Origin of the sequence: Streptomyces sp. SAI-135, assembly GCF_029893805.1 — a bacterium.
Lineage (GTDB): Bacteria > Actinomycetota > Actinomycetes > Streptomycetales > Streptomycetaceae > Streptomyces.
This window is the reverse complement of sequence record NZ_JARXYP010000002.1, coordinates 2,061,482-2,174,607: the sequence shown is the minus strand read 5'-3', so window position 1 is coordinate 2,174,607 and position 113,126 is coordinate 2,061,482. Positions and strand designations below refer to the sequence as shown.

General features: G+C 72.0%; 104 protein-coding genes, 1 tRNA gene and 1 pseudogene (1 of these 106 cut by a window edge). 54 read left to right on the top strand and 52 right to left on the bottom strand.

What is annotated here, in order from left to right; all coding sequences use genetic code 11:
• The first annotated feature begins 12 nt into the window (after positions 1-12).
• The 6 genes from M2163_RS14265 (at position 13) to M2163_RS14240 (ending at position 7,963) form a co-directional block, all read left to right on the top strand.
• On the top strand, positions 13-1,104 hold the full coding sequence (locus M2163_RS14265) for a hypothetical protein (RefSeq protein ID WP_280852415.1): 1,092 nt from the start codon (positions 13-15) through the stop codon (positions 1,102-1,104).
• Positions 1,105-1,129: 25 nt separating this feature from the next.
• A complete protein-coding gene (locus tag M2163_RS14260) occupies positions 1,130-2,131 on the top strand; it encodes a hypothetical protein (protein ID WP_280852416.1) in 1,002 nt (333 codons plus the stop codon).
• Entirely contained in the window at positions 2,131-3,261 is a 1,131-nt protein-coding gene (locus tag M2163_RS14255; RefSeq protein WP_280852418.1) for a hypothetical protein, read from the top strand. Before M2163_RS14260 ends, M2163_RS14255 begins: the two co-directional genes overlap by 1 nt.
• Positions 3,262-3,277: 16 nt before the next feature.
• A complete protein-coding gene (locus M2163_RS14250; protein ID WP_280852419.1) occupies positions 3,278-3,451 on the top strand; it encodes a hypothetical protein in 174 nt (57 codons plus the stop codon).
• Between the two features lie 112 nt (positions 3,452-3,563).
• Entirely contained in the window at positions 3,564-6,998 is a 3,435-nt protein-coding gene (gene dnaE / locus M2163_RS14245; protein ID WP_280894127.1) for a DNA polymerase III subunit alpha, read from the top strand.
• Positions 6,995-7,963, top strand: coding sequence for a hypothetical protein (locus tag M2163_RS14240; protein WP_280852421.1), 969 nt, complete (start codon positions 6,995-6,997; stop codon positions 7,961-7,963). The genes dnaE and M2163_RS14240 overlap by 4 nt, the downstream gene beginning before the upstream one ends.
• A 1-nt stretch (position 7,964) precedes the next feature.
• Here M2163_RS14240 and M2163_RS14235 read toward each other — a convergent pair whose 3' ends face one another.
• Positions 7,965-8,339, bottom strand: coding sequence for a cupin domain-containing protein (locus M2163_RS14235; RefSeq protein ID WP_280852422.1), 375 nt, complete (start codon positions 8,337-8,339; stop codon positions 7,965-7,967).
• Positions 8,340-8,434: 95 nt separating this feature from the next.
• Here M2163_RS14235 and M2163_RS14230 point away from each other — a divergent pair, with 95 nt between their 5' ends.
• Together M2163_RS14230 and M2163_RS14225 are read left to right on the top strand one after the other, a co-directional pair.
• Positions 8,435-8,878 (top strand): MarR family winged helix-turn-helix transcriptional regulator, encoded by a 444-nt coding sequence (locus M2163_RS14230; protein ID WP_280852423.1) that lies wholly within the window; start codon positions 8,435-8,437, stop codon positions 8,876-8,878.
• A gap of 171 nt (positions 8,879-9,049) precedes the next feature.
• Entirely contained in the window at positions 9,050-9,910 is an 861-nt protein-coding gene (locus M2163_RS14225; protein WP_280852424.1) for an alpha/beta fold hydrolase, read from the top strand.
• 56 nt (positions 9,911-9,966) lie between these two features.
• Here M2163_RS14225 and M2163_RS14220 read toward each other — a convergent pair whose 3' ends face one another.
• Positions 9,967-10,947 carry a lytic polysaccharide monooxygenase gene (locus M2163_RS14220; RefSeq protein ID WP_280852425.1) on the bottom strand — a complete coding sequence of 327 codons (981 nt, stop codon included), beginning with the start codon at positions 10,945-10,947 and terminating at the stop codon, positions 9,967-9,969.
• 140 nt (positions 10,948-11,087) lie between these two features.
• On the opposite strand from M2163_RS14220, the gene M2163_RS14215 reads away from it, so the two are divergent.
• Positions 11,088-11,537, top strand: a complete 450-nt coding sequence (locus tag M2163_RS14215; RefSeq protein ID WP_280852426.1) for a GNAT family N-acetyltransferase — start codon at positions 11,088-11,090, stop codon at positions 11,535-11,537.
• Positions 11,538-11,558: 21 nt separating this feature from the next.
• Here the strand turns inward: M2163_RS14215 and M2163_RS14210 are convergent, their stop codons facing one another.
• Positions 11,559-11,693, bottom strand: coding sequence for a hypothetical protein (locus tag M2163_RS14210; RefSeq protein ID WP_020117828.1), 135 nt, complete (start codon positions 11,691-11,693; stop codon positions 11,559-11,561).
• 140 nt (positions 11,694-11,833) lie between these two features.
• Between M2163_RS14210 and M2163_RS14205 the strand changes: the two genes are divergently transcribed.
• Positions 11,834-12,442: a class I SAM-dependent methyltransferase gene (locus tag M2163_RS14205; protein WP_280894126.1), complete on the top strand. Its 609-nt coding sequence runs from the start codon at positions 11,834-11,836 to the stop codon at positions 12,440-12,442.
• On the opposite strand, the gene M2163_RS14200 is transcribed toward M2163_RS14205, so the two are convergent.
• Both M2163_RS14200 and M2163_RS14195 read right to left on the bottom strand, forming a co-directional pair.
• Positions 12,439-12,987, bottom strand: a complete 549-nt coding sequence (locus tag M2163_RS14200; RefSeq protein WP_280852427.1) for a DUF402 domain-containing protein — start codon at positions 12,985-12,987, stop codon at positions 12,439-12,441. The genes M2163_RS14205 and M2163_RS14200 overlap by 4 nt on opposite strands.
• Positions 12,968-13,897 (bottom strand): GNAT family N-acetyltransferase, encoded by a 930-nt coding sequence (locus tag M2163_RS14195; protein ID WP_280852428.1) that lies wholly within the window; start codon positions 13,895-13,897, stop codon positions 12,968-12,970. The genes M2163_RS14200 and M2163_RS14195 overlap by 20 nt, the downstream gene beginning before the upstream one ends.
• A gap of 70 nt (positions 13,898-13,967) precedes the next feature.
• On the opposite strand from M2163_RS14195, the gene M2163_RS14190 reads away from it, so the two are divergent.
• Complete coding sequence (locus M2163_RS14190; protein ID WP_280852429.1) at positions 13,968-14,339, top strand: GntR family transcriptional regulator; 372 nt, start codon at positions 13,968-13,970, stop codon at positions 14,337-14,339.
• Here the strand turns inward: M2163_RS14190 and M2163_RS14185 are convergent.
• Together M2163_RS14185 and M2163_RS14180 are read right to left on the bottom strand one after the other, a co-directional pair.
• Positions 14,324-15,055, bottom strand: coding sequence for a DUF72 domain-containing protein (locus tag M2163_RS14185; protein ID WP_280852430.1), 732 nt, complete (start codon positions 15,053-15,055; stop codon positions 14,324-14,326). The two genes, M2163_RS14190 and M2163_RS14185, sit on opposite strands and share 16 nt — an antisense overlap.
• 15 nt (positions 15,056-15,070) lie before the next feature.
• Positions 15,071-16,165, bottom strand: a complete 1,095-nt coding sequence (locus M2163_RS14180; protein ID WP_280852431.1) for a DUF5925 domain-containing protein — start codon at positions 16,163-16,165, stop codon at positions 15,071-15,073.
• Between the two features lie 167 nt (positions 16,166-16,332).
• Between M2163_RS14180 and M2163_RS14175 the strand changes: the two genes are divergently transcribed.
• Entirely contained in the window at positions 16,333-17,754 is a 1,422-nt protein-coding gene (locus M2163_RS14175) for a xylan 1,4-beta-xylosidase (RefSeq protein WP_280894125.1), read from the top strand.
• Between the two features lie 21 nt (positions 17,755-17,775).
• On the opposite strand, the gene M2163_RS14170 is transcribed toward M2163_RS14175, so the two are convergent.
• From M2163_RS14170 to M2163_RS14140, 7 genes are all read right to left on the bottom strand, one after another.
• Positions 17,776-21,594 carry a lipopolysaccharide biosynthesis protein gene (locus M2163_RS14170; RefSeq protein ID WP_280894124.1) on the bottom strand — a complete coding sequence of 1,273 codons (3,819 nt, stop codon included), beginning with the start codon at positions 21,592-21,594 and terminating at the stop codon, positions 17,776-17,778.
• On the bottom strand, positions 21,587-22,387 hold the full coding sequence (locus M2163_RS14165) for a polysaccharide deacetylase family protein (RefSeq protein ID WP_280852434.1): 801 nt from the start codon (positions 22,385-22,387) through the stop codon (positions 21,587-21,589). Before M2163_RS14165 ends, M2163_RS14170 begins: the two co-directional genes overlap by 8 nt.
• Entirely contained in the window at positions 22,380-23,369 is a 990-nt protein-coding gene (locus tag M2163_RS14160; protein ID WP_280852435.1) for a glycosyltransferase family 2 protein, read from the bottom strand. The genes M2163_RS14165 and M2163_RS14160 overlap by 8 nt, the downstream gene beginning before the upstream one ends.
• On the bottom strand, positions 23,366-24,187 hold the full coding sequence (locus tag M2163_RS14155; protein ID WP_280852436.1) for a glycosyltransferase family 2 protein: 822 nt from the start codon (positions 24,185-24,187) through the stop codon (positions 23,366-23,368). The genes M2163_RS14160 and M2163_RS14155 overlap by 4 nt, the downstream gene beginning before the upstream one ends.
• 363 nt (positions 24,188-24,550) lie before the next feature.
• Complete coding sequence (locus M2163_RS14150; RefSeq protein ID WP_280852437.1) at positions 24,551-25,672, bottom strand: GNAT family N-acetyltransferase; 1,122 nt, start codon at positions 25,670-25,672, stop codon at positions 24,551-24,553.
• 1 nt (position 25,673) lies between these two features.
• Complete coding sequence (locus M2163_RS14145) at positions 25,674-26,069, bottom strand: hypothetical protein (RefSeq protein ID WP_280852438.1); 396 nt, start codon at positions 26,067-26,069, stop codon at positions 25,674-25,676.
• Positions 26,070-26,214: 145 nt separating this feature from the next.
• Complete coding sequence (locus M2163_RS14140; RefSeq protein ID WP_280852439.1) at positions 26,215-27,423, bottom strand: S8 family peptidase; 1,209 nt, start codon at positions 27,421-27,423, stop codon at positions 26,215-26,217.
• A gap of 277 nt (positions 27,424-27,700) precedes the next feature.
• On the opposite strand from M2163_RS14140, the gene M2163_RS14135 reads away from it, so the two are divergent.
• A complete protein-coding gene (locus tag M2163_RS14135; protein WP_280894123.1) occupies positions 27,701-28,495 on the top strand; it encodes an SGNH/GDSL hydrolase family protein in 795 nt (264 codons plus the stop codon).
• Positions 28,496-28,502: 7 nt separating this feature from the next.
• On the opposite strand, the gene M2163_RS14130 is transcribed toward M2163_RS14135, so the two are convergent.
• From M2163_RS14130 to M2163_RS14115, 4 genes are all read right to left on the bottom strand, one after another.
• Positions 28,503-30,083, bottom strand: a complete 1,581-nt coding sequence (locus M2163_RS14130) for a serine/threonine-protein kinase (RefSeq protein WP_280894122.1) — start codon at positions 30,081-30,083, stop codon at positions 28,503-28,505.
• A gap of 75 nt (positions 30,084-30,158) precedes the next feature.
• Positions 30,159-31,874, bottom strand: coding sequence for a sulfite exporter TauE/SafE family protein (locus M2163_RS14125; RefSeq protein ID WP_280894121.1), 1,716 nt, complete (start codon positions 31,872-31,874; stop codon positions 30,159-30,161).
• Complete coding sequence (locus M2163_RS14120) at positions 31,871-33,328, bottom strand: tetratricopeptide repeat protein (RefSeq protein ID WP_280894120.1); 1,458 nt, start codon at positions 33,326-33,328, stop codon at positions 31,871-31,873. Before M2163_RS14120 ends, M2163_RS14125 begins: the two co-directional genes overlap by 4 nt.
• Before the next feature lie 116 nt (positions 33,329-33,444).
• Positions 33,445-34,977: a DUF4331 domain-containing protein gene (locus M2163_RS14115; protein ID WP_280852444.1), complete on the bottom strand. Its 1,533-nt coding sequence runs from the start codon at positions 34,975-34,977 to the stop codon at positions 33,445-33,447.
• A 207-nt stretch (positions 34,978-35,184) separates the two neighbouring features.
• Here M2163_RS14115 and M2163_RS14110 point away from each other — a divergent pair, with 207 nt between their 5' ends.
• The 3 genes from M2163_RS14110 to M2163_RS14100 all read left to right on the top strand — a co-directional run bounded on the left by M2163_RS14110 (position 35,185) and on the right by M2163_RS14100 (position 36,944).
• Positions 35,185-35,727, top strand: coding sequence for a sigma-70 family RNA polymerase sigma factor (locus M2163_RS14110; RefSeq protein WP_280852445.1), 543 nt, complete (start codon positions 35,185-35,187; stop codon positions 35,725-35,727).
• Positions 35,724-36,548 carry an anti-sigma factor gene (locus M2163_RS14105; protein WP_280852446.1) on the top strand — a complete coding sequence of 275 codons (825 nt, stop codon included), beginning with the start codon at positions 35,724-35,726 and terminating at the stop codon, positions 36,546-36,548. Before M2163_RS14110 ends, M2163_RS14105 begins: the two co-directional genes overlap by 4 nt.
• 126 nt (positions 36,549-36,674) lie before the next feature.
• Entirely contained in the window at positions 36,675-36,944 is a 270-nt protein-coding gene (locus tag M2163_RS14100) for a hypothetical protein (protein ID WP_028809926.1), read from the top strand.
• 157 nt (positions 36,945-37,101) lie between these two features.
• On the opposite strand, the gene M2163_RS14095 is transcribed toward M2163_RS14100, so the two are convergent.
• Positions 37,102-37,884 carry an ABC transporter permease gene (locus M2163_RS14095; protein ID WP_280852447.1) on the bottom strand — a complete coding sequence of 261 codons (783 nt, stop codon included), beginning with the start codon at positions 37,882-37,884 and terminating at the stop codon, positions 37,102-37,104.
• On the bottom strand, positions 37,881-38,819 hold the full coding sequence (locus M2163_RS14090) for an ATP-binding cassette domain-containing protein (RefSeq protein ID WP_280894119.1): 939 nt from the start codon (positions 38,817-38,819) through the stop codon (positions 37,881-37,883). Before M2163_RS14090 ends, M2163_RS14095 begins: the two co-directional genes overlap by 4 nt.
• A 63-nt stretch (positions 38,820-38,882) precedes the next feature.
• On the opposite strand from M2163_RS14090, the gene M2163_RS14085 reads away from it, so the two are divergent.
• The gene (locus M2163_RS14085; protein WP_280852449.1) at positions 38,883-39,596 is read left to right on the top strand and encodes a TetR/AcrR family transcriptional regulator; all 714 of its coding nucleotides are present in this window, start codon (positions 38,883-38,885) and stop codon (positions 39,594-39,596) included.
• A 92-nt stretch (positions 39,597-39,688) separates the two neighbouring features.
• Here the strand turns inward: M2163_RS14085 and M2163_RS14080 are convergent, their stop codons facing one another.
• Genes M2163_RS14080 through hmgA form a run of 3 tightly spaced genes read right to left on the bottom strand, consistent with a single transcriptional unit; the run spans position 39,689 to position 43,039 of the window.
• Complete coding sequence (locus M2163_RS14080) at positions 39,689-40,843, bottom strand: type ISP restriction/modification enzyme (protein WP_280894118.1); 1,155 nt, start codon at positions 40,841-40,843, stop codon at positions 39,689-39,691.
• Between the two features lie 40 nt (positions 40,844-40,883).
• Entirely contained in the window at positions 40,884-41,633 is a 750-nt protein-coding gene (locus M2163_RS14075; protein WP_280852451.1) for a GntR family transcriptional regulator, read from the bottom strand.
• A gap of 44 nt (positions 41,634-41,677) precedes the next feature.
• Entirely contained in the window at positions 41,678-43,039 is a 1,362-nt protein-coding gene (gene hmgA / locus M2163_RS14070) for a homogentisate 1,2-dioxygenase (RefSeq protein ID WP_280894117.1), read from the bottom strand.
• A gap of 173 nt (positions 43,040-43,212) precedes the next feature.
• Between hmgA and M2163_RS14065 the strand changes: the two genes are divergently transcribed.
• Positions 43,213-43,782 (top strand): hypothetical protein, encoded by a 570-nt coding sequence (locus M2163_RS14065; RefSeq protein ID WP_280894116.1) that lies wholly within the window; start codon positions 43,213-43,215, stop codon positions 43,780-43,782.
• Between the two features lie 167 nt (positions 43,783-43,949).
• On the opposite strand, the gene M2163_RS14060 is transcribed toward M2163_RS14065, so the two are convergent.
• The gene (locus tag M2163_RS14060; protein ID WP_280894115.1) at positions 43,950-44,573 is read right to left on the bottom strand and encodes a hypothetical protein; all 624 of its coding nucleotides are present in this window, start codon (positions 44,571-44,573) and stop codon (positions 43,950-43,952) included.
• Positions 44,574-44,653: 80 nt separating this feature from the next.
• On the opposite strand from M2163_RS14060, the gene M2163_RS14055 reads away from it, so the two are divergent.
• The 10 genes and pseudogenes from M2163_RS14055 to M2163_RS14010 all read left to right on the top strand — a co-directional run bounded on the left by M2163_RS14055 (position 44,654) and on the right by M2163_RS14010 (position 58,012).
• Positions 44,654-45,274, top strand: a complete 621-nt coding sequence (locus tag M2163_RS14055; protein WP_280852454.1) for a TetR/AcrR family transcriptional regulator — start codon at positions 44,654-44,656, stop codon at positions 45,272-45,274.
• Positions 45,275-45,356: 82 nt separating this feature from the next.
• Positions 45,357-47,594: a molybdopterin oxidoreductase family protein gene (locus M2163_RS14050; protein ID WP_280894114.1), complete on the top strand. Its 2,238-nt coding sequence runs from the start codon at positions 45,357-45,359 to the stop codon at positions 47,592-47,594.
• A gap of 138 nt (positions 47,595-47,732) precedes the next feature.
• Positions 47,733-49,154 carry a citrate:proton symporter gene (locus M2163_RS14045; protein ID WP_280852456.1) on the top strand — a complete coding sequence of 474 codons (1,422 nt, stop codon included), beginning with the start codon at positions 47,733-47,735 and terminating at the stop codon, positions 49,152-49,154.
• Positions 49,155-49,218: 64 nt separating this feature from the next.
• Positions 49,219-50,457: an MFS transporter gene (locus M2163_RS14040; RefSeq protein WP_280894113.1), complete on the top strand. Its 1,239-nt coding sequence runs from the start codon at positions 49,219-49,221 to the stop codon at positions 50,455-50,457.
• 102 nt (positions 50,458-50,559) lie between these two features.
• Entirely contained in the window at positions 50,560-51,213 is a 654-nt protein-coding gene (locus M2163_RS14035; protein WP_280852458.1) for a hypothetical protein, read from the top strand.
• A pseudogene (locus M2163_RS14030) lies at positions 51,200-51,904 on the top strand (class F sortase); the annotation flags it as partial. The gene M2163_RS14035 and the pseudogene M2163_RS14030, both read left to right, overlap by 14 nt.
• A 534-nt stretch (positions 51,905-52,438) precedes the next feature.
• Positions 52,439-53,767, top strand: a complete 1,329-nt coding sequence (locus tag M2163_RS14025; protein ID WP_280852459.1) for an ABC transporter ATP-binding protein — start codon at positions 52,439-52,441, stop codon at positions 53,765-53,767.
• Between the two features lie 307 nt (positions 53,768-54,074).
• Positions 54,075-55,463: an aldehyde dehydrogenase family protein gene (locus M2163_RS14020; RefSeq protein WP_280894112.1), complete on the top strand. Its 1,389-nt coding sequence runs from the start codon at positions 54,075-54,077 to the stop codon at positions 55,461-55,463.
• 11 nt (positions 55,464-55,474) lie between these two features.
• The gene (locus M2163_RS14015) at positions 55,475-56,554 is read left to right on the top strand and encodes a Zn-dependent alcohol dehydrogenase (protein WP_280894111.1); all 1,080 of its coding nucleotides are present in this window, start codon (positions 55,475-55,477) and stop codon (positions 56,552-56,554) included.
• Between the two features lie 129 nt (positions 56,555-56,683).
• Positions 56,684-58,012, top strand: coding sequence for an MFS transporter (locus M2163_RS14010; protein WP_280852462.1), 1,329 nt, complete (start codon positions 56,684-56,686; stop codon positions 58,010-58,012).
• On the opposite strand, the gene M2163_RS14005 is transcribed toward M2163_RS14010, so the two are convergent.
• The 3 genes from M2163_RS14005 to M2163_RS13995 form a co-directional block, all read right to left on the bottom strand.
• A complete protein-coding gene (locus M2163_RS14005; RefSeq protein WP_280897253.1) occupies positions 57,998-58,939 on the bottom strand; it encodes a DMT family transporter in 942 nt (313 codons plus the stop codon). The genes M2163_RS14010 and M2163_RS14005 overlap by 15 nt on opposite strands.
• Positions 58,940-59,007: 68 nt before the next feature.
• On the bottom strand, positions 59,008-59,721 hold the full coding sequence (locus tag M2163_RS14000; RefSeq protein ID WP_280894110.1) for a winged helix-turn-helix domain-containing protein: 714 nt from the start codon (positions 59,719-59,721) through the stop codon (positions 59,008-59,010).
• A 68-nt stretch (positions 59,722-59,789) separates the two neighbouring features.
• Positions 59,790-60,431 (bottom strand): TetR/AcrR family transcriptional regulator, encoded by a 642-nt coding sequence (locus M2163_RS13995; RefSeq protein ID WP_280852464.1) that lies wholly within the window; start codon positions 60,429-60,431, stop codon positions 59,790-59,792.
• A gap of 76 nt (positions 60,432-60,507) precedes the next feature.
• Between M2163_RS13995 and M2163_RS13990 the strand changes: the two genes are divergently transcribed.
• The 3 genes from M2163_RS13990 to M2163_RS13980 all read left to right on the top strand — a co-directional run bounded on the left by M2163_RS13990 (position 60,508) and on the right by M2163_RS13980 (position 62,977).
• On the top strand, positions 60,508-61,662 hold the full coding sequence (locus tag M2163_RS13990) for an acyl-CoA dehydrogenase family protein (protein WP_280894109.1): 1,155 nt from the start codon (positions 60,508-60,510) through the stop codon (positions 61,660-61,662).
• A 59-nt stretch (positions 61,663-61,721) separates the two neighbouring features.
• Positions 61,722-62,009, top strand: a complete 288-nt coding sequence (locus M2163_RS13985; protein ID WP_020117785.1) for a YiaA/YiaB family inner membrane protein — start codon at positions 61,722-61,724, stop codon at positions 62,007-62,009.
• Positions 62,010-62,353: 344 nt separating this feature from the next.
• Positions 62,354-62,977: a TetR/AcrR family transcriptional regulator gene (locus tag M2163_RS13980; protein ID WP_280894108.1), complete on the top strand. Its 624-nt coding sequence runs from the start codon at positions 62,354-62,356 to the stop codon at positions 62,975-62,977.
• Between the two features lie 4 nt (positions 62,978-62,981).
• On the opposite strand, the gene M2163_RS13975 is transcribed toward M2163_RS13980, so the two are convergent.
• Positions 62,982-63,443 carry a MaoC family dehydratase gene (locus M2163_RS13975; protein ID WP_280852467.1) on the bottom strand — a complete coding sequence of 154 codons (462 nt, stop codon included), beginning with the start codon at positions 63,441-63,443 and terminating at the stop codon, positions 62,982-62,984.
• A 108-nt stretch (positions 63,444-63,551) separates the two neighbouring features.
• On the opposite strand from M2163_RS13975, the gene soxR reads away from it, so the two are divergent.
• Together soxR and M2163_RS13965 are read left to right on the top strand one after the other, a co-directional pair.
• Positions 63,552-64,055 carry a redox-sensitive transcriptional activator SoxR gene (gene soxR / locus M2163_RS13970; protein ID WP_280852468.1) on the top strand — a complete coding sequence of 168 codons (504 nt, stop codon included), beginning with the start codon at positions 63,552-63,554 and terminating at the stop codon, positions 64,053-64,055.
• A 136-nt stretch (positions 64,056-64,191) separates the two neighbouring features.
• The gene (locus M2163_RS13965) at positions 64,192-64,923 is read left to right on the top strand and encodes a hypothetical protein (protein ID WP_280894107.1); all 732 of its coding nucleotides are present in this window, start codon (positions 64,192-64,194) and stop codon (positions 64,921-64,923) included.
• Here the strand turns inward: M2163_RS13965 and M2163_RS13960 are convergent.
• Positions 64,869-65,591 (bottom strand): 3-keto-5-aminohexanoate cleavage protein, encoded by a 723-nt coding sequence (locus M2163_RS13960; RefSeq protein ID WP_280894106.1) that lies wholly within the window; start codon positions 65,589-65,591, stop codon positions 64,869-64,871. The genes M2163_RS13965 and M2163_RS13960 overlap by 55 nt on opposite strands.
• 88 nt (positions 65,592-65,679) lie before the next feature.
• Positions 65,680-66,282, bottom strand: a complete 603-nt coding sequence (locus M2163_RS13955; RefSeq protein WP_053850258.1) for a hypothetical protein — start codon at positions 66,280-66,282, stop codon at positions 65,680-65,682.
• A gap of 233 nt (positions 66,283-66,515) precedes the next feature.
• Between M2163_RS13955 and M2163_RS13950 the strand changes: the two genes are divergently transcribed.
• Positions 66,516-69,302 carry a penicillin acylase family protein gene (locus M2163_RS13950; protein WP_280894105.1) on the top strand — a complete coding sequence of 929 codons (2,787 nt, stop codon included), beginning with the start codon at positions 66,516-66,518 and terminating at the stop codon, positions 69,300-69,302.
• Positions 69,303-69,336: 34 nt separating this feature from the next.
• Here M2163_RS13950 and M2163_RS13945 read toward each other — a convergent pair whose 3' ends face one another.
• Together M2163_RS13945 and M2163_RS13940 are read right to left on the bottom strand one after the other, a co-directional pair.
• Positions 69,337-70,650 (bottom strand): serine-threonine protein kinase, encoded by a 1,314-nt coding sequence (locus M2163_RS13945; RefSeq protein ID WP_280852472.1) that lies wholly within the window; start codon positions 70,648-70,650, stop codon positions 69,337-69,339.
• Between the two features lie 72 nt (positions 70,651-70,722).
• Positions 70,723-71,955 (bottom strand): DUF1343 domain-containing protein, encoded by a 1,233-nt coding sequence (locus M2163_RS13940; RefSeq protein ID WP_280894104.1) that lies wholly within the window; start codon positions 71,953-71,955, stop codon positions 70,723-70,725.
• A 162-nt stretch (positions 71,956-72,117) separates the two neighbouring features.
• Here M2163_RS13940 and M2163_RS13935 point away from each other — a divergent pair, with 162 nt between their 5' ends.
• The 3 genes from M2163_RS13935 to M2163_RS13925 are packed head-to-tail and all read left to right on the top strand — an operon-like array spanning position 72,118 to position 75,175.
• On the top strand, positions 72,118-72,891 hold the full coding sequence (locus tag M2163_RS13935; RefSeq protein ID WP_280894103.1) for an SDR family NAD(P)-dependent oxidoreductase: 774 nt from the start codon (positions 72,118-72,120) through the stop codon (positions 72,889-72,891).
• On the top strand, positions 72,888-74,555 hold the full coding sequence (locus M2163_RS13930; protein WP_280894102.1) for an AMP-binding protein: 1,668 nt from the start codon (positions 72,888-72,890) through the stop codon (positions 74,553-74,555). The genes M2163_RS13935 and M2163_RS13930 overlap by 4 nt, the downstream gene beginning before the upstream one ends.
• Before the next feature lie 26 nt (positions 74,556-74,581).
• Positions 74,582-75,175 carry a TetR/AcrR family transcriptional regulator gene (locus tag M2163_RS13925; protein ID WP_280852476.1) on the top strand — a complete coding sequence of 198 codons (594 nt, stop codon included), beginning with the start codon at positions 74,582-74,584 and terminating at the stop codon, positions 75,173-75,175.
• An 8-nt stretch (positions 75,176-75,183) separates the two neighbouring features.
• Here the strand turns inward: M2163_RS13925 and M2163_RS13920 are convergent, their stop codons facing one another.
• The 6 genes from M2163_RS13920 to M2163_RS13895 all read right to left on the bottom strand — a co-directional run bounded on the left by M2163_RS13920 (position 75,184) and on the right by M2163_RS13895 (position 80,080).
• Positions 75,184-76,398 carry an acyl-CoA dehydrogenase gene (locus tag M2163_RS13920; protein WP_280852477.1) on the bottom strand — a complete coding sequence of 405 codons (1,215 nt, stop codon included), beginning with the start codon at positions 76,396-76,398 and terminating at the stop codon, positions 75,184-75,186.
• Positions 76,399-76,403: 5 nt separating this feature from the next.
• Positions 76,404-77,447 carry a phosphotransferase family protein gene (locus tag M2163_RS13915; RefSeq protein WP_280894101.1) on the bottom strand — a complete coding sequence of 348 codons (1,044 nt, stop codon included), beginning with the start codon at positions 77,445-77,447 and terminating at the stop codon, positions 76,404-76,406.
• Between the two features lie 166 nt (positions 77,448-77,613).
• Positions 77,614-77,910, bottom strand: coding sequence for a hypothetical protein (locus tag M2163_RS13910; protein ID WP_280852479.1), 297 nt, complete (start codon positions 77,908-77,910; stop codon positions 77,614-77,616).
• A gap of 326 nt (positions 77,911-78,236) precedes the next feature.
• The gene (locus M2163_RS13905; protein ID WP_280894100.1) at positions 78,237-78,560 is read right to left on the bottom strand and encodes a DUF202 domain-containing protein; all 324 of its coding nucleotides are present in this window, start codon (positions 78,558-78,560) and stop codon (positions 78,237-78,239) included.
• Positions 78,557-78,949, bottom strand: coding sequence for a DUF202 domain-containing protein (locus M2163_RS13900; protein WP_280852481.1), 393 nt, complete (start codon positions 78,947-78,949; stop codon positions 78,557-78,559). Before M2163_RS13900 ends, M2163_RS13905 begins: the two co-directional genes overlap by 4 nt.
• A 54-nt stretch (positions 78,950-79,003) precedes the next feature.
• On the bottom strand, positions 79,004-80,080 hold the full coding sequence (locus M2163_RS13895; RefSeq protein ID WP_280894099.1) for an endonuclease/exonuclease/phosphatase family protein: 1,077 nt from the start codon (positions 80,078-80,080) through the stop codon (positions 79,004-79,006).
• Positions 80,081-80,265: 185 nt separating this feature from the next.
• On the opposite strand from M2163_RS13895, the gene M2163_RS13890 reads away from it, so the two are divergent.
• The gene (locus tag M2163_RS13890; RefSeq protein ID WP_280854243.1) at positions 80,266-81,363 is read left to right on the top strand and encodes a HAMP domain-containing sensor histidine kinase; all 1,098 of its coding nucleotides are present in this window, start codon (positions 80,266-80,268) and stop codon (positions 81,361-81,363) included.
• Here M2163_RS13890 and M2163_RS13885 read toward each other — a convergent pair.
• On the bottom strand, positions 81,338-81,853 hold the full coding sequence (locus M2163_RS13885; protein WP_280852483.1) for an NUDIX domain-containing protein: 516 nt from the start codon (positions 81,851-81,853) through the stop codon (positions 81,338-81,340). The genes M2163_RS13890 and M2163_RS13885 overlap by 26 nt on opposite strands.
• Positions 81,854-82,356: 503 nt before the next feature.
• Entirely contained in the window at positions 82,357-83,250 is an 894-nt protein-coding gene (locus tag M2163_RS13880; protein WP_280894098.1) for a DMT family transporter, read from the bottom strand.
• A gap of 517 nt (positions 83,251-83,767) precedes the next feature.
• Between M2163_RS13880 and M2163_RS13875 the strand changes: the two genes are divergently transcribed.
• From M2163_RS13875 to M2163_RS13860, 4 genes are all read left to right on the top strand, one after another.
• A complete protein-coding gene (locus M2163_RS13875; RefSeq protein ID WP_280894097.1) occupies positions 83,768-84,724 on the top strand; it encodes a hypothetical protein in 957 nt (318 codons plus the stop codon).
• Positions 84,725-84,753: 29 nt separating this feature from the next.
• Positions 84,754-86,286 (top strand): APC family permease, encoded by a 1,533-nt coding sequence (locus M2163_RS13870; RefSeq protein WP_280894096.1) that lies wholly within the window; start codon positions 84,754-84,756, stop codon positions 86,284-86,286.
• 93 nt (positions 86,287-86,379) lie between these two features.
• Positions 86,380-87,108: a molybdopterin-dependent oxidoreductase gene (locus M2163_RS13865; RefSeq protein WP_280852487.1), complete on the top strand. Its 729-nt coding sequence runs from the start codon at positions 86,380-86,382 to the stop codon at positions 87,106-87,108.
• Complete coding sequence (locus tag M2163_RS13860) at positions 87,092-87,712, top strand: cytochrome b/b6 domain-containing protein (RefSeq protein WP_280852488.1); 621 nt, start codon at positions 87,092-87,094, stop codon at positions 87,710-87,712. Before M2163_RS13865 ends, M2163_RS13860 begins: the two co-directional genes overlap by 17 nt.
• A gap of 7 nt (positions 87,713-87,719) precedes the next feature.
• Here the strand turns inward: M2163_RS13860 and M2163_RS13855 are convergent, their stop codons facing one another.
• The 3 genes from M2163_RS13855 to M2163_RS13845 all read right to left on the bottom strand — a co-directional run bounded on the left by M2163_RS13855 (position 87,720) and on the right by M2163_RS13845 (position 90,396).
• Positions 87,720-88,334 carry a YdcF family protein gene (locus tag M2163_RS13855; protein ID WP_280852489.1) on the bottom strand — a complete coding sequence of 205 codons (615 nt, stop codon included), beginning with the start codon at positions 88,332-88,334 and terminating at the stop codon, positions 87,720-87,722.
• Positions 88,335-88,446: 112 nt separating this feature from the next.
• The gene (locus tag M2163_RS13850) at positions 88,447-89,844 is read right to left on the bottom strand and encodes a gluconate:H+ symporter (protein WP_280894095.1); all 1,398 of its coding nucleotides are present in this window, start codon (positions 89,842-89,844) and stop codon (positions 88,447-88,449) included.
• 45 nt (positions 89,845-89,889) lie between these two features.
• On the bottom strand, positions 89,890-90,396 hold the full coding sequence (locus M2163_RS13845; RefSeq protein WP_280852491.1) for a gluconokinase: 507 nt from the start codon (positions 90,394-90,396) through the stop codon (positions 89,890-89,892).
• Between the two features lie 137 nt (positions 90,397-90,533).
• Between M2163_RS13845 and M2163_RS13840 the strand changes: the two genes are divergently transcribed.
• Complete coding sequence (locus tag M2163_RS13840) at positions 90,534-91,235, top strand: FadR/GntR family transcriptional regulator (protein WP_280852492.1); 702 nt, start codon at positions 90,534-90,536, stop codon at positions 91,233-91,235.
• Here the strand turns inward: M2163_RS13840 and M2163_RS13835 are convergent.
• From M2163_RS13835 to M2163_RS13820, 4 genes are all read right to left on the bottom strand, one after another.
• Positions 91,232-91,624 carry a YchJ family metal-binding protein gene (locus M2163_RS13835; RefSeq protein WP_280894094.1) on the bottom strand — a complete coding sequence of 131 codons (393 nt, stop codon included), beginning with the start codon at positions 91,622-91,624 and terminating at the stop codon, positions 91,232-91,234. The two genes, M2163_RS13840 and M2163_RS13835, sit on opposite strands and share 4 nt — an antisense overlap.
• Entirely contained in the window at positions 91,621-92,997 is a 1,377-nt protein-coding gene (locus M2163_RS13830) for a M1 family metallopeptidase (protein ID WP_280894093.1), read from the bottom strand. The genes M2163_RS13835 and M2163_RS13830 overlap by 4 nt, the downstream gene beginning before the upstream one ends.
• Before the next feature lie 77 nt (positions 92,998-93,074).
• Positions 93,075-96,941, bottom strand: a complete 3,867-nt coding sequence (locus M2163_RS13825; RefSeq protein WP_280894092.1) for a Pls/PosA family non-ribosomal peptide synthetase — start codon at positions 96,939-96,941, stop codon at positions 93,075-93,077.
• Between the two features lie 285 nt (positions 96,942-97,226).
• A tRNA-Leu gene (locus tag M2163_RS13820) sits at positions 97,227-97,314 on the bottom strand.
• Positions 97,315-97,512: 198 nt separating this feature from the next.
• Between M2163_RS13820 and M2163_RS13815 the strand changes: the two genes are divergently transcribed.
• From M2163_RS13815 to M2163_RS13805, 3 genes are all read left to right on the top strand, one after another.
• On the top strand, positions 97,513-98,838 hold the full coding sequence (locus tag M2163_RS13815) for a M20/M25/M40 family metallo-hydrolase (protein ID WP_280852496.1): 1,326 nt from the start codon (positions 97,513-97,515) through the stop codon (positions 98,836-98,838).
• A 146-nt stretch (positions 98,839-98,984) separates the two neighbouring features.
• Positions 98,985-99,218 (top strand): chaplin ChpH, encoded by a 234-nt coding sequence (chpH, locus tag M2163_RS13810; protein WP_007380902.1) that lies wholly within the window; start codon positions 98,985-98,987, stop codon positions 99,216-99,218.
• Positions 99,219-99,367: 149 nt separating this feature from the next.
• Positions 99,368-100,201: a chaplin family protein gene (locus M2163_RS13805; protein ID WP_280894091.1), complete on the top strand. Its 834-nt coding sequence runs from the start codon at positions 99,368-99,370 to the stop codon at positions 100,199-100,201.
• 61 nt (positions 100,202-100,262) lie between these two features.
• Here the strand turns inward: M2163_RS13805 and M2163_RS13800 are convergent, their stop codons facing one another.
• Positions 100,263-100,451, bottom strand: coding sequence for a DUF5703 family protein (locus M2163_RS13800; RefSeq protein ID WP_007380901.1), 189 nt, complete (start codon positions 100,449-100,451; stop codon positions 100,263-100,265).
• Between the two features lie 47 nt (positions 100,452-100,498).
• Here M2163_RS13800 and M2163_RS13795 point away from each other — a divergent pair, with 47 nt between their 5' ends.
• Positions 100,499-101,167 (top strand): hypothetical protein, encoded by a 669-nt coding sequence (locus tag M2163_RS13795; RefSeq protein ID WP_280852498.1) that lies wholly within the window; start codon positions 100,499-100,501, stop codon positions 101,165-101,167.
• A 91-nt stretch (positions 101,168-101,258) separates the two neighbouring features.
• Here M2163_RS13795 and M2163_RS13790 read toward each other — a convergent pair whose 3' ends face one another.
• Both M2163_RS13790 and M2163_RS13785 read right to left on the bottom strand, forming a co-directional pair.
• Positions 101,259-103,451, bottom strand: coding sequence for a helix-hairpin-helix domain-containing protein (locus tag M2163_RS13790; RefSeq protein WP_280894090.1), 2,193 nt, complete (start codon positions 103,449-103,451; stop codon positions 101,259-101,261).
• Positions 103,448-104,431 carry an aldo/keto reductase gene (locus M2163_RS13785; RefSeq protein ID WP_280894089.1) on the bottom strand — a complete coding sequence of 328 codons (984 nt, stop codon included), beginning with the start codon at positions 104,429-104,431 and terminating at the stop codon, positions 103,448-103,450. The genes M2163_RS13790 and M2163_RS13785 overlap by 4 nt, the downstream gene beginning before the upstream one ends.
• 175 nt (positions 104,432-104,606) lie before the next feature.
• Between M2163_RS13785 and M2163_RS13780 the strand changes: the two genes are divergently transcribed.
• Entirely contained in the window at positions 104,607-105,662 is a 1,056-nt protein-coding gene (locus M2163_RS13780) for an LLM class F420-dependent oxidoreductase (protein WP_280852501.1), read from the top strand.
• A 310-nt stretch (positions 105,663-105,972) separates the two neighbouring features.
• Positions 105,973-106,761, top strand: coding sequence for a ferritin-like domain-containing protein (locus M2163_RS13775; protein WP_280894088.1), 789 nt, complete (start codon positions 105,973-105,975; stop codon positions 106,759-106,761).
• Between the two features lie 10 nt (positions 106,762-106,771).
• Here M2163_RS13775 and corA read toward each other — a convergent pair whose 3' ends face one another.
• On the bottom strand, positions 106,772-107,767 hold the full coding sequence (gene corA, locus M2163_RS13770) for a magnesium/cobalt transporter CorA (protein ID WP_280894087.1): 996 nt from the start codon (positions 107,765-107,767) through the stop codon (positions 106,772-106,774).
• 62 nt (positions 107,768-107,829) lie between these two features.
• Between corA and M2163_RS13765 the strand changes: the two genes are divergently transcribed.
• The 5 genes from M2163_RS13765 (at position 107,830) to M2163_RS13745 (ending at position 112,502) form a co-directional block, all read left to right on the top strand.
• Positions 107,830-108,516 (top strand): histidine phosphatase family protein, encoded by a 687-nt coding sequence (locus tag M2163_RS13765; protein ID WP_037715383.1) that lies wholly within the window; start codon positions 107,830-107,832, stop codon positions 108,514-108,516.
• Positions 108,517-108,630: 114 nt separating this feature from the next.
• On the top strand, positions 108,631-109,221 hold the full coding sequence (locus M2163_RS13760; RefSeq protein ID WP_280852503.1) for a DUF3090 domain-containing protein: 591 nt from the start codon (positions 108,631-108,633) through the stop codon (positions 109,219-109,221).
• Complete coding sequence (locus M2163_RS13755) at positions 109,185-109,997, top strand: SCO1664 family protein (RefSeq protein WP_280852504.1); 813 nt, start codon at positions 109,185-109,187, stop codon at positions 109,995-109,997. Before M2163_RS13760 ends, M2163_RS13755 begins: the two co-directional genes overlap by 37 nt.
• Positions 109,998-110,098: 101 nt before the next feature.
• Complete coding sequence (mshC, locus tag M2163_RS13750) at positions 110,099-111,328, top strand: cysteine--1-D-myo-inosityl 2-amino-2-deoxy-alpha-D-glucopyranoside ligase (RefSeq protein ID WP_280894086.1); 1,230 nt, start codon at positions 110,099-110,101, stop codon at positions 111,326-111,328.
• A 241-nt stretch (positions 111,329-111,569) separates the two neighbouring features.
• Positions 111,570-112,502 carry a superoxide dismutase gene (locus tag M2163_RS13745; RefSeq protein ID WP_280894085.1) on the top strand — a complete coding sequence of 311 codons (933 nt, stop codon included), beginning with the start codon at positions 111,570-111,572 and terminating at the stop codon, positions 112,500-112,502.
• 41 nt (positions 112,503-112,543) lie between these two features.
• Here the strand turns inward: M2163_RS13745 and M2163_RS13740 are convergent, their stop codons facing one another.
• On the bottom strand, positions 112,544-113,126 hold the 3' portion of the coding sequence (locus tag M2163_RS13740) for a PAC2 family protein (protein WP_280852507.1). 434 nt of this gene lie beyond the right edge of the window; only the last 583 of its 1,017 coding nucleotides appear in the window; its start codon lies off the right edge, out of view — the gene reads right to left on this strand; the stop codon is at positions 112,544-112,546.

Here is a 113,126-nt window from a genome sequence, read left to right as displayed (position 1 = left end):
GAACGCACCCGCATGGCTGACCCCGACCTCGAGCGTGACTCCGGATGGCTCTCCGGCGGTGTCGTCGACGCCAATGACGCGCGGCTCGCCACCGGCGTGTTCGCTTCGGCCGCGACCGACTCCACCAACCCGATCGCGGCCCGCACGGGCGTCAAGCCCGGCCCCGGCAACCCCGGCGGCGTCGAGGCGGAGGCGACCCCCTCGCGCAGTGTGAAGGTGCAGCCCTTCCAGGGGGTCGTGCAGGGCACCCGTGTGTCGTACGCGGGCGCGTACCTGATCACGCTCGGTCGGGTGAAGACCCTCGACGTGCTCACCGCGGCCCCGGCCCACTCCTCCTACGCCCGGATCGTCCTCGTCGTGGCCCGGCAGACCGACCGGCAGTACGGCGACGCGAGCGACGGCATGGTGGTGCAGTTGGAGGCCGGGGCGCCCGCGCCGACGCCGGTCGCGCCGAGGCTCACCGACGACTTCCTGCCGCTCGCCCAGATCACCGTGCGGCCCAACGCGGGGTCCATCACCCAGGCGGACATCAAGGACCTGCGGGTGTTCACGGTGGCCACGGGCGGAGTACTGCCGTTGCAGAGCCACGAGTCGCTCCCGGCCGAGGGCTACGCCGGACAGCGGCTGTACGACCTGGAGACCGGTCTCGACCTGGTCCGCGGCGACACCGCATGGCGTCCCGCGGTCACCGGCGCGGTCCAGTTCTTCGGCCCGGCCGACGCGGGCTGGCCCAGGGCCGGCTCGACCGAGGGCACCAATTTCCTGTTCAACCAGGTGACGGTCACCCCTGCGCCCTATCCGCGCATGCTGATGTGCACCGCCCAGATGACGGCCCAGGCCCAGTCCGCCGACGCCAGGTTCGACCACGTGATCAAAGTGCTGGGCGAGAGCGGCAATCTGAGCATCAGCGCCTTCGACGTCGGGCCGACGCTCGCCACCACGACCGTCGCGACCGCTCACCGGCTGATGCCCGCCGGTACCACCCCTCTGGTGCTCACTCAGCAGTTCGTACGGGTCGCCGGCTCGGGCACGGTGAGCGTGCCTTCCAGCTGGGCCATCCCGGTCTACGCCGGGCTCCGGGTGGTGGCCTTCCCCGTTCCCTGACCGTCCCACCAGAAAGGGCCCTCGCATGAGCACGCCCACCCCAGAACGCGACTCCGGCTGGATCTCCGGCGGAGTCGTCGATGCCGAGGACGCCCGGCTGGCCACGGGCGTGTTCGCCGCGCCCGGGCCGAGTCCGGTCCAGGCCCGCAGCGGTATCCGGCCCGCCACCGGGGACCCCGGCCGGGTCCAGGCCACCGCCACCGTCTCCGGCAAGGTCACCGTCGCCCCCTTCCAGGGCGTGATCCAGGGGACCCGGGCCAGTGCGACCGGCGCCTATCTCGTCACCCTCGGCCAGCAGAAGACCCTCGACGTGCTCGGCACCAACCCCGCCGACTCCAGCAACCCGCGCAACGACCTGGTGGTGGCCCGGCAGCGCGACGCGCAGTACGGCGACGCCACCACCGGCATGACCGTGGAACTCGTGAAGGGAACCGCCGCCGCCACCCCCGTCGACCCCTCGGTCAGCGGGGACTTCATCCCGCTGGCCCGGATCAGGGTCGCGAAGAACGCCTCCTCCGTCACCGCCACCGACATCGACGACCTGCGCCTGTGGACCGCGGCGGCCGGTGGCATCCTGCGGGTCGGGGGCGAGGGCGGCCGGCCCACCTACCCCTACTCGGGCATGTACATCCACCGCTGGGACACCAACCACTTGGAGTGGTACGACAGCACGGCGGGCTGGCGGGCGGTCAACAACGACACCGGCTGGGTCACGCTCTCGCTTCTGCCCAACTGGACCGTCTACAACAACGAGACACCGTCGGTACGCCAGGTCGGTTCCGTCGTCCACCTGCGCGGCGCTCTGCAGACAACGGTCGCCCTCTCGACGAACGGCACCCAGATCATCACCGTCCCAGCCGCCTTCCGGCCGACCACGGGGCACCACTGGTTCACGGCGCTCGGCGGGGTGACCCGTGGGCTCGAACTCATGCTCCGCACCGATGGTTCCGTGGTGCTGTTCCCCCAGGGCTCTCAGTTGCCCGCCAGTCAGCTGATCTACCTCGACACCACCTGGCTGGTGGGCTAGTGGCCGCCCGACCGACCCGCTACACCTACTACACCGCGGACCTCGCCACAGGCGTCATCACCGACGAACTCCCGCTGTACGACGTCACGTTCAGCACCGAGCTCAACGAAGCCGGCGAGTTCCGCGCCCGGTTGCCCCTCGGGGACCCGAGGATCACCGTCCACCGCCCCCGCGAACTCACCGAACCGGGACGCGCGGCCCTCTATGTCGAGCGGGACGGCGTGCTGGTGTGGGGCGGGGTGGTGTGGACCGTCAAGTACAGCTCCGCCGACCAGCACCTGGAGATCGGCGCGGCCGGATTCCTCTCCTACTTCGACCACCGGCGCGTCCTGCCCGCCGCCTTCGACCCGGCCGGCACCGGCGGCCTGGCCTCCGTGAACATCACCTTCACCGACCGCGACCAGTCCGACATCGCCCGCGCCCTCGTCGCCATCGCCCAGGAACACACCCGCGGCGACATCGGGATCCGCCCCGAGTCCACCGCCCCCTCCGGCATCACCCGCACCCTGGTCTACCCCGGCAGCGACCTCAAGAGCACCGGGGAGGCCCTGCGTGAGCTGGCGAGTCTGGAGGACGGCCCCGACTTCGTCATCGACATGGCGTACGGCAGCGACGGCCGCCCCGTGCGCCGGCTCAGGGTGGGCACCCCGCAGCTCGGCCGGCAGGGCACCCCGCACGTGTGGGAGTACGGCGCCAACCTCATCGGCTACACCTGGCCGGCCGACGGCGCCTCCACCGCGAGCCGGGTCTTCGCCCTCGGGGAGCAGGGCGAGAGCGGCCAGCTCGTCGCGGTCGCCGAGGACGGCGGCACCGGGCGCCCGCTCACCGAGACCGAGGTGTCCTACGTCCATCTCACCGACGCGGAGCTGTTGCGCTCCCAGGCCCGCTCGGCCCTCGCCGCCGTCTCCGCCCCGGTCGTCCTGCCCGAGCTGACGGTGCGCGCCGACCTGGAGCCCGTTCTCGGCTCCTACCAGGTCGGCGACGACGCGCTCGTCGTCATCAAGGACGTGTTCTTCCCCGAGGGCACCCGGTTCGGCGTACGGATCACCGGGATCGAGGTCACCCCGGGCAACGACGCGGGCGAGGAGCAGGTCCAGCTGACCGTCACCCCCGCCACCGGCACCCCCTGAACCCAAGGAGCATCCCGTGACCAGGATCAACCGCCCCGACACCCTCCTCACCGAGCTCCGCGACATCAAACGGCGCCTGCACGCCCTGGAGACCGCGCAGCGCGCGACGGCCGCCGGCGCCTCCTCGACCGCCGCGGCCGAGCCCCTCGCCGAGGAATCCACCGAGACCGATACATCCGGGTCCGAATAGGCCGTTTCCGCAGGTGAGAGGTTACTCGCACGCCGTCGTACGCATGTTCGGTTTTTGGTCTATGGTGGAGGTGAGGCGATAGGGAACTGATGTTCGACAGCGGGAGGTGCGGATGCCTGGCTTCACTCATCTGCACACCGCCTCCGGGTTCTCCCTGCGCTACGGCGCCTCGCACCCGGAGCGCCTCGCCGAGCGCGCCTTCGAGCGGGGGATGGACGCCCTCGCCCTCACCGACCGCGACACCCTCGCGGGCACGGTCCGCTTCGCCAAGGCCTGCGCGAAGGCGGGGGTGCGTCCGTTGTTCGGGGTGGAGCTGGCCGTGCAGGAGGCCGAGCCGGCGGGGCGGGAGCGGCGCCGTGCCCCCGTGCGCGGAGGTGCCTTCGTCGACGAGTCGGCTCCCCGTGCCACCTTCCTCGCCCGGGACGGCGCCCGCGGCTGGGCCGACCTGTGCCGGCTCGTCACGGCGGCGCACGCCGACAAGGGGGAGCGGGGCACGCCCCTGGTGCCCCGGGCCGAGAACCGGGGGGACGGGCTGACCGTGCTGCTCGGGCCCGACTCCGATGTCGGCCGTGCCCTCGCCTCCGGCCGCCCCGACCGGGCCGCCCGGCTCCTCGTCCCCTGGCGGGAGACCTACGGCGACGCGCTGCGCCTCGAAGCCGTCTGGCACGGGCGCAAGGGCACCGGACCCGGCTCCCTGCGGCTGGCCGCCCGTACGGTCGGATTCGCCGCCGAGCAGCGGATCCGTCCCGTGCTGAGCAACGCCGTACGGTACGCCGACCCCGGCCTCGGCCCGGTCGCCGACGTCCTGGACTCCGCCCGCCGCCTGGTCCCTGTCGGCGCCGTCGAGGACCTGGACTCCGGCGAGGCCTGGCTCAAGGACGAGAGCACCATGCTGGCGGCCGCCGAGCGGATCGTCGAGGCCGCGGGCTTCCGGCGCGACACCGCGCACCGCCTGCTGGAGCAGACGCGGGCGACGGCCGCCGAGTGCCTGGTCGACCCCGAGGAGGACCTCGGCATCGGCACCGTCCACTTCCCCGAACCGCACCTCGTCGGCGCGGGCCGGCGCAGTGCCCAGCGGGCCCTGGCCTCACGGGCGGCGGCCGGGATGGTGCTGAAGGGCTACACGGGCAGGCGCGCCTACTGGGAGCGGATGCACGAGGAACTGGACATCATCGCCCACCACGGCTTCGCCTCCTACTTCCTGACGGTCGCTCAGGTCGTGGACGACGTCAGGGACATGGGCATCCGGGTCGCCGCCCGCGGCTCCGGTGCGGGCTCCCTGGTCAACCACCTCCTCGGGATCGCCCACGCCGACCCCGTCGAGCACGGGCTGCTGATGGAGCGGTTCCTGTCCACGCGGCGGCTCGTCCTGCCCGACATCGACATCGACGTGGAGTCCGCGCGCCGCCTCGAGGTCTACCGGGCGATCATCGGGCGGTTCGGGACCGAGCGGGTCGCCACCGTCTCGATGCCGGAGACGTACCGGGTGCGGCACGCGATCCGGGACGTGGGGGCGGCCCTGTCCATGGATCCCGCCGACATCGACCGCATCGCCAAGTCCTTCCCGCACATCCGGGCGCGGGACGCCCGCGCGGCCCTGGAGGAACTGCCCGAACTCAAGGCGCTCTCCGGGGAGAAGGAGCGGTACGGCAGGCTGTGGGAGCTGGTCGAGGCGCTCGACGCCCTTCCCCGGGGGATCGCCATGCACCCGTGCGGGGTGCTGCTCTCCGACGCGTCCCTGCTCCGCCGCACCCCGGTCGTGCCGACCAGCGGCGAGGGGCTGCCCATGTCGCAGTTCGACAAGGAGGACGTCGAGGACCTCGGACTGCTCAAGCTCGATGTGCTGGGCGTGCGGATGCAGTCGGCGATGGCGCACGCGGTCGCGGAGGTGGAGCGGGCGACGGGGGAGCGGGTCGACCTGGACGCCGTACCGCCGGGCGACCCGGAGACGTACCGGCTCATCCAGTCGACCGAGACGCTGGGGTGCTTCCAGATCGAGTCGCCGGGGCAGCGGGACCTGGTCGGACGGTTGCAGCCGGCCGGCTTCCACGATCTCGTCGTGGACATCTCGCTCTTCCGGCCCGGTCCGGTCGCCGCCGACATGGTCCGGCCGTTCATCGAGGCCCGGCACGGACGGGCGCCCGTGCGGTACCCGCACCCCGACCTGGAGGGGCCGCTGAAGGGGACGTACGGGGTCGTCGTCTTCCACGAGCAGATCATCGACATCGTCGACATCATGACCGGGTGCGGGCGGGGCGAGGCGGACCGGGTGCGGCGCGGGCTGTCCGACCCGGAGTCGCAGGGCCGGATCCGGTTCTGGTTCGCCCAGCACGCGGCGGCGAACGGATACAGCGCGGAAACGATTCAGCGGACCTGGGAGATCGTCGAGGCCTTCGGGTCGTACGGCTTCTGCAAGGCGCACGCGGTCGCCTTCGCCGTCCCCACGTACCAGTCGGCGTGGCTGAAGGCGCACCACCCGGCGGCCTTCTACGCCGGGCTGCTCACGCACGACCCCGGCATGTACCCCAAGCGGCTGCTGCTGGCGGACGCGCGGCGGCGCGGGGTGCCGATCCTGCCGCTGGACGTGAACGCGTCGGGGGTCGCACACAGGATCGAACTGGTGTCTGATAACCCCTCGGTGTGGGGTCTGCGGCTCGCCCTCTCCGACGTGCACGGCATCAGCGAGGCCGAGGCGGAACGGATCGCCCAGGGGCAGCCGTACTCCTCGCTGCTGGACTTCTGGGAACGAGGGCGGCCGAGCCGTCCGGTGGCCGGGCGGCTCGCCCAGGTCGGCGCGTTGGACGCCTTCGGTGCCAACCGGCGCGATCTGCAACTGCACCTGACCGAGCTGCACCGGGGCGCACGTGCCGGCCGAGGGGACCAGCTCCCCTTGTCCGGCGGGCGCAGGACGGCCTCGGTCGGGCTGCCGGACCTGTCCTCCGTGGAGAAGCTCAGCGCCGAGCTGGGAGTGCTGTCGATGGACGTCTCGCGCAATCTGATGGACGACCACCAGGAGTTCCTCAAGGAGCTGGGCGTGGTCAGCGCGCGACGGCTGCGCGAGGCGCGGCACGGCGAGACCGTGCTGGTCGCGGGGGCCAAGGCGGCCACCCAGACACCGCCGATCCGGTCCGGCAAGCGGGTCATCTTCACCACCCTGGACGACGGCACCGGCCTGGTCGACCTCGCCTTCTTCGACGACTCCCACGACACCTGCGCGCACACCGTCTTCCACTCCTGGCTGCTGCTGGTGCGCGGGGTGGTGCAGCGGCGCGGCCCACGCAGCCTCAGCGTGGTGGGCGCGGCCGCCTGGAACCTCGCCGAACTGGTCGAACTGCGGGACGGGGAGGGGCTCGACGCGGTGGCGGCGCGGCTGGCGGAGCCGGTCCCGGCGGGGGACGGTGGCGCGACCGGCGATCCGACCGGCGGCCGGCGAATCCAAATGCCGACGGGATACGAACTGCATCCGTGGGCCGATCTGCGACCGGCGGGTCAAGAGGCCTCACAGACAAGGAAGTTGTGGCACCAGAGTCCGGGGAGTGCGGGATGACCATCCTCTGCGTACGTTTCCACCTGCCGCCGACGCGGGAGGCGGCCCTGCCCGAACTGCTGGGCCTCCTGGAGGAGTTCACCCCGGTCGTCGAGGCGCTGCCACCGGACCGGGCCCTGGCCGATCTGCGGGGCGCCGAACGGTACTTCAAGCGGGACGCCGTCGAACTGGCCTCGGTGATCCGGGTCCGCGCCCTCGCCCTGCACGGCGTCGACTGTGCGATCGGCGCCGGACCCGGACCGATGCTGGCCCGCATGGCGCTGAAGGACGCCCGGCCGGGGGTGACCCGCTCGGTCCCCGGGGGCGAGGAGGCGGCCTTCCTCGCCGGCCGGCCCGTCGCCGCGCTCCCCGGCGTCGGCGCCGCGACCGCCCGCACCCTGTGCGAGTACGGCCTGGACACCCTGGGCCGGGTCGCCGCCGCACCCCTGTCCACGCTCCAGCGCCTGGTCGGCGCGAAAACGGGCCGCGAACTGCACGAGAAGGCGAACGGCGTGGACCGCGGCCGCGTGGTCCCGAACGGCGTCTCGCGCTCCCTCTCCACCGAACGCCCCTTCGACCGCGACGAGTTGGACCCCGACCGGCACCGCCGCGCCCTGCTCTCCGCTGCCGAGGAACTGGGCTCCCGGCTGCGCGCCCTCGACAAGGTCTGCCGCACCCTGACCCTGACCGTCCGCTACGCCGACCGCACCGCGACCACCCGCAGTCGCACCCTCGGTGAACCGACGGCCCACTCGGCGGCCCTCACCAGGGCGGCCTACGGCATGTACGAGGCCCTCGGTCTCCAGCGCGCCCGGGTCCGCTCCATGGCCCTGCGCGCCGAGGGCCTCGACCCCGCCGAGCAGGCCTCCCACCAGCTCACCTTCGACCCGGTCGACGACAAGCTCCGCCGCATCGAGGAGGCCGCGGACCGTGCCCGGGCCCGGTTCGGACCGCTGGCGGTGCTGCCGGGGACCCTGGCCGCATAGGTCAGTTGGCCCACGGCGGGGTGATACGGGTGCCGTCCGCCAGCGTCGCCTCCAGACCGACGGAGGTCGTGACCCAGGTGAGGGCGGTGTGGTCGGTGGGGTTCTCGACGGCGAAGGTCGCCCCGGGGGTGACGATCACGGTGTCGCCGGCGGTGATCCGCTGAGTGCTGTCGTCGAGCGTGATCAGGAGTTCGCCGATGAGCAGATGGAAGATCTCCTCGCGGTTGACGGTGTGTGCCGGCGCCTTCGTCCCCGCGGGGATCTCGCCGCGCCAGGCGCAGAGCTCCTTGGAGCCGCTGAGGGGAGTGGCGTACGAGACGAAACGGGCGCCGTGGATCTCATGGGTGACGGCTTCGGACGAGCGGACGACGGGCATGGGGCCTCCAGATCGACAGATGGTCAAGTAGGTTGACTATATGCCCCTATGGTCAAGCCGCTTGACCAATTCGTCAAGGGTGTTTCAATGCCTGGGTGCAGAACTCCGAAGCCCTCGCCCTGTCCGCCGCCCTGCTCGCCGCCGCCGGTGACCTGACCCAGCGCATCAATGACGGGGTCGTCGCCCGGGGCTTCGAGGCACGGCCCGCCTGGGGGTTCGCGTTCACGCGGCTCGCGCCGGACGGGGCCACGGTCACGGAACTGGCCGCCCACCTCGGGGTGACCAAGCAGGCCGCGAGCCAGCTGGTCGACGAGATCGTGCGCAAGGGGTACGCCGAGCGGCGGCCGCATCCCGGGGACGCGCGGGCCCGGCTCGTGGTGCTGACCGAGCGGGGGTGGGCCTGCACCCGGGCGGCGGAGGAGGCCGCCGCCGAGGCCGTGAAGGCGTGGGTCGATGTACTCGGTGAGGGTGAAGTGCGCGCGTTGCGCGAGCGATTGGGGCGGATCGCTCCCTATGGTCCCATCAGGCCCGCCTGGTGATGGTTCATCAGCGAACGCGTACGCAGCGGTTAGCACTGGAAGTTTTTACTGACGCGTAACTTCACAAGTGCACTACTCGTCCGTAACTTTCGAATTGAACAGCATCCTCGTGATCCGGGTCACAGGGCGTACGGCCCTCGCAACTCCCCTGAGCCGCAAGGAGATCACCCGATGCTGCCCTGGAACAGACTGCTCAGACCCCTCGCCGCCCTGCTGCTGACCGCCGCGGTCGCCCTCGTCCCCGCTGCCGCCGCCCAGGCGGCCGACGCCCCGAGCAGCGGCTGGAACGACTACTCCTGCAAGCCCTCCGCCGCCCACCCCCGCCCCGTCGTCCTCGTGCACGGCACCTTCGCCAACTCCGTCGACAACTGGCTGGCCCTCGCCCCCTACCTGGAGAACCGCGACTACTGCGTCTTCTCCTTCGACTACGGCCAGCTCCCCGGTGTGCCCCTCGTCCACGGCCTCGGCCCCATCGACAAGTCGGCGGAGCAGCTGAAGACCTTCGCCGACAAGGTGCTCGCCGCCACCGGCGCCGCCGAGACCGACCTCGTCGGCCACTCCCAGGGCGGTCTGATGCCCCGCTACTACCTCAAGTTCCTCGGCGGAGCCGCCAAGGTGAACGCCCTCGTCGGCATCGCCCCCGACAACCACGGCACCACCCTGTCCGGCCTCACCAACCTGCTGCCGTACTTCCCGGGTGTCGGGGACTTCCTCACCACCAACACCCCCGCCCTCGCCGACCAGGTCGTCGGCTCCGCCTTCCTCACCAAGCTCAACGCGGGCGGCGACACCGTCCCCGGCGTCAGGTACACCGTCCTCGCCACCAAGTACGACGAGGTCGTCACGCCGTACCGGAGCCAGTTCCTCAGTGGGGACGGCGTCCACAACGTCCTGCTCCAGGACCTGTGCCCGCTCGACCTCTCCGAGCACGTGGCCATCGGTCTCTTCGACCGGATCGCCTTCCACGAGGTCGCCAACGCCCTCGACCCGGCCCGTGCCACCGCCACCACCTGCGCCTCGGCGCTGAGCTAAGCGCCGCCGGGGCCTGTCCGGCCTGAGCCGCCGGTCAGGCCCCGGAGATCTTCCGGTCAACGGCCGTGCCGTGCACCGCCGTTCGCCGCGCGCCGGCGCACCGAGCCGAACAGGAGCGCCGCGCCGGCCGCGAGCGTGGCGGCGCCTCCCACCGCGAGGTACGAGGTGCCGCTGTCGCCGCCGGTCGCGGCGAGACGCTCCGAACTGCCCGCCGCCTGCACGTCGTTGGCAGGGACGTTCTTGGTCGCGGCGGCCACGGGTTCCGCCGAGGTGCCGGCGTCGTCGTCACCGTGCCCGTGGTGCTCGACCGTCGACCTGTCGGTGCCCTCCTCGATCTGCTCCTCGGAGGGCGCGGAGGCGCTCGGAGCCGGGGTCGCGCTGCCGGCCGAACCACCGGAGGCACCGCCCCCGAACGTCACGTCCGAGCAGGAGTAGAAGGCCTCCGGGCTGTCCGAGCGCTGCCAGACGGCGTACAGGAGCTGCCTGCCGGAGCGCTCGGGGAGCGTGCCGGAGAACGTGTAGAAGCCCCCAGATGCGACCGGGTCGGTGGCCGTCGCGACCGGGTTCGACAGGTCCAGGTCGTCCCAGCCCAGCGGCTGCGCCGGGTCGTAGCCCTGCTTGGTCAGGTACACCTTGAAGGTGCCCTTGTGCGGGGCGGTCACGCGGTACTTGAAGGTGTACGACCCGCTGCTCACGCTCGTCGCCGGCCAGTCGGCGCGGGCCAGGTCGAGCCCCTTGAACTCGTCGTTGTCCGCGCTGCACAGCCTGCCGTCCGGGATGAGCTCCTGGTGCCGTCCGTTCGCGTCGCCGATGCGGATGCCGTTCCAGTCGTAGAGTGCCTGGGTACCCCCGGCCGCGACCGCCGCCCTGCACGCGTCGGACCTCGGGCTCTCCGGGCCCTCCGCGTAGCACTGCGAGACCCGGCTGACCGGGTCGCCCATCGAGCCGTGCGCGGACGCGGGCGCCGCGGCCAGCGCGGTCAGGGCGAACGGGGCGAGGCCGGCGGCGACGGCTGCGGCCTTGCGGCGTGCGGGCATGGGGGATCTCCTCGGAACCGGTACTGATGCGTGCCGGATCAAAGAAACCCTGAAATCCCCGGCCTGTGACGGCCCGTGGCGATCTTTATGGCCCTCTTAAGGGAGTGCTGAGACGGAGATCAGGTAGATAGCGTGCGCGCATGACGAACGACGAGATCCGGCGCGCCGAGGCGGCCGACGTACCGGCCGTGAAGGCCGTGACCGACGCGGCGTACGAGCACTACATCGAACGCATCGGGCAGGTGCCGCAGCCCATGCGGCGGGACCACGCGGCGAACGTGGCCGCGGGGCGGGTGTACGTGACGGGCGACCCGGTGACCGGGCTCGTGGTGGTCGAGGAGCACCCGGACCATCTGTACCTCGACAACATCGCCGTCCGGCCCGACGCCCAGGGGCAGGGCGTGGGCGGACGGCTGCTGCGGTTCGTCGAGGCGCACGCGCGTGCGCGGGGACTGCCCGAGGTCAGGCTCTACACCAACGCGCTGATGTGGGAGAACCAGAAGATCTATCCGAAGTTCGGTTACGAGGTCGTGGAACGGCGAGTGGACGGGCCCTACGACCGCGTCCACTACCGCAAGCGACTGGTCTGACACGGGGCACGCCTGCCGCCGTCAGCCGTCCGGCCACCAGGTCCGCGCGATGTCCTTGCGGACCTCGGGTCGTCCCGCGGGGCGCTCATCGGCCTCTTCGGGGAGTCGGCGGGCGTCAGTCCTCTTCAGGGGCTTCTGCACGGTCGTGCGGCGCATGGCTGCCTCCTTCAGTGCCTACCGAGTTCCGCGTTCTCACGGAGGTAGACCCTTTGGGGGAGAGTTGCTCATCGGTCCGTGGTCTGTCAGTGGCGGTTGTCACGAATCGACTGTCAGTGGCGGGTGTCACTCTTGGGGGCATGACGCAGAACAGTGGTGGTGGGGGCGTGGGCGGCGTCGACTGGGACGCCGAGGCGGCCTCCTTCGACGAGGAGCCGGATCACGGACTGCGCGACCCCGAGGTGCGCGGGGCCTGGGCCGAGCGGCTGCGGGGGTGGCTGCCGGGCAGAGCGTCCGACGTCCTCGATCTCGGCTGCGGGACCGGCAGCCTGTCGCTCCTCGCTGCCGAGCAGGGGCACCGGGTGACCGGCGTGGATCTTTCTCCGGCCATGGTGGAGCGCGCTCGGGCCAAGCTCGCTGGGCGTGACGCGGTGTTCCTGGTCGGTGACGCCGCGCATCCGCCCGTTGGGGAGCAGCGGTTCGACGTCGTGCTCGTGCGGCATGTGCTGTGGGCGCTGCCGGATCCCGGGCGGGTGCTGCGGCGGTGGTGGGGGTTGTTGCGGCCGGGTGGGCGGCTGGTGCTGGTGGAGGGGGTGTGGGGGGCGTTCGGGATATCCGCCGAGGCCGTCAGCGGGTTGGCTGAGCCGCTCGGGGGGCGTGTGCGGGTGGAGCGGCTCTCGGAGGATTCCCTGTTGTGGGGGAAGGACGTGGATGACGAGCGGTACGCGGTGGTGGTGCGGGGCGACTAGAGGGGTGGGAAGCAGTGTTGTGTGTCGGGTGCGGGCCGTCCGTGGTTTGTCGCGCCGTTCCCCGCGCCCCCAGGCCGGGCAAGTCGCTCCAAGTCGTTCAGAGCTGTCATTGCCGCTGAGGCTGCCTCCGGGTCCCGCTCCCTCAATCCGCTCTCCTCGAACTCGTCCTCGTCCAGGCGGAGCACGTCCTTGCCGTCCGCCGAGACCCACAGGTCGAGGTCCAGGTCCTCCACGACCAGCTCGGCGCCGTCCAGTGCCGCCGGGCGGGTGATGTCGCAGTACCAGCCCTTCAGGGTGCCGTCGGCCGTGCGGACCTCCTTCACGGAGTACCAGCGGTCCCGCCAGTAGTGCTCGGTGAACACGTCGCCCGGCTCGAAGCGGACGAAGCCGAAGTCGCGGACGCCGTCTCCGGCCCAGGGAGCGCGGACCGTGACCCGGGTGCCGTCGTCGCTGAGCAGGTCGGCCGCGTAACGGATCTTCGTGCGGCCCCCCTTGAGCAGGACGACGTCCACTCGCTGCGGGGACTCAGGTGAGTTCGCGGACATGACGTACCTCCGTGGCGCAGATCTCGTATCCGAACCACTTGTTGATCGCGAGCATGGGTTCGTTGCCGGCGTCGTTGCCGGTGAGGGCCTCCGTGCAGCCGGCGGCGCGGGCGCGGTGCAGGGAGGCGTTCTTGGCGAGCTTGGCGAGGCCGCGGCCGCGGAAGGCGCGGGCGGTGCCGGTCATGGCGGTGGCGTAGCGGCCGGCGCCGTCGGTGTGGGCGGCGCTGAAGGCGGCCGGACGGCCGTCGACGAGGGCGATCGTGGTCAGGGCATGGTCCAGGAGGGGGTGCTTCCAGTTCTCCTCGATCCACACCTCGTAGTCCGTGAACTCGGCGCCCACGTCACTCGGTTCGTCCATCGTGGTCTCCGCGTCCAGCTCGAAGAAGGGCCGCGGGTCGTCGGCGAAGTCCGCTGCGGTGCGCAGTTCGACGCCCGCCGGCAAGGGCTGGAGCGGTGGCAGCGTGCCGTTCACCAGGTCCAGACGCAGGAAGTGCGCCGAGCGGCTGGGCCGGTAGCCGCGCCGCTCGGCGAACACCCGGTTCGGCGGCTCGTCCAGGACCCAGGAGAACAGCTTGGTCGCCCCGTGCGCCGCCAGGTGCTCCTCGGCGGTGCGGACGAGGAGGGCGCCGGCCCCGCGCCGCGTGCGGTCCGGGCGTACGTAGATGTTCAGATAGCCCTGGCCCGGTTCGGGGCTGTCGTGGGCGAGGCCGAGCTGGGCCGTGCCGATCACCTCGCCGTCCTCCTCGGCGACCAGGCAGCGGTAGTGCGCGTCCGGGTGGGTGTGGACCAGGCGGTGCAGGACTCCGGCCGCGGTCCACAGCATGAACGGGACGGCCAGATGGCGGACGTGGGCGAAGCTCTCGGCGTCGGCCGGGTCCTGGGGGCGCAGCTCGCGCACGATCACGGTCATGAAGGCGCACGTTACGGGGGAGGCCCGCCCGGGTGCCTCTCATTTTCCGACGGTGCGGGACAATCGCCTCGTGACCTTGAGGATCCACATCGACGACAGCGCGCCGCCGTACGAGCAGGTGCGGGTGCAGATCTCCGAGCAGGCGCGGGCGGGGGTGCTGCCGGTGGGGTACCGGCTGCCGACCGTGCGGGGGCTCGCCGAGTCGCTCGGACTCGCCGCGAACACCGTCGCCAAGGCGTACCGGGCGCTGGAGAGCGACGGGGTGATCGAGACGCGGGGGCGCAACGGCACGTTCGTGGCCGCCGCCGGCTCGGCCGCTGAGCGGGAGGCGGCGTCGGCTGCTCAGACCTATGTGGAGCGGGCCCGGCGGCTGGGGCTGACGGAGGACGACGCGCTGGCGGCCGTACGGGACGCGCTGCGGGCGGCCTACGGCCGGGGCTGACACAGGGACGTGAACGTCTTCGCGTTCCGTACGGCGGCGCCGTTCGGGTCGTTGTTGAAGTACACGTACACGTCCTCGCTCCCGGCCCAGGTCTCCCCGATCCGCGCGGCCCAGGTCTCCAGGGACCGCCTGCCGTAGCTCGGCCACGCCCGGGCCCGGCCCTCATGGAAGCGGACGTAGCCCCAGTCCGTCGTCCGCCACAGCGGGGTCACCGGACGGGCCCGGACGTCGGCCCAGCACAGGGCCGCGCCGCGGGTCTCCAGCACCTTGCGGGTCTCGGGCGTCCACCAGGACGAGTGCCGGGGTTCGACCGCGACCCGGACCGAGGTGGGGAAACAGGCCAGGCAGGCGTCCAGCAGTTCCGTGTCGGCCCGCAGGGTCGGGGGCAGTTGCAGCAGCACCGGGCCCAGCCGGTCGCCCAGCCCCTCCGCGTGGCTCATCAGGCGGTGCACCGGTTCCTCCGGGTCCTTCAGCCGCTTGATGTGGGTCAGGTACCGGCTCGCCTTCACCGCCACCACGAAGTCCCCCGGGACCCGCTCCCGCCACGCCTCGAAGGTCTCCCGGGAGGGCAGCCGGTAGAACGCGTTGTTGATCTCGACCGTCGGGAAGTGCCCCGCGTACTCCTCCAGCCAGCGCCGCACGGGGACGCCGTCGGGGTAGAGGACGCCCCGCCAGTCCTTGTACTGCCACCCCGACGTGCCGACGAACAGGGTCATACACCCATCAAAGCACTACAGGTACAGCCCCGCGTCCGCCCCGGGCCGCGGCTCCGGCACCGCCGTCGGTGACGTCCCCCGGCGCAGCGCGTACAGCTCCGCCAGGGTCGCCCCCTCGCGGCCCACGCCCTCCTCGGTGCCGAGCCAGCCCACCGCCTCCCGGCGGGTCAGCGGACCCACCTCGATGCGGGCCAGACAGCGGCCGGGGCGGACCACGGCGGGGTGCAGGCGCTCCAGGTCCTCGTTGGTCGTGACGCCGACCAGGACGTTGCGTCCCTGGCCCAGCAGGCCGTCGGTCAGGTTCAGCAGGCGCGACAGGGCCTGGCCCGCCGTGTGCTTCGCCTCGCCGCGGATCAGCTCGTCGCAGTCCTCCAGGAGCAGCAGCCGCCAGCGGCCCTTGCCCGTCGCGTCCTCCTCGCCGATCGCGATGTCCATCAGATAGCCGACGTCGCTGAACAGCCGCTCGGGGTCCAGGACGCAGTCGACCTGGCACCAGTCCCGCCACGAGCGGGCCAGCGTGCGCAGGGCGGAGGTCTTGCCGGTGCCCGGCGGGCCGTGCAGCAGGAGCAGACGGCCCGCGATGTCCTGCGGTGTCGTCTTCATCAGGCGGTCCATCGCGTCCGCGACCGGTGCCGTGTAGTTCTCCCGCACCTCGTCCCAGGTGCCCGCGGAGATCTGCCGGGTGGTGCGGTGCGGTCCGCGCCGGGGGGAGACGTACCAGAAGCCCATCGTCACGTTCTCCGGCTGCGGTTCCGGCTCGTCCGCCGCGCCGTCGGTGGCCTGGTCGAGGACCTTCTTGGCCAGCTCCGCGTCGGTCGCCGTGACGGTGACGTCCGCGCCGCGGTTCCAGCGGGAGACCAGCAGCGTCCAGCCGTCGCCCTCGGCGAGGGTCGCGCTGCGGTCGTCGTCGCGGGCGACGCGCAGCACCCGCGCACCCGCCGGCAGGAGCGTGGCCCCGGAGCGGACCCGGTCGATGTTGGCCGCGTGGGAGTACGGCTGCTCGCCCGTCGCGAAGCGGCCGAGGAACAGCGCGTCGACGACGTCGGACGGCGAGTCGCTGTCGTCGACGTTGAGCCGGATCGGCAGAGCGTCGTGTGGGTTCGCAGACATGCCGCCCATGATCCGGCACGGACCCCCCGTACGCACCCGGTTTCCGTGGTGCGCCGCTTGTGTCGCGACTGTCCCGCCCTTCCGCTCTGTCCTCTACGTCCTGTTACAGAGCTGTGCATCTCCGGCATCTGCCCGCACAGCCGTGTTCGCGGATACCGTTGCCCCCGATGGGACGTCATGGGTGGTATTCGGGGGCACGGCGGTGGCGGCTCACCGCTCTGCTCGGGGTGGGTGTGGCCGCTCTCGCACTGATCGTGACCCTCCTCAACACGCTTGCGGGCAGCGGCGCGGGCACCGACGGCACCTCACGCAACGGCGACCGGGTCCACGGCACCCCGACGAGCACCCCGGACGCGGACACCCCGGAGGTCGGCTGGGGCTTCACCCACACCCAGCACAGCGCCGACGAGGGCAGCGCGGCGGCCACCGACCGGGTCCGGCAACGGATCGAGGACGCGGGCGGACTCCCGCAGAACCAGCACATCATGGGCTGGGGCGCCGACAACCCCGAGCCGGTCGAGGGGCGTTACGACTTCGAGGACCTGGACCGGCGCGTCGACTTCATGCGCGCCTCCGGCTCCACTCCGGTCATCACCCTGTGCTGCGCGCCGGACTGGATGAAGGGCGGCGAGGCGGGCGTCGGCAACACCGACTGGAGCAAGGCCGCGCTGGAGACCGCGCCGGATCCCGCGCACTTCGAGGACTACGCCGCCCTCGCCGCGACCGTCGCCAAGCGCTACCCGGACGTACGCCACTTCATCGTCTGGAACGAGTTCAAGGGCTTCTGGAACGACGCGGGGGCCCGCTGGGACTACGAGGGGTACACCCGGCTCTACAACCTGGTCTACCGGGCGCTGAAGAAGGTCGACCCCAAGATCATGGTGGGTGGCCCCTACCTCGTGATGGACAGTGTCGACCCGCGCTCCGTGGACGCCTCCGCGACCTTCAAGGGCGCCTGGGGCGCGATGGACCAGCGCGTCCTCGACGCCTTCGACTACTGGAACAAGAACAAGGCCGGCGCCGACTTCGTCGTCGTGGACGGCTCCAGCTACACCAACGACGACGAACTGCTGCCCGACGAGTTCGCCGCCACCGACAAGTTCACCGCGGTGAGCACCTGGGTGCGGCAGCGGACCGGGAACCTGCCGCTGTGGTGGGCCGAGTACTACGTCGAGCCCGCCGACAGCCGGGACGAACGCGAGGGCTGGTCCGAGAACCGCCGGGTCGCGGTGCAGGCCGCCGGAATGATCGCGCTGGCCAAGGGCGGCACCACGTCCGCGTTCTACTGGAACCCGGAGAACGAGAAGGGCACGGACTGCGCGGGCTGTCTCTGGACGCCGACCAGCGGCAGCGGCGGCGGCCGGAAGCTGCCGATGTTCGACCTCGTGAGCCGGTTCAGCAAGGCCTTCCCACCGGGGAGCGCGTACGAGAACGTCTCCGTGGCCGCCGACGACGTGCCCAACGTCCGGGTCCTCGCCACCGACAGCACGGTCCTGGTGGTCAACACCCTGGACCGGAAGATCAGCGCGAAGGTCGACGGCAAGCGGTTCGACATGCAGGCCTACGAGGTCAAGTGGCTCACCCGCTGAGCCACTCGACCCCGTCGCACCTCACTTCATCGTCAGGAACCGCTGCACCAAGGCCGCCAGGAACACCGCCAGCAGGGGCAGTGAGAACCAGAAACTGCTCTGCAGCCAGCGCAGTTGACGCACACTCGGCCGCACCGCGACCCGCACCACCTCACGGGCCGACAGCAGCAGGATCAGCGCCACCGCGGCCAGCGCCCCCACCACCGACCAGGGCGTCCAGGTCACCTGAGGCCCGATCGGCCCCGGATCGGCCTTCGGGACCTTCCCGGCGGGCTGCTCCCGCAGGGCGTACATGGTCACGTCGTCATTGGTGAGAACCCGCTTGAGCTCCTTGCGGCTGTCGAGGTTGTCGAGCAGCCTCGGCTCCCACGTCCGCGAATAGCCCACGTCGAGGCGCAGATACGTGACCTGGCTGACGTTGACCATCAGATACGAGTTCGGGCCCGCGTCCCTGAGCGCCTTGACCAGGCTCGACACCAGCACCGGGTCGGCCGGTGCGAGGGTGGGCACGTACGACACCTTCTCCATGTCCTTCGCGCCCCACGGCATCGCCGGAGTCACGTTGTCCACAGTGTCGTTGGACAGCCACAGCACCCGGACCGAGGGATCGTCGTGGGCGTAGACGTAGTCCATGGCGGCGACCTCGCCGGGCTGGATCCGCTCGAACGGCTCGTTGCCCCAACGGGCCACCAGGAAGCCGCCGATGAGCAGCAGACCCGCCATCAGCGCGGCCACCGGGGCCAGCGAGACCCGGTCCTTCTCGCGCTCCTTCGCGGTGACGCCGGTACGCGGGAAGAGCGCCAGCGCGGCGAGCAGCCCGGCACCTGGCAGGGCGAACATGAAGACCCGCAGGGCCATCTCGCCGCCGTACGACTGCATGCCGAAGCCGAGGAACGGCACGAAGGTCAGGACGAGCAGCGCCGCTTCCCGGTACTTGTGCTCACGCCGGCGCCACCAGCCGTAGCAGGCCAGCGCCATGACCCCGCCGGCCAGCAGCACGCGCACGTACAGGACCAGCTTGTGGGTCGAGCTGCCGCCCTCGATACGGCCGGAGACCGAGGAGGAGACGTTGCCGCCGACGCCCCCGACCCCGCCGAACAGGTCGTCGAAGTGGCCCGACCAGTACGGCTCCGCCATCCAGCCGATCCAGGCGGTCACCATGACGGCGAACAGCACGGGCAGGCCCCGCAGTTCGCTGCGGCCGATCAGCACGAGCACCGTCAGCACGCCGAGCATCACGAACGGGGTGAGCTGGTGGGCGGGCACGCTCGCCGCGAACAGACCGATCACCACCGCGAGCAGCACGGCCCGCTGGCGGCGGTCCGTCGGTTCGACCTCCGCCTCACCGGGCCGTCGCTTCGTCCAGATCACGCGCGGGGCGCGGAACCAGACGAGCAGGACCGCCACGAACACCAGGTACAGCAGATAGGTGAAGCCCTGCGGGGAGAAGTAGTCCTGGCCGACCCAGCCGCTGAGCACGAAGATCCAGATGCCGGTCCACTTGGCCCGCCAGCTCGCCCGCATGTGCCGCACGAGCAGGAACATCGGTGCCAGGTAGGCCAGTTGGATCGCCGTCGGCCACCAGCGGATGACCTCGGTGAAGTCCGTGACCCCGCACGCCTGCGCCACGAACGCGGCCACCGCGAAGAAGCCCGGCCAGCTCCAGCGGGCGTCCAGGTCGGGCACCGCGGAGCCGGTCCGGTCGATGTGGTCGATGAACCCGAGGTGCTGCCAGGCCGTCGCGAACCGCGGTTCGGCCTCGATCACCGCGGGCAGCGCGTGCAGCGAGACCACCGTCGCCACCAGCGTGAGCAGCAGCAGCGCCTTGTGCTCGCGGCCCAGCCAGAGCAGCGAGGCGAAGACCACGACCAGCAGCGCCGCGCCGGCCAGCGTCGGCAGCGGCAGGACCGAGATCAGTCCCAGACCGCCCATCCGGTCCAGGTCGGCCTCGTCCAGACCGAGCGCCGGCACCCAGTACAGCAGCAGCGCGACGGCCAGCAGGCAGCCGAGGAACACCCCGAGCCGGCTGGGCCGCAACCGCTCCCGCAGGGAGAGGGACCGCGGCGGCTCCGCGGGCCGCGGCGCCTCCTCCGGCACGGGGAGCTCTTCCGGGGGGCCGGTCTCCTTGCCCGCGTCGAAGGCCACCTCGAACGGCGCGTCCACCTCCGTCTCGGACGGCCCCACCGAGGACTCGGAACCGGGCTCGCGCTGTTCCGTCGGCAGTCCCACGTCGGGCGGCTTCCGCAGCGCCCACGTCGGCCGGTCGCGTGTCAGGCCGGGCACGGGCGTGCCCGTGGGCGGGGTGCCGGGCCCCGGGCGTACGTCCGGACGGCGTTCCTGGTGGTCGAAGTCGACGTGGATGCCCAGCGCGAGGGTGTCCTGGTCGAGCGCCCAGCCGGGGCGGCGGGCGCGGCCCGCGGCCGGCACCTCCCGCGCCCCCAGGTCGGCGAGGTCGCCGTCCGGGGCGGCGGCCGCGGGCACCTCGGCGGCCGGGGCGTGCCGGACCGTCCGGTACAGCCGGGGCGCGGCGATCGCGACGATCACCGCGAGCGAGGAGATCTCGGCGACGCCCGCTCCGGTCAGCCCCATCCGGGGCAGGAGCAACAGCGTCAGACCGAGCACCATGGCACACAACAGGCCCTGCAACCAGGCGAGTCCGGAGGTGCGGCTCTGTGCGCGCAGCACCGCGAAGTACGTCTCCATGACGACCCGGAGCACCGCGCCGACCGCGAACCAGCGCAACAGCGGGGTGGCCGCGTCCGCGTACCCCGCCCCGAACACGCCGAGGATCCAGGGCGCCCCGAAGAACAGGACCCCGGCCACCGGCAGCATGATCCGCGCCATCCGCCTGAGCGCGGCACGGGTGTTGGCGGCCAGCCGGCCCGGGTCGTGCGAGCCCTCGACGGTCAGGGAGGCGCCCATGTTGATGGCGAGCAGGTTGCAGGTGCCGCCGATCGTCGTGGTGATGTAGAAGTACGCGTTGTCCTGGGAGCTGACCTGGGAGGCCACGATCACCGGGACCAGATAGACCACGGCGAGCGAGAACAGCGAGCCGGTGTAGTCGCCCGCCAGGAACCGCCCGATCTCCCTGAGGGACGGCGGCTCGGCCTGGTCCTCGGTCGCCTGCACATGGCGCGGCGCCAGGCGCCGGAACACCAGCCAGCCGAGCGGCAGCACCGAGACGGCGATCGCGGCGACCCACGACACGAAGACACCGGCCGTCGGGATCGCCACCGCGAACGCGACCAGGAGTCCCAGCTTGACCGCGGAGAACACGGTGTTGCCGACCGGCACCCACAGCGCGCTGCGCAGTCCGGTCAGCACGCCGTCCTGGAGGGTGAGCACGTTCCAGGCGACGACGGCGGCGATGAAGCCGAGGCCGTTCACCGGCCCGTGCAGGAACCGGTACGACGGCCCCCACACGTCCAGGGTGAGCAGGAAGACCCCGGCGGCGATCGCCACGAGCACCGAACTGCCCGCGTACGTACGGGCGATGAGGCGCCCGGTGGCCCGGCCCGCGACCGGTATGAAGCGGGCCAGCGCCCCGGTCAGGGTCACCGCGGTCAGACCCGCGAGGAGCTTCATCGCGGCGATCGCGGCGGAGCCCTGGCCTACTGCCGACTCGGAGTAGTAGCGGGCGGCCGCCAGCCAGAAGCCGAGGCCGAGCACCGCGGAGATCCCGGTGTTGAGCATCAGCGCGTAGGCGTTGCGGAAGAGCTGACTGCCGCCGCTTCCGCCCCCGCCTCTGCCGAGGCCGGGCAGCCGAAGTCGGCGCCCCGACTGCTCGGGCGCCTTCGCCGCGGTCGACTCGGGCTCGGTCGTGGTCGTCGTGTCAGACACGGGAACGGGAGACCTTCCGGCGGACCTGTCGTGCTCTTCGGACCAACGCGTACCCCTTGGTGAGGGCACGGTCCCTGGCGAAGGCCCTGGTGATCGCACGGCCCTGGACGAGCCGCTCGAACTCCTCGGCCGTGGTGGCACGGCGCACGGTCAGCCGCGTCAGCGCGTACGGCCCCTGGCGGCGCCGTGCGAGCGCGTTGTTCACGGCGAGCGCCTGGCCGTAGCCCGTCTCGCGCACCGCCTCGCGCACCCGGCGGCTGGAGTAGCCGTACGGGTAGGCGAGCGAGACCGGCGCGGTGCCGACCTCGTCGGTGACGATCTCCCTGGAGTGGATCAGCTCGTGCCGCAGCGCGGTGTCGTCGAGCTGGTCGAGCTGGGGGTGCGTGTGGGTGTGACCGCCGATCTCGACGTCCGCCGCGGCGAGTTCGCGGACCTGGTCCCAGTCCAGCATGGTGTCCAGGCCACCGCCGGTGTCGTGGGCGCCGCGGATCCAGCCGGTGGAGACGAACACCGTGGCCGGGAAGCCGTGCTTGACCAGTACGGGCAGGGCGTGCCGGTGGACGCCCTCGTAGCCGTCGTCGAAGGTGATCAGCAGGGGCCGCGCGGGCAGGGGCCGACCGGTGCGCCAACGGGCCGCGAGATCCGCCGTCCTGATCGGGGTGAGCCCCAACTCGGCGACCAGCTGCATCTGTTGGGCGAAGGCCGCCGGAGACACCGACAGGGTGCGGGTCGCGTCGTTCGGGTCGGTGGCGACCGAGTGGTACATGAGGATGGGTACGGGCGGCTCAGCCATCTCTGTCACCCTCGATCTCCACGACCCCGAACGTGGTTCCCGCCCGCCGCGCCCGGACGCTGCCGACCACGTACCCGCCGGCCGCCGTGAGCACCCCGGCGACGATCGCGCCCGCCCGGCCCGCCCCGCCCGGCCGGGCCAGCGCGGCGTCCCGCAGCCCGCGCACCACCCCGGCCGGCAGCACCCGGGTGGCGTACCGGCGCTCCGACTCAAGTCCTCTGCCGGCGCCCACACTTCGGGCCACCAGCGCCTTGGACAGGCCCTCCGCCCAGGCGCGTGTGCGGAAGTACCCGAAGTGCTCGCGCGCCTCGGGCACCCGGTGGTGGATCACCGCCCGGTCGTCGATCAGCAGGACCGCGTCCGGTCGGGCCCGGCTCAGCCGGATGCACAGCTCCGTCTCCTCGCAGCCCAGCGGGCGCTTGTCGCCGTCCCGCCCGATGCCGGTGGCGAAGCCGCCCGCCGCGTCGAAGGCGCTGCGGCGGAAGGAGGCGTTGCCGCCCAGGACGTTGCGGACCCGGACCAGTCCGGACGGGATGCCCCGGTAGGTGCAGCCCACCACCCAGTCGAACTCCTCCGGGAACCAGTCGGGCCGGCGCCCCGACGCCCAGATCGGCACCGTACGGCCGCCGACCGCCATGACCTTCGGATCGGTGTAGGCCCCGGCGAAGTGCCGCAGCCAGTCGCGTTCGGCGACGGCGTCGTCGTCCAGGAAGGCGATCACCTCACCGCGCGCGGCCGCGATCCCCGTGTTGCGGCCCGCGGACAGGCCCCGGGGGCCCGCGTTGGCGAACACGCGGACCTCCGGAACCTCCTTGTACTCCTTGCCCAGCCGGTCGAGGAGCGCCGGATTGTGGTCGACGACCAGCAGCGTCTCCAGGGCCGGGTACGCCTGCGTCCGCACCGAGGCGACCGCCGCGAGGATGTCCTCCCAGCGGTCCTCGGTGTACACGCAGATCACGACGGAGACGCCGGGACCGCTCAAGACACCTCACCCCGGCGCGCGTCGAGCATCGGCGACCGGTGGGCGCGGCGGCGCAGCGCACGCCGGTTGGACCGCTCCCCGAGGATCACCTTGAGCACCCGGAACCCGTCCCGCACGGCCCGCAGATTGCTCGCGCCGTGGATGCGCAGGTACTCGTGGCTCGGTATCTCCTGGACCTTCAGCCCCGCCTTGACGACCCGGATGTTCATCAGGGTCTCCACCTCGAAGCCCGTGCAGTCGAGGTCGATCTTGTCGAGGCAGTGCCGCCAGAAGGCGTTGTACCCGTAGCAGAGATCCGTGTAGCGGGCGCCGAACTTGCGGTTGACGATGGTGCACAGTGCCCAGTTGCCGAGCTTGCGGATGAAGGTCATGTCGTCGGTGCCGCCGCCGTTGGCGAAGCGGGACCCCTTGGCGAAGTCCGCGCCCGAGACCAGGGCGGAGACGTAGGAGACGATCTCGTTGCCGTCGGCCGAGCCGTCCGCGTCGATCATGACGACGATGTCACCGGTGCAGGCCTCGAACCCGGTGATCAGGGCGTCCCCCTTGCCCTTGCCGTGCTGCTTCACCACCTTCACCTCGGGCCACAGCTCGCGGGCCACCGCGACGGTGTCGTCCGTGGAGTTGCCGTCCACCAGGATCACTTCGTGGATCCAGTCCGGAAGGGTCTTGAAGACGTACGGAAGGTTCTCCGCCTCGTTCATGGCGGGTATGACCACACTCACCGGTGGCGCTATGGCCAGGTGAGTGGAGATCGGCCGGTACTGGCCGGCTGTCGGCACATCCTGGCCCGCAGCCGCCGGGTGCAGAACTGAACTCATGAGTCTGGTTCCCTCTCGTCCGGTGGACCGCCCGCCCCTGGGCGGTCCGGTTTGTCGCTCCGGTTCGAAAGGGGGGTTCTCACTCACGGCATGCCGGAGGGAATCTCCGTACGTGCCGGGTGAGCTGGCATAGCTGGCCGACCGCCGTCGTGCTGTGCTTGTCCCAACAGGACGACAGCCGGTCGTGCGGCACGTCTCGGTCACAAGTGCGGTCACCGAGCACGGCACCCCCCTACCGCGTCCCGCGCCCCCCGTCGCGGTCCTTGAGCCCTCCCCTAGAGCCGCTCGATGACGGGACGGTGCGGGTGAGATGTATGACGGTATTGACGATTGAACCCATATGGCAAGGCCTGGAACGTCGCCTCACGTTTTTGTTGTTTTGACCGTCGTGGTCACGCCGGAGCGGATCTTTCCCACCTTCTTCAGCAACCTGTCGGCGGGTTCGAACAGCTCCGGTCGCGCCACCACGGCGTTGCGCAGTGCCCGCACCGGGACCCGGCGGGCGCGGTGTCCGACCGCGACCGGGTGCCTGCGGGTCACCCACCCCTCCGACACGGTCAGTTCCCGTGTCTTCAGGGAGTCCTTGTACTCCTTCTGCCCCCGGCCCAGATCGAGGTACGCGACACCGTCGGCGGCGGCCGCCTCGGCCATGCGCAGATGCAGGATCAGGCCCGGGGAGTACTTCGCGTACTCCGGGTCGTACGCCGGGAACCAGCAGGCGAGGACGCGTTCGGTGCGCAGCCCGAAGTGGGCGGCGACCGGCTTCCCGTCGGCGTACAGCACCGAGAGGATCCCGGCGAACGGCTCCGGCCGGGTGTGGAACAGCTGCTCCACCAGCCGGGTGATCCACGCGTGCGCGAAGCGGTCGCTGCGGCCGGTCCTGCGGTACTGGGCGGACTTCCAGTCCATCAGGGTGCGCAGGGCCGCCGGATCCCGTTCGTCGTGGACGTAGCGCACCGCACGCGCCGAGCGGAGCAGTCTGCGCTCCTTGGCGAGGGTGGTACGGGTGAACTTCGGCGAACGCTCCCGCAGCCCCGCCAGATAGGCGTCGTATCCCTGGTCGATGTCCATGACCGGGGAGGGGAAGCTGCCGGTGGCCCGCGCCTCGAACGGCCCCTGGCCCTCCACCAGATGGTCGAACTCCCACACGGCCAGGCCGCAGGCGCGCAGCAACTCCCGTGCGTCCCAGGTGAATCCGGGCCGGTGCACCAGCCCCTGGGCGTCCGAGACGCCGAGGCCGACGGCCCGGCCGACACCGGTTGCGGTGCGCTGGAAGGGGAAGAAGGCGGCGGGCTCGCCCTGCTCCCGTACGACGGCGATCCGTACGCCCCGCCTGCACCGGCCCACCGCGAGCGTGAACTCGGGGGCCAGAAAAGGGTTCCCGAGACCGGGCGAGCCCTGGAGATGGGCCTTGGACTGCAGAGCGGTCCACGCCACCCGGTCGGCCGCGCTGAGCTCGCCGGGGCGGTACACGCTGATGTCCACGTCAGACGTCCTGACCCTTCTCCGTGCGGCGCCGTCGCAGCAGCACCGGCAGGAGGATGAGGGCGCTGACCGCGGCCATCGCCAGGACGCCGCCGCGCGCCGACCAGCGGTGCGTGGCCAGCATGCCCTGGGCGACCAGCATGTTGAGGACGGCCGAACCGACCAGCGAGGCCAGCGCCCGGGCGAACGGATCACATCCGCGCAGCGCGGCGGCGATGCCCGCGGCGGGTGCCGCGAGCAGGAAGAAGAGCGTGAGCGGGGCGCGCAGCGGTGAGTCGGAGCCGGTGAGCGCGAGCAGTGCGCCGAATCCCCCCACCGCGGTCCCGGCGCCGGCGAGCAGTGGCGTCAGGTCTCTGCCCGACGGGCTAGAGGATGTCCTGAGACGTGTGGTCTGCATGGGCGACGTTTCCCCCCAGAAAGCGCCGGATGCCGGGTTTCAATGTCGCGCAGTGCCGTGCCGGCCGTCAAGACCGTCTGGTGCGGACGGGGACACGGGTGTCCCCGGAGGCACGAAGCGCCTCCGGGGAACGGGACTTCAGGTCCTACGGGACGAGCTTCAGGAGCTTGTTGGGCGAACCGCTGCCCGGGCTGGTGACCACGTTGGACGTGGCACCGCCCACCAGGGCCGTGGCGACCTGGGCCGGGGTGGCCGAGGTGTGCCCGGCGAGGTAGACCGCGGCCGCGCCCGCGACGTGCGGGGTCGCCATCGACGTACCGGAGATGGTGTTGGTCGCGGTGTCGCTGGTGTACCAGCCCGCCGTGATGGAGGAGCCGGGGGCGAAGATGTCGAGCACCGAGCCGTAGTTGGAGTAGCTGGCCCGCGCGTCCGTGCTGGTGGTGGCGCCGACGGTGATCGCCTCGGTGACGCGTGCCGGGGAGTACGAGGAGGCGTTGGCGCTGCTGTTGCCCGCCGCGACGGCGTAGGTGACGCCGCTCGCGATGGAGTTCCTGACGGCGGTGTCCAGGGTGGTGGACGCGCCGCCGCCGAGCGAGAGGTTGGCGACCGAGGGACCGGAGTGGTTGCCGGTCACCCAGTCGATGCCCGCGATGACGCCCGCGGTGGTGCCGGAGCCGGCGTTGTCGAGCACGCGCACCGCCACGATCTTCGCCTTCTTGGCGACGCCGTAGGTGGAGCCCGCGATCGTGGTGGCCACATGGGTGCCGTGGCCGTTGCCGTCGGCGGCGGTGGTGTCGCCGTCGACCGCGTCGTAACCGTAAGAGGCGCGTCCGCTGATCTGGGTGTGGGTGATGCGGACGCCGGTGTCGATGACGTACGCCGTGACGCCGCTGCCCGCGGAGTCCGGGTAGGTGTAGGTGCCGGAGAGCGGGAGCGCGGCCTGGTCGATGCGGTCCAGGCCCCAAGGCGCGCTGGACTGGGTGGTGTCGGCCAGGTGGACGGTCTGGTTCTGCTCCACGGAGGCCACCGACGGGTCGGCGGCGAGTCTTTTCGCCTCGGTCGCGGAGAGCGTGGCGGTGTAGCCGTTGAGCGCGGAGCCGAAGGTCTTCCTGACGGTCCCGCCGTACTCCTTGATGAGCCCCTTGCCCTCGCCGGACGAGGCCTTGAAGCCCGCGTTCTTCTTGAGCGTGACGATGTAGCTGTCCTTGACGGCCGTGGGGGAGCCGGCGGCGAGGACCCGGCCCTCGGCCGGGGCGGCCTCGGCGGGCAGGGCGGTGAGCCCGCCGACGAGGGCGGTGGTCGCCAGGGTGGTTATCGCGGCGAACCGGAACTTCTTGCTACGCAGTTGTGCCATTACGAGGGAGTCCTCCTCATGGGCGACCCGCGCCTGGGTCGGGCGCGGGTCCGTGGGGGGCGTGCGCGGGATCGCACACACGACCGGGAGCGTCGCGTTCCGCCCTCGGCTGAGGTAAAGGCTGGGTCATCTACACGGGCAGAACAAGGGAGTTGAGGAGGAGTCAACAAAGCTGTCATGTCCACGAAATCATTGCGAGTTTTGGCATGGACACTTCCCGTCGGTTCGTGTCGTTGCTACGACGGATACGGCAGAGATCCTGCTAAAGGGAGGTTCCATGAGACGTTCCCGATTTGCCGCGTACGTCGGCTCACTCCTCCTCGCCCTCGCCGCAGTCCTCACCGGGACGGGCACCGCCCACGCCGCCGAGGGCCCCTATGTGGCCCTGGGGGACTCCTATTCCTCGGGTGTCGGCGCGGGCAGCTACATCAGTTCCAGCGGCGACTGCAAGCGCAGCACGAAGGCCTACCCCTACCTCTGGGCGGCCGCCCACTCACCCTCGTCGTTCGCGTTCACCGCGTGCTCGGGCGCCCGTACGGGTGATGTTCTGGCGAACCAGCTGACCCCGCTCAGCTCCGCCACCGCGCTCGTCTCCATCAGCATCGGAGGCAACGACGCCGGCTTCGCCGACGTCATGACGACCTGTGTGCTCCAGTCCGACAGCTCCTGCCTGTCCCGGATCAACACCGCGAAGGCGTACGTCGACTCGACCCTCCCGGGCCGACTCGACACCGTCTACGCGCAGATCAGCGGCAGGGCGCCCAACGCCCACGTGGTCGTCCTCGGCTACCCCCGCTTCTACCAGCTCGGCACCACCTGCCTCGGCCTCTCCGAGACCAAGCGCAAGGCCATCAACGACGCCGCCGACTACCTCGACAACGCCATCGCCAAGCGGGCCGCGGACCACGGCTTCACCTGGGGCGACGTCCGCTCCGCCTTCACCGGCCACGAGCTGTGCTCCGGCAGCGCCTGGCTGCACAGCCTCAACCTGCTCAACATCGGCGAGTCCTACCACCCGACCGCGGCCGGCCAGTCCGGCGGCTACCTCCCGGTCCTGAACAGCGCGGCCTGATCCCCGCTCACGGGGACGCAGTGGGGGAGGCCTCGCCGGTGCCGGTCGGGGTCTCCGCCACACACGTCAGCGAGAACGGGACCGACTCGGACGTCTTCTCGACGGGCTCGCGGACCTCCACGCTGATGGTGTCCTCGAACGTCCCGCTGTCGTCCTGCGTGGTGACGAACCGGCTGTCCTCCTGCGTCCTGTCGCCACCCGCCGGGAACGTGAGCGTCTTCCAACTGCCGTTCACCGAGCCCTTCTCCGACACCCAGCGGTAGGTCACCGTCGCCGGGAGCCGGCCGACCGTCAGCGTGACCGTGAACGTCGGGGCCGCGGACCTGTCCGGCGGGCAGGTGCCCGTGTAGTCGGTGTGCGAGCCCGACAGCGAGACGTCCACCGACTGCGGCGGGGGCGCGCTCGTGGTGCTCTTGCTCGGACTCGGGGACGGAGTGTCCTCACCGGTCTCGTCGGTCTTGGTCGGCGCGGGCGAGCTCACCGCCGGGGTGGTGTCCTTGGCCGTCTCCCCGCCCTTGTCGCCGTTGTCACGGTTCAGCAGCGCGTACGTCAGCCCCGCGATCGCCAGCGCCAGGGCCAGCACACCCGCGACCAGGAAGACGGTGGCGCGGCGGTCGCGCTCCGGGGGGCCGGCGGTCGTGGTGGGGGTGGAGGTGGGAGTCGGCGCGGGCCGGTACGGGGCCGTCGGCGGCTCCTGCGGGAAGGGCGCCGCGACGGTGGGGGCGTACGGCCCCGCCTGCACGGCGTCCGCCCGGGGCGTGCCGCCCGCCCCGATGATCCGCAGCTCCTGCTCGGCCTGCTCGGCCGGGAGCCGCTCCGCCGGATCCTTGCGCAGCAGCCCCTCGATCACCGGCGCGAGCGGACCGGCCCGGTACGGCGGCGGCAGCTCCTCGTCCACGATCGCGCGCAGGGTGCTCAGCGGGGTGTTCTGGCGGAACGGGGAGTTGCCCTCGACGGCGGCGTACAGGAGCACACCCAGCGACCACAGGTCCGACTCCGGACCCGGGGTGCGGCCGAGCGCCCGCTCCGGGGCCAGGAACTCGGGGGAGCCGATGACCTCGCCGGTCATGGTGAGCGCCGAACTGCCCTCGACCTGGGCGATGCCGAAGTCGGTGAGCACCACGCGGCCGTCGTTCGACAGCAGTACGTTGGCGGGCTTCACGTCCCGGTGCAGCACCCCGGCCTCGTGCGCGGCCCGCAGCGCGGAGAGCACCTCGGCGCCGATGTGCGCGGTGCGCTGCGGACTGAGCGGGCCCTCCGCGTCAAGGAGTTCGGCGAGCGAGATGCCGCGCACCAGCTCCATGACGATCCACGGGCGGCCGTCCTCGGTCGCCACGTCGTAGACCGTCACCACATTGCGGTTGGCGACCCGGGCCGCCGCCCACGCCTCGCGTTCGAGGCGGGCGTACAGCCGCTCGACCTCGTGGGCCGGCAGCCCGTGCGGCGCGCGCACCTCCTTGACGGCGACCTCACGGTGCAGCACCTCGTCACGGGCGCGCCACACGGTTCCCATGCCGCCCTCGCCGAGCGGGGACAGGAGGCGGTAGCGGCCCGCGATCACTCGTTCACTGCCCGGTTCTTCGGACACGGGCGTCCCCCATTCGCATCCGGGCGAAATCTCCGCTCCGCGTGATGTTGCACGTGAATTCTGTACAAAAGTAGCTCAGCCGAGTGCGGATGCCGCCCCCTTGAGCACCAATCCTGCCCCGAGAGCCACCACGACGAACGCCGACATCAGGGGCGCGGTCCTGCGCACCAGGGCGGTCATCGGGCTCGTGGCCAGGCGGGGGCGCCTGTCCAGCAGCCGTGTGACTCCACTGCCCAGCCTGACGACGGCGAATCCGGCCGCGGTCAGGGTCAGGGCCAGCCCCACCCCGTACGCCACGACGAGCAGCAGCCCGAACCAGGCCTGCCCCAGTGCGGCGGCCCCGACGAGCACGACGACGGCGGAGGGGCTGGGCACGAGACCGCCGGCGAAGCCCAGCAGGATCGTGCCGCGGAGGGTGGGGGCGACGGCGTGGGTGTGGGTGAAGCCGCCGTGGGTGTGTTCGAGGGTGTGGTCGTGGTCGTGGTCGTGGTCGTGGTCATGGGAGTGCGGGTGCGGGTGTGCGTGATCGTGGGAGTGCCCGTGTGCGTGCTCGTGCTCGTGCTCGTGGTCGTGAGAGTGGTCGTGCGGGTGTCCGGGCGTGCGGGGGTGGGTGTGCCTTTCCGCCGTTGCCGTTGCCGTTGCCGTTGCCGTCGCTGTCACCGTCTGTGTGGAGGCGGCGACCAGGACCAGCTGGCGTTCCTCGGGCCGGTCGGCGTCGGCGCCCGCCGCATGCGGGTGCGTGTGCCCGTGCTGCTGCGCGCGGGTGTGCAGGGCCCGGCGCAACAGCGTGACACCCGCCGCGGTCACCATCATCCCGCTCGCGATGCCCAGCCACGCGATCACCGAGGGCGCCGCCGACGAGCCGGCCGCGACGAGGAGGCCCAGGGCGACCACGCCCAGGGTGTGGGTGACGGTCACGGAGGCGGCCAGCGGCAGGACGTCCTTCATCCGGGCCCGGCCACCGCGGGCCGCGGCCACCGCGGCCATCAGGGTCTTGCCGTGCCCCGGGGCCAGGGCGTGCATGGCACCGAGGGCGACCGCGATGAGCAGGGCGAGCGCCGCGAAACCGACGGTGAGGTCGTGCCGGGCGACCAGCGAGTCCAGGGCGCGGGTCCAGCGGTCGGCGCCACGGGGCAGCACGGAGGCCGCGGGGGCGTTCGAGCGCTCCTCGGCGAGGGCCGGACCGCCGGGCCGCACCCGCAGGGAGGCGGTCACGGTGTCGGCGGGGGAGGAGAGCAACTCCTTCGGGTACGTGGTCAGTTCGTCCGACACCGACTTCTCGGGCACGTCCGACGCGGTGAGCGTCATCCGGTCGCCGCGCGCGGTGATCTCGCGCCAGCCGGGGCCGGAGTCGGTGCCCGCGCTGTGGAAGCCCAGCGTGACGGTGGCGTCCTCGGGCAGCGGGGCGGTCAGCCGGCACTCCACGCGCAGGGTGTCGAGCCCGGCCTGACCGGGCCGTACGCGTGCGTGGCTGCTCTTCGCCGTGAGGACGACCGTACGGCCGTCGACGGTGACCTTCGCGCCCTGGGCGGCCTTACGGCAACGCCCGTCGGCCCACTCGGTCATGCCGGACTTCTCGATGTCCGGCTTGGCCTGGGTGGCCGGGATCTCGGCGAGGTCCTCGACGTGGTCGACGCGGAGTTGGCCGGGGGCGGCGACGAGACCGTCGTAGCGGTTGACGGTGAAATTGCCGAGAGGGTGGGCGCTCGCGCTGCTGGAAGGGAGCAGCGCGAGCGCACAAGCCGCCGTCAGGACGGCCGTGAGGGACGCGAACAGACGGCGGGGCTTCACTCGGACGCCTCCTTGAGAGCCTCGCGGGCCGCGCGGGCGCCGAGGGGGGAGAAGCCGGGGTTGAGCTTCAGGGCGGAACCGAGATGGCTCCGGCCCTGCGTCCGCTCGCCCGCGGCGAGTTCGATCATCCCGCGGTGGTAGAGGAAGGAGGCGTTGCGGTAGCCGGTGGCGGTGGCCCGCCGGGCGTACGGCAGGGCCTCCTCGTCCCGGCCGTTGACGTGCAGGGCCCAGGCGAGGGCGTCCGCGGTGTGCACGGTGTGCCGGCGGGCCCACTCGGCGCGGGCGGCCTTCAGGGCGGCGGCCTTGTCACCGTGGTCGGCGGCGGCCAGCGCGGTGTCGAGGTCGGCGTTGACGCCGTTGGCCCGGGCGAGCGCGGTCCACGCGTCCACCAGCGCGTACTGGTCCTGGGCCCTCGCCTCGTCGCCGTCGGCGCCCCGGGCCTCGTACAGCTCCCCGAGCCCGACGAGCGGTCCGGGCAGCGGATACCGGGCCACGACGGCCTCCATGCCCTTGATCGCCTCGGCGCGGTCCCCGCTCGCGGCCTGGGCGCGGGCCCTGCCCTCCAGCGCCGGGAGGTAGGCGTCGTCGGCGGCGAGGGCACGGGCGTAGTCGGTCAGAGCCGTGTCGTAGTCGCCCTGGTTCCAGGCGAGTTGGCCCAGCGCGGTGGCCACGTAGGCGATGTCGCCCGGGGTGGTCGCGGTGGACAGGGCCCGTTCCAGGACGGTGCGGGCGGTGCGGACGTCGCCGCGCAGTTCGTGGACGTAGGCGTAGCGGGTGAACACCGGGATGCCGGGCCGCCGTTCGTCCGCGAGGTCGGCGGCCTGCGACGCCTCGTCGTAGCGGCCGAGCTCGACGAGGGCGTCGATCCGGGAGGACAGGGCGCGCTCGTTGTACGGGTTCTGCTTCAGGGTCTTGTCGGCGTAGCCGAGGGCGCCCTTGAAGTCGTGCCGGGCGGCGGCGAGCGCGGCGAGGCCGGCCAGTCCCTGTTCGTTGTCCGCCGCCAACTTCAGCGACCGCTCCAGCGCCTGCCGGGCCTGGGGGTACCGCGAGGGGTCACCCTTCGTCCGCGCCTGCTCGACGTAGGCGAGTCCGAGGGTGGCCCAGCTGCCGAAGTCCTTGGGCTGGCCGCGCAGATGGGCCTGGACCGCCTCGATGCCCGCGTCGAGGTCGCCGCTCGCCATGAGCCCCGGGGAGAGAGCCGCCGACGAGGAACGGGCGACGGTTGCGGTACCGCCGTCGCGCAGCGCCCCGAAGGCGATGGATCCCCCGGTGAGCGCGACGGCCAACAGCGCCGCGCATCCGGCGAGTTGTGCGGCACGCCAGCGCCGCCCGGCCGCCGAGACCCGTCGCACGGCGGCGACCTTCTCGGCATCGGCCTGAGCGGAGGGCTCCACGGTCTCCGGCGGACCGCTCTGCTCGTCCTCGGGTGCGCTGTCGGTCGTAGACCCGGACATGCCCTCTCCTGGTTCTGGTCGTTCGTGATCGTGTGTGCGGCGCGGCCTGCACCGTGGGGGATGAGTACGTGCAGGCCGCGCCGGCCATGGGGGTGGTTCTCAGCGGCGGGTGGGCCTCAGTAGGCCCGGCGCCGCATCCGGCGCCACCACATCAGCGCGGCCCCGATGAGCACGATCCCGGCCGCACCGGCCCCCGCGGACCCGGCGATCAGTGTCATGTTGTCCGAGCCGGAGGTCCCGGCGGGGGACAGCGCGTCCCCGAGCTGGTTCCGCACGTCGTTCCCGGACGTCGTGCCCTTGGCCAGCGGACCGCGGGAACCCTCCGTCGGCAGCGCCACGTACGGGAACGACTTCTCGAAGTCCTTGTCGTTCTTGTCGACGGCGTCACCGAGGTCGTTCTTCGACCCGACCAGCTCGCCCTCGACGACCTGGAGCGACGCGTCGATCACGTCGTCGGTCAGTCGACGCCCGTTCGGGAACCCGGCGTTGTCGCCATCAAGCACACCGAGCCGCTTCGGAGAATCGGTGGGCTTGATGGACGTGTTGAGGCGCAGCTCCTCCGCGGGCCGCACGTGGGGCGGCTGGTTCAGCCCCTTCACACCCTTCAGGAACACGTCCACGAGGTCGTTGCGGGGCTCCTTCGGGGCCGGGATCTTGTAGATCGCCTCGATGAGCTTGGGCAGTTCGGGGTTGGTGACGTTCTTCAGGAACTGCGCGTCGTCCCAGGGCGCGGACGCGTTGAACTTGTCCTTGTCCTTCAGCGGGTTGACGACCTCGTTGACGAGCGGGTTGCCGAGGCGCGAGACCTGGGAGTAGTACCCCTGCGCGTTCCTGCGCTGGGTCGTCGACCAGATGCCGACGACCGGCTGGTGCGCGGACTCGGTGATCATGTCCGTCGGGACCTGGAGGGCTATCGAGTTGACGTTGTAGCCCTTCAGCGTGTCGTTGCCGACCTCGCTGAGGTTGCCGCCGTACAGCAGGTCGAACACGCGCAGGTCCAGGAAGAACGGGTCGTCGGCCTGGCCGGCGAACGCCGTCGCGTCACCGGGAAGCTTGTAGACCGCCTGGTCGCGCAGCTTCTCGTAGTTCGGCATGGACGCCTTGCCGACGTTCGACGGCGCCACCGGGATGTCGTCGGCGACCTTGGTCTTGTACTCGACCTTCTGGTTCTTCAGCCGGAACAGCTCGATGTCGTACGTCTGCGTGACGTTCAGGTCCGGGTCGTCGAGGCTGTCGACCGCGCCCGTGTTGTACAGGAACGTCTTCTTGTTCTTGATGTGCGTCTTGAAGGTGAAGCGGTACAGCAGCTCGCCCTGGCCGTCACCGTTGTTGTCGATGTGGATGTCGTACTGGGCGTCCTCGGCGAACTGGTAGAAGTTCGGGCCGCCCGACGGGTCCTCGAAGGGGATCCAGTTGGCGATGATCGTCGTCGAGTCCGGCTTGTCGGGGCTGACGAACGCGTACACGTCGGTGTTGTCGTACTGCGGGTCGCCCGAGATCAGCGGGGCCTCCCGGTGGCTGGAGGCGGAAGCCGCCCCCGGTTCCAGCGTGGCCACACCGGCGGCTGCGAGCCCTCCGGCGGCCAGCGCACCACATACGAGGGTCGCGAGACTCCTGCGTCCCGAGCCGCTCCTGGAGATAGGTGTCATGCCGTCCGTCCTCAGTCCAACTTGCCTGACGCTCGGGGATTCGGAGTGGTGGCCGGGCCGGATTGGTCGAATCTCAAAACTTCTTTTCTGCTGCTCGACCCGCGTTTTCGGCGATCTGATCCGTAACCCCATCCGGAGGTGTGTTCGTTGCGAATACCTCGTGGGACGGGACGGCCCAGGTGCGGCTTTGCGGGAGGGGGCGACGAGTTGGAGGCGGACGAGCTTCTGATGCTCGTGGCGGGTGGGGACCAGAAGGCGTTCGAGGAGCTCTACGGCCTCGTCGCCGGGCCGGTGTTCGGGTTGGTACGGCGGGTGGTGCGTGATCCGGCGCAGTCGGAGGAGGTGTCGCAGGAGGTGCTGCTGGAACTGTGGCGGTCCGCCGCGCGCTTCGATCCGCGCCGGGGCAGCGCGCTGTCCTGGGTCCTCACCCTCGCGCACCGCCGTGCCGTCGACCGGGTGCGCAGCGCCCGCGCGGCCGGTGAACGCGAGCAGCGCGAGGCGCGCCGGGCCCACCACCCCGCCTTCGACCAGGTGACCGAGGAGGTCGAGGCGGGCCTCGAACGCGAGTGGGTGCGCCGGTGCCTGGAGCGGCTGACCGAGCTCCAGCGCCAGTCGGTCACCCTCGCCTACTACGACGGCTACACGTACCGTGAGGTGGCCGAGCGGCTGAGTCTGCCGCTGGGGACGGTGAAGACGCGGATGCGTGACGGACTGACCCGCCTGCGCGAGTGCCTGGGAGGTGCGGCATGAGCCTCTTCCGCCGGGAAGATCTGCACTCCCTCGCGGCCCCGTACGCCCTCGACGCGCTGGAGCCCGCCGAGCGGGCCCGCTTCGAGCGGCATCTCAAGGACTGCGACAGCTGTGCGGCGGAGGTGCGCGCGCTGTCCGAGGACGCGGTACGGCTCGCGTGGTCGGCCGCGGCCCCGCCGCCGAGCGCGCTGCGCGACCGGGTGCTGGCCGCCGTACGCACCACCCCGCAGGAGTCCGCCGCGCGGCCCGAGCCGGCCCGTGCGCGGCCGGAGCCGGCCCGCGCGCGCAGGTCGCAGTTGCCGCCGCACGTCTGGGGCGCCCAGCCGCCGCCCCGGCAGCGCCCGCGGCGTCCGCTGTTCGTGCCTTTCGCGACGGCCACCGCGGCCGCGGCGCTCGTCGTCGCCTCCCTGTTCGCCGTCCAGGCCGACCGGACCCAGGACGAACTGGACGCGCAGAAGGCCCAGGCCAGTGAGATCGCCCACGTTCTCCAGGCCGCCGACGCGCTCGCGACCCGGGGCCAGGACGCCCAGGGCAGGACGATCGGAGTGATCGCTTCCGCATCCGAGGGGCGCGCGGTCGTCACCCTGAGCGGATACGACCCTCCTCCCAGCGGCCGGGTGCGCCAACTGTGGCTCATGCGCCCCGACGAGCAACCGCGCTCCCTCGGGCTCTTCGCCGCCGACACGCCCTTGGTGGCGAGCGGACTCGACAAGTCCGCGACATCACTGGCTGTGACGGTCGAGCCCGACGGGGGATCACCTCAGCCCACTACCCAGCCGGTTGTCCAACTCGCCCTGAAATCTGTTGGATTCGGAGAGTAATCATGGAGGGGTCGTCAACACCCTTGCGGGGAAGGTGAATCCTGTGACGCCGATACACGTGTGCCCCGCAGGGGCGATAGGGTTACCCTGCCCGGGCCGGGTGGACTCGTACGGGTGGGGAGTGACATGGAACAGATAACAGTGCGCAGGGCGAGGGTCCCTGCGATCACCTGCGGGAGCAGCGCGACCAGTTCGCGCCTCGACCGCCATCTCTCGGTGCTCTCGGGACCTGCCGTCCCGCAGCGCGAGGCGGCCGAGGCGACGTCGCTGATGCGCGAGCTGACCGCGCGTGACACCACGAAGCAGGAGCGCAGTGACAGGGGTGCGCGGGTTCGCCGTGTCTCGCTGTTCGCGCCCCTGCGCCGACTGCGCCGTTCGCTGTTCGGCGGGCACTGAGCCCTCGCCGCCCGGTGTCGTGCTGCGATCCTGCCCGTCATCCCCACGGCATGCAGCACGATCCAGGTGAGCTCGTACGCACTACCTTTGGCATGCACGCCTCCGAGGTCGGCCCGGGCCCCGGCAGGGCCCGAACTCCCCTCCCGGCAAGAGGCGTTCAGCGCTCGCCGTGCGCGTACCTGCGTACGGCGAGCGGTGTGAAGACCGCGATCAGCACCCCACACCACAGCAGTGACCCGGCGACCGGATGGGCCACCGGCCAGGCCGATCCCTCCCGTACGGCGGCGTTGCCGAACAGCTCCCGCAGGGCCGCCGTCACCGCGCTGATGGGGTTCCACTCGGCGAGGGTGCGCAGCCACCCGGGCAGCCCCTCGGTCGGGATGTAGGCGTTGGACAGCAGCGGCAGGACGAAGGTCGCCCCGCCCAGCTGACCCGCGGCCTCCTCGCTGCCGGTGAGCAGCCCGAGGAAGATCCCGATCCAGGTGGTCGCGAACCGGAACAGCAGCAGCAGCGCGACGGCGCCCACCGCCCGGAGCGCGGACCCTTCGATCCGCCACCCCACCGCGAGCCCCACCAGCAGGAACGGCACCATGCCCGCCGCCGTGACCACCACGTCCGCGACCGACTGCCCCAGCGGCACGGCCGCCCGGCTGATCGGCAGGGTGCGCAGCCGGTCCGTCACACCGCGGTGGACGTCCTGGGCCGCCTGGAACATCCCCGTCATGATCCCGTTCGCCGCCGTCGCCACCAGCAGGCCCGGGACCAGGAAGGTCCGGTACTCCGCACCCGGCATCGCCAGCGCGCTGCCGAAGACGTAGCCGAAGAACAGCAGCATGGTGATCGGCATGGTCTGGGTCAGGACCAGCAGCCCCGGGTTGTTCCGGACCCGTCGCAGCTGACGGCCCAGCATCGCGGTGCCGTCGTAGGCCAGCATGCTCATGTCGCAAGCTCCTTGGTGAGTCGCAGGAAGACCTCGTCGAGGGTCGGCGGCCGGATGCTCGCGTCGAGCAGCGGCACGCCGGCCGCGTCGAGTTCGCGCACCAGCCGGGGCAGGGTGAGTGTGGTGTCCCGGGTGATCGCGCCGACCGCGTTCCTCTCGGGGGCCGGCGACGGTTCGCCGCCGGTGAGCCGGTCGAGCACTCCGGCCGCCCGGCCCAGGGTGTCCGCGTTCGCGACGACGATCTCGACGTGCGCCCCGATCAGCGCCTTGAGCTGGGCGGGCGAGCCCGTGTGCGCGACCCGCCCCTTGTCCACCAGGGCGATGTCGTGGGCGAGTTGGTCGGCCTCCTCCAGGTACTGGGTGGTGAGCAGCACGGTCGTGCCGTCCGCCGTGAGGTCGCGCACGGCGTCCCACACGAAGGTGCGGCTGGCCGGGTCGAGTCCGGTCGTCGGCTCGTCGAGGAACAGGATCTCGGGGCGGCGGATCAGGCTCGCCGCCAGGTCCAGCCGGCGGCGCATGCCGCCCGAGTAGGTGGCGGCGGCGCGGTCGGCGGCCTCGGTCAGCCCGAAGCGGTCGAGGAGCTCGGCGGCCCGCTCGGCCGGGCCCCGCACCCGGTGCAGCCGGGCGAACAGCCGCAGGTTCTGCCGGCCGGTGAGGTCCCCGTCGACCGACGCGTACTGCCCGGTGACGGCGATGGCACGGCGGACCGCCTCCGGCTCCCGTACGAGGTCGTGCCCCGCCACCCGCGCGGAGCCGGCGTCCGGCCGCAGCAGCGTGGTCAGCAGTCGTACGGCGGTCGTCTTGCCCGCGCCGTTGGGTCCGAGGATGCCGCAGACCGTGCCCGGAGCGACCACGAGATCGAGACCGCGCAGGGCACGGACCTCCCCGAACCGCTTTTCCAGACCTTCACTAAGTACAGCGTACGTAGAAGTCATGGCAGGACCATAGCGCACTACGTACGCTGTACGTAACTAGGATGGTGGCCGAGGTGATGACCGATGGCGGGCCGAGCGGCCGTACCCGAAGTGATCTGGGCCCGTCCCGAGCGGACGGGGCGCGGGCCGAAGCCCGCGTTCACCAGGGCGGACATCGCGGCGGCCGCCGTGCGACTGGCCGACGCCGGGGGGCTGGACGCGGTGTCGATGCGCCACGTCGCGGCCGAACTGGGCTGCGGGACCATGTCGCTGTACAACTACGTCCCCCGTAAGGAGGACCTGTACGAGCTGATGGTGGACGCGGTCGGCGGCGAGCACGAGCTGTTCGAGCCGACGGGGGACTGGCGGGCCGACATGCTCCGCAACGCCCGCCGGACCAAGGAGCTCATGCACCGCCACCCCTGGATGCCGCGGCTCATGTCGGGGGTGTACGGCTTCAGCCCCAACGCCCTGCGCTACCTGGAGCACTGCCTCGCCTGCCTCGACCCGCTCGACGCTCCCTACGGCACCAAGATCGAGCTGGTCGCGATGCTCAACGGGTGCGTGACGACGTACGTCTCCAACGAGCTGGCCACGGCCGAGCGGGTGCGATCGCTGCCGTGGACGGAGGAGCAGGAGAACGCGGTGCGGATCGCGTATCTGGGGAGTCAGGTGGCGTCGGGGGCGTATCCGCGGCTGGCGGCGTCGTTCGCGGAGGACGCCGGGCCCATCGATCTGGACGCGGTGTTCGAACGGATGCTGGGGCGGGTGCTGGACGGGTTCGCGCCGCGGGGGTGACTGTCTGTGTGCCGGGTGCGGGTGTTTTGTGGCTGGTCGCGCCCGCGCGGCGGTAGCCGCACATTCAACGCAGCCCCGCGCCCCTGGGCGGGCTACAGCAACGTCAGTTGGCCTTCGGGGCCCTCTTCGTGGCCGTCCAGGACCGACGCCGGTCGGCGTGACGAGTCCGGTACCGGCAACACCCCCGCCTCGCGCAGGTCGGTCGCCGAGATCCGTGACGTCAACTCGTCCTCCAGAGGCTGGAGATCGGCGAGCAGGGCCAGCACGGTGATCAGCTCCAGCAGTTCCGACGTCCACGTCTGCGGCCAGGTCGCCGGGCGGATGGCGGACAGCGTGCCCGGCTCCGGTTCGGCTGCGCGGGCCGCGAACCACTGCTCCAGCACCCGCACTCTGCCGGCCTCGAAGTCCCAGGCCGCCGCCGGTACGGGGGAGACGCGGCCCTCGTCGAGGAGCAGGGCCTCCTCGTCGCGGTCGTAGTCCAGGATCAGGGGGCGGGACGGCAGCGGTGCGCGGACGTACGGGCGGCGGCCGCCGGGCAGCTTCGGACGGTCGCCGTCGCGGCGCATCAGCCACAGGGCCCGGTGACCCGACTCCACACCACGGGACCACAGGTCGGGGTCGTCGGTGAGCGGCACGGTGAGGTCCGGGCGGACCGCCGCCAGGATCCAGGCGAGGACGTCCAAGGGCTCCGCCGCCACCCCGAGCCGGGTGCGCAGGTGCTCCAGCAGGCCCGGGGCCAGGTTCGGTTCGGTGCCCGCCGGGCGGCGGTACAGCGGGCGGATGCGGCCCGGACGCAGCAGGGGGAGCAGCGAGGTGGCGAGGAGCCGGGGACCCGGCCCGTCCGCGGGGGTCTCCACCACGAACACCTGGTCCGCGTCCGCCACCCGCCACAGCTCGGGGCGGGCCGCGTCGATCAGCCGGTGATCGGGGATCAGCCACTGCTCGTCGAAGGGCGCGTGCAGGACCCGTACCGGCTCCGGACAGGGGCCGGAAGCGCGCGCGAGCCGCTCCGTGCCGCCGGTGCGCCCCGGCAGCTGTCCGACCGCCGAGCGCAGGGTGCGGGCGCGGGTGGGCTCGAACAGGGCTTCCCGGTCGGGTCCCTCGGCCTTGAGCAGGGCGTCCCAGCGGGCCTTGAGGGACGCCGCGTCGGGGCCCGTCGGCCACCCCCGGCCGAGCCGCGGCGGTGCGACGGACCACGGCATGAGGTCCGCCAGCGGCGGAGCGTCGTCGTGCGTCACGCTGGGCATCGTACGACCTCTCGCCGACAGGCGGCCGGGGCCGGTGGGCTCACGTGGCGTCCAGGGTGACGGTGAAGGAGAAGCGGTCCCCCCGGTAGTGGATCACCGCCGCGTCCAGCACCCGGCCCTGTGTGTCGTACGCCAGACCCGTGTAGTGCAGGATCGGGCTCAGCAGCGGGACTTGGAGCAGCCGGGCCGTCTCGGGGTCCGCGAGACGCGCCTCCACCGTGTCCGTGATGCGGCTGATGTCCGCCCCCACGACGTCCCGCAGCACCTTCGTCATCGGCCAGCGCAACAAGTCGGACGGGTCGATGAGAGCGGCCAGTTCGGGGCGGACGTAGTTGCGGGCGTGGTTGGTCGGCTCGCCCGTCCGCTCGTCGCTGCGCAGCCGGTGGTACGCCGTCACCTCGTCCAACTCGGGGAAGTGCTCGGTGAGTTCGGACGGCACCGGTGACTTGCCGTGCTCCAGCAGCTCGGTCGTCATACCGGACTGCTGGGCCACGATCGCGTCCACCGAGCCCAGCAGCCGGACCGGGCTGCCCCTTCTCGCGTCCGGTTCGATGAAGGTGCCCCGGCGGCGGTGACGGGTGATCAGCCCCTCGTCCTCCAGCTCCTTCAGCGCCTGCCGCATGGTCAGCACGCTCACGCCGTAGTGCCCGGCGAGCTGTTCCTCGGTGGGCAGGCGGAGCGGGTCCTGGGGGGAGCGGCCGAGTATCGAGGCGCGCAGGGACTGCGACACCTGGTACCAGAGCGGCAGCTTGCGGTTCAGGACGATCGAGTCCGGGGCGAAGGAGGTCACGGGCTATCCGTACCTTTCGCGGATCGGTCAGTGCAACGGGCGGATCAGCGCGACGGGCGGAAGTGGCGTTCCAGACCCCGCCACACGTCGTCGTAGTGCGACTGGAGGTGGTCCGCCCCGGCCGCCTGCGCGGTCAGCGTCACCGGCCAGCGCGTCTCGAACATGAACGCCAGCCCGTCGTCGACCTTCTGCGGCCTCAGCTCGGCCGCGCTCGCCCTGTCGAACGTCTCCCGGTCGGGCCCGTGCGCCGACATCATGTTGTGCAGCGAGCCGCCGCCCGGCACGAAGCCCTCCGCCTTGGCGTCGTAGGCGCCCTCGATCAGGCCCATGTACTCGCTCATCACGTTCCGGTGGAAGTACGGCGGCCGGAAGGTGTCCTCGCCGACCAGCCAGCGTGGCGCGAACACCACGAAGTCGACCCCGGCCAGGCCCGGGGTGTCCGACGGGGACGTCAGCACGGTGAAGATCGACGGGTCGGGGTGGTCGTAGGAGATGGAGCCGATGACGTTGAAGCGGCGCAGGTCGTAGACGTACGGCACGTGGTTGCCGTGCCAGGCGACGACGTCGAGCGGGGAGTGGTCGTAGGTCGCGGACCAGAGGTTGCCGCAGAACTTGTTGACCACCTCCACCGGCCCCTCGACGTCCTCGTAGGCGGCGACGGGGGCGAGGAAGTCACGGGCGTTGGCGAGGCCGTTGGCGCCGATGGGGCCGAGGTCGGGCAGCTGGAAGGGCGCCCCGTAGTTCTCGCACACATAACCGCGGGCGGTCGGGCTCTGCCCGCGATTCGACGCAGTGTCGAGCAGCTCCACACGGAAGCGCACCCCACGGGGGATGAGGGCCACATGTCCCGGCTCCACGTGCAGCAGCCCGAACTCCGTGCGCAGCAGCAGTCCGCCGCTCTCCGGGACGATCAGCAGCTCGCCGTCCGCGTCGCTGAAGACGCGGTCCATGGAGTCGGTGGCGTGGTAGAGGTGCACGGCCATGCCGGTGCGCTGGGTGACGTCGCCGTTGCCGCCGAGGGTCCACAGGCCGGCGAGGAAGTCGGTGCCCTCGGGGGGCGCGGGCAGCGGGTTCCAGCGCAGCCGGTTCGGGTCCGGGACCGACTCGGTGAACGGGGCGGTACGGATCCGGCCGTTGTGGGTGTGGGTGAACGCCGGGTGGGCGGCGGAGGGGCGGATGCGGTACAGCCAGGAGCGGCGGTTGTGGGCGCGGGGCTCGGTGAACGCCGTACCGCTGAGCTGTTCCGCGTACAGGCCGAGGGGGGCGCGCTGCGGGGCGTTGCGGCCCTCGGGGAGGGCGCCGGGGACGGCCTCCGAGGAGTGTTCGTTGCCGAAACCGGACAGGTACGCCAGGCCCTCGGCGGTCTTCCGTGCGTCGCCGCGCGTGATCGCTGCGTCCCCGTTCATGATCGCTCCCTTGCGGTCTGATTCCTATGGAACACCGTAGGATTGCGGTTTCGCCGGCGCAAGAGGTCGTGCGGTGGAACCGATCTCCCCGCCATGACCTCCTCAGGGAGGACCAGCAGAACCAGACCACAGGGGGATTCGCGTTGTCGGACCGTTGTTCTACGCTCCCCGGCATGTCGTGGACGCGGGGACTTCTCGCCCTGCTCGCGGTCTGTGCCCTGGTGGTGACCGGATCCGTGAGCTGTGGCGCCGATGGGGCACGGAAGCACGAGGACGGGCAGTCGGTCTCACCGGTGGGCAAGGTCCTCGACGACACCGATCACGAGGGGCGGCACTACCGGGAGGTCGACAAGGACAACGCGCCCGACGTCGGCATAGTCGTGCAGCCGGACACCGACGACAGCTGGTCCGTACGGCTGACCGTCGAGAACTTCACCTTCTCGCCCTCCACGACGAGGGCGAAGGCGGTCTCCGGCCACGGCGTCGCCGTCCTCTTCGTGGACGACCGCCCCGTCGCCACCCTGCGCGCCCCGTCCTACCGTCTCGCGTCCGCGTACGTCCCCCAGGGCACCCACAAGGTCACCGCCCGCCTCTACGCCGACGACGGCACCGTCTGGGCCGTCGACGGCGCCCCGGTGGAGAGCACGGCGGACGTGACGGCGTCCGAACCGGGGCCGACGGGGGGTGTCGTCGGCGCGGGCTCGACGGGAAGGCCGGCCGGTGTCCCGGGGGTGCGGGCGTGACGGGATTCCCTGATCCGGGGACGCGGTCGGTGACGAGTGCGGCACGCGACGGCGCCGCGCCATCGCGGCTCGTCAGGAGGATAGGCAACGATGTCGGGGAACCGGGGGCCGGGGCGACTGCTGTGAAACTCCGGCTCGCACGGGGGACCGCCTGCGGTGTCCTGGCCTCACAGGGCGGCACGGGCGTCGGCGATGGCGCGGGGACGGAATCCCAGCCTGCGGCTTACCCCGGGCACGGCGTCCGGGGCCCGCGCATCGGCACCGGCGAGACCACGGCCTCCGAATTCCCGCCTCCGCGGGAAGCGCGGGTCGGGGGTGGTCTCGGTGATGGGGTTGCGGTCGTGCAGGCGGGTGTTGTCACCGGTGGTGCGGGTGCGGAAGGGCGACCTGTGGTGGGTGCGGGGGGTGGCGTTCCCGCCGGGCAGGGCGGCGTCACCGTCGGTCGCACGGTCCCGGAATCCCGGCCTCCGCGGGCCTGCACCAGTGGCACAGCCCTGGAAGCGCGGGTCGGGGGCGGTCTCGGTGATGGTGTTGCGGTCGTGCAGGCGGGTGTTGTCACCGGTGGTGCGGGTGCGGAAGGGCGACTTGCGGTGGGTGCGGGGGGTGGCGTTCCCGCCGGGCAGGGCGGCGTCACCGTCGGTCGCACGGTCCCGGAATCCCGGCCTCCGCGGTCCTGCACCGGAGCCGCAGCCCTGGAAGCGTGCGAGGGCGGCGTCCTCGTCGGCGGCGGGGCGGGTCCGGGACCTCGGGCGTCGCAGCCCCGTGTCAGTACCCCAGCCCGCGCCCAGCACCGGCCGTGGCCGGTGAGTGCCCTGGGCCCCTCGCCCCGTACCGGGTGGCAGGGTTCACCGGACGACGGCGGAAAGGCATCATGAAGCCCGTGCCCCAAGCAACCTCGCTCCGCCGCGCCCCCGTGCAGCGGCGCAGTGCCGAACGGCTGACCAGAATCCTCGACGCCTGCGCCGACCTGCTCGACGAGGTCGGCTACGACGCCCTCAGCACCCGTGCCGTCGCCCAGCGCGCCGGCGTGCCCATCGGCTCGGTCTACCGCTTCTTCGGCAACAAGCGGCAGATGGCCGACGCCCTCGCCCAGCGCAACCTCGAGCGCTTCACAGCCGGCGTCACCGACCGCCTCAAGGAGTCGGGCCAGGACGGAGGCTGGCGTACGGCGATGGACGTCGTCCTCGACGAGTACCTCGCCATGAAGCGCACCGCCCCCGGCTTCTCCCTCGTCGACTTCGGCAACCAGATCCCCGTCGGCGCCCGGCACGCCGAGCCCAACCACCGCGTCGCCGACCGCCTGACCGACCTCCTCTCCGGCTACCTCTCCCGCGAACCGGACGACGACCTGCGCCGCACCTTCCTCATCGCCGTGGAGACCGCCGACACCCTGGTCCACCTGGCCTTCCGGGTGGCACCGGAGGGCGACGAGCGGATCATCCAGGAGGCCCGGGAGCTGCTCCGCGCCTATCTCGCGCGGGTCCTGGACTGAGCCCGCCCCCGAAACCCCCTCCCCTCCATCCGTACCGGTCGGTATGCTCGCCCGGACAGGCACCGCTGCCCCGGGAGGACCCGTGTCCCGCACCGCTCTGCGTATCTGCCCCCTGTGCGAGGCCACCTGTGGTCTGACACTCACCGTCGAGGGGACCCGGGTCACCGGCGCCCGCGGCGACCGTGACGACGTGTTCAGCAAGGGGTTCATCTGCCCGAAGGGTGCCTCCTTCGGGGCCGTGGACGGCGACCCCGACCGGCTGCGCACCCCCCTCGTGCGCCGGGACGGGGAACTGCGCGAGGCCACCTGGGAGGAGGCCTTCGACGCCGTCGCCGCCGGGATCCGGGGCGTCGTCGACCGGTACGGGGCGAACTCCGTCGGGGTCGTCCTCGGCAACCCCAACGTCCACACCATGGCCGGTGCCCTCTACCCGCCGGTGCTGCTCGCCGGCCTCGGCACCCGCAGCGTCTTCACCGCCTCCACGGTCGACCAGATGCCCAAGCACGTCTCCAGCGGACTGCTGTACGGCGACGCCAATGCCATCCCCGTGCCCGACCTCGACCGCACCGACCACCTGCTCCTCCTCGGCGCCAACCCCCTGGAGTCCAACGGCAGTCTGTGCACCGCCCCCGACTTCCCCGGCAAGCTCAAGGCGCTCAAGGCCCGCGGCGGCACCCTCACCGTCATCGACCCCCGCCGCACCCGCACCGCCCGCCTCGCCGACCGGCACATCGCCGTCCGGCCCGGCTCCGACGCCCTGCTGCTCGCGGCGATGGCGCACGTCCTCTTCGAGGAAGGACTCGTGGACACGGGGGAGTTGACCCCGCATCTGGAGGGGGTCGAGGAACTCCGGGCGGCCATGGGGGACTTCACCCCGGAGGCCGTCGCCGGCACCTGCGACGTCGACGCCGACACCATCCGCACCCTCGCCCGCGAACTCGCCGCCGCCCCCACCGCTGCCGTATACGGCCGCATCGGCAGCTGCACCGTCCCGCACGGCACCCTCGCGAGCTGGCTCGTCGACGTCCTCAACATCCTCACCAGCAACCTCGACCGGCCCGGTGGCGCCCTCTTCCCGCAGGCGGCCACCGACCGGACACCCCGGCCCGCGGGCCCCAGCCACGGGTTCGCGCTCGGCCGCTGGCACTCCCGGGTGAGCCGGCGCCCCGAGGCCAAGGGCGAGTTGCCGCTCTCCGCGCTCGCCGAGGAGATCGACACCGCGACCGAGGAGGGCGAGCCGATCCGGGCGGTCGTCGCCGTCGCCGCCAACCCCGTGCTCTCGGCCCCGGACGGCGACCGGCTCGACAAGGCCCTCGGCTCGCTCGACTTCATGGTCAGCGTGGACCCGTACCTGAACGAGACCTCGCGCCACGCCCACGTCGTCCTGCCGCCGCCCCCGCCCTCCCAGAGCCCGCACCACGACTTCGCCTTCAATACCCTCGCCGTGCGCAACCAGGTCCGCTACACCCGCCCCGCCGTCCCGCTGGAGCCCGGCCGGATGGCGGAGACGGAGATCCTCGCCCGGCTGGTCCTCGCCGCGACCGGCATGCACGGCGCCGACCCGTCCGCCGTGGACGACCTCGTCATCGGCCAGACCCTCGGCAAGGCCGTCAAGGAGACCCACTCGCCCGTGCACGGCCGCGAGCCCCACGAACTGGCGGCACTCCTGAAGGGCGACACCGGCCCCGAGCGGCGGCTCGACATGATGCTGCGCCTCGGCCCCTACGGCGACGGTTTCGGCGTACGACCGGACGGGCTGAGCCTGACCAAGCTGCTCGCGCATCCGCACGGCATCGATCTCGGACCCCTGGAGTCCCGGCTGCCGCAGCCGCTGAAGACCAGGAGCGGCAAGGTCGAACTGCTGCCGCGGCCGATCGCGGACGACCTGCCCCGGCTGCGTGAGGCCCTGCGGCACAAGGCCGACGGGCTCGTCCTCGTCGGCCGCCGGCATCTGCGCTCCAACAACAGCTGGATGCACAACGTCCCCGCCCTCACCGGCGGCACCAACCGCTGCACCCTGCACATCCACCCCGAGGACGCCGAGCGGCTGGGCCTGAAGGACGGCTGCGCGGTGCGGATCAAGGGCGCCGGGGGAGAGGTGGTCACCGAGGCCGAGGTCACCGACGGCGTGCGCCCCGGCGTGGTCAGCCTGCCGCACGGCTGGGGGCACGACCGCCCCGGCACCCGGCTCGCCCACGCTGCCAAGGACCCCGGCGTCAACGTCAACCAGCTCCTGGACGGCAGCCTGCTCGACCCGCTCTCGGGCAACGCGGTCCTCAACGGCGTACCGGTGAAACTGGCCGCCGTGCCGACGCTGTGAGCAGCGCAAAGCTGTGACCAGCAGTTTTGCGCTTATTGCTCGCATGTCAACGTCTTGTTAACGCCGCTTGACGGGTCCTAACGTCATCGCACTGCCGACTCCGGTGGGAGTTCAAGGGCGAACGTTAGGTATCCACTCATGCTGACCATCCTCGGCTTCGCCATGATCGCGACCTTCCTGGTCCTGATCATGATGAAGAAGATGTCGCCGATCGCGGCGCTCGTACTGATCCCGGCCCTGTTCTGCGTCTTCGTCGGGAAGGGCGCCAAGCTCGGTGACTACGTCATCGAAGGCGTCACCAGCCTCGCCCCCACTGCGGCGATGCTCATGTTCGCGATCGTCTACTTCGGTGTGATGATCGACGTCGGCCTCTTCGACCCGATCGTGCGGGGCATCCTCAAGTTCGCGAAGGCCGACCCGATGCGGATCGTCGTCGGTACGGCGATCCTCGCCGCGATCGTCTCGCTGGACGGCGACGGCTCGACCACCTTCATGATCACGGTCTCGGCGATGTACCCGCTGTACAAGCGCCTGAAGATGAGCCTGGTCGTGATGACCGGTGTCGCCGCCATGGCCAACGGCGTGATGAACACGCTGCCCTGGGGCGGTCCGACGGCCCGTGCGGCCACCGCGCTCAAGCTCGACGCCAGCGACATCTTCGTCCCGATGATCCCGGCCCTCGCCGTCGGCCTGCTGGGCGTCTTCGTCCTCTCGTACGTCCTCGGCATGCGTGAGCGCAAGCGGCTCGGGGTGCTCACGCTGAACGAGATCCTGGTGGACGAGAAGGTCGAGGAGACCGAGACCGTCCTGGTCGGCGCCGGTTCCGGTGCCTCCGGCACGGGCAAGGCCAAGGCCACGGCGGCCGGCGGCGGCTCCGGCACCGACGCCGAGGACGACGAGGCCGGCGACGCGCAGCGCTTCCAGGTCCTCGACCCCAGCCGGCCCACCCTGCGCCCCAGGCTGTACTGGTTCAACGCGCTGCTCACCGCCACCCTGCTCACCGCCATGATCATGGAGTGGCTGCCGATCCCTGTGCTGTTCCTGCTCGGTGCCGCGCTCGCGCTCACCGTGAACTTCCCGCACATCCCCGACCAGAAGGCCCGCCTCGCCGCCCACGCCGACAACGTCCTGAACGTCTCCGGCATGGTCTTCGCCGCCGCCGTCTTCACCGGCGTCCTCCAGGGCACCGGCATGGTCGACCACATGGCCCGCTGGATGGTGGACGTCATCCCCGAGGGCATGGGCCCGCACATGGCCCTCGTCACCGGCATCCTGAGCCTCCCGCTCACCTACTTCATGTCCAACGACGGCTTCTACTTCGGTGTCCTGCCCGTCCTCGCCGAGGCCGGCGCGGCGCACGGTGTCTCCCCGCTGGAGATGGCCCGCGCCTCCCTGGTCGGTCAGCCGCTGCACATGTCCAGCCCGCTCGTCCCGGCCGTGTACGTCCTGGTCGGCATGGCCAAGGTGGAGTTCGGCGACCACACCAAGTTCGTCGTCAAGTGGGCCGCGCTCACCTGCCTGTTGATCCTCGGGGCAGGAATCCTCTTCGGCATCATCTGATCCGCTTCTCTCCCGTCCCAAGGAACTCCCGTCCACGGAACCCCCGTCCACGGAGGACTCGATCATGGCGCCCGGTGGGAACCGCGGCTGGCTGCTCCGCCTCGTCATCGCCTTCAGCTTCGCGCAGGGGGCGGTGTCGATGGCACGGCCCGCCGTCTCCTACCGGGCCCTCGCGCTGGGCGCGGACGAGCGCGCGATCGGTGTCATCGCCGGTGTGTACGCCCTGCTTCCGCTCTTCGCCGCCGTACCGCTCGGCCGCCGTACGGACCACGGCCGGTGCGCGCCGCTGCTCCCGGTCGGCGTGGTGCTGATCTCCGGCGGCTGTGCGCTCAGCGGCATCGCGGACTCCCTCTGGGCCATGGCGGTCTGGAGCGGGGTGATGGGCCTCGGCCACCTCTGCTTCGTCATCGGCGCCCAGTCCCTCGTCGCCCGGCAGTCCGCCCCGCACGAACAGGACCGCAACTTCGGCCACTTCACCATCGGTGCCTCCCTCGGTCAGCTGGTCGGCCCGGTCGCGGCGGGCGCCCTGATCGGCGGCCCCGACATGGCGGGCACGAGCGCGCTGGCGCTGCTCGTCTCGGGCGCCGGGGCGGCCGTCGCGTGCACGTCGCTGTGGCGCATCGAGCATCCGGACACGGCGGCCAAGTCCCGTACCGGGCAAGCCGATCGGGTCCCCGTCGGACGCATCCTCAAGGCCCGGGGCGTCCCCGGGGGCATCTTCGTGAGCCTGTCCGTGCTGTCGGCCACGGACATCCTCACCGCGTACCTCCCGGTGGTCGGCGAGCACCGGGGCATCGCCCCCTCGGTGATCGGCCTGCTGCTGAGCCTGCGCGCGGCGGCCACGATCGCCTGCCGTCTGGTGCTGACTCCGCTGCTACGGCTGCTGGGGCGCGCGTTGCTCCTGACCGTGACGTGTTCGCTGGCGGCCCTGCTGTGCGCGGGCATCGCCCTGCCGGTCCCGGTGTGGGCGCTGGCCGTGATCCTCGCGCTGCTCGGCTTCTGCCTCGGCGTCGGCCAGCCGCTGTCCATGACGACGGTCGTCCAGGCCGCCCCCGACGGCGCCCGCTCCACCGCCCTGGCCCTGCGGCTGACCGGCAACCGCCTCGGCCAGGTCGCCGCTCCGGCCACCGCGGGCCTGGTCGCGGGCATGGCGGGGGTCGCCGCGCCGTTCGTGATGCTCGGGACGCTGCTGCTGGTGTCGGCGGGGGTGGCGCTGCGGTCGCCGGGTCGGTCCGCGGGGCCCGGACCGACCGTGGACAAGCGGCCCAGGCGCCCGCGATTGCGCCGCACGAGCGATATCTGACGGCGCGCCGGGCGCCGATGCCACCGAGTGCGGCGGGCATAACGGAGAGTGCTGCCGAAAGAGCGATTTGTATGGAAATCGTCTGAATTCGGAGGAGCGCCCATGCCCACCCTGACACTCCCACGTACCTTCCGCGTCCGAGCGGGCGCCACGGTCGTCCTCACCGCCCTCGCCGCGGCCGGCGCGTCCTGGGTTGCGGCACCGACCGCGTCGGCCGCGGGCGAGAACGGCGACATCAGGATCCACCACGTGGGCGTGCCGTTCGGCGTCTCGAAGGATGATCCACGGGTCTGCAAGTTCTACCTGGACGCCGTCAACTTCGACGTCCTCACCACCATCGCCTACACCATCACGCCGCAGCCCCCGCTCCCCACCGCCGCCACCGTCGCCGGCACCATCCAGCTCGCCGGCGGCGCCGGTCACACCGACCCGCTGGGTGTGGCGGACGGACAGTACAAGCTCACCTGGATCGTGGCGGGCGCCCCCAAGGAGAAGGTCTTCCGCGTCAACTGCCACGACGGCAAGCGCGACGGCGAGCGCCGGGCGGGCGACCAGATCGAGGACCAGCAGGGCGCGGGCTGGGGGCACAACGAGGGCGGCGGCCCCAAGGGCGGCGTGCACGCGGGTGGCGGCGGTCTCGTCGACACCGCGGCCGCGTTCGCACCGGTCACCGCGGCGGGCGCCGTCGGCCTGGTGGCGGTCGGCGGTGTCGCGTACTTCCGGCTGAACCGCCGTCGGCCCCATGGCGCCGCGTAGGCGCAGACGCAGGCCCTGGTACCGGACCCGCGCCTACCGCCTCACCAGGACGGCCCTGCTCACGGTCGTCCTGGTGACGGTGGGGGTCCGGTGTACGGGGGACGACGACTCGACCGAGCTGACCGCGCCCGGTCTGCCGGACGCCGTGGCCGCCGCCGGCCCGGAAGCGGAGCCGGCCGACGCCCCGGCCCCCTCCGCCCGCTCCTCGCCCACCCGCACACCCCCGCCCCGCCCGCTGTCCCGGTCCCGGCCGACGGCCTTCCGCATCCCGTCCCTGGGCATCGACGCCCCGATCACGGGCCTCCGGCTCATCAAGGGCCGGGAACTCGCGACACCGCCGGTCGACAAGCCGAAGCTGGTGGGCTGGTACGAGGGCGGCGCCACGCCCGGCGAGACGGGCACGGCGATCGCCGTCGGCCACCGCGACACCAGGACCGGACCCGCCGTCTTCGCCGCGCTCGGCCAGGTGAAGCCGGGCAAGGTGATCGAGGCGGTGCGCGCGGACGGCCGTACCGCCGTCTACACCGTGGACCGCGTGAAGATCTTCGACAAGGCGGGCTTCCCCGACAAGGAGGTCTACGGCCCGGCCCGGCGCCCGGAACTCCGCGTGATCACCTGCGGTGGGCTCTTCAACCGGCGGACGGGCTACAGCAGCAACGTCGTCGTCTTCGCCCACCTCACCCAGACCCGTGAGCCACGGCCGACGAAGAGCACCGGGACGCCGGCGGGCACGGCTACACCGACGAGTGCCGCACGACCGACGGGCACGGGCACTTCGGCGGCTGTCGGGACACCGACGAGCCCGGGCACACCGATGGGCGCCGGGCCATCGGCGAGTGTCGGGACGCCGGCGGGCCCCGGCATCGGCACGGGGACGGGGACGGGGATGGGGACGGGGACGGAGGCCGGGACCCCGACGGGCGTGGGAACGTCGGCGGGTGTCGGGACGCCTGCGGGTGTCGGATCGCCGGCGGGCACCGGAACGCCTGCGAGCGTCACGGCACGGTGAGGCGTCGGCGGGACGGAGTGCCGACGAGCGTGAGGCCGTGCGGAATCCGGCCGTCCGTCATCTCGCGGACTGGACCGAAGCGCCCGATCCCGCCCGGTCTCTTCCCCCCGCCGCACGCATTCCGTTAACTTCCGTGACTCACAGCCCCGTACGACCCGCACGGGGCCTCTCCACCGCGGAGCACCAGCGCCTGATCCAGCCCCCGGGGGCACCGTCATGACACGCGCCATCTCTCTGCACCACGTGAGCAAGACCTACACCCGGGGCGCCCGGGTGGTGGACCGGCTCTCGCTGGACATCGCGCCCGGCGAGTTCCTCGTCCTGCTCGGCCCCTCCGGCTGCGGAAAATCCACCGTGCTCAGGATGATCGCCGGGCTGGAGGAGATCACCGAGGGGCAGCTCAGGCTCGACGGCGAGTACGCCAACGACATGCTGCCCGCCGAGCGGCGGATGGCGATGGTGTTCCAGAACTTCGCCCTCTACCCGAACATGACCAGCCGCGGGAACATCGGCTTCCCGCTGCGCATCGAGGCCCCCGACGAGGACCCCCGGCCCCGTGTGGACGCCACCGCCCGCATGCTGGGCATCGAGGACCTCCTCGACCGCTACCCGGGCCAGCTCTCCGGCGGCGAACGTCAGCGCGTGGCGATGGGCCGGGCCATCTCCCGTCGGCCCACCGCCTTCCTCATGGACGAGCCGCTGTCCAACCTCGACGCCAAGCTCCGCAACCACCTGCGCGCCGAAATAGCCTCGCTCACCCGGGAGTTGGGTGTCACCACGGTCTACGTCACCCACGACCAGGCCGAGGCCATGTCGCTCGGCGACCGGGTCGCCGTGCTGCGCGGCGGAGTCCTCCAGCAGGTCGGCACTCCGCGCTCGGTGTACGCCCTGCCCCGCAACGTCTTCGTGGCCGCCTTCATCGGCACCCCGCGCATCAACCTCCTGCGCGGAGTGGTCCGGGCCCCGCTGGACGGCGCGATGACCATCAGCCTCGGCAAGCAGTACCTGCGGCTGCCCGAACCCCTCTCCCTGGACCACCAGTTGCTCCGCGTCCAGCAGGGCCGCGAGGTGATCGTGGGCCTGCGCTCGGAGGCGATCCGCATCGCCAAACGGACCTCCGCCCGCCCCGGGGAGATGCCGATCACCGGTCTGGTGGAGCACGTGGAGTTCCAGGGCCACGAGGTCCTCGTCCACTTCAACACCGGCTCCCGCCCCGCCTTCGTCCCCGACCTGGAGGCGCCCCGCCCCGCCCCGCGCCAGCCCCGGCGCCGCCGTCGCGAGGGCACGGTCCTGGACCGCCTGAGAGAACGGGCGGTCTCCCTCCGCGCCGGCCCGGTCGTGGTCCTGGAGGACCCGCCGGAGCCCGCGCCCGAGCCGGACCCCCGCCTCCCCGGCGACCTCGTCGTCCGCACCACCCCGGACATCGACCTGCGCCGCGGCATGCAGGTCCCGCTCCTCGTCGACATCTCCCACCTCTTCGTCTTCGACCAGCACGGCGAACGCATCTGCCCGTCCCCGGACCATCTGCCGGATCTGGACGAGTGAGGCCGGCGGGCGGCGGTGCGGTGAAGGGGGCCCGTCCGACGGGGTGAACCGAGGCGGCCGCAATTCGAGACGCGGTTCCTCTTCGGCGCCGAGCGGCCAGACGGCGGAGCACGGGTCACGGACCGGCAGCGCTGCCGGAAGGCATTCCGTGCGCCCGCCGGAGGAAGCCGTGGCGTGGTGGACGAGGGGGCCCGCGGGGACTTCTGATGTCCGTGGACGGTCCGGTCCCGCTCTGGCGCGAGAAAACTATCGCCGCTAGTTTATGAGGCCGGACGACACGGCACGGCCCAGCCCGGGAGGACGCACCATGAAGGCGCACGACGGCATGTACATCGACGGCGAGTGGCGCCCGGCCACCGGCCCGGACGTGATCGAGGTCGTGAACCCGGTCGACGAGCAGGTCATCGCGCGGGTCCCGGCCGGCACCGCCGAGGACGTCGACAGCGCCGTACGCGCCGCCCGGGCCGCCTTCCCGGCCTGGGCCGCGACCCCTCCCGCCGAACGGGCCGCCCGTCTCGCCGCCCTCCGGGACGTTCTCGCCGCCCGCAAGGACGAGATCGCCGAGACGGTCACCGCCGAACTCGGCTCACCCCTGAAGTTCTCGGAGAACGTCCACGCCGCCGTCCCCGTCGCGGTCGCCGCCTCCTACGCCGAGCTCGCGGCCGGCCATCCCTTCGAGGAGAAGGTCGGCAACTCCACCGTCCACCTGGAGCCCGTCGGCGTGGTCGGGGCGATCACGCCCTGGAACTACCCGCTCCACCAGATCGTCGCCAAGGTCGCCCCGGCCCTCGCCGCCGGCTGCACGGTGGTCCTCAAGCCCGCCGAGGACACCCCGCTGGTCGCCCAGCTCTTCGCCGAGGCGGTCCACGAGGCGGGCATCCCGGCCGGTGTCTTCAACCTGGTCACGGGCCTCGGCCCGGTCGCCGGACAGGCCCTCGCCGCGCACCCCGACGTCGACCTGGTCTCCTTCACCGGCTCCACCGCGGTCGGCCGGCGGATCGGCGCGACCGCAGGTGCCGCGTTGAAGAAGGTCGCCCTGGAGCTCGGCGGCAAGTCCGCCAACGTCATCCTGCCCGGCGCCGACCTCGCCAAGGCGGTCAACGTCGGCGTCGCCAACGTGATGTCCAACTCCGGCCAGACGTGCAGCGCCTGGACCCGGATGCTCGTCCACCGCGACCAGTACGACGAGGCCGTCGAACTCGCCGCCGGCGCCGCCGCGAAGTACGGCGAGCGCATCGGCCCGGTCGTCAACGCCAAGCAGCAGGCCCGGGTGCGCGGTTACATCGAGAAGGGCGTCGCCGAGGGTGCCCGGCTGGTCGCCGGAGGGCCCGAATCCCCGCGCGAGCAGGGCTACTTCGTCGCCCCGACGGTCTTCGCCGACGTGACGCCCGAGATGACGATCGCCCAGGAGGAGATCTTCGGTCCGGTCCTGTCGATCCTGCGCTACGAGGACGAGGAGGACGCGCTGCGCATCGCCAACGGCACGGTCTACGGCCTCGCGGGCGCCGTCTGGGCCGGTGACGAGGCGGAGGCGGTGGCCTTCGCCCGCCGCATGGACACCGGACAGGTCGACATCAACGGCGGCCGCTTCAACCCCCTTGCCCCGTTCGGCGGTTACAAGCAGTCCGGCGTCGGCCGCGAGCTCGGCCCGCACGGTCTCGCCGAGTACCTCCAGACCAAGTCCCTCCAGTTCTGAGGAGCCTTCCCGTGGTTCGTGCCGCCGTCCTTCCCGCCGTGGGCGCTCCCCTGGAGGTCACCGACATCGACCTCCCCGACCCCGGCCCCGGCCAGGTCCGCGTCCGCCTCGCCGCCGCCGGGGTCTGTCACTCTGACCTGTCCCTGTCCAACGGCACCATGCGCGTCCCCGTCCCGGCCGTCCTCGGCCACGAGGGCGCGGGCACGGTCGTCGCCGTGGGGGAGGGGGTCACCGGGGTGGCGCCCGGCGCCGGCGTCGTCCTCAACTGGGCTCCCTCCTGCGGCGATTGCCATGCCTGTGCGCTCGGCGAGGTGTGGCTGTGCGCCAACGCCCTCAACGGCGCCGCCGGCGTCCACGCCCGCACCGCCGACGGCACCGACCTGCACCCCGGCCTGAACGTCGCCGCGTTCGCCGAGGAGACGGTCGTCCCCGAGTCCTGCCTCCTGCCCCTGCCCGACGGCATCCCGCTCACCGACGCGGCCCTGCTGGGCTGCGCCGTCCTCACCGGCTACGGCGCCGTCCACCACTCGGCGCGCGTCCGCGAGGGCGAGACGGTCGCGGTGTACGGCGTCGGGGGAGTGGGCCTCGCCGCGCTCCAGGCGGCCCGGATCGCGGGCGCGTCGAAGATCGTCGCGGTCGACGTCTCCCCGGAGAAGGAGGAGTTGGCGCGCGCAGCCGGAGCCACCGACTACGTGATCGCCTCCGAGAACACCGCCCGCGAGATCCGGGGCCTCACCGGCAGGCAGGGCGTCGACGCCGCCGTCGAGTGCGTGGGCCGCGCCTCGACCATCCGCACGGCCTGGGACTCCACCCGCCGTGGCGGCCGTACGACGGTCGTCGGCATCGGCGGCAAGGACCAGCAGGTCACCTTCAACGCCCTGGAGATCTTCCACTGGGGTCGCACCCTCGCGGGCTGTGTCTACGGCAACTCCAACCCCGCCGAGGACCTGCCGGTGCTCGCCGAGCACGTCCGGGCGGGCCGGCTGGACCTCGGGATGCTGGTGACCGAGCGGATCGCCCTCGACGGCATCCCGGCGGCCTTCGACAACATGCTGGCGGGCAAGGGCGGCAGGGCCCTGGTGGTGTTCTGAGCGACGGGCCGCCCGGAGCACCGGCTCAGGTGCTCCGGGCAACCTTCCCGCACAACCGTTGACCCCATACCGTCCGGTCAGTATGTTCGGCCGCCAACGTCCCCACGCACCCACCGGAGTGTGCACCACATGGACACGGCCCCTACCGCTCACCCCACTTCCGTCACCGCGCCGGCGTCTCCCCACCGCCGTCGCGTCGCCACCGCTGCGGCCCTCGCCTCCGCCGTCGAGTGGTACGACTACTTCGTCTTCGGCATAGCCGCCGCCCTCGTCCTCGGCGATCTGTACTTCCCCGCGGGCAACTCAACCGCCGGTGTCCTCGCCGCCTTCGCCACCTTCGCGGTCGGCTTCCTGGCCCGCCCGATCGGTGGCATCGTCGCCGGCCAGATCGGGGACAAGCGCGGCCGCAAGCCCATGCTGGTCCTCGCCCTCACGCTCATGGGCCTCGCCACCACCGGCATCGGCCTCCTGCCGACCTACGACACGATCGGCGTCGCCGCCCCGGTCCTGCTCGTCCTGCTCCGCGTCGTCCAGGGCGTGGCGGTCGGCGCGCAGTGGGGCGGTGCGATGCTGCTGGCCACCGAGTACGCCCCCGAGGGCAAGCGCGGGCTCTACGGCAGTGTCGTCCAACTCGGCGTCCCCATCGGCGTGGTGACCGCCAACACGGTCTTCCTGCTGGCCGGGGCGTTCACCACCGACGCCGGGTTCGCGGCCTGGGGCTGGCGCGTCCCGTTCCTCATCGGCCTGTTCGTCCTGGCGCTCGCCTGGTACATCCACACCAAGGTCGAGGAGACCCCCGAATTCCGCCGGGCGGAGCGGGAGCTGGCCGAGAAGGAGAAGAGCGCGCAGAACTCCCCGCTGCGCACGATCCTCCGCCACCACCTGGGCACGGTCCTGCTCGCCGGCGGCTCCTTCGCCGTGAACACCGCGACCTTCTACATCCTGATCACCGGTGTCCTCGACTACACCACCCGTGAACTGGGCATGCAGCGCAGTGCCGTGCTCACCGTCTCGCTCTGCGTCAGCCTCACCCAGCTGGTGCTGATCCCGGCCGCCGCCGCGCTCTCCGACCGCCTCGGGCGTATCCGCATCTACGCCCTCGGCGCGGCCGGCATCGCCCTGTGGGCCGTACCGATGTTCCTGCTCATCGACACCGGGTCGCTGCTGTGGCTGGCGGTCGGCACCTTCGTCGCCGGATGCTTCCTGAGCATCATGTACGGCCCGCAGGCCGCCCTGTTCGCCGAGCTGTTCACACCCGAGATGCGGTACACCGGCGCCTCCCTCGGCTACCAGATCGCCGCCGTGCTCGGCGGTGGGCTCGCGCCCTTCCTGATGGTGCTGCTGCTGGAGGCCACCGGGACCTCGATGGCGGTCTCCGGTTACATCATCGGGCTCTCGGTGATCGCGTTGCTCTGCATCAAGGTGCTCGCGGGCAGGGCGCGTTCACGCGGAGTCTGACGCCCTCTCGGGCCGCGGCTCAGGTGCCGTCACCGGGGCCGCGGCCGCCCGTGCGCGGGACCGGGAGCGGGACACCGCCACGCCCGCAAGGCACAGCACCCCGCCCGCGAGCGTGAACAGGCCAGGGACCTCGCCGAGCGCCAGCCACGACATCAGCACGACCAGGGCGGGCACCGCGTAGGTGGTCGCGCCCATGCGGCTGGCGGTCGTCCGGGCCAGGGCGTAGGCCCAGGTGGTGAAGGCCAGCGCGGTCGGGAACACCCCCAGGTAGACCATGTTGAGGGTCGCCGAGGCGGGGGCGTCGGCCGCCTCCGACACCAGCTGCCCCGCGAAGGGCAGGCAGACCACGGCACCCACGAAGCAGCCGAAGGTCGTCGCCTGCAGCGGGGTCGCGGAGCCCAGGACCGGCTTCTGCGCGACGACCCCGCCGGCGTAGGCGATCGCCGCGAGCAGGCACAGGACCACGCCGAGCACCGAGGAGCCCCCGTCGTCCGACATGGACAGACCCACGGTGACCGCGCCGGCGAAGGACACCGCCATCCCGGCCAGCAGCCGGGGTGGCATCGCGTCCCCGAGCAGCCGCGCGCCGAGCAGCGCGATCAGGATCGGGCCGATGTTCACGACCAGGGCCGCGGTGCCCGCGTCCACCTGCTGCTCGCCCCAGTTCAGGACGACCATGTAGAAGCCGAACCACAGGACGCCGGAGAACGCGATACCGCGCCAGGCAGAACGAGGAGGGAGCCCTTCGCGGCGTATCAGGCAGATCACGCCCAGGGCGAGCGCACCGGAAAGGAGCCGGCCGAGGGCCAGCGCGCCGGGGGAGTAGGCGGCGCCCGCGCTGCGGATGGAGACGAAGGCGGACGCCCACAGGACGACGGTGACGGTGGCTGCGCCGGCGGCGAGGAGTTCGGTGCGGCGGTGGTTCATCATGCTCCTGAGACTAGGCAAGCGCGGATCTGGGGGCTCGCGGATTTCGGACGGGTGGTCGGCGGGGCTCAGCGCAGCGCTTCCGTGTCGACGCCCAGGAGTTCGGCCCACACCCGCTCTCCCGCCGCCGTCACCTTCACGGCCCGTTGCGAGCCGATGCGGACGCACCAGCCCGCGTCCAGCGCGTGCCGGCACAGGGCCGCCCCCGCCACCCCCGCCAGGTGCGGACGGCGTTCGGTCCAGTCGAGGCAGGCCCGGGCCAGCGGGCGGCGGCCCCGGCGGTCGAGGGGGATGCCCGCGGCCCCGAACCATGCGAGGCCCGCGTCGGTGAGGGCGAAACCCGTGTCCTGGCGCAGCAGTCCGCGGGACGTCAGGGCGTCGGTCAGGGCGATGCCCAGGCGGCCCGCGAAGTGGTCGTAGCACGTGCGGCCCCGGGCCATCGCCGATCCGGCGCTCGACTCCCGCAGGTTTCGCGGGCGCCGGGCCGTGTCCTGTTCGGGGGCCACCTGTGCCGCGAGGTCCTCGACCAGGTGGGCCACCCGCGCGTCGGCGAGCCGCACGTACCGGTGGCGCCCCTGCCGCTCCTGCGTCAGCAGTCCGCCCGCGACCAGCTTGCCGAGGTGCTCGCTCAGGGTCGAGGCGGCGACTCCCGCGTGGCGGGCCAGTTCACCCGCGGTCCAGGCCCGGCCGTCGAGGAGGGCCAGGAGGCAGGCGGCCCGGGTCTCGTCGGCGATCAGGGCGGCGAGCCTCGCCAGCGGGAGCGCCTGCGGGTCCTTGGTCATGCGTTCCAGCATGGGGCAGGGATGTTTCGGCGCCCACCGAAATGTCCTCGGCGCCTGCCGGGACATGCCTATGCGGGGCGCCCGACCTGCTCGTACTGCTGCACCAGCCCGTCCAGCAGAGCCCTGAGCCCCGTCTCGAAGGCCCGCTCGTCGATCTTCTCCTGCTGCTCGGCGAGAAGGTGGGCCTGGCCGAGGTGGGGGTAGTCGGCGGGGTCGTACGCGCTCGCGTCGTCCACGAAGCCCCCGGCGAACGAACCGAGCGCGGAGCCCATGATGAAGTACCGCATCAGCGCGCCGATGGAGGTCGCCTGCGCCGGTGGCCAGCCCGCGTCGACCATCGCGCCGTAGACCGCGTCGGCGAGGCGCAGGCCCGCGGGGCGGCGGCCGGGGCCCTGGGCGAGGACCGGGACGATGTTGGGGTGGTCGCGCAGGGCGGTGCGGTAGGAGACGGCCCAGTCGTGCAGGGCGGTCCGCCAGGCCCGGCCGTCCTCGAACATCGACAGGTCGACCTGGGCGCTCACCGAGTCGGCGACCGCCTCCAGGATCTCGTCCTTCGTGCGGAAGTGGTTGTAGAGGGACGGCCCGCTGACCCCGAGCTCCGCCGCCAGCCGGCGCGTGGACAGCGCCGCGAGGCCCTCCGCGTCCACGAGGGCGCGTGCCGTCTCGACGATCCGGTCGGTGCTGAGCAGGGGCTTGCGCGGTCGGGCCATGGCGCACATAGTAGGGCTGCGAACAAGAAACTAGCAGTGCTAATTTAAAGGTGTCCTTCTCAAGTGAGGTGATCTCGTGGTCGACCTGGGGCTCAGCGAGGAGCAGACCGCCGTCCGGCGGCTCGCGCGGGACTTCGTGGACCGCGAGATCGCACCCCACGTCGTCGCCTGGGACCGTGCCGAGGAGGTCGACCGGTCCCTTGTCAAGAAGCTCGGCGAGGTCGGCTTCCTCGGCCTGACGATCGACGAGGAGTACGGCGGCTCGGGCGGCGACCACCTGGCGTACTGCCTGGTCACCGAGGAGCTCGGGCGGGGTGACTCGTCCGTGCGCGGGATCGTGTCCGTCTCCCTCGGGCTCGTCGCCAAGACGGTCGCCGCGTGGGGGACCGAGGAGCAGAAGCGGCGCTGGCTCCCCGGGCTCACCTCCGGCGCGTACGTCGGCTGCTTCGGCCTCACCGAGCCCGGCACCGGCTCCGACGCGGGCAACCTCGCCACGCGCGCGGTGCGGGACGGCGACGACTACGTCATCGACGGCACCAAGATGTTCATCACCAACGGCACGTGGGCCGATGTGGTGCTGCTGTTCGCCCGGTCGACGGACGCTCCCGGCCACAAGGGCGTCTCCGCCTTCCTGGTGCCGGCGGACGCACCCGGCCTCACCCGCCGCACGATCCACGGCAAGCTCGGGCTGCGCGGCCAGGCGACCGCCGAACTGGTCCTGGAGGGGGTCCGCGTACCCGCCTCCGCGATGCTCGGCGAGGAGGGCAAGGGGTTCTCCGTCGCCATGTCCGCGCTGGCCAAGGGGCGGATGTCGGTGGCGGCGGGGTGCGTGGGCATCGCCCAGGCGGCACTGGACGCGGCCGTCCGGTACGCCGGGGAGCGCGAGCAGTTCGGCAAGCCGATCGCCGGGCACCAACTGGTCCAGGAGCTGATCAGTGACATCGCCGTGGACGTGGACGCGGCCCGGCTGCTGACCTGGCGGGTGGCCGACCTGATCGACCGCGGCGAGCCCTTCGCCGTCGAGTCCTCCAAGGCCAAGCTCTTCGCCTCGGAGGCGGCGGTGCGCGCCGCGAACAACGCGCTGCAGGTGTTCGGCGGGTACGGGTACATCGACGAGTACCCGGCGGGCAAACTGCTGCGCGACGCCCGGGTGATGACCCTGTACGAGGGCACGAGCCAGATCCAGAAGCTGGTGATCGGGCGGGCGTTGACGGGGGTCTCGGCGTTCTGAGTACCGACTGAGTACCTGAGCGGATGTGGCCCGTGCCACGTGTGGCCGAGACTCTCGCCATGAGTGACACACCGGTCAAGCAGCAGAACACGGCGGCCTTCTACGGCCAGGCCGTGGCCTCCTTCGCCGTGGCCATGGCCGCCACGGCCGTCGGCATCTTCCGCCTGAACGCCGACGCCTGGGTGCGGGGTTTCCTGGCGATCGCCGTTCTCTACCTGGTCACCTCCGCCTTCACCCTCGCCAAGGTCATCCGCGACCGCCAGGAGGCCGGCCAGATCGTCAGCCGAGTCGACCAGGCCCGCCTGGAGAAACTCCTCGCCGAACACGACCCCTTCGAGAAGCTGTGACGGGAGGCGGCGCGGGCTGAGGGACCGCGAACGTCCCACCCCGGAGGGGACCCCACCCACGCCGCCCGCCCCCGGCCCAACCGCCCCAAGACTCTCCCCCTCCCTTGGGCCCGCGGGAACACGGCTGTGTCCCGTCGACGAGGGTTCGAATGTCGGTGGTCGTGGGCCGCCCTCGGCCCCCGGGGACAGGCGTCCACTGTTGCCGGCTCCCCCGGACCGACCGCGCCCCACGCTCCGCAACGCCCGCTCCCGCCCGCCGCAGGCGCCCCGCTGGGCGGGGAGGCTAAGCGCTCGCTCAGGTTCGGCGGTATGGTGGGGGTTCTGACAGTGGAGAGGGGCGTGCGATGAGTACGGCGGAGGAGACGGCCGGCGGCGAGACGTCGGCGTGGGGCGAGGTCACGCCCGACGCGGCGCGGCGGCTGCTCGTAGCCGCGGTGGAGGCGTTCGCCGAGCGCGGCTACCACGCCACCACGACCCGGGACATCGCGGGCCGGGCCGGCATGAGCCCCGCCGCGCTCTACATCCACTACAAGACCAAGGAAGAGCTGCTCCACCGCATCAGCCGCATCGGTCACACGAAGGCGCTGGAGATCCTCCAGGTCGCGGCCCGCCGCGAGGGCACCGCGACCGAGCGGCTCGCGGACGCGGTGAGCTCCTTCGTGCGCTGGCACGCCGGCGGCCGCACCACCGCCCGGGTCGTCCAGTACGAACTCGACTCCCTCGGCCCCGACGCCCGCGCCGAGATCCTCGCCCTGCGCCGCCAGTGCGACGCCGAGGTGCGCGGGATCATCGAGGACGGCGTGGCCTCCGGCGAGTTCGACGTGCTCGACGTCCGGGGCACCACCCTCGCCGTCATGTCGCTCTGCATCGACGTGGCCCGCTGGTTCAACGTCGACGGCCCCTGGACCCCCGACGAGGTCGGCGCGCTCGACGCCGACCTCGTGCTGCGGATGGTGGGGGCCAAGTAACCGCTCAGAGGTAGTAGCGGGACACCGATTCCGCCACGCACACCGGCTTGTCCCCGCCCTCGCGCTCCACGCTGAAGGCGACGGTGACCTGGACGCCCCCCGCCACGTCGTCCACGCCGGTGATCGTGGCGGTGGCGCGCAGGCGGGAGCCGACGGGTACCGGCGCGGGGAAACGCACCTTGTTCGTCCCGTAGTTGACGCCCATCTTCACACCCTCGACCTTGATCAGCTGCGGTCCGAACAGCGGCAGCAGGGACAGGGTGAGATAGCCGTGCGCGATCGTCGTGCCGAAGGGGCCCTGCGCGGCCTTCTCCGGGTCGACGTGGATCCACTGGTGGTCACCCGTGGCGTCCGCGAACAGGTCGATGCGCTTCTGGTCGACCTCCAGCCAGTCGGTGTACCCGAGCTGCTCGCCCACCGCCGCCTTCAGGTCGTCGACGCCCGTGAAGATCCTCGGCTCTGCCATGTCCCTGGCCTCCTCGCCACATGATGTCTAAGCGACTGCTTAGCATGGTCCGCCGGGAAGCCCCTGTCAACGGACCGCGAGGGTGACGGCATGGGTAGGCTTCGAGGGGTGCCCCAGATTCCCGAGAAGATCCACGAACTCACGGTCGGCCAGCTCGCCGCCCGCAGCGGCGCCGCCGTCTCCGCCCTGCACTTCTACGAGTCCAAGGGCCTGATCAGCAGCCGCCGCACCACGGGCAACCAGCGCCGGTACTCCCGTGACGCGCTGCGCCGGGTCGCGTTCGTCCGGGCCGCCCAACGCGTCGGCATCCCCCTGGCCACGATCCGCGACGCCCTGTCGGAGCTCCCCGAGGAGCGCACCCCCACCCGCGAGGACTGGGCCCGCCTCTCCGAGGCCTGGCGCTCCGAACTCGACGAGCGCATCAAGCAGTTGAACCGCCTCCGCGACCACCTCACCGACTGCATCGGCTGCGGCTGCCTCTCCCTCGACACCTGTGTCCTGTCCAACCCGGACGACGTCTTCGGCGACCGGCTGACCGGTTCGCGGCTGCTGGTGGAGCGGGGCGGGGGCGGGCAGGGCAACGGCCGCCGCGACCGGGAACAGTGCCGCTGAACCGTACGGCCGGGCGCGGCACCCGTTCCGCCCGGCCGTACCGGAACCCGCTGGTGCGCCCTCACCGGGCCTGGTAGCGTCGCGATCTTCGGCCGGCGGCGACTCCGTGCCCGGAGTCCTGACGGGATCAACTCCCATGACCTCACCGGCCCTTGACGCGGCTCTCGCCGACATCGACACCGTCTTCAACGGCTGCACCAGCCCGGGCGAGTCGGCCTGCGAGCTCTGCCACCTCCCCGAGGAGGCCGCGTACCTGCGCACGCCGTACGTCCGGATCCCGGCGGACGTGCTGCGGATGTACGCCTTCGAGGTGTCCGACCACTTCGACGACCAGGAGGCCGCGATGCGCCGGCTGCTGCCGCAGGGCGCGCGGGCGCTGGTCATGGGGGAGATGGAGCCGCTCGGCCTCGGCTTCCACGGACTGGCCGTCGTCGACTGGCGTACCTGGCCCGCAGACCAGTCCGCCGCCGTGGAGACGTTCGTGCTCGCCTGGTGGGCGGACGTCCTCGCGGCGCCGGAGCCTCCGTACCGGATCGTCGAGATCTTCGAGCTGTGCGCCTCCGTGCTCCGCTCGGTCACCCCGCTCCTCGACCGCTGGCACGCGAGCCCGGTCGCCGACGCGCACCTCGCGCGCTGCGTCGACCGGTGGCTGGACGAACTGCTCGTCGACGAGTCGCCGTTCGGCTGGTTCCTCCAGGGCGAGGAGACGGCCGTGCCCGCACTGCGGGCCTGGCTCGCCCAGTACGCCCCCGACCGGCTCCGCGCCCGCGACGAGCCCGACCTGGCCAAGAAGGCCGAACTCCTCGCCCTGCCCTACGACGACCGCTGGGCCCACCCGTACTGGGCCAGTCCCTCGGCCACCAGCTGAGCGTTGGACGCGGCGCGTCGGCCGTCCGGCAGGACCAGCATGTCCTCCAGGCCGACCCGCGTCGCGAGACCGAGCCGCCCGGCCAGCCGCAGCACCGGCCAGGCGCCGCCGTCCTCGCCGTGCAGCAGCACCGGGCGACCGTGGGCCCTGCCGAGCCCGTCGAGCAGCGTGCGCGCGGTGGTCTCCGCCGCGTCGGTGTCCGTCACCTCCGCGAGGACACGCAGCACCTTCGGCCCGAGCGGGGACACCGCGAACCGCTCGGCCGCGTCCGTACCGGACCAGATGCCGGCCTCCACGCCGACGCCCCGGTCGATCAGCGCCGCCGCGAGCGACTCGGCCCCCGGCTCGTGCCAGTTCACCGAGGCGTGGTCGGGCAGCACGGTCCAGCTCCGGACACGGGCGATCCGGCCCGCCGGGTCCGGCTCCGCCCAGGCGCCGGTCGTCACACCGACGGGGACCGACACCCGTGCGCGGATCGCGTCCAGCGTCGCCGCGACCACCCGCGGCGACAGGCTGTCCCGCCCGCACGGTGTCTTGGGGTGGACATGGATGTCCGTGGCGCCCGCGGCCACGGCCTCGGCCGCCGACTGGGCCATCGCCAAGGGCGTGAGGGGCACCGCCGATCCGTCGGCGGTGCCGCGCGGACCGTTGAGACACACCTGCACCATTCCTCGATGGTGCCAGGCGGCACTGACATTCCGGGCCTGTTCAACAGGGGGTGCGGCATCCCCGGCGCACCCCCGGCGCGCCCACACGCTAGGCCGACATCAGCAACCGTCCGCGCCTGGCGTCCGCCAGGGCCTCGGGTGTGAGCACGGGCCGCGGCACCAGGATCCCGCAGTCCGCGCAGACCGGGCCTGTCGAGGGTTCGTGATCCAGTTCGTACTTCCAGACGAGCCGCTCCCCGTCGCACACCGGACACACCGCGCCCGGCTCGCGCTCCAGCGCGGAGATCAGCCTGCGCAACACCTCGGCCAGCGAGTCATCGGGGTGCACCCGGGGATCGTCGCACCACGCGACTCCGAACCCGCCCCAGGTCAGCCGGTGCCAGTCGTCCACACTGCCCGGCCTGCGCAACCCGTCGTGCTTCTCCTTCTTGCGCCGCTCGGCGAACTCGACCTCGTAGGCCAGCCAGACCGAACGCGCCTCCTCCAGTTCCTCCAGTGCGGCCACGAGCCGCGCTGGGTCCGGGGAGCGGTCCTCGGGACCGAAACCCGCCCGGGAGCACAAGTGGTCCCAGGTCGCCCTGTGCCCGTAAGGAGCGAACCGCTCAAGACACTTGCGCAGCGAGTAGCGCCGGAGCGCCAGATCGCACCGCGGATCTCGCACCTGTCTCGCCAGACTCCGGAAACCGGCCATCGCCCTGCACCTCCGTCACAACTGCACCTGTACTTCGGTCACTTCGGCGTTGTCGCACGGACTTCGCGCGACGTTGCCGAATAGACGTATCGACAAGCGATTTGGCTCCATCCGATTTCCGATGCCCCCCATAAGCTCGAGAACCCCTGTCAAAACTTGACGCATGTTCATCTTCAATCTCGGGGATACCGGCGGTAACGTCCGGCCACACCCCCCCGTCGGTTGGAGCTGCCATGCCACGGCGCACCTCACGCACCGCACTCGACAGACTGAGAACTCCCGGCAGACTCACCGGGTTCCTGAAGTCCGCATCCATATGCGTCCTGATTGCCGGTCTTTTGTCCCCGCTTGCCCAGACGGCCTCCGCCGCCGAGGCCGCGGCGCCGAACGACTACTGCGGCGGCCAGTGTTCCGACATCCTGCCGCCCGGCGAGAACGGCAACGCGACCCTCGCGCAGATCCTCCTCAACCAGGCCTTCGGCACCCAGCCCGACCACGCCGAGGACCAGCTCGGCCCCTACGCCAACCTGGCCAAGGGGTACCCCACGCTCACCAGTTCGACGATCAACACGTTCTTCAACGACGCCTCCTTCGGGGTGGCGTCCGATCAGGTGGCCTCCACCCTGAGCCCCGCCGGACGCACCGACGTGACGATCGTCCGTGACAAGAAGACGGGCGTACCGCACATCACCGGTACCACCCGATACGGCACCGAGTTCGGCGCGGGCTATGCGGCCGCCCAGGACCGGCTGTGGCTCATGGACGTCTTCCGGCACGTGGGCCGCGGCCAGCTGACCGCCTTCGCGGGCGGCGCCCCCTCCAACCAGGGCCTGGAGCAGCAGTTCTGGCGCAACGCCCCCTACAGCGAGGCCGACCTCCAGGCGCAGATCGACAACGCGGTGGCGGCCAACGGAGCCCGCGGCGTACAGGCACTCGCCGACGCCAACGCCTACCTCGCCGGCATCAACGCCTACATCGACGCCTCCGACAGCGGCCGTTACTTCCCCGGCGAGTACGTCCTGACCGGCCACAAGGACTCGATCACCAACGCCGGCACCATCGACCACTTCAAGCTCACCGACCTGGTCGCGCTGGCGTCCGTCATCGGCGCCCTGTTCGGGTCCGGGGGCGGCGGTGAGGTCAACAACGCGCTCTCGCTGATGGCCGCCCAGGAGCGGTACGGCGTGACGAAGGGCACCGAGGTCTGGGAGTCCTTCCGCGAGCGCAACGACCCCGAGGCCGTCCTCACCGTCCACAACGGCGAGAGCTTCCCGTACGCCACGAAGCCCGCGAACGCACAGGGTGAGGCGCTGCCCGACGCCGGTTCGGTGACCACCGAGCCCCTGGTCCACGACGCCACGGGCACCGGCGCCGACCAGAGCGCGAGCGCGGCCTCCGCCACGGCGACCGCGAACGCGCTCACCTCGGCCAAGCGCGGCATGTCCAACGCCCTCGTGGTCAGCGGGAAGTACACCGCCAGCGGCCACCCGGTCGCCGTCTTTGGCCCCCAGACCGGCTACTTCGCCCCCCAGCTCCTCATGCTCCAGGAGATCCAGGGCCCGGGCCTCAGCGCCCGCGGTGCCTCCTTCGCCGGCCTGAGCATGTACGTCGAACTCGGCCGCGGCCAGGACTACTCGTGGTCCGCCACCACCTCCGGCCAGGACATCATCGACACCTACGCCGTCGAACTGTGCCAGGACGACTACCACTACCTGTACCACGGCACCTGCACGGCCATGGAGAAGATCGAACAGAAGAACTCCTGGAAGCCGACCACGGCCGACGGCACCGCCGCGGGGTCGTACACGATGCGGGTCTGGCGCACGAAGTACGGCCCCGTCGAGTACCGGGCGACCGTCGGCGGCAAGAAGGTCGCCTACACCACCCTGCGCTCCTCCTACATGCACGAGGCCGACTCGATCATCGGCTTCCAGATGCTGAACGACCCGGACTACGTCAAGAGCCCGCAGACCTTCCAGAGCGCGGTGCAGCACATCAACTACACCTTCAACTGGTTCTACGCCGACTCCACGCACACCGCGTACTACAACAGCGGCGACAACCCGGTGCGCGCGTCCGGCGTCGACGCCGAGTTCCCGGTGTGGGCGCAGTCGGCGTACGAGTGGCGTAACTGGAACCCGGCGACGAACACCGCCGACTACACCCCGGCCTCCGCGCACCCCAACTCCGTCGACCAGGACTACTACATCTCCTGGAACAACAAGCAGGCCAAGGACTACACGACCGCACCCTGGGGCGACGGCTCGGTGCACCGCGGCAACCTGCTGGAGGACCGGGTCAAGAAGCTGGTCGCCGCGGGCGGGGTCACCAGGGCCTCACTGGTGAAGGCCATGGCCGACGCGGCCCTCGCCGACCTGCGCGCGGAGGACGTCCTCCCGGACCTGCTCAAGGTGATCAACAGCTCGACGGTCACCGACTCCACGGCGGCGGCCGCGGTGAGCAAGCTCCAGGCGTGGCTGACGGCGGGCGGCAAGCGCACCGAGACGTCGGCCGGTTCGAAGAAGTACGCCGACGCCGACGCGATCCGCATCCTGGACGCGTGGTGGCCGCTGCTGGCCAAGGGCATCTTCGAACCCGGCCTCGGCACCGGCCTGTACACCGCCATGCAGGCCAACCTGCCCGTCGACGAATCCCCGTCGGCCGCGCACGGCCCCACCGGCTCCCACGCGGGCAGCTCCTTCCAGTACGGCTGGTGGAGCTACGTCGACAAGGACGTCCGCGCGGTGCTCGGGGAGAGCGTGCGGGGCCCGCTGGCGGACAAGTACTGCGGCGGCGGCAGCCTCAGCGCCTGCCGGGACGTCCTGATCAGCACCCTGAAGACCGCGGCGGGCAAGACCGCGGCCCAGGTCTACCCCGGTGACGACCTGTGCTCGGCGGGAGACCAGTGGTGCGCCGACTCGATCGTGCAGCGCACCCTGGGCGGCATCAAGCACTACAACATCAGCTGGCAGAACCGTCCGACGTACCAGCAGGTGGTGGAGTTCACCTCGCACCGGTAGAAGGACCGGCGCAGGTAAGGCGGTTGGCGGCGGGTCAGTGGATACGGCCCGCCGCCAGCACCAGCTGGGCCAGCTCGCGGTGGCAGATGTCGCTGTGCGCCCCCGCGGGCGGTCCGCCGCGTCTGACGACGGCGGCCGTGTCGACGTTCACACAGCCCTTCACGGGCAGCTTCCGCAGGGCGTCGGCCAGCTTGACGGACGGCGTGTCCGGCACCGACTGCACGCCGTCGTGGCCCATCGCCCCCCACTTGGCGCCCAGCGTCCGGCCGAGGTCGAAGGCCGCCACGCCCCGGGCGTCCCCCGCCATCCGCGAGGCCAGCGGGTACAGCGTGGCGAGCGCCGAGTCATGGCTGGAGAAACAGCACACGAGCGGTCCGTCGACACGGTTCTGCTGCCCCTGGAGCACGCCTCCCGCCCGTGCGTCGTGCGGCAGCCGGGACGCGAACGCGTAGTGCGAGAAGGCCCCTTGGAGCAGCGTCACGGACTTGACCGTCCGCACGCCCTCCGGCAGTCCGCGCAGCGCGAACGACACCAGCCGTCCGCCGAAGCTGTGCCCCACGAGATGCACGCGCACCCCGGGCGCCGCCGCCGCGAGCTGCCCGACGACCCGGCCGAGCCCGCGCTCGCCGACCGTGCCCGCCCGCCGCTTCATCGCGTAGTAGGTGCCCTGCCGCAGCAGTTCGTGCGCCCCGTCCCACGGGTTGGGAATCGTGAACTCCTGTACGTCGGCGGGCGATTCGAGACGGTGGAGGGCCTGCGCGAACTCCTCGCACACCGCCGCCGCAGGCCCGGCGAGGATCTCCGGCTCGTCCTGCGGCACCCCCTCCGCCAGCGTGTCCGCCGCGAACAGCGCCTGCGGCCCCGGCGGCACGACCTCCACGAGCATCCGCACCAGCCGCCCGAACTCCTCCAACTCCGCTTCCTCACGCGGCTGCTGGTCCAGCAGCCGGGCTAGCTGGTCGATCACCGTGGCCCGTCCGGGAAAGGTCTCCAGCAGCGCGTGCCGGGTGTCCTTGTCCAGCACCGGCCGCGGCGGCAGCTCGGCGGCCACGGCCCGCGGGAAGTCCGGGATCGGCTCGTCCGAGAACCGCATGGACGGCCACACGACCCCCACGTACCCGAGCCTCGCGGTCGGTGCGAGCTGCGGGAACGGCTCGAAGAAGCGGCTGTAGAGCCGGGTCGCCCCCGAACGGTCGCTGTTCCAGCCGTGGCAGAACACGACCAGGTCCCGGACGCCCCGGTCCACCACCTCCGCGAGCAGCCGGTCCCGCCGGTCGGTGTCCGGGTCGCCGTCCGCGTCGAAGGTCAGCTCCCAGTACGGCGTCACGCTCATCGCCGGATCCGCCATCACGCACCACCTCGTCCCCCGTAGTGGTGCGCATCGTCCTGCTACCGGGCGAAGTTGGCCATACTCCACGCCTCATCCGTAGAGGAGGTAATTCTTTCGAATCCGCCGGAAAGCGCTCAGCTCCTCCCGCCAGCCCGCCACGACCTCGTCGGTGTCCGCACCGGCGTCGATCATCGTGCGGACCCGGGCGGAACCGGTGAGCCTGTCGATCCAGTTGTCGGCGCGCCAGCCGAACCCGGACCAGGTCCGCTTGGCGGTCACGAGCAGGGCGATTCCGGTGCGGACGGGGTCGTAGGCGGACCTGTCGTGGACGTGGATCTGGACGCCCCCGATCGTCTTCCCCTGGAACTTGGAGAACGTCGGCGCGAAGTAGGCCTCCCTGAAGTGCACTCCGGGCAGGCCGAGTTCGTTCGCGGCCGCGGCCCAGCGGCCGTCCAGGCCCTCCGCGCCCAGCAGTTCGAAGGGACGGGTGGTGCCGCGGCCCTCGGAGAGGTTCGTGCCCTCGAAGAGACAGGTGCCGGAGTACACCAGCGCGGTGTCGGGGGTCGGCATGTTTGGGCTCGGGGGGACCCAGGGCAGGTCCCAGTCGTCGTAGAACTGCGAGCGCCGCCAGCCCGTCATCAGGACCGTGTCCAGGGCGACCGGGGTGGTGAGGAACTCGCCGTTGAAGAGCCGGGCCAGCTCCGCGACGGTCATGCCGTGTGCCTGGGAGATGGGCTGCCGGCCCACGAAGGTCGCGAACTCCCGGTGCAGGACCGGTCCGAGGGCCGCGCGGCCGGTGACCGGGTTCGGGCGGTCCAGCACGACGAAGCGCTTTCCGGCGAGCTGGGCCGCCTCCATGCAGTCGTACAGGGTCCAGATGTAGGTGTAGAAGCGGGCGCCGACGTCCTGGATGTCGAAGACGACCGTGTCCACGGCGGAGGCGGTGAAGATGTCGGCGAGGGCCTGGCCGCTCTTCAGGTACGTGTCGTAGACGGGCAGGCCGGTCGCGGGGTCGTCGTGGCGGCCTTCGGAACCGCCGGCCTGCGCGGTGCCGCGGAAGCCGTGTTCGGGGCCGAACACTGCCGTGAGCTGAACCCTGGGGTCGGTGTGCATCACGTCGACGATGTGGTGGACGTCTCTGGTCACGCCGGTGGGGTTGGTGACGATGCCGATGCGCTGGCCGTGGAGTCGTTCGTAACCGGATGCGGCCAGGTTCTCGAAACCGGTGCGTCTGCGGTGGTGGGCCGCTTGGGTGGGGGATGCGGAGGTGAGTGACGCCGTTGCCGTTGCTGCTGTCAGCAGGGTTCGTCTGGATAGGCGCATGCAGTGCACGTTAGGTGCTTCCGCGGGTTGTGGGCAGGGTGCGGGTGCGTCGTGGCCGGTCGCGCAGTTCCCCGCGCCCCTGGGGGAATCCGCTCACCCTTCCTTCATACATACCGACCGGTTAGTCTGGGCTCGCAGTCGAGCCGTAGTCGAAGGAGACCGATGGTGGAAGCCCTGCACGATGCCGGAGTGGTGGTCACCGGAGCGGGAGGTGGCATCGGAGCTGCGCTCGCGCGGCGGTTCGCCGCCGAGGGGGCCCGGGTCGTCGTCAACGACCTGGACGCCGGGCGGGCCAAGGCGGTGGCCGAGGAGATCGGCGGGATCGCCGTCGCCGGGGACGCCTCCGATGTGGTCGCCGACGCTCGTGACGCCCTGAACGGCGTCGTCGACGTCTACTGCGCCAACGCCGGTGTCGCCTTCGGGGGCGGGAACGCCGACGAGCCGCTCGACGAGACCGGCTGGGCCACCTCCTGGGACGTCAACGTCATGGCCCATGTACGGGCCGCCCACGCGCTGCTTCCCGGGTGGCTGGAGCGGGGGAGCGGGCGGTTCGTGTCGACCGTTTCCGCCGCCGGGCTGCTGACCATGATCGGGGCCGCCCCGTACGCCGTCACCAAGCACGGGGCGTACGCCTTCGCCGAGTACCTGTCGCTGACGTACCGGCACCGGGGGATCAAGGTGCACGCGATCTGCCCGCAGGGTGTGCGCACGGACATGCTCGCCGCCACCGGCACCGCGGGGGACCTGGTCCTCAGGCCGACCGCCGTCGAGCCGGAGGACGTGGCCGAGGCGCTGTTCCGCGGGATCGAGGAGGACCGCTTCCTGATCCTGCCGCACCCCGAGGTCGCCGAGTACTACCAGGCGCGGGCCACCGAGCCGGACCGCTGGCTGGCCGGCATGAACCACCTCCAGCGCAAGTGGGAAGAGGTCCGATGAGCGAGTCCCGTTACGCCGCCAAGCCCTGGCTCGACCTGCTCAGCGAGGCCCAGCGCGGTCCGATCGCCCCCGACGACTCCCTGGTGCACGCCCTGCGCCGGGCCGCCGCCGAGGCGCCGGAGCGACCCTTCCTCGCCTACTTCGACGGGCGGCTCGGCTACCGCGAGGTCGACGAGCTCAGCGACTCCGTCGCCGGGCACCTCGCCGCCCGCGGTCTGGAGCGCGGCGACCGGGTGGCGATCCTGCTCCAGAACTCGCCGCTGTTCGTGCTCGCGCTGCTCGGCGCCTGGAAGGCGGGTGCGGTCGTCGTGCCCGTCAACCCCATGTACAAGTCGGGGGAGGTCGGCCATGTCCTGCGGGACGGCGAGGTGGCCGCGCTGATCTGCTCCGACCGGGCCTGGGAGTCGTATCTGCGCGAGACGGCGGCCGGCTCGCCGGTGCGGATCGTGCTCACCGGGTGCGAGCTGGACTTCCAGACCCGTGGGGACGCGCGCGTGCTCGCCTTCGAGCGGCTGCCGCAGGCCGAGGACGCCGACGACCTGGCCGCGGTCGCGAGGGCCGGGCACAAGGCACCCGGGGGACGGGACGTCATGCCCTCGGACATCGCGCTGATCAGCTACACGTCCGGCACCAGCGGCACCCCCAAGGGCGCCACCAACACGCACGGCAACATCATGTACAACGCCGAGCGGCAGCGGACCGGGCTCGGGCTGCCCGAGGCGCCCGTGTACTACGCCCTGGCGCCCCTGTTCCACATCACCGGCATGGTCTGCCAGCTCGGGGCCTGTCTGAACAGCGTGGGCACGCTCGTGCTGACGTACCGCTTCGAGGCGGGCGTGGTCCTGGAGGCCTTCGCCGAGCACCGGCCGCACTACACGGTCGGCCCCTCGACCGCGTTCATGGCCCTGGCCGCCCACCCGGACGTCACCCCGGAGCACTTCTCGTCCTTCGTCAACATCTCCTCGGGCGGGGCCCCGCTGCCGCCCGCCCTGGTGGAGAAGTTCCGGGACGGTTTCGGGCCGTACATCCGCAACGGCTACGGGCTGACCGAGTGCACCGCGCCCTGCGCGTCCGTGCCGCCCCAGCGGGAGGCACCCGTCGACCCGGTGTCCGGGACGCTCGCCGTGGGCGTGCCGGGGCCCGACACGGTCGTCCGGATCGTCGACGAGCAGGGTGCCGAGGTGCCCTTCGGGGAACAGGGCGAGATCGTCGTGCGCGGTCCCCAGGTCGTGCCCGGCTACTGGCGCCGTCCCGACGCGACCGCCGAGACCTTCCCGGACGGCGAGCTGCGCACGGGCGACATCGGGTTCATGGACCCCGAGGGCTGGCTGTACGTCGTCGACCGCAAGAAGGACATGATCAACGCGTCCGGCTTCAAGGTGTGGCCGCGCGAGGTCGAGGACGTGCTGTACACGCATCCGGCGGTGCGCGAGGCGGCCGTCGTCGGGGTGCCCGACGGCTACCGTGGGGAGACCGTCAAGGCGTACATCAGCCTCCGTCCGGGTGTCGAAACCGACCCCGATGCGCTCGCCGTGTACTGCAAGGAGAGACTGGCGGCCTACAAGTACCCACGGCAGGTGGAGATCCTGCCCGAGCTGCCGAAGACGGCCAGTGGCAAGATCCTCCGTCGGGAACTCCGTTCCCGACCGCACAACGGCGAATGACCTCTCGGAAGGCAGGTGGCGGCACAGTGCCCAGGACGACGGACGGAGACGGTACGCCCGTCCCGCAGCGGCTGCTGGCCGCCGCCACCCGGCTCTTCGCCGAGCAGGGCTACGACCGCACCTCCGTGCAGGAGATCGTCGAGGCGGCCGGTGTCACCAAGGGAGCCCTTTACCACTACTTCGGCTCCAAGGACGACCTCCTGCACGAGGTGTACGCGCGCGTGCTGCGCGTCCAGCAGGAGCGCCTGGACGCGCTGGCGAACGCCGACGAGCCGATCGAGAAGCGGCTGCGGGCCGCCGCCGCGGACGTCGTGGTCACCACGATCGAGAACCTCGACGACGCGATGATCTTCTTCCGCTCGATGCACCACCTGAGCCCGGAGAAGAACAAGCAGGTGCGGGCCGAGCGCCGCAAGTACCACGAGCGCTTCCGCGCGCTCATCGAGGAGGGCCAGGAAGCCGGCGTCTTCTCGAAGGCGACCCCGGCCGACCTCGTCGTGGACTACCACTTCGGCTCGGTCCACCACCTGTCCACCTGGTACCGCCCCGACGGCCCGATGGGCCCGAAGGAGGTGGCCGACCACCTGGCCGACCTCCTCCTGCGGGCCCTGCGGCCGTAGAGCGCCTGTCAGAGGTACTTCTTCAGCTCCCGGCGTGCCAGCGAGCGCTGGTGCACCTCGTCCGGGCCGTCCGCGATCATCAGGGTGCGGGCGCCGGCGTACAGCTCGGCGAGCGGGAAGTCCTGGCTGACACCGCCCGCGCCATGGAGCTGGATCGCCCGGTCGATGATGTCGACGACCGCGCGGGGCGTGGCGATCTTGATGGACTGGATCTCGGTGTGCGCGCCCCGGTTGCCGACCGTGTCCATCAGCCAGGCCGTCTTCAGGACCAGCAGGCGCAGCTGCTCCACGGTCACGCGCGCGTCGGCGATCCAGTTGTGGACCACGCCCTGCTGGGCCAGGGCCTTGCCGAAGGCCGTGCGGGAGACGGCCCGCCGGCACATCAGCTCGATCGCCCGCTCGGCCATGCCGATCAGCCGCATGCAGTGGTGGATCCGGCCCGGGCCGAGGCGGGCCTGGGCGATGGCGAACCCGCCGCCCTCCTCGCCGATCAGGTTCGAGGCGGGCACGCGCGCGTGGTCGAAGATCACCTCGGCGTGGCCGCCGTGGTAGTGGTCCTCGTAGCCGAAGACCTGCATCGCACGCCTGACCGTGACGCCGGGGGTGTCCCGCGGGACCAGGATCATCGACTGCTGGCGGCGGATGTCCTCGCCGTCCGGGTCGGTCTTGCCCATCACGATGAAGATCTTGCAGTCCGGGTTCATCGCCCCGGAGATGTACCACTTGCGGCCGGTGACGACGTAGTCGTCGCCGTCCCGTTCGATGTACGTGGTGATGTTGGTGGCGTCGGAGGAGGCGACCTCCGGCTCGGTCATCGCGAACGCCGAGCGGATCTCACCGGCCAGCAGCGGCTCCAGCCACTGCTTCTTCTGCTGCTCGTCGCCGAACTGGGCGAGCACCTCCATGTTGCCGGTGTCCGGCGCCGCGCAGTTCAGCGCGGTCGGCGCCAGCTGCGGGGAACGGCCGGTGATCTCGGCGAGCGGCGCGTACTGGAGGTTGGTCAGCCCGGCACCGTACTCGGAATCGGGCAGGAAGAGGTTCCACAGGCCCTGCCTGCGCGCCTCCGCCTTCAGCTCCTCCACCACGGCCGGGGTGTCCCACGGCGAGGCCAGCTGCGCCCGCTGCTCCTCCGCGACGGCCTCGGCGGGGTAGACGTACTCGTCCATGAAGGCGAGCAGCTTGGCGCGCAGCTCCTCGGTGCGCGCGTCGAACGCGAAGTCCATGCGGATCAGCCTTCCTGGATGCCGTCTTGAAGAGTGGTCAGACCGTGCTGGATGAAGACCGGGACGAGATCGCCGATGCGGTCGAAGCCGCGGCCGACCGTCTGGCCCTGGGTGTAGCGGTAGTGGATGCCCTCCAGGATCACGGCGAGCTTGAACCAGGCGAACGCCGTGTACCAGGACACCGCCGAGACGTCCCGGCCCGAGCGCTCGGCGTAGCGCGCGATCAGTTCGGCGGGGTCCGGGTGGCCCGGGGCCTCGGCGGTCGTGGAGACCGGGGAGTCGGGCATGCCCAGCGGCAGGCTGTACATCACCAGCAGGCCGAGGTCGGTGAGCGGGTCGCCGAGGGTGGACATCTCCCAGTCGAGGATGGCCTTGATGCGGTCGTCCTCGCCCATCAGGACGTTGTCGAGCCGGTAGTCGCCGTGCACGACCGTGGCCGCGGGGGACCGGGGCAGACGTCGGCCGAGCGTCGCGTGCAGCTCGTCGATGCCGGCCAGGTCGCGGTTGCGGGAGGCGTCGAGCTGCTTGCCCCAGCGGCGCAGCTGACGGTCCAGGAAGCCCTCAGGGCGCCCGAAGTCGGCGAGTCCGACCTCCGCCGGATCCACCGCGTGCAGTTCCACGAGGGTGTCGACCAGGGACAGCACGGCGTCGCGGGTGCGCTCGGGGCCCAGCGGGGCGAGCTGGTCGGCGGTGCGGTACGGGGTGCCCTCGACGAACTCCATGACGTAGAACGGCGATCCGGGCGCGGCCTCGTTCGCGGGGTCCTCGCACAGCAGGACCGGGTTCGGGACCGGCACGTCCGTGCGGTGCAGGGCGCTGATGACCCGGTGCTCGCGCTTCATGTCGTGCGCGGTGGCGAGGACATGGCCGAGCGGGGGCCGTCGTACGACCCACTTCGTGGTGCCGTCCGACACCGCGTACGTGAGGTTCGACCGTCCGCCCTCGATGAGCCGGCCGGTCAGGGGGCCCTGCACCAGGCCGGGCCGCTCACGGTCGAGCAGGCCACGCAGCCGGTCGAGGTCGAGGCCTGGCGGATGGTCGGGGCTCATCAGGGCTCCTTACGCGCGCGTGAACGGATACGGACCATCATGCCGACTGGTCGGTATGTCGTCCAGGGGGAACGGTGAACGTGATCCGGCCCACGATAGGCCGACAGGTCCCCGCGCGCTGCGGCGGGGACCTGTCGGCGGTGCCTCCCGGTGTTCTCCGGTCAGGTCAGTGGTCGTCCCAGTGGCCCTCGTGCTCGGCGTGCCGGTGGCCGTCGTGCAGGTAGTCGACGTGGTCGCCGTGCAGGACGCTCTCGTGTCCGCAGTCCTGGCCGTGCCGGTGGTCGTGACCGTCGTGCGAGACGTGCCCGCCGGGCTCGCACTCGTCCCAGTGGCCGTCGTGCGCCCGGTGCAGGTGCCCGTCGTGCGCGTAGTCGACATGCCCCTCGTGCGGCACCTCGGTGTGACCGCAGCCGGAGCCGTGGACGTGCGCGTGGGAGGCGTGCTCGTGGTGGAGGGTGGTCATGATGCTCCCCTGGTGAAGCGACGGTCGATGACGTCGGACAGGCTGCCATGCGCGGGGGGCATATCGGGCGATTCGGGGTGGTGTGGCGTGAGGGTGGGCGGGGGCGTGGGACGGGGTGGGCACTGAGGGGTGGGCTGTGGGGTGGGCTGTGTGGTGTCGGCTCAAGTCGGTGCGGTCGTCGGTCGGCTGGGCGTGTGTGGAGGCTGGTCGCGCCCACGCGGGGGAGCCGCATATCGATGCAGCCCCGCGCCCGTGGGGAGGTGAGGCCGAGACAGGCCAGGACGCTGCCCCTCGATCGGCGCGCCGACGCCCCCCCGGGACCCCCTTCAGAACACCAGCGCCGCCCCGCAAGCCGCCATCGCCACCGTGCACAGGATCGCCGCTGTCGCGTGTCTCGGGGGGAGGCCGGTCGGGGTGCCGGTGGCGGCCAGGGCGCGGATGCGGAGGTGGGCGAGGTACAGGAAGCCCAGCCAGAGAGCGATGACAAGGGCGCAGGCGACCAGGCCCGCCGGGGACGGGCCGCCGTGCAGCGCGGTCTTCACGGCGAGCACGGCGGACACCGTGCCCGAGAGGGTCGTACGGCGCCAGGCGAGCCGGGTGCGTTCGGGCTGGAGACCCGGATCGCGGTCCGCGGCGGCGCTCTCGCTCATCCCTCCCACCCGACGAGCACCACGAAGACCATGGCCACGGCGACCACCGCGACCACCAGACTCAGCAGCGCCGGGAAGCGCGACACCGGCAGGTCCTCGCCCCGCCGCATCGCCCGCTCGCACCGCACCCAGTGGTTGACCGCCCGCAACGAGCACAGCACGCCCGCCGCGAGCAGCGCCAGCGCCAGGCCGACCCGCCACCCCCAGCGCAGGTCCGGCAGGAACTGGTCCACGGCGAAGCCGCCGCCGATCAGCGCGAGGGCGGTGCGCAGCCAGGCCAGAAAGGTGCGTTCATTGGCCAGCGAGAACCGGTAGTCGGGGGTACGGCCCTCCTGCCGCACCTCCTCGGGGGCGAACCAGGCGCGGACGTTCCGTGCGAAATCGATCACGCGCACGAGCCTATCGGCCCCGCTGTCACAGGATGTTGCCGGTGCTCACGGCGGTCACCAGCTGATCCTCGCCGCCACCGGCAGATGGTCGCTGCCGGTGTCCGGCAGGACCCAGGAGCTCTCCGGCCGCACCCCCCTGACCAGGATCTGGTCGATCCGCGCCATCGGGAACGCGGCCGGCCAGGTGAAGCCGAAGCCCTCCCCGGCCGCGTCCTGGGCCGAGGTCAGTCGCGCGGTGAGTCCGGTGAACGCACGGTCGTCCAGGGTGCCGTTCAGATCGCCGAGCAGCACCACCCGCTCGTTCCGCTCGGCGGCGACGGCCCGGCCGATCGCCTGCACGCCCCGGTCCCGCTGGGCCGTGCCGAAGCCGTCCCTGGGCGTCACCCGCACCGACGCCAGGTGGGCCACGTACACCACCAGCGGCCCCCGGTCCGTGGCCACCGTGGTGCGCAGCGCCCGCGTCGCGGACGGGTCGAACGGCTTGGTGTCGGCCAGTGGTCCGTAGTCCATGTCGATGTCGACCGGCCGGGTGTCCGACAGCGGCAGCCTGCTCCACAGCCCGACCGTGCCCCGCACGGCGTGGAACCGGTACGTCCCCGCCAGCTCCTTCTCGTAGGTGCCCTCGGCCTCGGGGGTGATCTCCTCCAGTGCCAGCACGTCGGCGCCGGAGGCGGCCAGGTCGCGGGCGGTGCCCGCCGGGTCCGGGTTGTCGGCGCCGACGTTGTGGCTGACCAGGGTGAGGTCGCCGCCGGAGTGGGACCGGTCGCCGAGCAGCCCGCCGAAGAGGTTCAGCCACACCGTGACGGGCAGCAGCAGCGCGGCCACCGCGGCGGCGGAGCGGCGCAGCAGCGCCCCGGCCAGCAGCACCGGCACGAGCAGGCCGCACCACGGCAGGAAGGTCTCCAGCAGACTGCCGAGGTGCCCGATCCCGTTCGGGACGCTCCCGTGCAGCAGCATCAGCAGGCCGAGCAGCAGCGCCGACGCGGTGAGCACCGGGCCGCGCCGCCAGGGTCCGGCGCGGGCGACGAGCAGGACCGCCCGGCGGATCCCGGAGGCGTGCCAGGTCCCGGAGCCGGTGTCCTGGCGGCCCTCGCCGTCCTGTCCGGTCTCGGCCGTGTCCAGGTGCGTCATCGTCGTCCGTCCTCGCTCACCGCTGATCACACGCAGCAAGTCAAGACGGCGCGATGTTGCCCGGCCGTATGCGAATTTCGATACACCGGCGATATGCCTCGGTTCGTAGCATCGGGAGCATGCGTGCGCTGACGGCCGAGGACGGGGCGGCGAGGAGGGAGCGGACCGTGGACAGGCAGCCCGGGGTGAGCGTCCGCCTCAAGCTCACCCTCAGCTACGCCGGATTCCTCATGGTCGCCGGCCTCCTGCTGCTCGCCGCGGTGTGGCTGTTCCTGCTGCGGTACGTCCCCGACCGCGCGATGCTCTACAACCCCGACGACAGGCCCACGGGCGGTGTCTTTCCCGTCCGGTCCGCCCTTCTGGAGGTCTTCGCCCCGAGGGCGGCCGCGGTGCTGGCGTTCCTGCTGGTGTTCGGCCTCGTGGGCGGATGGATCCTCGCCGGCCGGATGCTCGCCCCGCTGACCCGCATCACGGAGGCCACCCGCCGGGCCACCCACGGATCGCTCTCCCACCGCATCCTGCTGCCGGGGCACAAGGACGAGTTCAGGGAACTCGCCGACGCCTTCGACGCGATGCTCGCCCGGCTGGAGGCGCATGTCGCCGAACAGCAGAGGTTCGCGGCGAACGCCTCGCACGAACTGCGCACCCCGCTGGCCATCTCGAAGGCGCTGCTCGACGTGGCCCGCGCCGACCCGCACGCCGACACCGGCGAAGTCATCGCCCGCCTGCACTCCGTCAACGCCCGGGCGATCGACCTCACGGAGGCGCTGCTCCTGCTCAGCCGCGTCAACCAGCGGTCTTTCTCCCGGGAACCGGTCGACCTCTCCCTGATCGCGGAAGAGGCGGCCGAGGAACTCCTGCCCCTCGCGGAGAAGCACGGCGTCACCGTGGAGACCGGTGGGGACGCCGCCCCCACCAGTGGGTCCCAGGCGCTCCTGCTTCAGCTCACGACGAACCTCGTGCACAACGCGATCATCCACAACCTGCCCGAGGGAGGCGCCGTGCGGGTCACGACGGGCGGCCGCCCCGGGGCGGTGGTGCTCACGGTCGAGAACACCGGCGATCAGATGAGCCCGGCGCTGGCCGCCACGCTCACCGAGCCGTTCCAGCGCGGCACCGAGCGCGTGCACACCGATCACGCGGGCGTGGGGCTCGGCCTGGCCATCGTGAAGACGATCACCCACGCCCACGGCGGGACGCTCTCCGTGGTCCCGCGCCGTGACGGCGGGCTCCGCATCACGGTGGCGCTCCCGGCGGTCAGCCCATCGACCGGTACGCCTTGAGCCGCTCGTAGGCCGCCAGCCCGTCCGGTACCCACTCCCAGTCCCGCAGGCGCAGCTCCACCTCGTCCTCGGTCAGGAAGTCGTGCCAGGCGACCTCCTCCACCTGCGGACTGACCGGGAGCTCGCAGCGGACCTCGTAGACCGCGGACCACCAGGTCCGGCCGGTGCCGTCGTCGTACAGGAACTTGAAGAGGTACTCCGGGCGCGGCAGGCCGCTCACCCCCAGTTCCTCCTCCGCCTCGCGCAGGGCCGCGTCGTCGTAGGACTCGCCCGCGCCGACCACTCCGCCGACGAACATGTCGTAGAGGGAGGGGAAGACCAGCTTGGTGGGCGTGCGGCGATGGACGAAGAGACGGCCCTCCGCGTCCCTGGCCTGGATGAAGACACAGCGATGACGCAGGCCACGGGCGTAGGCCTCACCCCGCGGGGACTGTGCGACCACCTGGTCGCTCTCGTCGACGATGTCGAGGATCTCGTCAGCAGCGCTCATGCCCCCATCCAAGCAGGGACCACCCGACCGGGTACGACGTGTGTCCCCGCCGGCAGGTCTGCGTCCGACGGCGTCCCGAAGCCCGCCCACGCGCGGCCCAGCAGGACCACGCGCCGTACCGGGGGCGGCACCCCACCGACTGCTCCCCTCTCTCCGTGGGCGGGTCCGCAGCCCACCTGGTGCCCGGAGCCGCTGCCCGTGCAGGTGCGCAGCCGGGAAGCAGATGCCGGGGCCTCGCCGTCAGGTGCGAGCCGGCGCCGTTGCCGGGCCGTGCCTGCTGCGCGCAGGTCCGCATCCGGAAGTACGCCTCGCCGCCAGGTAGGTGCCCGGCCCCGCTGCCCGGTCGCGCGCCGCCCCGCACCAACCGCACCCGCGTCCGCGACGGTTTCGCAGCCATGTTCGTGGGACCGCAGCCGGCGGGGGAGCCGGGCCTTGCGGAAGCTCGCGGACCGCACCAGCCCCCGACCGGGCAGCCACCACCCCCGGCGACACCCCGCCCCACCTCAGCTCGGCTGCAGGTCCCGCGCCGGTTCGGACCGGTCCGCACCGCACGGCATCGCGGGATGCATCCCCAGCAGCACGATCCCGGTGACGACGGCCGCCAGGCCCACCGCCTCCCAGGTCAGTGCCGCGGTGTCGGTGCGCAGCCGGTCGCCCAGGAAGCCCACCCCGCACACGATCCCGGCGAGCGGCTGGGCCGCGGTCAGGGCGGGCAGCGACATCCGCAGCGGCGCCGTCTCGAACGCGCTCTGCACCAGGACGAGCCCGGTGACCCCGAGGACCAGCACGGCGTACGGCTGCCAGCCGGTCAGCAGCTCGGCGAGACCGCCCTCGGAGAAGCGCTGGCCGCTGACCCGGGTGAGGGCGTCCTGGACGCCGTAGAGCAGTCCGGCCGCCAGGGCCAGCAGGACCGGCCCCGAGCTGAGGCGGGAGCGCTTGGCGTAGGTCGTGAGCAGCAGGGCGAGGCCGACCATGGCGCCGATGATCAGCCAGTGGCGGAACGGGTCGGTGACCGCCGTACCGCCGCGCGGCTCGCCCGCCACGATGAACGCGGTCACCCCGCCCGCCAGCAGCGCGAGCCCCGCCCAGCCCTGGCGGCCCAGCGGCTGCTTGGTCTGCCTGCGCGAGAGGGCGAGGGCGAACAGCAGGTTCGTGGCGAGAAGGGGCTCGACCAGGGAGACCTCGCCCTGACCGAGCGCGATGGCGCCCAGCACCATGCCGGCCACCATCAGCCCGATACCGCCGAGCCAGCGCGGCACCTTCACCAGATCGAGGAGCAGCCGCGGGGAGAGGAAGTCGCTCAGCGGGGCCTGACGCGCCGCGTTCTGCTGCAGCACAAAGCCGAAGCCCAGGCAGCAGGCAGCACTCACGGCGAGAGTCAGAACCAGAACCGACACGCTGCGTACCTCGATCGTCCGGCCGGGCGGCGGGGTGGTAGTCGCCGACTGTAGCGTCCCAGTGTCCGGCTTGCCCCTGGGAGTACCCGGATTCGGGCCGTCGACTCGGCCACCGAACTCTTCTCGGTGGCGGGGTGTCCTGCCATGGTGCGGTGCGCGGGAGAGCGCCGCCATGGCGTACGCCACAGACGCGGGGCATTGACCTGTTCCCACCAGCACCGCTTCGCCACAACTTCCTCTCAAGTATGGAGAGTTGACGCGTGTAACGCGCTGTCCACCCTTGACGCAAACCATTGGCGGGGGGTTGGCTGTCCGTGATCAGTCGATGGCGGTGCGAATCAGTCACCGACCGGCCCCGTCGCCGATCGTCCTGCCCGCATCCCCGCAGGCGCCCCCTCCGCCCCATCCACCACACCTGCCACAGCCCACCCACTGCACCCGCCACCTCCCACGCATCACCGAAGCACACTCCCGTCACCCCCCCGCCCCACTCCGTCCCGTGAGGAAAACCCACACGGTGTCCCCGCCTCCGCCCCCACCCCCCTTCGGCCGCGGCCGGAAACGCGCCTCCCAGGCCTTCGACGCGGCCCTCGACGACGCCGAACTCATCGACGCGCGCGCCGCGTTGACGCAGGGCAGGTGGCAGGCGGCCCGGGCGCTGCTCACCCGGACGGGCGATGACTGGGACCGACGGGGGCACCGCGTCACGGTGCTCGCGGCCGAGCCGTACAGCGACGCCTGGGCGGGGGACTGGCTGGTGGCCGAGCCGGACTCCGCCGACGCCGCCGTGCTGCTCGCCCTCGCCCTGGTGCAGCGCGTCCGGCGCGGCAAGGGCAAGCCCGCCGCGGCCCGGGAGGCCTGCCGGAACGCGGCCCGTCTCGCGCCCGCCGACCCCACCCCCTGGCTCGGCCTGCTCCTGCTGGAGCGCGACCTCGGGGCGGCCGACGAGGTGGCGGAGGTCTTCGGCGAGATCCGGCGGCGGCACGCCGACCACCACCACGCCCACCATCTGATGGTCGCCCGGCTCGCCGAGCGCCGCGCCGAGGCGGGCCCCGACCCGCTGCACGAGGTCTACGACTTCGCCAACTGGGCCGCCGAGCAGGCCCCCGCCGACTCACCGCTGGCGATCCTGCCGGTCATCGCGCACGCCGAGCGCTACCGCGCCCTGGCCGCCGCCGGACACGAGCCGCACGACCCCGCCGCCTCCGGCCACTGGACCGGACGCCGGGCCCGCCAGGTGATGAAGGCGGCCTTCGACTGGTGGCTGGAATGGGAGCACGAGGGCCACCCGCGCCGCCTGGTCGACCTCAACTTCCTCGCCCACGCGAAGGTCTGCGAGGGCCGCGGCGCCGAGGCCGCCGCCCTCTTCCACCGCATCGGCGAACGCCCCACCCCGGCCCCCTGGTCCTATCCGGACCGCGAGCCGTACTCCGCCTTCCGTGCCGCCCGCGACCATGCGCTCGGCACGGTGTGACACCCCCGAACCCCAGAAGGACGGTCCCCATGACCACCGAGAGTTCCAGCAAGAGCAGACCGGACATCAGTACGTTCAAGGGGCAGGAGCGCGCGCTGCGGGCCGGCCGGCTCGGCACCGGGGGCCTGCTGCTCTCCGTCCTGGCGGCGACCGCGCCCCTCATGGTCGTCGCGGGTGTCATGCCCACCACATTCGCGGTGATGGGGATCGTCGGCCAGCCGCTCCTGTTCGTCGTGCTCGGCATCGTGCTCGTCCTGTTCAGCGTCGGCTACGCCGAGATGAGCCGGCACGTCCACAACGCGGGCGCCTTCTACGCCTACATCTCCCGCGGCCTCGGCGGCACCGCCGGCGCCGCCGCCGCCCTGGTCGCCCTCGTCGCCTACAACGCCCTTCAGGTCGGCATCTACGGCATCTTCGGCTTCGAGGTCTCCGGGCTGTTCGCCACCTACGCCGACCTGTCGGTGGCCTGGTGGATACCGGCCCTGGTGGCCGCCCTGGTGGTAGGAGCGCTCGGCTGGCTGAAGATCGACGTCAACGCGCGCGTGCTCGGCGTTCTGCTGATCATCGAGGTCGCCCTGGTCGTCATCTTCGACATCTCCGCCGTCGCCGACCCGGCGGCCGAGGGCCTGTCCCTGCACGCCTTCAACCCGGACACCCTCAGCGGCGCGGGCGTCGCCACCGCCCTGTGCTTCTGCATCGCCGCCTTCACCGGCTTCGAGCAGGCGCCCGTCTACGCCGAGGAGACCAGCCGCCCGCATGTGCTCGTCCCGCGCGTGATGTTCCTCGCCGTCGGCGGCGTCGCCGTGTTCTTCGCGCTCAGCAGCTGGGCCCTCACCGTCGCCACCGGCCCCTCGGCCATCGTCGGCGCGGCTCAGAAGCAGAGCGCGGGACTGCTCTTCGGCCTCACCGAGGACCGCCTCGGCACCACCTTCACCGACGTGCTGCACTTCCTCTTCGTGACCGGCATGTTCGCGGCGCTGCTCAGCTTCCACAACGTCGTCGCCCGCTACGCCTTCGCCATGGGCCGCGAGGGCCTGCTGCCCGCCGCCTTCGGCCGCACCAACAGCGCGAGCGGCGCGCCCGGCACCGGCTCGCTGCTCCAGACGGCCGTGTCCGTCCTGGTCATCGCGGTCTTCGCGATCGCCGACGACAAGCCCACGGGCGACCCGACCGTGCCGGTCCTGCACCTGTTCACCTGGCTCGGCAACATCGGCTCCCTCGGCGTGATCCTGCTGATGGCGGCCGCCTCCGCCTCCGTGGTCGTCTTCTTCGTCCGGCGCGGTGCCGCGGGCGCCCAGGCCTGGCGCCTGGTCACCTCCGCCCTCGCGGGGACCGCCCTGCTGGTGATCGCCGTCTACACGGTGAAGGACTTCGACGTCCTGGTCGGCGCGGGCCCGGACTCCGCGCTCAGCTGGGTGCTGCCCGGCATCATCGGACTGGCCGTGCTGGTGGGCCTGACGCAGGGCCTGCTGCTGCGGGCCCGCAGGCCCGAGGCGCACGCCCGGATCGGGCTCGGCAACGAGGCGTTCCAGCTGGAGAAGGCGGCCGAAGAGGCATCGTGACCGCCTGAGAACGCCGTGAGAAGTGGTTACGGAAGTCTGACGAGCACCCGCGATTCCTGGCTCCGCGGGCATCGCGGGTGTTCGAATGGTGAGGTGAACTCGGAACAGCCCGAGGAACAGCGCGGTACGCCGATCGGCCGCCGCGTCCTCCTCGGCACCCTCGGCCTGGGCGCCCTCGGCGTGGTCGCCGCGCCCACCCTGCAACGCGGCCTGGAGGCCTTCCTCGGCAGCGCCGCCGACAAGGACCCCACCGGTCTGACGGGCCTGCTCCCCAATGGCGGCGGCTTCCGCTACTACTCGGTGACGTCGTCGGTGCCGCACAAGAACGCCGGGAACTACCAGCTCAAGATCGACGGCCTGGTCTCCCGCCCCCGCACGTACACCCTGGCCGACCTGCGGGCGATGCCCCAGACCCGGCTGGTCAAGGACGTGCAGTGCGTGACGGGCTGGCGGGTCCCGGACACGCCGTTCGAAGGCGTACGGCTCTCCGAGCTGCTGGATGCCGCCGGGGTGCGCGCCAAGGCGGGCGCCGTCCGCTTCACCTGCTTCGACGGCGCCTACTCCGAGAGCCTCACCCTCGACCAGGCCCGCCGCCCGGACGTCCTGGTCGCCCTGCGCATGCAGGACAAGGACATCGGCCACTCCCACGGCGGCCCGGTCCGCCTCTACGTGGCCCCGATGTACTTCTACAAGTCCGCCAAGTGGCTGTCCGGCATCACCGTCACCGAGGACGTGGAGCCGGGGTACTGGGAGGACCGGGGCTACGACGTGGATGCCTGGGTCGGCCGATCGAACGGGCGGGACGATGAGCCTACGAGTTGACGCCCCCTCGCCGACCCGCGTCCGGCGTTTCGGCCGCAGCCAGAGGTGGGTCCACCGCACGACCGCGGCCCTGATGGGCGTCTGCGTGGCGACGGCCGCCTGTCTGTACGTTCCCCAGCTCGCCGAACTCGTCGGCCGCCGCGAGCTGGTGGTCCGCGTCCACGAGTGGGCGGGCCTCGCCCTGCCCGTACCGGTCCTGCTGGGTCTGGCCTCCCGCGCCTTCCGCTCCGACCTGGGCTTCCTGAACCGCTTCGGCCCGCACGACCGGGTCTGGCTGCGGGCCGCCCTGCACCGCGACAAGCGCCGGACCTCCCGCCCCGCGGGCAAGTTCAACGCGGGCCAGAAGGTCTACGCCGCCTGGATCGCCGGGGCGACCCTGGTGATGCTGGGCACCGGCCTGCTGATGTGGTTCACCCACCTCACCCCGATCCAGTGGCGCACCAGCGCGACCTTCGTCCACGACTGGCTCGCCCTCACCATCGGCATCGTCCTCGCGGGCCACATCGGCATGGCGCTGGGCGACCCGGAGGCACGGCGGGGACTGCGGACGGGGTCGGTGAGCCGGGAGTGGGCGGAGCGGGAACATCCCCTGTGGCGGCCGTAGCCTGACGTCAGGCCACCGGCCCGCCAGGGTGGCCCTTCCGCTCGTCGGCGCGCAGGCCGCGCAGGGTCCACAGTCCGTACAGCGCCAGCAGCGGTTTGACGGCGATCCATTCGCCGGGACGGTAGTCGTCCGCGCGCACCAGCCGTTGCGCCAGGTCCGGGCGCTGCCGCCGCAGGTAGGCGCGGGCCTTGAGCGCGTGCGCGGGCTGGGAGACGATCCTGATGCGGTCCACGTCCTCGAGCAGCGGGATCACGTTCGTGATGTTCTCCCACGTCGTCGTGGACCGGTCCTCCAGGAGCACCGGACCGTCGAACCCGAGCACCGACTGCGCGTAGTCGGCCATCAGCCGGGCCTCCGTCGCGCCGCTGCCGGTCGCTCCGCCGCTGAGGATCAGACGGGCCCCGTGCCCACCGTCGGCGCCCAGGGAGCGGATTCCGGCACGGACCCGCCACCGGTTGATCAGGTTCGCCCTGTCCCCGGGGTTGCGGTATCCCAGGACCACCACGGCCGAGGAGGCGCCCCGGCCGTCGCCCACCAGTCCACGGGACCAGCGCCGGTTCAGCCACTCGCCCCAGACCAGGACCGCAGCCCCGGCCGTCACCAGTCCCGTCGTTCGCCGCATGCGAGGGACTCTAAAGCACCCCGGCACCGGTTCCCGGGCCCGCGACGGCAACGGCGACGGGCGAGGCCGGAAACCGCGCCTCGCCCGCCCCGGGTGCCTCGTGGCCGTACGCCTAGATGACCAGTGACAGCAGCAGCACCAGGCCGCCGGCGACCACCGAGATGATCGTCTCCATGATCGACCAGGTCTTGACCGTCTGACCGACGTCCAGGCCGAAGTACTCCTTGACCAGCCAGAACCCGGCGTCGTTGACATGGCTGAAGAAGAGCGAGCCGGCGCCGATGGCGAGGACCAGCAGGGCCGTCTCCCCGGTCGACATGCCTTCCGCGAGCGGGGCGACCAGACCGGCCGCGGAGATCGTGGCCACCGTCGCCGAGCCGGTCGCGAGCCGGATCGCCACCGCGATCAGCCAGGCCAGCAGGAGGGCCGGGATCGACCAGTCCTTGGATATGTCCAGGACCATCTGACCCACACCGGAGTCGATCAGGGTCTGCTTGAAGCCGCCGCCCGCGCCGACGATCAGCAGGATGCCGGCGATGGGCGCGAGGCCCTTCTCGACGAGCGGGGAGAGCCGGTCCTTGCCGAAGCCGGCCGGGCGCAGCAGCGTGAAGATGCCCACGAGGACCGCGGCCAGCAGGGCGATCATCGGGGAGCCGACGACGTCGAAGACGCGCTGGGTGAGGTTCTCGGGGTCGTCGATCACGATGTCGACCAGTGCCTTGGACAGCATCAGCACGACCGGGAGGAGGATCGTCGCCAGCGTGGGTCCGAAGTCCGGGCGCTTCTCCAGTTCCTCCGAGGCGCGCTGCGGGATCATCCGGTCCGGGGCCGGCACGTCCACCCAGCGGGCCGCGTACCGCGAGAACAGCGGACCGGCGATGATCACCGTCGGGATGGCGACCAGGACGCCGAGCGCGAGCGTGACACCGAGGTTGGCGTCGACGGCGTCGATCGCGACCAGCGGGCCGGGGTGCGGCGGCACCAGGCCGTGCATGACGGACAGGCCCGCGAGAGCCGGGATGCCGATGCGCATCAGGGAGTAGTTGCCGCGCTTGGCGACCATCAGCACGACCGGGATCAGCAGCACGACGCCGACCTCGAAGAACAGCGGCAGACCGATGACGGAGGCGATCAGGACCATCGCCCACGGCATCGAACGGCCGCCCGCCTTCTCCAGGATGGTGTCGACGATCTGGTCGGCGCCGCCCGAGTCGGCGAGCATCTTGCCGAGGATCGCGCCGAGGGCGATCAGCACACCGACGCCGGCGACCGTGGTGCCGAGCCCGGTGGTGAAGCTTGCGATGGCCTTGTCGAGCGGCGCTCCGGCGACCGCGCCGAGCACGAGCGTGCCCAGGGTCAGCGACAGGAAGGCGTGGAGCTTGAACTTGGTGATGAGCAGCACGATGACGGCGATGCCCGCCAGGACGGCGATGCCTAGCTGGGCGTGACCGGCCGAGGTGATCGGCTCGGGTGCGTCCGCTGCCAGCAACTCGACGCTGAGTCTGGTCACGGGGGTTTCCCTTGCAGGTACGGGGACGTTCTTCGGAAAGGGGTGCTACGGGAGTTCGGCGAGCGCCTTCGCGGCCCGCCCGGTGATGTCCTCCGGGCTGCCGGAGACGTCCACCACGACCCCGGCCTCGTCCTCCTGGAGGGGCTGGAGCGTGGCGAACTGCGAGTCCAGCAGTGCGGTGGGCATGAAGTGCCCCTGCCGGTGCGACATCCGGTCCTCGATGAGGGAGCGGTCGCCCGCCAGGTGCACGAAGACGACCCCGGGCGCCTCGGCCCGCAGCCGGTCGCGGTAGGACCGCTTCAGCGCCGAGCAGCTGACCACCCCGCCGAGCCCCGCCCGCCCGTGCGCCCAGGAGCCGATGGCGTCGAGCCACGGCCACCGGTCGTCGTCGGTGAGCGGGGTGCCGGCCGACATCTTGGCGATGTTGGCCGGCGGGTGGAAGTCGTCGCCCTCGGCGTAGGGGACACCGAGCCGGGCGGCGAGCAGGGGACCGACGGTGGTCTTGCCGGTTCCCGCGACGCCCATGACCACGACGACCTTCGGGGTACTCATCGCTGCCTCACTGTCTGCTGTCTTCGTCGACACCTTCGATGTCGAGCAACTGAAACCGATTAGGTAGGACTAATCAAGACCCTGTGACAAATAAGTCTGACTTTTTCTCGGCGTGACGCGCCCCGTACGCTGAGTGCATGAGCACATTGGGCCGCGGGCTGCACGGACGCGTACTGGACGCCCTCGGCCCCGCGATCACCGCGGGCGAGTACCCGCCGGGCAGCGTTCTGCGCACCGACGAACTCGCCCAGCGTTTCGACGTCTCACGCTCCGTGATGCGCGAGGCGGTGCGGGTCCTGGAGTCCATGCACCTGGTCGAGTCCCGCCGCCGGGTGGGCGTGACGGTCCGCCCGAAGGCCGAGTGGAACGTCTACGACCCCCAGGTCATCCGCTGGCGGCTGGCCGGCACCGACCGTCCGCAGCAGCTGCGCTCACTGACCGTGCTGCGCTCGGCGATCGAGCCCGTGGCGGCGGGCCTGGCCGCGAAGCACGCGACCGCCGAGCAGTGCGCCGAACTCACCGAGTGCGCACTCGGCATGGTCGCCAACTCCAAGGGCCACCGCCTGGAGGGCTACCTCTTCCACGACATCGCCTTCCACCGGGTGATCCTCAACGCCTCCGGCAACGAGATGTTCGCCCGCCTCGGGGACGTCGTCGCCGAGGTCCTCACCGGCCGCACCCGGCACGAGGTCATGTTCGAGGACCCCGACCCGGCCGCCGTCACCCTGCACGTCCGGCTCGCCGAGGCGATCCGCGCCGGCGACGCGGGCCACGCGGAGGCCCTGACCCGCGAGATCGCGGAGGGCGCGCTCCAGGAGCTGGACATCCTCGCCCCCTAGTCCAGGAACTCCCCGTCCACGTACACCCAGGCCCCGTCCACCCGCTCGAAACGGCTGCGCTCGTGCAGCGAGCCGCCCTTGAACGACGCCCGGAAGGTCACCGTGCCGGTGGAGTGGAAGGCCGAGCCGTCGGTCGTCTCCAGGATCTCCAGACCGGCCCAGCGCACACCCGCGTCGAGATCCAGCGCCCCGGGACGGGTCCGGGGGTGCCAGGTGCGCAGCAGGTACTCCCGCTCCAGCTTCACGAAGGCGCTGTAGCGCGACCGCATCAGCGCTTCGGCCGTGGGCGGCGCCGACTCGCCCCGGAGGAAGCGCCCGCAGCAGTCGTCGTACGTCTTCCGCAGACCACAGGGGCAGCCGGGCCGCTGCCGTACGGCACGCCGGGTCATGGCTGCACCGTCCCGGTGTTGGTCGGCGGGTGCGCCGGCCGGGCCGGACCCAGTGTCGGCAGCGGCGGCAGCGCAGTGCCGTGCACCCACGCGTCGAACAGCCCGGTCAGCGGCTCGTCCGCGAACCGGTTGACGTGGGCCGTGAGCGTCGAGGTGGTCACCGCACCGCCCCGGTGCAGCCCGGCCCAGCCGCGCAGCATCCGGAAGAACGCCTCGTCGCCCATCGCACAGCGGATCGCGTGCACGGTGAGCCCACCGCGCTCGTAGAGCCGGTCGTCGAACATCGACTTGCGGCCCGGGTCCGCCAGCCGCAGGTCCTGCGGGAGCGAGGACAGCAACCGGTGCGCGGCACCGGCCAGTTGCTGTGCCGAACGGCCACCCGAGCGCTCCGACCACAGCCACTCGGCGTACTTGGCGAACCCCTCGTTCAGCCAGATGTGCCGCCAGTCGGCGATGGACACGCTGTTGCCGAACCACTGGTGCGCCAGCTCGTGCGACACCAGCCGCTCCGAACCCCGGGCCCCGTCCACGTGGTTGGCGCCGAACAGCGACAACCCCTGGGCCTCGACGGGCACATCGAGCTCCTCCTCCGTGACGAGGACGGCGTACTCGTCGAACGGATACGGCCCGAAGAGCTCCTGGAACAGCTCCATCATCTGCGGCTGCCGGGCGAAGTCCCGCGAGAACTGCGGCAGCAGGTGTGCCGGGATGTGCCCGTGCTGCGGCACCCCGCCCGGACCCGGGTCGCCCAGCAGCACCGTCTGGTACTTGCCGATCGCCAGCCCGACGAGATAGCTGGAGGTGGGAGCGGCCTGCTCGTACACCCAGGTCGTCGTGGACGCCTTGGTCGTCCGGGTCAGCAGCCGGCCGCCCGCCACGACCGCGTAGGCCGACGGCGTGGTGACCGAGATCTGGTACGACGCCTTGTCCGCGGGCCGGTCGTTGCACGGGTACCAGGACGGTGCCCCGATCGGCTGGCTGGCCACCAGCGCCCCGTCCTCCAGCTCCTCCCAGCCGAGCCCGCCCCAAGGGCTGTGCACCGGCTTCGGGTTGCCCGACCAGTGCACCTCGACCGTGAACGCGGCCCCGGGTCGCACCGGCTTCGCCGGCCGGACCCGCAGCTTCCCGCCCCGGTGCGTGTAGTGCGCCGGCCGGCCGTCCACCCGAACCCGGCCGATCTTGAAGTCGGAGAGGTTGAGCAGGAACTCGGCGAGCGGCGAGCGACCCGCTATGGCGTTGATCCGGGCGCTCCCGGCCAGCCGGTTGGGGGCGGGGCGGTAGTCCAGCGCGAGCTCGTAGCGGTGCACCCGGTACCGGGCGTCACCGTGGTCCGGGAAGTACGGGTCCGAACCCGCCGCCTGCTGAACTGCCACTGCCGCTTCCGCTCCCTGCGCCGCACTGCCACTCGGATCCGCCGGTGCACCGCTCACCGGCTCCGAGTGGCCCGCGTTCAGGGCCGCCATGCCTCGATCGGGTTGCCGAGCCAGCGGGTGTCGTCCGGGACGGACTCCGCGGCCATGACGAGCGACGCGGGGCCCAGCGTGGTGCGGGCCCCGATCGTGCTGCCGGGCAGCACGATCCCGCCAGGGCCCAGCGTGGCGCCCTCACGGAGAACAACAGTATCCGTCCGCAAGATCCGGTCGTGGAAGAGGTGGGTCTGCAGGACGCACCCGCGGTTCACGGTCGCCCCGTCCTCCAGCGTCACCAGATCGGTCTCCGGAAGCCAGTAGCTCTCCACCCAGACGCCCTTGCCGATCTTCGCGCCGAGCCCGCGCAGCCACGCCGTCAGCACCGGGGTACCGGGCACCGAACCCGCCAGCCACGGCACCGCCAGCACCTCGACGAAGGTGTCCGCGAGCTCGTTGCGCCACACGAAGCCGCTCCACAGCGGGTGCTCCCCGCTGCGGTGCCGCCCCACCAGCAGCCACTTCGCGACCATCGACACCAGCCCCGCCACCGCACCGGCCGCGAGCAGCACCGCTCCGGCGAGCAGCCAGGCCCACGGCCCCAGCACGCACAGCGCGGCGATCGTCAGCACCGCGAGCCCGGCCGAGCAGAACACCGGCACGATCCGGCACAGCTCCACCAGACCGCGCGCCCACAGCAGCCCCGCCGACGGCTCGTACGTCCGGCTCTGGTCGCTGTCGGCCGCGCTGCGCGGCAGCTTCACCGGCGGCAGCCCCAGATACGACGTGCCCTTCTTCGCCTTCTTCGGCGTCGCCGACAGCACCCCGACGAGCCCGCCGTCCGGCACGCTGCGCCCCGGCGCGGTCATCCCGGAGTTCCCGAGGAACGCCCGCCGCCCGATCTCCGCGCGCCCGATCCGCACCCAGCCGCCGCCCAGCTCGTACGGCGCGGTCAGGGTGTCGTCGGCCAGGAAGGCGCCCTCACCGACCGTCGTCAGACTCGGCAGCGCCAGCACGGTGGACACCTCGGCCCCGCGCCCGATCCGCATCCCGAGCAGCCGCAGCCACACCGGCGTGACCAGGCCGGCGTACAGCGGGAACAGCGTCTCGCGCGAGCGGTCCATCAACTGCGTCACGGTCCACGCCTGCCACCCGACCCTGCTGTGCGTCGGATACGTCCCCTCCCGCAGCCCGAGGCTGAGCAGCCGCACAAGGACCAGGAGCAGCAGCGCGTACGCCAGCCCGAAGGCGAGCGTGGCCGGGACCAGCGCGAGGAAGGCGCCCCGCAGCGGAGCCTCCCCGGCGAGCAGGGGACGCGCGACGAGGAAGGCCGCCCCGCCCGCCAGCACGGGGAGCAGGGTCAGCGCGAGACCGGTGAGGCCGTACATCACCCGCCAGTACGTGCCCCGCGCCGGCCGTTCCTTCGGCCAGTTGCGCTTGGCCTTGCCCAGCTTGACCGCGGGCGCGCCCGCCCAGCGCTGACCGGTCGGGATCTGACCGGTGACCGCCGAACCCGGCGCCACCTCGGCTCGCTTGCCGACACGGGCGCCAGGGAAGAGCATGCTGCGCGTGCCGACGACGGCGTGCGCGCCCACCTTGACCTGGCCGATCTCCAGCCGGTCGCCGTCCAGCCACCAGCCGGACAGGTCCACCTCGGACTCCACGGCCGCGCCCCGGCCCAGCTTGAGCATGCCGGTGACCGGCGGCAGCGAGTGCAGATCCACGTCCGGACCGACCTTGGCACCGAGCGCCCGCGCGTACCGCTCCAGCCAGGAGCCGGTCAGCGAGGTCGCCCCGGTGAACTCGGCGAGCCGCTCGGCGGTCCACAGGCGCAGATGGACGCTGCCACCGCGCGGGTGGCGGCCGGGCCGGACGCCGCGCAGCAGCAGCCGGGCCCCGCCCGCCGCCAGAGCGAGCCGCCCCGGCGGGCTGAACAGGGCGAGCGCCCCCGCGCCGATCAGCCACCAGGAGGCGGTCGGCAGCCAGCCGTAGGACGGCAGGAGGTTGCCGACGGCGGCCAGCGGCACCATCCACCGCAGTCCCATCAGCGTGAACAGGGGGAGCAGGAGCAGAAGTTGGATCGCCCGGGACCGCAGCGGCACCGGCGCGACCACCCGCGCCGCCCCGTCGTCCTGCGCGGACTCCTCCAGGTGCCGGGCCAGCTTCCGCAGCGTGGGCTGCTGGTAGACGTCCAGGACGGCCGCGCTCGGGTAGCGGGTGCGCAGCCGCGTGGTCAACTGGGCGGCGGCCAGGCTGGATCCGCCGATCGCGAAGAAGTCGTCACGGGCGCCGGAGACCGGGATGCCGAGGACCTCGGCCCACTGCTCGGCGAGCCAGGCCTCGGTGCCGTACAACTCCTCCGTCTTCACCGCCGCTTCGAGCCCTTCCAGCGGCCACGGCAGCGCGTTGCGGTCCACCTTGCCGGAGGTCCGGGTCGGCAGGTCGTCGACGGGAGCCAGCAACGGCACCAGCGCGGCGGGCAGTTCGGCCCGCAGCTTCGCCACGGCCGCCGCCTGGTCCCAGCCGTCCTGCGTGACGACGTACCCGACGAGGAGCTGGTTGCCGCTGCGGGCGGTGCGCACGGCGGCCGCCGCTCCCGCGACCCCCGGCAGCGCCTGCAGGGCCGCGTCGACCTCACCGAGCTCGATCCGCCGGCCGCCGAGCTTGATCTGCTCGTCGGCCCGCCCGAGGAAGACCAGCCCCTCGGGCTCCGCCTTCACGAGGTCACCGCTGCGGTAGGCCCGCTCCCAGCCCAGGGACTCGAGCGGCGCGTACTTCTCCGCGTCCTTCTCGGCGTCCAGGTACCGGGCCAGGCCGACCCCGCCGATCACCAGCTGCCCGCTCGCGCCCATCGGCACGGGCTCCCCGGCCTCGTCCACGACGGCCAGCTCCCAGCCGTCCAGCGGCAGACCGATCCGGATCGGCTCCTCGCCGCTCATCAGCGAGGCACAGGCCACCACGGTCGCCTCGGTGGGGCCGTAGGTGTTCCACACCTCGCGCCCTTCGGTGACCAGCCGCTGCGCCAGCTCGGGCGGGCAGGCCTCGCCGCCGAAGATCAGCAGGCGTACGTCGTTGAGCGTCTCGGGCTCCCACAGCGCGGCGAGCGTCGGCACGGTCGAGACGACGGTGATCTCCTGCTCGACCAGCCAGGGCCCGAGGTCGGCCCCGCTCCTGACCTGCGCACGCGGCACCGGCACCAGACAGGCCCCGTACCGCCACGCCAGCCACATCTCCTCGCAGGAGGCGTCGAAGGCGACCGACAGCCCCGCCATGACCCTGTCACCGGGACCGATGGGGTCGTCGGTGAGGAACAGCGCGGCCTCGGCGTCCACGAAGGCGGCGGCGCTGCGGTGCGAGACGGCGACACCCTTGGGTTTGCCGGTGGAACCGGAGGTGAAGATGATCCAGGCGTCGTGCTCGACACCGGGCCGGGCGGCGGGGACCTCGCCGCGTCCGTTCACGGTCAGCTCGTGTCCGGCGCCCACCACGGCCCGGACCTCCGCCTCCCCGAACACCAGCTCGGCCCGCTCGTCGGGGTCCTCGGCGTCCACGGGGACGTAGGCGGCACCCGCGGCCAGTACGGCGAGGATCGCGACGTAGAGGTCATTGGTGCCGGACGGCACCCGGACGCCCACCCGGTCCCCGCGCCCGACCCCGGCCGCGGCGAGCCGCCGCCGCAGCCGCTCGACCTCGGCGGCCAGCGCGCGGTAGGTGAGCCGGGTCGTCCCGTCGTCCAGGGCGAGCTCGTCGGGGTAGGACCGCACGGACGCGTCGAAGACGTCGACGAGCGTGCGGGGGGAGGCCGCCGGGCCCCCGGAGAAACGGGCGGTGTCGCCGAACTGTTCGCGGATCTCTGCGCTGAGCTCTTCGTTGAGCAGGCCGAGAGCGCTGCTCTCGTCTATGGCTGCCATCGGTCCTCGCGTCTCGATCCCGGAGCCCCCGGGGCGCTGGCGGGCCCGCAGGTCTGCCTGGGGTTGTCCGGCTCCAGCTCGTAACAAGCCGGAAATTTTAGTACGACGCTAGGTTCGAGCCGTCTGAACGGCGACCCGGGAGGGGCCGTCCGGGGGTGAGGTGCACTTCCCCCAGGCCGCTGACCTGCTGACCTTCACACCGAGCGAGAGATGCCCCACATACAGCGAGCAAGGGAACGGAAACGACGAATCCCCCCGGCCGCCGAGCGGCCGGGGGGATTCGGCTGGTGTCCGAGGGGGGACTTGAACCCCCACGCCCGATAAAGGGCACTAGCACCTCAAGCTAGCGCGTCTGCCATTCCGCCACCCGGACAAGGTGTCTGTCGTGCGGGGTCCTCCCCGCGGCGACGAAGGAAACATTACCAGGCTTTCGAGGGGCCCCGATCACCCCCCGTCCCCTCCCGGGGACGCGCGTGAACGGGGTGTGACGGGCCGGGCCCGGTCTTGGGGCCGACCGGGTCACGGAGAGAGGATGAGGGCAACCACCAGCAGTGACAGCGGGAGGAACAGCGTGAGCGACACGGACACGGCCAGGGGCGTCACCGGCGAGGACGAGGTCGTGGACCTCTGCCGCGAGCTGATCCGCTTCGACACCAGCAACTACGGCGACCACTCCGGCCCCGGTGAGCGCAAGGCGGCCGAGTGGGTCGCGGGCAAGCTCGCCGAGGTGGGGCTCGACCCGCAGATCTTCGAGTCGCACCCCGGCCGCGCCTCCACGGTGGCCCGGATCGCGGGCGAGGACCCGTCCAGGCCGGCCCTGCTGATCCACGGCCACCTCGACGTCGTACCGGCCAACGCGCAGGACTGGACCCACCACCCGTTCTCCGGCGAGGTCGCGGACGGGTGCGTGTGGGGCCGGGGCGCGGTCGACATGAAGGACATGGACGCGATGACCCTGGCGGTCGTCCGCGACCGGCTGCGCAGCGGCCGCAGGCCGCCCCGGGACATCGTCCTCGCGTTCCTCGCGGACGAGGAGGCCGGCGGCACGTACGGCGCCCGGCACCTCGTCGACCACCACCCCGACCTCTTCGAGGGCGTCACCGAGGCGATCAGCGAGGTCGGCGGCTTCTCCTTCACGGTCAACGAGCAGCGCCGGCTCTATCTGATCCAGACGGCCGAGAAGGGCATGCACTGGATGAAGCTGACCGTGGCCGGCACCGCCGGGCACGGCTCGATGATCCACCGGGACAACGCCATCACCGAGCTGTCGGAGGCGGTCGCGCGGCTCGGCCGGCACAAGTTCCCGGTACGGGTCACCAAGACGACCCGGGCCTTCCTCGACGAACTCGGCGACGCGCTCGGCACCGAGCTGGACCCCGAGGACATGGAGGGCACGCTCGCCCGGCTCGGCGGTATCGCCAAGCTCATCGGCGCGACCCTGAGCAACACCGCCAACCCCACCCAGCTCGGCGCCGGCTACAAGGTCAACGTCATCCCGGGCGAGGCCACCGCGCACGTCGACGGGCGCTTCCTGCCCGGCCACGAGGAGGAGTTCCTCGCCGACCTCGACAAGATCCTCGGCCCCAAGGTCAGGCGCGAGGACGTGCACTCCGACAAGGCCGTCGAGACCACCTTCGACGGCGCGCTCGTGGACGCCATGCAGTCCGCGCTGGTCGCCGAGGACCCGGCCGCCAAGGCGATCCCCTACATGCTCTCCGGCGGCACCGACGCCAAGTCCTTCGACGAGCTCGGCATCCGCGGGTTCGGCTTCGCGCCGCTGAAGCTGCCTCCGGAGCTGGACTTCGCCGGGATGTTCCACGGTGTCGACGAGCGGGTGCCCGTGGACGGGCTGAAGTTCGGCGTGCGGGTTCTCGACCGGTTCATCGACGCGAGCTGACTTGTGTTGACGCGCCTATTCGGCCGCGCGTGCGAGATCGGCCGGGAAGGGTGAATGCGCTCATAAGCTCGTATCCCCATTACTCCCTCCTCGTTACAACTCATGTGATCCGCTGCTTGGGATCGCATTGCCAACAAGGAGGAATAATGATCAAGAAGGTCGTCGCCGCTGCGGCTGCTACTGGTGGCCTGGTTCTCGCGGGCGCGGGCCTTGCCGTCGCCGATGCGGGTGCGCAGGGTGCCGCTGTGGGCTCCCCGGGCGTGCTGTCCGGCAATGTCGTGCAGGTTCCCGTTCACGTCCCGGTGAACGTCTGCGGCAACACGGTCTCCGTGATCGGCCTGCTGAACCCCGCCTTCGGCAACACCTGCATCAACAAGTGACGTTGTGCCTCGCCCTTAGTTAACAGGGATGAGCCCGTCGGCCCCGGAGTGCAAGCCATGCGCTCCGGGGCCGACCGGCCTTTTCGAAAAGAAAAAGAACCGCGATACGGCGGAATTTCGAGACAAGGTCGAAAGCAGGGATTAGGTACATGCGACAAGTCACCCGCAAGGGCCTGATGACAGTGGCGGCCGCCACCGGAGTGATCGCCGCCGCCGGAGGCGCCGCCCACGCGGACGCGGGCGCGAGCGGATCGAGCGCGAACTCTCCCGGCGTGCTCTCGGGCAACACGGTGTCGGCACCGGTGCACGCGCCGGTCAACGCGTGCGGCAACACCGTGAACGTCGTCGGGGTCCTCAACCCCGCGATGGGCAACAGCTGCGCCAACAAGGGCGGCGGCAGCGGCACCCCCGGCGGACACGCCGGTCCGGGCGGCTCCGCGGGCCACGGCGGCGGTCACGGAGGACACGGCCACGGCGGCTCCGGCGGCCCTGGTGGCTCCGGTGGTTCGCACGCCGGCGGTCACACCGGTGGCTCGCCCGGCGTGGGCTCCGGCAACCACGTCGAGGTGCCGGTCGACGCCCCGGTGAACGCCTGCGGCAACAGCGTCGATGTCATCGGCATCGGCAACCCGGCCATGGGCAACGACTGCGCCGGCGGACCGGGCGCCGGGCAGCACACCCCGCCGGGATCGCCGGGCTCGCCGGAACAGCCCGGCACCCCGACGCAGCCCGGCAACCCCGGTCACCCGGGCGACCCGGTGGAGCCCGGCCACCCCGGTTCCCCGGCCACCCCGCCCGCGGCGGGCGGCGGAGCCCCGGGCGGCGGCAACCACCCCGGGACCCAGTCGGTCGCCCAGCCGCTGGGCGGCGCGCAGCTCGCGCGGACCGGCAGCGACCTGCCGATCGGGCTGGTCCTCCCGGTGGGCGCCGGGGCGCTGCTCGCGGGCGCGGTCCTGTACCGCAGGGCACGGGCCTCGGCCTAGGACATACCGCGTGCAACGGAGTGGGCCCCGCCTCGGCGGGGCCCACTCCGTTCGTCCTGTCTCACCACGTGGCACGCACCTGGCGGATGATCCGCCGGCGCAACCGCACCCTGCGGCTGCCGTCGCGCATCAGACTCAGTCGGTCCAACTCCCAGTGTCCGTACTCGGCATGGTCCGTCAGCAGACGTGTGGCGTCCTTGCGGGAGACCCCCCGCGGTACGTACACGTCGACAAATTCGTATTCCGGCATCGCATCTATTGTGCGGGCCGGGGCCCGCTACGGATAGCGTCTGCACTATGTCTGATGCTGTGCAGCCCACCGCTGCCGAGGTACGTGCCGCCGCCGAGGCGGTCAAGACCGCGCTCGACCGCCACCTGGCCGCGGTCGAACGCAGGTCGGGGGAGGACGACCCCGCCGTCTACGAGGCCTTCAACGAACTGGCCGCGGCCGCCGAGGTGTACGACGAGCTGCTCTACGACCGCTACGACGAGGTCACCCCCTTCGAGATCCCGGGCGCGGAGGACGCCCCGCCGTACACCGGCCCCGAGGAGCCGAACGCGCTGAGCGTGCTGATCCGCCGCGACTACGCCGTGGTCGAGCCCCAGCGGTTGCTGGCGCAGGCCCAGCGCGTCGAGGCGGCCGACGAGGGGCTCGGCACGGAGGCCTCCGGCACGGTGCACGGTGCGCTGGAAGTACTGTTCGGCGAGTTCGAACCCGACGAGATCGCCTCCCGGCACAAGGAGTTCGGCCTGGAGGAGGGCGACTCCACGCTGTGGGTGACCGCGGCGGACGAACCGGCCGAGCCGGGGGAGTGGCTGGAGACGCCGTTCGAGCAGGTCGACGTCGAGCGGGTGGTGTGCCGGTTCGACGTCAGCGCGGTGTTCGACGACGACCTCGACGACGACGCGGACGGGCCCGACGGCGCGGACGACGATCTGGAACCGCTGGACGTGGACCGTCCCTGACGCGGGGGAGCGACGTGGACCGTCGCTGACGCGGGGGAGCGCGGCCCCGGAGACGATCTCCGGGGCCGCGCTCCTTTTGCTTTCCGGGCGGTCAGCCGGCCGTCGGCGACTGGGTCCTGAGAAGGATGGGCAGCCGGGTCGTCCGGGGCTTGGCGGGGATCTCGGCGACCGCCCTCGGCAGGGCCTGCTCCACGCCGTGCACCACGGACAGATGGCGGTCCGCCCGGCCGAACGCCGTGTAGACCCACGGCCGGCTGAGGGCCTGCGCCGCGTCCCCGGGCAGCACCACGACCGCCGCGGGCCAGCGGCCGCCCACCGCCTGGTGCGCGGTCAGGGCCCAGCCGTGCCGCACGGACTGCTCCACCCGCTCCTTCGGTACGACCACGGGCTCGCCGGCGCAGCTCAGATGCAATCCTTCCGCGTCGGCGCGCACCACCCGGCCCGGGAGCGTACGGCCCGGAGCGGGGGAGTAGGCGACGCGGTCGCCGGGGTCGAACCCGCCGAAGCGGCCCGGACCGGGGTTCAGGCGCTCCTTCAGGGCCGCGTTGAGGACGCGGGTGCCGGCGGCGCCGCCGTGGCCCGGGGTGATCACCTGGGTCTCCTCGGCGGGGACCCCGATCGCCCGCGGCACCGAGTCCGCGACCAGCTGCACGGTCCGGTGCACGGCCTCTCCCGCGTCCCGCACCGGCACGATCACGACCTCCTTGCCGGGGGCCTCGACCTGGTTCAGCTCACCGATGCCGATCCCGGAGACCAGCTCGCCCAGCGGCCCGGGGTCCGGCCTGCGCGAGGCGACCTGCGGACAGATCCGGGCGGCCAGCAGATCCGCGAACACCCGTCCGGGTCCCACCGACCACAGCACCGCCGGATCCCCGCCCAGCACCAGCCGTGCCCCGTCCGGCAGGGACTCCACGAGCAGCGCGGCCGTCTCGACGTCCAGCTGGGGCGCGTCGAGCACGACGAGCAGATCGAGGTCGAACGCCCCGTCGGCGTCCCGTCCGGGCCCCTCGGCACCGGAGAGGAGTCCGGCGACGGTGGCGACCTGCCGGGCGGGGGCGTGGGAGTCCGCTTCGAGCAGGGCGCCGAAGCGGTCGCGCCCCAGAGGGCTGTGGGTGGCCGCCCAGGCCCGCAGCCCCAGCCCCCGCGCCGCCGCCAGCAGCGCCGCCGGTTCCGCCAGGGAGGCCTCGCCGCCGGTGTGCAGGACCAGGCCGCCCGCCGCGACCGCGCGGATCAGCTCGGCGGCCGAGCCCTTGGCCGAGGCCGCGGCACGCTCCCAGTCCTCGGCCGAACCGTCCTCCTTGGGCACGGAGTTGATCAGCCGGGCCAGCCCGTCGGCGAGGCTCTCCTCCGCGAGGGCGTACCGCTCCAGGCCGACCAGGATCCGGACCGGACGCTCGGCACCCTCCTCGTCGTCCTCCGCGGGCTCAGGGGCCGCCGGGTCGAGGGCGTCCTGGAAGACCAGGGCCTCGGCCTCGGCGATCGTGCTCTGCACGGCCGCGTCGGCGTCCGGCACACCCCGCTGGGCCAGTGCGGCGGTCAGCGCCGGCATCTCCAGCGCGGTGTGCCCGGCCAGCGCCGCCTGCTCCAGGAGCCAGACGGTGACCGCCCGCCCCCGCCGCTCGTCGTCCGGCGCGCACTCCGCGCCGAGCAGCGCCCGCGCGAACCCGTCGGCCTGCTCGGGGCGTACGCCCGTGACCCGCAGCAACTGCCAGGGATCCGCCCGCAGCTCGTCGTCGGCCCCCTCCCCGAGGACCGCGGTGACCTGGGCGGCGAGGGGCTCCGGCGCCCCGCCCTCGGCCAGCACGCGCCGGACGGCCTCCACGGTCTGTGGCGCGGGCGCGCCGACGGACTCCGCGCCACCGGCCGCCTGCGCCGACACCGGCCGGGACCGCACCGGCTCCTGGGCGGGCCGACGCGGTGGCTCGGGCTCGCTGAAGACGGCGGCCACGGGCTTGGCCCCGCTCTCCACCGCCCGTACGGCGGCTAGGAGATCGGCCGCCTTCCCGCTGAGCTTGGCCCCGCTCTCGACCGGCCCCTGCTTCTCGGCCTTGCGCCGCTCGATCCGCTCCCGCTCGATCCGCTGCGCCGCCAACTCGGCCTCGGCCTCGGACAGCCGCGCCTTCTCCGCCCCGTCCGCGTCGGTGCCGACGGGGTCCCCGCCCTCACTCACGCCGTCACCGGTGTCCGCCTCCTGCTCCGGCGCTGCCTCCGTGCCCTCCTGCTCGAGCGCGGCGTCCCGCGTCCCCGGCTCGGTCTTCTCCGTGGGCTCCGGCTCCGTGCTCACAGCGTGCTCCAGTCGTGATCGGGATAGCGGTGCACGGGCGCCGACACATCGTCGAGCGCCCGGCAGATCTCGTCAGGAAGACTAAGGGCCTCCACTGACAACGCCGCCGTGAGCTGCTGCGAGTTGCGCGCGCCGACGATCGGCGCGGTCACCCCGGGCCGGTCCCGGACCCACGCGAGCGCCACCTGGAGAGGCGTCACCGCGAGTCCGTCGGCCGCGGTGGTCACCGCGTCCACGATGTGGCTCGCGGTGTCGTCGAGGTACGGCGCGACGAACGGCGCCAGATGCTCCGAGGCACCCCGCGAGTCGGCCGGCGTGGAGTTGCGGTACTTGCCCGTCAGGACGCCCCGGCCCAGCGGCGAGGAGGGCAGCAGACCGATGCCCAGGTCGAGCGCGGCCGGCAGCACCTCCCGCTCGACCCCGCGCTGCAACAGCGAGTACTCCAGCTGTGTGGCGGCCAGCCTGGTCCGCGTCCCCGGCGCCGCCAACTGCCAGGTCCCCGCCTTGGCGAGCTGCCAGCCGCAGAAGTTGGAGACCCCGGCATAGCGGGCGCGGCCGCTGCTGACGGCCAGGTCGAGGGCCTGGAGCGTCTCCTCCAGCGGGGTGTGGGCATCGTAGGAGTGGATGTGCCACACGTCGACGTAGTCCGTGCCGAGCCGGGCCAGCGAGTCGTCCAGCGCGGAGAGCAGGTGGCCGCGCGAGCCGTCGACGCGGACGTCCGGGTCAGGGACGCTGCCCGCCTTGGTGGAGATGACCAGGTCCCGGCGCGGGACCAGGCCTTCTATGAGACGTCCGAGCAGGTACTCGGCCTCCCCGTCGCCGTACACGTCCGCCGTGTCGACCAGCGTCCCGCCCGCCTCCCAGAACGTTTTCAGGAGGTCCGCCGCGTCGTGCTCGTCGGTGTCCCTGCCCCAGGTGAGGGTGCCGAGTCCGATACGGGACACGCGCAGGCCGGTACGGCCGAGATGCCTCTGCTCCATGAACGCCGAGATTACTGGCCAGAACCTGTCGCGTGGGGGCCTGTGGACAACGGATTGCGACACCTGAGCGGTTGCGGCCGCCCGGTCACCGGCACGGGCCGCGACCTGCCCCGCGCGGGCCCGCCGCGCTAAGGTCTGCGGCAAGGACGTTACTGATCGGTAAGGGGAATCGGCCATGCAGCTCGGGATCAACCTCGGCTACTGGGGCGCAGGAATGGACGCGGACAATCTCGCCGTCGCCCAGGAGGCCGACCGGCTCGGATACGCCGTCTGCTGGGCCGCGGAGGCCTACGGCTCCGACGCCGCGACCGTGCTCACCTGGGTCGCCGCCCAGACCGAGCGCATCGACGTCGGCTCGGCCATCTTCCAGATCCCGGCCCGCCAGCCGGCGATGACCGCGATGACCGCCGCCACCCTCGACTCGCTCTCCGGCGGCCGCTTCCGCCTCGGCCTCGGCGTCTCCGGGCCGCAGGTCTCCGAGGGCTGGTACGGCGTCAAGTTCGACAAGCCGCTGGCACGCACGCGTGAGTACGTCGAGATCGTCCGCAAGGCCATGTCGCGCGAGCGCCTCTCCTACGAGGGACAGCACTGGACGCTGCCCCTGCCCGGCGGCCCCGGCAAGCCGATCAAGCTGACCGTGCACCCCGAGCGTGAGCACATCCCGCTGTACATCGCCGCGATCGGCCCGAAGAACCTGGAGCAGACCGGCGAGATCGCCGACGGCGCCCTGCTGATCTTCCCCTCCGCCGAACACCTGGAGGACACCGCGATCCAGTACCTGCGGGCGGGGCGCGAGAAGGCCGGCAAGAGTCTGGACGGGTTCGACGTCTGCCCGACCCTGCCGCTCGCCCTCGGCGACGACAAGGACGTCACCGGGCTCGCCGACACCTTCCGCCCCTACACCGCGCTGTACGTGGGCGGCATGGGCAGCCGCAAGCAGAACTTCTACAACCAGCTCGCCCAGCGCATGGGGTTCGAGGCGGCGGCCGCCGAGATCCAGGACAAGTACCTGTCCGGCGACAAGGACGGCGCCGCGGCCGCCGTCCCGCACGACCTGATCGACAAGACGACGCTGCTCGGTTCGGTGGACCGCATCGCCGACCGGATGAAGGAGTACGCGGCGGCCGGCGTCACCACCCTCACCCTGGCCCCCGCCGGCTTCACCCTCGACGAGCGCCTCGCCTCCCTCCGCGCCGGCACCGAGGCCCTGGAACGCGCCGGCCTGGCCTGACCCCGGACCGGGGGAGGGCGCAGCACGTCGGCGTCATCAAATCGGCGTCGGTTCCCTCCCCCCCAACCTCACGGGAGTCCCGCCGCACCGCCGGAGGCTTCCGCGGCCGTGGTGGGGGCTCGGGGGTCGACCCCGCCACGGCCGTCACGCGGTTCAACGCGCCCGCACCCGTGCGGTTACGCCCCTGTGGTGACACCGGTGGTCCTCCTTTTGGCGGAGTCGTCCGGCACACCTGTTGCAGCACCCCTCCCGCCGCACTTGACTCGTTCTTTGCGGATTGCCACGGAGTCCGGCAGAGAGGTGCCCCACGATGCTTTCGGCCAAGAGTCTGTTCCAGGAGATCCTCGACCACGACGAGTCCTTCCGGCTGTTCTGCTCCATCGCGGCCAGCGGGGAGTCCCAGGGCGGCTGGGAGAACGCCCGGATCGCCGCCCTGGTGCCGCCGAGCGAGCGCGCACTGGCCCCCAAGATCACCCGGCACGGCGCCGACGAGGACAAGCACGGGCGGATCTTCAACGCCCTGATGAAGAAGCGCGGTCTCGCACCCGTCCCGGTCCCGCCGGAGACGGACTACACGATGCTCCTGGAGAAGCACGGCATCGGTCTCGCCCACGACAAGCTCAACAGGGACGAGCCGCTGACCGTGCACGACATCGTCACCTACCTCGCCCACAGCCGGGTCACCGAGCAGCGGGCCTCCGAGCAGATGGAACTGCTGCGCAAGCACTTCGCCGACCACCCCGACCTCGGCCGGGCGGTGCGGATGATCTCCGCCGACGAGGACAACCACCTCGCCTACTGCCACGAGGAACTGCTGCGCTTCGCCCACGCCGGTCACGGCCGCACCATCCAGCGCACGCTCAGGGAGTGCGCGCTGGCCGAAATCCGCGTCTACCGGGACGTCAGCCTCGCGGTGATGGCCCACATGGGCCGCATCCTCGGCTGGTCCCGCGCGAAGGCCGCCGTCCTCGCCGCGGGCATCCACGCCGTCTACGCCTACGAACGCGCCGCGGGCTGGCGCCGCATGGTCTCCCTGAAGCCGCCGGAGCACCGGGACGCCCTCGGCGGACCCGCCACCTCGGCACCCGAGTTCGCCTGAGGAGCGCCCGCTACAGCCAGCCCCGGCGCTTGAACGTCCGGTACAGCAGCACTTCCAGCACGCCCATCAGCGCGATCACCGCCGGGTACGCCCACACCCAGTGCAGCTCGGGCATGTGCTCGAAGTTCATGCCGTAGATCCCCGCGATCATCGTGGGGATCGCCGCCATGGCCGCCCACGCGGAGATCTTCCGCATGTCGTCGTTCTGCCGGACGCTCATCTGCGCGAGATGCGCCGACAGGACGTCCGACACCAGCCGGTCCAGGCCCTCCACCGACTCGTTCACGCGCGCGAGATGGTCGTTGACGTCCCGGAAGAAGGGCCGCGCCTTCTCGTTCACGAACGGCACCGTCCCGCCGTAGGTCCCCACACCGGCGAGCCGGGTCAGCGGCATCGACAGCGGGACGGTGGCCCGCCGGAACTCCAGGATCTGCCGCTTGAAGGTGTAGATCCGCGAGGCGGTGCCCCGGGAACCGCCGCCGTCCGGCGAGAACACCTCCGCCTCCAGTTCCTCCAGATCGGTCCCGAGCTCCGTCGCCACCTCCAGGTAGTGGTCCACGACGGCGTCGGCCACCGCGTACAGCACCGAGGTGGGGCCCTTGCCGAGCAGCTTCGGCTCTCGCTCCAGACGCTCCCGCACGGCCTTCAGGGGCGAGCCCACGCCATGACGCACCGTCACCACGAAGGCGTCGCCGAGGAAGAGCATGACCTCGCCGGTGGACACGGTGTCGCTCTCCGGTTCGTACACCACCGGCTTGAGGACCACGAACAGGGAGTCGTCGTACACCTCCAGCTTGGGCCGCTGATGCGCCTTGAGGGCGTCCTCCACCGCCAGCGGATGCAGTCCGAACTCCTTGGTGACCAGCTCGAACTCCTTCTCCGTCGGCTCGTGCAGCCCGATCCAGACGAACCCGCCCGCCAGGCGCGCCTGATCCAGCGCGTCCGACAGGTCCTCGGGGCCCTCCGAACGGCGTCCCTCCCGGTAGATGGCACAGTCGACGATCACGGAGCGTGTTCTCCCTTCGCTCGAAGGACGCCGCGGTCCGGCGTACGCCTACCCTGGGCCGCATGCCCACGTTGATCCTTGTCAGGCACGGACGCTCCACCGCGAACACCGAGGGGCTGCTCGCCGGGTGGACGCCCGGGGTCGCCCTGGACGAGCGCGGCACCGCCCAGGCCGCCGCGCTGCCCGGACGGCTCGAAGGGGTGCCGATCTCCGAGGTCGTCGCCAGCCCGCTGCAGCGCTGCCAGGAGACGGTCCAGCCGCTGCTCGACGCCCGGCCCGGTCTCCGGGCGCACAGCGAGGAGCGCATCGGGGAGTGCCACTACGGCGACTGGTCCGGGCGCAAGCTCGCCGAGCTCATGGACGAGCCGCTCATGGAGGTCGTCCAGGCGCATCCGTCGGCGGCCGCGTTCCCCGGCGGCGAGTCCATGCGGGCGATGCAGACGCGCGCGGCGGAGGCCGTACGCGAGTGGAACGCGCGCGTGGAGCGCGATCACGGAGCCGACGCGGTCTATCTGATGTGCTCGCACGGCGACATCATCAAGTCGCTCGTCGCCGACGCACTCGGACTTCATCTCGACCTCTTCCAGAGGATCTCTGTCGAACCGTGTTCCATCACCGTCATCCGTTACACCCGTCTCAGGCCGTTTCTCGTCCGCCTCGGTGACACCGGTGACTTCGCCTCCCTGGTGCCGCGCGAGGAGGCCGCGGGCGGTGACGCCCCGGTCGGTGGTGGTGCGGGCGCACCGTGATCGTCGGGCGCAGTAGGGTGAAGCGGTTCACACAAGCGCGTTCACGCATGGACGTTCCCACCGCTTCCGTCGTTCCCGTCGTTCCCGTACTCACGAATCCAATGGAGACAGGACGTGTCCCGTCAGGTGTTCCTCTATGACCCGCCGGACCGCTTCGTGGCCGGCACGGTCGGACTGCCCGGACGCCGTACGTTCTTCCTCCAGGCCACGGCCGGCCCCCGGGTGACCAGCGTGGCCCTGGAGAAGACACAGGTCGCCGCCCTCGCCGAGCGGATGGACGAACTCCTCGACGAGGTCGTGCGCCGCAGCGGCGGCAGTGCCTCCGTACCGGCCGTGCCGCCCACCGAGATCGCCGACACCGCTCCCCTCGACACCCCCATCGAGGAGGAGTTCCGGGTCGGCACCATGGCCCTCGCCTGGGACGGCGAGGAGCAGCGCATGATCGTCGAGGCGCAGGCCCTCGTGGAGCTGGAGGCCGACTCCGAGGAGGACCTCGCCGAGGCCGAGGAGAGACTCCTCCAGGACGAGGAGAACGGGCCCCCGATGCTGCGGGTCCGGCTCACCGGCGCGCAGGCCCGGGCCTTCGCCAAGCGCGCCCTGGACGTCGTCAACGCGGGGCGGCCGCCGTGCCCGCTGTGCAGCCTCCCGCTCGACCCGGAAGGACACGTATGTCCGCGCCAGAACGGATACCGCCGCGGAGCGTGACCCCGGCAGAGCTGCTCGCCCGCGGCGAGCTGACGGTACGCGGGCAGATCCGGGACGCCTCCAACGCGGTGCTGCACTGCTCCGTCGCGTACGACGGGCAGGAGGCGCTCTGCGTCTACAAGCCGGTCCGCGGCGAGCGGCCCCTGTGGGACTTCCCCGACGGCACCCTCGCCCAGCGCGAGGTCGCCGCCTACGAGGTGTCCGAGGCGACCGGCTGGGGCCTGGTGCCGCCCACCGTGCTGCGGGACGGCCCCTTCGGCGAGGGCATGTGCCAGCTGTGGATCGAGGGCGTGCCCGGCAGTGAGCTGCTCGCCCTCGTCGACGGCGAGGAGCCCGAGCCCGGCTGGAAGGCCATCGCCCTCGCCGAGGTCGGCGAGGGCAGGACCGCGCTGCTGGTCCACGCGGACGACGAGCGGCTGCGCAGGCTCGCCGTCCTCGACGCGGTGATCAACAACGCCGACCGCAAGGGCGGCCACCTGCTGCCCGGTCAGGGCGGCCGCCTCTACGGCATCGACCACGGCGTGACCTTCAACGTCGAGAACAAGCTGCGGACCCTGCTGTGGGGCTGGGCGGGGGAGCCCCTGACGGGAGAGGCGGTCGACGTCCTGAAGGGGCTCAGGAAGGCCCTGACGGGCGACCTGGCCGCCCGGCTGGCCGCCCTGATCACCCCCGCCGAGATCGACGCCACACGCGCGCGGGTCGACGCGCTGCTGGACTCCGGGAAACACCCCGAGCCGAGCGGCGAGTGGCCGGCCATTCCCTGGCCGCCCGTCTGACGGGACACTGCACAGGGGGCCGTACCGCGCAAGAAGGCCTTACCGGCCATCCGGCCCGGTCCGGTTCGTATACGGAACATCCGTCCGGTTAGGCTCATGACATGCATGCCTGGCCCGCTTCCGAGGTCCCCGCCCTGCCTGGTCAGGGCCGCGACCTGAGGATCCACGACACCGCGAGCGGTGGCTTGGTCTCCCTCGACCCCGGTCCCGTCGCTCGTCTCTACGTCTGCGGCATCACGCCGTACGACGCCACCCACATGGGGCACGCGGCGACCTACAACGCGTTCGACCTCGTGCAGCGCGTGTGGCTCGACACGAAGCGTCAGGTTCACTACGTCCAGAACGTCACCGACATCGACGACCCGCTCCTGGAGCGCGCCGAGCGGGACAGCCTCGACTGGACCGCCCTCGCCGAGAAGGAGACGGCCCTCTTCCGCGAGGACATGACCGCCCTCAGGATGCTGCCCCCGCAGCACTACATCGGCGCGGTCGAGGCGATACCCGGGATCGTGCCCCTCGTCGAGCGGCTGCGGGACGCCGGTGCCGCCTACGAACTCGAAGGGGACGTCTACTTCTCCGTCGAGTCCGACCCGAACTTCGGCAAGGTCTCGAACCTCGACGCGGCCGCCATGCGGCTGCTGTCCGCCGAGCGCGGCGGCGACCCGGACCGGCCGGGCAAGAAGAACCCCCTCGACCCCATGCTGTGGATGGCAGCCCGCGAGGGCGAGCCCAGCTGGGACGGCGGCTCCCTGGGGCGGGGCCGCCCCGGCTGGCACATCGAGTGCGTGGCCATCGCCCTGGACCACCTCGGCATGACCTTCGACGTCCAGGGCGGCGGCTCCGACCTCGCCTTCCCGCACCACGAGATGGGTGCCTCGCACGCCCAGGTGCTGACCGGCGAGTACCCCATGGCCAAGGCGTACGTCCACGCCGGCATGGTCGCCCTCGACGGCGAGAAGATGTCCAAGTCCAAGGGCAACCTGGTGTTCGTGTCGCAGCTGCGGCGCGAGGGCGTCGACCCCGCCGCCATCCGCCTCGCGCTGCTCGCCCACCACTACCGGGCCGACTGGGAGTGGACCGACCAGGTCCTCCAGGACGCCGTGGACCGGCTGGGCCGCTGGCGTGCCGCCGTCTCCCGGCCCGACGGACCGCCCGCCGAGGCGCTCGTCGAGGAGATCCGCGAGGCCCTCGCGAACGACCTCGACGCGCCCACCGCGCTGGCCGCCGTCGACCGCTGGGCCGCCGCCCAGGAGGAACAGGGCGGCGACGACACGGGCGCGCCCGGCGTGGTGACCCGCGCCGTGGACGCGCTGCTGGGAGTGGCCCTCTAAAAGGCCGCACGGAAGGGCTGCTTCCTCCCCGCGGAGGAAGCAGCCGACCGCCCGTCCAGCCCGAGTGCGCCGACTCGGTCTGCGGCAGGTCGATGTGCGTGACGTGTGCGATCCGCCCGGAAGGTGATGTCACGTCACAATCCGGCCACACGCTGTGGAGGCGGCCGTCATGTGATGGGGTGGGAGCGTCGCTTGACCGTTCGGCCGGCCGTGCGCCGGCCCCCTTGCGGAAGGACGCACCGTGGCACCCGCAGACCGTTCCTTCGCACGTCGCACACTCCTGACCACGACCGCCGCGCTGACCGGAGCGGCCCTGCTCGGCGGCACCGCGCAGGCGGCCGGAACCCGGCACACCGCGTGGCCCGCGCAGTTCCCCCTCCCCGACGGCTTCCAGCCCGAGGGCATCACCATCGGCCCCGCCCCGTACGCCTACTTCGGCTCCCTCGCGAACGGGGACGTCTACCGGGCGAGCCTGGCCACCGGCCGCGGAACCGTCATCGCGAAGGGCGCCGGACGCCCGACGGTCGGCCTGAAGATCGACCGGCACGGCCGCAGACTCTTCCTCGCCGGCGGGGACAGCGGCGAGATCCGGACCGTCGACGTCCGCTCCGGCGAGACCGAGCACGTGTACGCCACCGGCGGCACCTTCGTGAACGACGTCATCCTCACCCCGGGCGCCGCCTGGTTCACCGACTCCTTCAAGCCGGTGCTCTACCGACTGGCCGAGGGCGCGGTGACGACCGTACCGCTGACCGGGGACTGGCAGCAGGGACCCGACTTCACGGCCAACGGCATCGAGCGCACACCCGACGGCCAGGCCCTGCTCGTGGTGAACGCCTACGCGAACGGCGGCGGCCTCATGCGGGTCGACCCCGCCACCGGCGCAGCCCGGGCCGTCGACCTCGGCACGGCGAAACTCCCCAACGGCGACGGCCTGTTGCTGCTCGGCCGGACCCTCTACGCCGTCCAGCAGCAGCAGAACGCGATCGACGTGTTCCGGCTGAACGACTCCGGCACCCGCGGCACCGCCATCGCCCGCATCACCGACCCGCGCTTCCGCATCCCGACGACGGTCGCCGCCTGGGGCAAGAGGCTCTACCTGCCCAACGCCCGCTTCGACGTGGAGCCCACGCCCACCACCGAGTACGACGCGGTGGCCGTGAACCGGGTCTGAGAGACCGGAGAGGGCGGTGCGTGTGCACCGCCCTCATCCGCTCAGTCCTCCGGCGACGAGTCCCCGTCGTCCGACTCCGGTTCCCGCTCGGGTCCCGGCTCCGCCTCCGGCCGCGGTGGCTTGGGGGGCTTCGTACGGCCACCGGGGCTGTCCCGCAGATACGCCGAACTGTCGCTCCCGTCCGCCGTCGCGTGTCCGCCCGGCTGGCCCGGCTGGCCGCCGTCCCGGCGCCGCAGATACCGCTCGAACTCCCGGGCGATCGCCTCGCCCGAGGCCTCCGGCAGCTCCGCGGTGTCCCGGGCCTCCTCCAGCGTCTGGACGTACTCCGCGACCTCGCTGTCCTCGGCGGCCAGCTGGTCCACGCCCACCTGCCAGGCGCGCGCGTCCTCGGCCAGCTCGCCCAGCGGGATCCGCACGTCGATCAGGTCCTCCAGGCGGTTCAGGAGGGCCAGCGTCGCCTTCGGGTTCGGCGGCTGCGACACATAGTGCGGTACGGCCGCCCACAGCGACACCGCGGGCACGCCCGCGTGGGTGCAGGCCTCCTGGAGGATGCCGACGATCCCCGTGGGACCCTCGTACTTGGTCTCCTCCAGGTCCATCCGCCGGGCCAGGTCCGCATCCGAC

Bases quoted from the DNA above. Each gene is read 5' to 3' on its own strand.
- M2163_RS14265 (WP_280852415.1), top strand. From the start codon at position 13: ATGGCTGACCCCGACCTCGAGCGTGACTCCGGATGGCTCTCCGGCGGT.
- M2163_RS14260 (WP_280852416.1), top strand. From the start codon at position 1,130: ATGAGCACGCCCACCCCAGAACGCGACTCCGGCTGGATCTCCGGCGGA.
- dnaE (WP_280894127.1), top strand. From the start codon at position 3,564: ATGCCTGGCTTCACTCATCTGCACACCGCCTCCGGGTTCTCCCTGCGC.
- M2163_RS14240 (WP_280852421.1), top strand. From the start codon at position 6,995: ATGACCATCCTCTGCGTACGTTTCCACCTGCCGCCGACGCGGGAGGCG.
- M2163_RS14235 (WP_280852422.1), bottom strand. From the start codon at position 8,339: ATGCCCGTCGTCCGCTCGTCCGAAGCCGTCACCCATGAGATCCACGGC.
- M2163_RS14225 (WP_280852424.1), top strand. From the start codon at position 9,050: ATGCTGCCCTGGAACAGACTGCTCAGACCCCTCGCCGCCCTGCTGCTG.
- M2163_RS14220 (WP_280852425.1), bottom strand. From the start codon at position 10,947: ATGCCCGCACGCCGCAAGGCCGCAGCCGTCGCCGCCGGCCTCGCCCCG.
- M2163_RS14215 (WP_280852426.1), top strand. From the start codon at position 11,088: ATGACGAACGACGAGATCCGGCGCGCCGAGGCGGCCGACGTACCGGCC.
- M2163_RS14210 (WP_020117828.1), bottom strand. From the start codon at position 11,693: ATGCGCCGCACGACCGTGCAGAAGCCCCTGAAGAGGACTGACGCCCGC.
- M2163_RS14205 (WP_280894126.1), top strand. From the start codon at position 11,834: ATGACGCAGAACAGTGGTGGTGGGGGCGTGGGCGGCGTCGACTGGGAC.
- M2163_RS14200 (WP_280852427.1), bottom strand. From the start codon at position 12,987: ATGTCCGCGAACTCACCTGAGTCCCCGCAGCGAGTGGACGTCGTCCTG.
- M2163_RS14195 (WP_280852428.1), bottom strand. From the start codon at position 13,897: ATGACCGTGATCGTGCGCGAGCTGCGCCCCCAGGACCCGGCCGACGCC.
- M2163_RS14185 (WP_280852430.1), bottom strand. From the start codon at position 15,055: ATGACCCTGTTCGTCGGCACGTCGGGGTGGCAGTACAAGGACTGGCGG.
- M2163_RS14180 (WP_280852431.1), bottom strand. From the start codon at position 16,165: ATGTCTGCGAACCCACACGACGCTCTGCCGATCCGGCTCAACGTCGAC.
- M2163_RS14175 (WP_280894125.1), top strand. From the start codon at position 16,333: ATGGGACGTCATGGGTGGTATTCGGGGGCACGGCGGTGGCGGCTCACC.
- M2163_RS14165 (WP_280852434.1), bottom strand. From the start codon at position 22,387: ATGGCTGAGCCGCCCGTACCCATCCTCATGTACCACTCGGTCGCCACC.
- M2163_RS14155 (WP_280852436.1), bottom strand. From the start codon at position 24,187: ATGAGTTCAGTTCTGCACCCGGCGGCTGCGGGCCAGGATGTGCCGACA.
- M2163_RS14145 (WP_280852438.1), bottom strand. From the start codon at position 26,069: ATGCAGACCACACGTCTCAGGACATCCTCTAGCCCGTCGGGCAGAGAC.
- M2163_RS14140 (WP_280852439.1), bottom strand. From the start codon at position 27,423: ATGGCACAACTGCGTAGCAAGAAGTTCCGGTTCGCCGCGATAACCACC.
- M2163_RS14135 (WP_280894123.1), top strand. From the start codon at position 27,701: ATGAGACGTTCCCGATTTGCCGCGTACGTCGGCTCACTCCTCCTCGCC.
- M2163_RS14120 (WP_280894120.1), bottom strand. From the start codon at position 33,328: ATGTCCGGGTCTACGACCGACAGCGCACCCGAGGACGAGCAGAGCGGT.
- M2163_RS14115 (WP_280852444.1), bottom strand. From the start codon at position 34,977: ATGACACCTATCTCCAGGAGCGGCTCGGGACGCAGGAGTCTCGCGACC.
- M2163_RS14105 (WP_280852446.1), top strand. From the start codon at position 35,724: ATGAGCCTCTTCCGCCGGGAAGATCTGCACTCCCTCGCGGCCCCGTAC.
- M2163_RS14100 (WP_028809926.1), top strand. From the start codon at position 36,675: ATGGAACAGATAACAGTGCGCAGGGCGAGGGTCCCTGCGATCACCTGC.
- M2163_RS14095 (WP_280852447.1), bottom strand. From the start codon at position 37,884: ATGAGCATGCTGGCCTACGACGGCACCGCGATGCTGGGCCGTCAGCTG.
- M2163_RS14090 (WP_280894119.1), bottom strand. From the start codon at position 38,819: ATGACTTCTACGTACGCTGTACTTAGTGAAGGTCTGGAAAAGCGGTTC.
- M2163_RS14085 (WP_280852449.1), top strand. From the start codon at position 38,883: ATGGCGGGCCGAGCGGCCGTACCCGAAGTGATCTGGGCCCGTCCCGAG.
- M2163_RS14080 (WP_280894118.1), bottom strand. From the start codon at position 40,843: ATGCCCAGCGTGACGCACGACGACGCTCCGCCGCTGGCGGACCTCATG.
- hmgA (WP_280894117.1), bottom strand. From the start codon at position 43,039: ATGAACGGGGACGCAGCGATCACGCGCGGCGACGCACGGAAGACCGCC.
- M2163_RS14065 (WP_280894116.1), top strand. From the start codon at position 43,213: ATGTCGTGGACGCGGGGACTTCTCGCCCTGCTCGCGGTCTGTGCCCTG.
- M2163_RS14055 (WP_280852454.1), top strand. From the start codon at position 44,654: ATGAAGCCCGTGCCCCAAGCAACCTCGCTCCGCCGCGCCCCCGTGCAG.
- M2163_RS14045 (WP_280852456.1), top strand. From the start codon at position 47,733: ATGCTGACCATCCTCGGCTTCGCCATGATCGCGACCTTCCTGGTCCTG.
- M2163_RS14040 (WP_280894113.1), top strand. From the start codon at position 49,219: ATGGCGCCCGGTGGGAACCGCGGCTGGCTGCTCCGCCTCGTCATCGCC.
- M2163_RS14035 (WP_280852458.1), top strand. From the start codon at position 50,560: ATGCCCACCCTGACACTCCCACGTACCTTCCGCGTCCGAGCGGGCGCC.
- M2163_RS14025 (WP_280852459.1), top strand. From the start codon at position 52,439: ATGACACGCGCCATCTCTCTGCACCACGTGAGCAAGACCTACACCCGG.
- M2163_RS14020 (WP_280894112.1), top strand. From the start codon at position 54,075: ATGAAGGCGCACGACGGCATGTACATCGACGGCGAGTGGCGCCCGGCC.
- M2163_RS14010 (WP_280852462.1), top strand. From the start codon at position 56,684: ATGGACACGGCCCCTACCGCTCACCCCACTTCCGTCACCGCGCCGGCG.
- M2163_RS14005 (WP_280897253.1), bottom strand. From the start codon at position 58,939: ATGAACCACCGCCGCACCGAACTCCTCGCCGCCGGCGCAGCCACCGTC.
- M2163_RS14000 (WP_280894110.1), bottom strand. From the start codon at position 59,721: ATGACCAAGGACCCGCAGGCGCTCCCGCTGGCGAGGCTCGCCGCCCTG.
- M2163_RS13995 (WP_280852464.1), bottom strand. From the start codon at position 60,431: ATGGCCCGACCGCGCAAGCCCCTGCTCAGCACCGACCGGATCGTCGAG.
- M2163_RS13985 (WP_020117785.1), top strand. From the start codon at position 61,722: ATGAGTGACACACCGGTCAAGCAGCAGAACACGGCGGCCTTCTACGGC.
- M2163_RS13980 (WP_280894108.1), top strand. From the start codon at position 62,354: ATGAGTACGGCGGAGGAGACGGCCGGCGGCGAGACGTCGGCGTGGGGC.
- M2163_RS13975 (WP_280852467.1), bottom strand. From the start codon at position 63,443: ATGGCAGAGCCGAGGATCTTCACGGGCGTCGACGACCTGAAGGCGGCG.
- M2163_RS13965 (WP_280894107.1), top strand. From the start codon at position 64,192: ATGACCTCACCGGCCCTTGACGCGGCTCTCGCCGACATCGACACCGTC.
- M2163_RS13960 (WP_280894106.1), bottom strand. From the start codon at position 65,591: ATGGTGCAGGTGTGTCTCAACGGTCCGCGCGGCACCGCCGACGGATCG.
- M2163_RS13955 (WP_053850258.1), bottom strand. From the start codon at position 66,282: ATGGCCGGTTTCCGGAGTCTGGCGAGACAGGTGCGAGATCCGCGGTGC.
- M2163_RS13950 (WP_280894105.1), top strand. From the start codon at position 66,516: ATGCCACGGCGCACCTCACGCACCGCACTCGACAGACTGAGAACTCCC.
- M2163_RS13945 (WP_280852472.1), bottom strand. From the start codon at position 70,650: ATGGCGGATCCGGCGATGAGCGTGACGCCGTACTGGGAGCTGACCTTC.
- M2163_RS13940 (WP_280894104.1), bottom strand. From the start codon at position 71,955: ATGCGCCTATCCAGACGAACCCTGCTGACAGCAGCAACGGCAACGGCG.
- M2163_RS13935 (WP_280894103.1), top strand. From the start codon at position 72,118: ATGGTGGAAGCCCTGCACGATGCCGGAGTGGTGGTCACCGGAGCGGGA.
- M2163_RS13930 (WP_280894102.1), top strand. From the start codon at position 72,888: ATGAGCGAGTCCCGTTACGCCGCCAAGCCCTGGCTCGACCTGCTCAGC.
- M2163_RS13920 (WP_280852477.1), bottom strand. From the start codon at position 76,398: ATGGACTTCGCGTTCGACGCGCGCACCGAGGAGCTGCGCGCCAAGCTG.
- M2163_RS13915 (WP_280894101.1), bottom strand. From the start codon at position 77,447: ATGAGCCCCGACCATCCGCCAGGCCTCGACCTCGACCGGCTGCGTGGC.
- M2163_RS13910 (WP_280852479.1), bottom strand. From the start codon at position 77,910: ATGACCACCCTCCACCACGAGCACGCCTCCCACGCGCACGTCCACGGC.
- M2163_RS13905 (WP_280894100.1), bottom strand. From the start codon at position 78,560: ATGAGCGAGAGCGCCGCCGCGGACCGCGATCCGGGTCTCCAGCCCGAA.
- M2163_RS13895 (WP_280894099.1), bottom strand. From the start codon at position 80,080: ATGACGCACCTGGACACGGCCGAGACCGGACAGGACGGCGAGGGCCGC.
- M2163_RS13885 (WP_280852483.1), bottom strand. From the start codon at position 81,853: ATGAGCGCTGCTGACGAGATCCTCGACATCGTCGACGAGAGCGACCAG.
- M2163_RS13870 (WP_280894096.1), top strand. From the start codon at position 84,754: ATGACCACCGAGAGTTCCAGCAAGAGCAGACCGGACATCAGTACGTTC.
- M2163_RS13860 (WP_280852488.1), top strand. From the start codon at position 87,092: ATGAGCCTACGAGTTGACGCCCCCTCGCCGACCCGCGTCCGGCGTTTC.
- M2163_RS13855 (WP_280852489.1), bottom strand. From the start codon at position 88,334: ATGCGGCGAACGACGGGACTGGTGACGGCCGGGGCTGCGGTCCTGGTC.
- M2163_RS13845 (WP_280852491.1), bottom strand. From the start codon at position 90,396: ATGAGTACCCCGAAGGTCGTCGTGGTCATGGGCGTCGCGGGAACCGGC.
- M2163_RS13840 (WP_280852492.1), top strand. From the start codon at position 90,534: ATGAGCACATTGGGCCGCGGGCTGCACGGACGCGTACTGGACGCCCTC.
- M2163_RS13835 (WP_280894094.1), bottom strand. From the start codon at position 91,624: ATGACCCGGCGTGCCGTACGGCAGCGGCCCGGCTGCCCCTGTGGTCTG.
- M2163_RS13825 (WP_280894092.1), bottom strand. From the start codon at position 96,941: ATGGCAGCCATAGACGAGAGCAGCGCTCTCGGCCTGCTCAACGAAGAG.
- chpH (WP_007380902.1), top strand. From the start codon at position 98,985: ATGATCAAGAAGGTCGTCGCCGCTGCGGCTGCTACTGGTGGCCTGGTT.
- M2163_RS13805 (WP_280894091.1), top strand. From the start codon at position 99,368: ATGCGACAAGTCACCCGCAAGGGCCTGATGACAGTGGCGGCCGCCACC.
- M2163_RS13800 (WP_007380901.1), bottom strand. From the start codon at position 100,451: ATGCCGGAATACGAATTTGTCGACGTGTACGTACCGCGGGGGGTCTCC.
- M2163_RS13795 (WP_280852498.1), top strand. From the start codon at position 100,499: ATGTCTGATGCTGTGCAGCCCACCGCTGCCGAGGTACGTGCCGCCGCC.
- M2163_RS13785 (WP_280894089.1), bottom strand. From the start codon at position 104,431: ATGGAGCAGAGGCATCTCGGCCGTACCGGCCTGCGCGTGTCCCGTATC.
- M2163_RS13780 (WP_280852501.1), top strand. From the start codon at position 104,607: ATGCAGCTCGGGATCAACCTCGGCTACTGGGGCGCAGGAATGGACGCG.
- M2163_RS13775 (WP_280894088.1), top strand. From the start codon at position 105,973: ATGCTTTCGGCCAAGAGTCTGTTCCAGGAGATCCTCGACCACGACGAG.
- M2163_RS13765 (WP_037715383.1), top strand. From the start codon at position 107,830: ATGCCCACGTTGATCCTTGTCAGGCACGGACGCTCCACCGCGAACACC.
- M2163_RS13755 (WP_280852504.1), top strand. From the start codon at position 109,185: ATGTCCGCGCCAGAACGGATACCGCCGCGGAGCGTGACCCCGGCAGAG.
- mshC (WP_280894086.1), top strand. From the start codon at position 110,099: ATGCATGCCTGGCCCGCTTCCGAGGTCCCCGCCCTGCCTGGTCAGGGC.